This is a genomic window from Chryseobacterium sp. FR054 (genome assembly GCF_056844565.1).
On sequence record NZ_JBXDSA010000002.1, the window covers coordinates 240,586 to 351,284 of the forward strand.

A 110,699-nucleotide genomic window follows, 5' to 3' on the forward strand; every position below is an offset into this window, starting at 1 on the left:
AGCTGGTAGAGCAATACACTTTTAATGTATGGGTCCTGGGTTCGAATCCCAGCCGGGTCACAAGTTTACTGAAAAGTAAATTTTTTTCATATTAATATTTTGTGATTTGGTGTTTCAAAGGTCTCCCAGAGACCTTTGATTTTTTAAACCTCTTGCAGGTACCAAAAAAAATATATATCTTTGCACTTCTTAAAACGAAAATATTGTAAAATATAGTCGTTCAGGTGACCGACTCGGTAGCTCAGCTGGTAGAGCAATACACTTTTAATGTATGGGTCCTGGGTTCGAATCCCAGCCGGGTCACAAGTTTACTGAAAAGTAAATTTTTTTCATATTAATATTTTGTGATTTGGTGTTTCAAAGGTCTCCCTCAGGAGGCCTTTGATTTTTTCCGGATAATTCCCACCGTTTGAAAATTCTTAATGCTTTTCATAAGTAGAATGTAAACTCTGATTTTTATAGATCAAAATTCAGACGCTGGAGACTGAATATTTCAGGTTTAAAAAAATGCAGGCTATTGTTTATTCATACTCAGTTTTTATGGATTAATAAAAGCTGTTCATGAATTCTGAGCCTGATCTTTAATATTGTAAAAAACTTATAGGTTTAATAATAGGGATGTTGATAAACCTATAAGGTTTAAGCCTGGCATTTCCACTTTGGGTTATACTTTTCCTAAATATTGTAAAATCTTATAGATAATAATGCGGATGCTGGTAAACAATATGGTTTAAGCATGATCGTTTCTGCTCTGCATTATACTTTTTCAGAATAAAAAAACTCTGACCACCAAGTAATGATCAGAGCTTTTTATCTGTATTTTCTTTTTTAAATTTAAATGAAATTAATCCAGATGCATATTGTCAATAAGCCGTACACCGTCTACTATCACCACGATGAATGCTCTGAAATTTCTGTCCTTATAGAAGAAGTCGGTTTCTTTTAAAGTGTCTTCATCGGCTATCAGAAAGTATTCAAGCCTCATTCCCTGCTGGTGATCGAATATATCAATTACCCTTTCTTTGATTTCAGGAACAGTAACGGTACGGAACCAGCTGTTTACTTTTTTCAGTGTTTCATAAATGATTTTAGAGGCTTCTCTTCTGTCTTCATGAAGTCGCTGGTTTCTGGAGCTTAATGCCAGCCCGCTTTCTGCCCTGTAAATAGGAACACCTTTTATTTTAACGGGAAGCTGCTTTTTCTCAACCATTTTTTTAATGATGGCCAGCTGCTGAAAATCTTTTTCCCCAAAATAGGCATTGTCCGGTTTTACCTGTCTGAAAAGTTCTTCTACCACAGTTCCCACACCGTCAAAATGTCCCGGTCTGGATTTTCCTTCCATCTCATTTTCCAGTCCGTCGAAATCATAATGACTGCTTTCCGTTTTCTCCGGATAGATATCTGTGACTTCCGGGATGTATACAGCATCCACCAGCCCGGAATTTTTCAGAATTAAAATATCCCTGTTAATATCTCTGGGATATTTTTCAAGGTCTTCGGCATTGTTGAATTGGGTGGGATTTACAAAAATTGAAGAAACTACCAGGTCATTTTCTTTTCTGGCTTCCTCATATAAGGAAAGATGGCCTTTATGAAGTGCTCCCATAGTAGGGGCAAAGCCGATCCGCTTTCCCATTTCTTTCTGTCTTTCAATGAAATCCTGAAGGGTTTTCCTGTTTTTTATAACTTCCATAGCTTATTTTAATACTAATTCAAAAATACTAAAAATATCACAAAATAATATGTGTTTTTAATAATTTGAAAAAGGGAATTATCGTAAAAAAATGTTAATTAAAATAATGTTGGATGTTTTTTTGTAATTTTGCACATTAAAGCATTTTTACAAAAAATAGATAGAAGTTTATGCCGAATCAAAAAATACTGTACATTACTACAGAGATGTATCCATATCAGGAAGATACAAATATGGCTGCAGTGGTTAATAAAATGGCACTTAAGATGCACAATGAAGGCAATGATGTAAGAGTTTTTATGCCAAGATTTGGACAAATAAGTGAGAGGAAATTCCAGCTTCATGAAGTGATCCGTCTTTCAGGAATGAATATTATTATCAATGACCTGGATCAGCCTTTAATTATTAAAGTAGCATCACTTCCGGGTGAAAGACTTCAGGTCTACTTTATCGACAATGAAGAATACTTCAAAAGAAAACAGTATTATTTTGATGATGAAGGAAATCCTTTTGATGATAATGATGAAAGAGCTATTTTCTTTGCCAGAGGAGTAATTGAAACCATCAAGAAACTCAACTGGGTTCCGGATGTAATCCACCTGAACGGATGGATGTCTTCTTTTGTTCCTGTTTATCTTAAAACCTATTACGAATCAGATACTTACTTTAAAGACGCTAAGATCGTTCTTTCTTTATACAATGAGAAAGATGCTGCTCTGGATAAAAATATCGCTGAAAAACTGGCTTTCGACAATATTTCCGGGCTTAAGGCGTTAGATAATCCAACCATCAAAAGCTTTGTGATCGAAAGCATGAACTATGTAGATATGGTAGTGAAAGGAGATGAGTTTCTGGATGAAGACCTTGATAAAGGTTTCAACGAAACATCCACTTCAAAATCAGAATACGTAGACGTAGATTCAATAAATCAACTTTATTAAAAACACTTTTTTAATGACTCATACAGTTAAAAGGACTTTCGCCATACTTTCACTGGCGTTTTTCGGAAGCGCATTTCTTTATAATTGTGAACCGGATCCAGATTCACTTGGGGAACAACTTTTTATAAAAGATGCAGTAGACGGGAATGATAAAGTATATCCCATTGTAGCCTATAATGTAGACAATAAAGATAGTATAAGCAGTGATGCATCCAGACTCCTCAGTCAGATTGTTTCAACAGGTACATCTCCGGCTACGGCTGTTTTAGGAGCTTTTTCCGAAAAACAGTTCGGAATGCAGAAAGCTTCTTTTGTTTCCCAGCTGAGATTGTCCCAATACGATTTTGACTTTGGTACAGCCCCGAAAGTAGACTCTGTTGTCCTGGTAATTAAACCGGGTAGTGAAGCTCAGTATAAAAAAGATTCTGTGGATGCTAAAGCAGCCGCAGATATCGATTTCCCTGTTGGAAGTGAAACAGTAAAGGCCTCCATAGAAAAAAAGTTCTATCCTGTTGTAAAATACGGAAGAGGTAAAATAGGAAGCACCAATGTACTGTATCATATGAGAGTGCAGGAGGTTACTACCTTCCTGGATGCCAATAATCAGGCGCTGAGAAGATCCAATGCAAGCATCAGTACCGGAGATGTATTGGGAACAACCACATTTAACGGAAACTTAAGTGCAGTCACGGTAACCAGAAAATCTGATAACAGCAGCATTTTTACAGGAGATATCGGAATGAGAATTTCCCTGGATAAAGACTATTTCCAGAGAAAGATCCTGGACAGAAACAAAAAGCCGGAACTTCAGAATGCCGCCAATTTTATCAGACACATCAATGGTTTGCGGATCTCTGTGGATGAAACCAATGGATATCTTTTCCAGTTCTCTCCGAATAATACAGAAGTTATTATGTATTACTCCAATGAGACAACAACAAACGGAACGGTTACGAGAACCCAGCAGGCCCCTTTCAAACTTACTCTGGCAGGAGCACGTCTTGGACATTATGAATATGACAGAACAGGAAGCGACTGGGCCATAGCCAAATCATCTATCAATGAACAGGATGGTGATGCCAGACTTTTCCTTCAGGGAATGGGAGGACCTTCTATTGCTGTAAGGATTCCTGATGATAAAATTTCAGAATTAAGAACTCTTTACCAAAAAGATAAAGCAGGAATTATCAACGCAAGAATCAGAATTTATACGGATACGGAAAACTGGAGTAATAATTATCCGAAACCAACCAACCTTACAATCGTTAATGCAAGTAAAACTTTAGGGGTGCTGGTTCCTGATGGATTTACATCAGATTACGCTTCTGGGTTCGGATTATTTAAACCTTATGATCTGGATAAGAATCCTGCATATTATGAATTCGTTGTAACAAAGACTGTTAAAGAAATTGTAGAAGAAGCAAAAGAAAACAAGACATTGCTTATTAATCAGGGACTATTCATTGGAGACGGATCCGGAGCACCGGTTGGATATAAGTATACTTCCAGAGCGTTTACTATGGACAGAACTGTCTTTGTGGGATCTGCAGGAAGCAATGCGAACAGAATTCAGCTAAGAGTTACCTATGGTACTAAAAAATAACACAACAAAAACACTAGAAAAAATATGTGCGGAATAGTAGGATATACAGGATTTCAGGATGCGTATGATATTGTCATCAACGGTCTAAGAAGATTAGAATATAGAGGATATGACAGTGCGGGAATCGTTTTGGAAGATACAAACCGAAAGTTTGAAGTAGAAAAAACGAAAGGAAAAGTAGATGATTTAGTCAGTATTTCCGCACAGCTGAAAGGAAAAGCGAAAATAGGAATGGGGCATACACGATGGGCAACTCACGGAGTTCCCAGTGACAGAAACTCCCATCCGCATTTATCCAATAATGGTAAGGTGGCTATCGTTCACAACGGAATCATTGAGAACTATGATACCATCAAAACGATGCTTACCGAAAAAGGATTTACCTTTAAATCTGAAACAGATACGGAAGTATTGGTAAACCTGATCCAGTATTTTATGGATCTGAACACGGAAACAGATTTTCCTTCAGCGGTAAGATTTGCATTGAATGAAGTATACGGAGCGTATGCCATAACCGTAATGCACGAAGATTATCCGGGAGTACTTGTGGTTGGAAGACTCGGTTCTCCATTGGCTATCGGAATCGGGGAACAGGAATATTTCATTGCTTCTGATGCTTCTCCGTTTGTAGAGTTTACCAAAGAAGCTATTTACCTGGAAGAAGGTCATATGGCTACGATCTCTTTAGAAAAAGGAGTGGATATAAGAACCATTACGGAGAATTCTAAAATAGAGCCGGAAATTCAGAAACTTAAACTGAGCTTAGAGCAGATCGAAAAAGGAGGTTATGAGCATTTTATGCTTAAAGAAATTTTCGAGCAGCCTAAATCCGTACATGATACCATGAGAGGGAGACTTCTTGTAGATGAAGGAATCATTAAAATGGCCGGAATCTGGGATCATGTGGAAAAATTCAAGAATGCCAACAGGATTATCATCATCGCATGCGGAACTTCATGGCATGCCGGTCTTATCGGAGAATACCTTATCGAAGAATATGCAAGAATCCCGGTAGAAGTGGAGTACGCTTCGGAATTCAGATATAGAAATCCTATTATTACAGATAAAGACGTTGTAATTGCAATATCGCAGTCCGGAGAAACGGCGGATACTATGGCCGCATTAAAGCTGGCTAAAGAAAAAGGAGCCTTTATTTACGGGATATGTAATGTAGTGGATTCTTCCATTGCCAGAATTACAGATGCCGGTTCCTATACCCATGCCGGCCCGGAAATCGGTGTGGCTTCTACAAAAGCATTTACAGCACAGCTTACCATTCTTACCTTAATTGCATTTAAATTAGGAAAACATAACGGGAACTTGGGAAATGCCGAATTTATGAGCTTAATAGCTGAGCTGGATGCAGTGCCTAAGAGAATTGAAGAGGTTTTAAATTCTACCCACGAGCTTGTTCAGAATATCGCAAAAGACTTTGTAGAGGCTACCAACTTCCTTTATTTAGGAAGAGGATACAACTATCCGGCAGCTCTCGAAGGGGCTTTGAAGCTGAAAGAAATCTCTTACATCCATGCAGAAGGATATCCGGCAGCAGAAATGAAGCACGGGCCAATTGCCCTGATCGATGAAAATATGCCAATCGTTATTATTGCCCCTAAAAAAGGCCATTATGATAAGATTGTAAGTAATGTTCAGGAAATTAAAGCAAGAAAAGGAAAAATTATTGCGGTGGTTAATAAAGGAGACCAGCAGGTGAGCTCAATGGCAGATTATGTGATTGAAGTTCCTGAGACCTCAGAATGCTTCTCTCCAATCGTTGCATCAGTGCCTTTACAGCTGCTAGCATACTATATAGCAGTGTATAGAGGGGCTAATGTAGACCAGCCGAGAAACCTTGCAAAATCAGTAACCGTGGAATAAAAAATTGTTGTAAATAAAATAAATTTAGATTTCTTCCGTTATTTCAAAAAAAATCTTAAAAGTTTCTTAAAAAAATTATATATTTACGGCTTAATTATAAAAATTAACATGAAAAGGATATTTCTTTTATTATTGTCTGCGTCAGTAGCATCGGTATCTTGTTCAGGTGGTGGCAGCTCTTCAGTTGGGAAGCCTGGAACAAAAGGAGAATTGATACCAAGAGAAAAAACGAAATCATTTGTTGCGGAAAGACCATACGGAATGGTCGCAATTCCTGCAGGGTCATTTGTTGCTGGTTTAGCAGATCAGGATCCAACAAATACTCCTGAAAAAGCTTCATTGACTACGGTTACTGTTTCTTCTTTCTTCATGGATGAAGCAGAAACTACCAATGCAGAGTACAGAGTATTTATCAACTATGTAAGAGATTCTATCGCCAGAACACTACTTGCTGAAGCTGCCGGAGAAGGCGGAGAAGGCGGACGTAGAGGAGCAAGCATAGGAGATTATGCATATCTTGCTAAAAAAGAAGAAAATTTAACACCTTATCAAGAATATTTAGAAGGCCAGGGAGGAAGAGAAGACGGTGGCTATGATGCAAGCAAAAGATTAGACTGGAAAATTCCATTGCATTGGACTACCGGGAAGTATCCTGATGTAGAATATGCGGAAGTTTTAGAATCTATGTATCTGCCTGCTTCTTCCAGAATCGGAAACGAAAGAATCCTGGATGTAAGTAAACTTAAATATACCTACCAGTGGGGGGATATGGATGCGGCAATTGCTGATAACGAAAGAGGGGCAAACTACCTGAAAAGTTCAAGCATCGCCATTTATCCGGATACTACGGTTTGGGTAAAAGATTTCCATTTTGCTTACAACGAGCCATTGTTTGAACAGTATTTCTGGCACAAAGCCTACAAAAACTATCCGGTAGTAGGGGTTACCTGGGATCAGGCAAGAGCTTACTGTAACTTCAGATCCAAACTGAAAACGGATTATAATGAAAGTTTAAAAAGAAAAAAACAGAGACCATTGATGTTCCGTCTTCCAACTGAAATCGAATGGGAATATGCTGCAAAAGGCGGAATGCAAAATGCTACTTATCCTTGGGGAGGTCCGTATTTAATGGACGACAGAGGTTGCTACCTTGCTAACTTCAAACCTAAGAGAGGTAATTACATGGAGGACGAGAAAAAAGGTACTTATACATATACAGCTCCAGTTAAGAAATTTAAGAAAAATGGGTTTGGGTTATTTGATATGGCTGGAAACGTTTCTGAATGGACTTCGTCTGCTTATAACAACTCTTCTTATGGATTCTCTTCTACTTTAAATCCTTCTACGAAAGATAAAATAGATACAAAAAGATCTGTAAGAGGCGGCTCTTGGAAAGATGTTGGCTATGCGCTGATGACGGGGGCAAGAGATTGGGAAAGAAAAGATTCCGCAAGAAGTTATATCGGATTCAGAACTGTACAGGATATTCCTGAGGCAGCTGTTAAACCAAGAAGAGTTAACAGATAATCAATCAGACAATTATTTTTCAATACAATTTTATTTAACATTAAAAAAACTAACTTAATATGTTTAAGACTAAAGATGCTTGGATGAATTTCTTTTATTCATTCGGGGCTGCAATTGTAATTCTTGGAGCTTGGCTTAAAATTACTCACATTACCCTGGGACCTATTAACGGAAATATGGCTCTTACTGTGGGACTTATTACGGAAGCTATTATCTTTATCATTTTCGCATTCGACCCTCCGAAATCAGAAGAGTCTTATGCATGGGAAAATGTATATCCTGAATTATTAGATAAACATGCGAATCCAAACCCGCTTCACTCTAATGTGTCTACTAAAATCAATGCACAGCAGCAGTTTGCGGAGTTAGAAAATTCCCTTTCAACAAAATTAGACAAGATGCTTGAAGACGCTAAACTTGATGTTCAGTTATTCGAAAGATTAAGAACAGGAATCGATAAGTTTTCAAGCTCAGTAGATCAGATCAATCAAACCGTTGACGTATCTGCTTCTACTCATAAATATAACGATCAGCTTAATAAAGCAGCCCAGCACATGGAAAGCATGAATGCCCTGTATGCAATGCAGCTTGAAAGCGGGAAAAGACAATCTGAATTTGCCAACAAATATGTAGCAGATATGCAGAAGTCTGCGGAGCAGTCTGAGAAATTCAATCAAGAACTACAAGGTTTAACATCTAATCTGAATAACTTAAACAGAGTTTATGGCGGTATGTTAACTGCTATGAAGTCTTAATCCTGAACCATTTCTAAATTTTAACTACTTAATCAAAAAACAAAGAAAAGAGAATGGCACAAGGAAAACAGACCCCTCGTCAGAAGATGATCAACCTGATGTATCTGGTGTTCATCGCGATGATGGCCCTCAATATTGATGCAGAGATCATCAGATCATATTATGACTCAACCAGAGCATTGAATGAAACAAGAACTTTAACAGAAAAGAAGAACGAAAAGATCTTTGAAAAAACGCTTGAAGCTAAAGCTCAGCAGGTTCCGGATACTTACGCTCAGCCGTGGGAACAGTACAAAGTTCTTAAAGGTAAGATCGATGTATTGGTATCTTCTGCTCAGGGAATCAAAGACGCTCTTAAAAAACAGTCGGAGTTCCATGATAAAGATCCTAAAACCGGAAAAGATATTGATGTAAGTGAAAACTTTGCTGCATTGAACAACAATGAAGCCACTACGGAATATTTTTTCAAAGAAGGTGATGAAAACACACCTTCAAAGGGAGCAATGGACCTTAAAGCTAAAATTGATGATGTAAGAAATTATATCAACTCAACTTTTGGCAATAATGCCCAGCTAAAAGATTTAGTGGACAGAGCCAACAAGTCTCTGATTGCGGAATATCCTAAAGGGAAATCTCCGAATGATAAGACCTGGTTCCAGAATAAATTTTATCATCAGCCGCTTATCGCTGCGATCTCTAACCTGGAGATTATCCAAAATGATGCCAGAAACGTGCAGTCTGATGCATTGGCATTATTACTTCAGGAAAAAGTAGATGCGAGCATCAAGTTTACCAGCTATGAAGCTATTGTTTCAGGTCCGGTAGATCTTCAGGCAGGTAAGCAGGCAGAAGTGAAAGTAATGTTAGGTAACTATTCTAACAGCAACAAGATCAGTATTTCTGGAGTAAGCAGAGTAGAGAACGGTAAAGGAACAATTTCAATTTCAGGTTCAGGGCTTGGAGAGCATAAATTAGGAGGTGTAATTACATTAACTGATGCTTCAGGTAAATCACAGCCTTTCCCTTGGACACACACGTATAACGTAATTGCAGGACCAAGAGAAGTAAAACTTGAAAAAGGTCTATTACTTTCTGCTGATAAAATGAACGTAATGTACAGAGGACTTGAGAACCCTGTTTCAGGATCTATCTTAGGTGCCGACAATTCCAAACTTTCATTATCAGCTCCGGGAGCTGTCGTGAAGAGCACAGGCCCAGGGAAGTGGGAGGTAACTCCTACTACGGGTAATACTGTTAAACTGACATTATCAGGAATTGATCCGTATGGTAAGACCGTTTCTCAGGTATTTGAATACAGAATTAAAAATATTCCTAGACCTCAGGGACAGATCAGAGGTAAGACTGTTAACTACATGCCGGTGAATTCTATTCCGAACCAGATTGTATCAGCAGCATTACCAGACTTTGACTTCCCGGTTTCGTTTACCGTGAACAGCTTCATCATCAAAGTTCCAGGAAAAGCAGGAACATTGATTCAGGGAAGTTCACTTCAGGGAGCGGAAGGAATGCTTAGAGGTCTCAGACCAGGCGATGTTGTTCAGATCTATGATATTCAGGCAACAGCAACAGGTATTGGAAAACAGACTCTTAAAGAGATTTCACCTGTAATTATTAATGTTCAATAAGGTTAATTTGTAAAATCATATTATGAAAAAATATATTAGCAGTCTTTTGGTACTGGTTTCGGGATTTGCTTTTTCCCAGACTATTCTGAACGCTTCTTCTCCTGAGGAATTCAGACAGATGAGAGCTGAATCTATGAGAAAAGCCGGAGATACTGTTATCAGTAATAAAGTGAAGCCACTGGAATATGGATTCGTAGATGATAAGGACATCATGAAAAGTATGTACGTTTGGGAGATCATTGACATGAACGATAAGATCAACCAACCTTTCTACTATGACAACCCAGACGGTCTTCTTTCCTCTTCTACAAGATCTATATATCAGCTTTTGTTAGACGGAGCCCTTAACGGAACCATCAAGGAAGTATATGATGACGATAATTTTGTAACCAGACTTAGTCCGGAAGCTATTCAGAAAAGATTGGAAAGTGTAAGACTGGATGAAGAAGCTATCGATATCCTTAACTCCGGAAGAGCATTAACAGACGAAGAGAAGAAAAGATTAACGGATATTATCAGAACAACGACAGATAAAGTTAAAGTTCTTAAGATAATGGGTATGTGGTTCATCGATAAGAGAGACGGACAAATGAAGTACAGACCTCTGGGTCTTGCTGCTATGGGACCGGATCCGTCTTCAATAGGAAGAATTGGTCCTGACGGTCAGCCTCTTGCAGGTGCTGATGACCTGGTAGACCTGTTCTGGATCTATTATCCAAGTGCCCGTGAAATCCTGGCCAATAACTATGTTTATAACAGAAAGAACTCTTCTGCGGACCTGTCTTTCGATGATATTATCAATGCAAGAAGATTCTCTTCAGTAATTTATAAGTCATCAAGCGGTCTGGGAGACGGTAAAATCAAAGATTATATTCCTAGAGATGCTGATGATCAGCTGGAAGAAAGCGATAGAATTAAATCGCAGATCCTTGAAATGGAAAATGAAATGTGGAATTACTAAATTTCACTTGATATTTATAGAAAACCTGAGTATTTTTACTCAGGTTTTTTTATTATGAAGAATGTAGATTATATTATTGTCGGAGACGGCTATGCCGGGCTTTTCTTTGCCCATCAGCTTATAAAGAACAATAAATCCTTTATTATCTGTTCTGAAGGCCGGAAAAGTGCCTCACAGGTTTCAGCCGGAATCATCAACCCTGTCGTCCTGAAGAAATTTACGACCTTCTGGAAAGCCCAGGAACAGATCGGTTTTCTGAAAACTACCCTGGAAGAAATTAAATCATATACAGGCAGAAACTATCTCATCAGTGCACCTATTCACAGAATATTTCATGATGAAAATGAACAGAAACTCTGGCTGAAAAAATCAGAAAATGAAGATCTGTCTGATTTTCTTGACAAAAAATTCGATCGTTTAGAGGGGGTAAAAAACGAATTTAAGACAGGAAAGGTCAATCAGTCTGCCAGACTTGACGTAAGCGGTTTTTTTGAGGGTTTATTCAGTTATTTCAAAAAAAATGAATTAATTGTAGAAGAAAAGTTCGATTACAGGAAATTGGATACTCAAAATTCATCTTACAAAGAATATCAGTTTAAAAATATTGTTTTCTGTGAAGGAATGGGAGTGAAAGAAAACCCTTTCTTTTCCGGGATTGAAGTGAATCCCAATAAAGGACATCATATCAAAGTAAAACTTTCCGGTGACCTTCCGGAAAATATAACCGTTAAAAAGAAGCACTTTCTGTTTCCCACAGATAACGGACTGCATTTTTACGGCGGAACCTATGACAGGGAACAGCTTCATCACCATATAGATGATTCAGCAGTAGAGCAGCTCGTTAACGGACTGTCTGAGATTTATCCTTATGATTTCGAAGTTGAGGAAGTTCATTTTGGTTTCCGCCCTACGGTAAAAGACCGGAGACCTATCATCGGAAGACACGGCGAATTTAAAAATCTCTACGTTTTCAATGGATTGGGAGCGAGAGGGATTCTGAACGGATGCTATTTTTCCCGTGATTTGTACCGCTTCATAGAAGAAAATATACCTCTGCACGAAGAAGTCTCTCTAAGCAGATTCCATAAAAATTAAAGATTATTCAATAAACAGGTCTATGAATGAAAACCTTCTAGGAATAACCGCCGGCGTGCTTACATCCATCTCTATGATTCCTCAGCTGATCAAGGTGATCAGGGAAAAGAATGTGAAAGATATTTCTCTGGTTATGCTTTTAATCCTTATCTCAGGACTTTCATTATGGGTCTGGTACGGTATTTTGAAGAATGAATTGCCTATTATTCTGTCGAACTCATTTGCCGTGCTGGTGAATATAAGTCTTTTGATTTGTTATATGATCTATAAAAAATCTTAGTACTGCATGTTGGTAAAGCATCAGCGGCGGGCCGAATGGCCCGCCGCTGATGCTTTACAGTATATTTTTTCAGTTAATCCTGAAGCGTAAACTTGGCCAAAGGAGCCATTCTCGCCTTATTTAAAGTCAGTGTATTTCCGTTTACAGAATAATTGTCTGCGGCCAATACAGCCTTTGTAAAGCGGTTTTCAATATCCAGATCTTCACAGGCCATCATAGTAGACATTCCCTGGTTGAATTTAATTCTCATCACTTCAGGTTTAATTTCGAAAGTACCTCCGAAACCGTTACATCCTGCATGTCCTTCATACCTCATACCTTCCGTATTCAGTTTGAAATAAGGATTGTTTTTCGGGTTTTTAAGCTTAATAGGCTGTCCGTTCAGTTCAGTCAGCTTCCATGTTTTTCCTGTAATGTCGTTACTGTTGCTCTGAACCGGGGGAGTTTTGCATGAAATAACAAATGCGAACAAAAATAGAGTGGACAAGTAATAAAATAAATTTTTCATAATGGTTGGGTTTGATTAATTTTAATTGAGACCGGCTTTAGTAGGAAGCCATTTTTGCAGATCCGGAACCTTTCGTATCCCGTTTGGCGTGAAACAGCACCATATCTACATTTTTCTTTAGAAAAGTGACATTTCCTTTAATATCAGAATATTGGTATTCCTCATTAGAGGCCGTGTATTCAGGAAGAGCATCACTTTTTTTAAGATCATAGGTTTTCCCGTTCAGATGAACAGTCGCTGTGTTTTTTGTACTGTTTACAGTGACTTCTATTTTCTCACCATAGCTGTCGGTAAAAACGTTTTTAGAAATTTCATCCCTGTTTTCGGGAGCAGCGGTAATGGTTTCAGATGCTTCTTTACCCGGATGCTTACACGCTGTTGAGGAAAGGACGGCAAGTCCTATAAATACTGTGGTAAATAATTTTTTCATAGTGATAGGTGATTTTAAGGTGTTGCATGAAATTGTGATATTAATATTATATAAAATTACAAATATTTTTAGTAATTATATGTTAATTTTACATAAATTAATCATGTGTCTTTATCCGGGAAATACTAAGATTTGTTTTAAAGTACTTGCTTCAGCTTTTTGAATGGAGGGTATTTAAAAGAAACAGACCGGACGGGATTACCTGGTTCTTAGGTCTTATTTCGGGAATAAAAACATATGTTTTTCATCATTTCATTGTGTTGTTTTAATTTGCTGCAAAAATATTAAAAATTACAACACGTTGATACATAGGAATAATGATTTAAATCATGCCATGCAAACCATAGCATCGGCATAGAATTCTGTTTTTAAAATAAATCTTCAAAGTGTGAGTATAGGATAGGTTAATCATAATCTGCTGTCAGCAGGGGGGTAAAATGATCGTCATTTAATCTGCTCTGTTTTCAGGTGATTTAAAGGAGCGTTAAATTTTGTTAATCTATTATGACAATATGTATTTATGAATGTACATTTGCGACTTCAAAATGAGAAATTTTATAGTATATTTTTTGACGGGCCTTTTCCTGCTTTTTGTAATAGAGAGCCGTCTGAATGTCAAAACACTTCGGAATGACTATTCCGGACATGTTTCTCATCATATGCCCAAAAGAGCCAACCGGCTGAATCAGACTTACGAAAAGCTTACCGTTCAGCAGATGGCAGACAGTGTGGACAATTCTACCCTGGAACTTTACGAAGACGATTTTCATATGTCTGATACCTTTCAGGCTATTGTCATTCTTGCCGGGGTTTTCAGTCTGGTCTATATTTTCGGATTAAGATCCTTTAAAAGCAGAAAACCGGATATTCATGGCTTTCTCTCGCTGTTTCCCCATGTAAAAAAATTCATTCTGATCCGTTCTATCAGAATTTAAAATTTCATTTTTTCCGATCTGTTTTCTGTTCATAAAGTGATCAGAACGCTTACTGCGTTGTGTATGCCGGCAATCAGCACAACAGCCTTACCTTATTGCCATTTTCCATTCAAAACAAAACATTAACGAACTTATATAACTCTAGAATTATGATGAAAAGAGTTGCCTCAGGCATTGCGCTTTGTACCCTTTTGCTGGCTGTCAGCTGTGGTCGCAAAAAAGAAGAAAAGGAAGAAGCTGCGACTTATCCGGTTACCAGCCCTGTAAAAATGGATACGGTGATCAACAAAGAATATGTAGCACAAATCCAGTCAGTTAAAAATATTGAGGTCCGCGCACAGGAAAAAGGATTTCTCGAAAAAATTTATGTAGATGAAGGCCAGTATGTACAGGCCGGTCAGACCCTGTTCAGAATTATGCCTCAGTTGTATCAGGCAGAGCTTCTGAAAGCTAAGGCAGAAGTAGAACAGGCATCTATTGAACTTAAAAATGCAAGTACACTGGCCAGTAACAATATTGTTTCCAAAAATGAGAGAGCAATGGCCAAAGCAAAACTGGATGCAGCCAATGCAGAAATGAAACTGGCTCAGATCCACTTATCCTTCACCGATATTAAAGCACCTTTCTCCGGAGTGATCAACAGAATCCCGTTAAAATTGGGGAGCCTTGTAGATGAGGGAGATCTGCTGACCTCTTTATCAGACAATACCAGCGTTTACAGTTACTTCAATGTTTCCGAACCTGAATATCTGAGCTATCAGACCCATGCAGCAGACAGAGGAAGCAATCAGGTATCCCTGATTATGGCCAATGGGGAAATGCTGCCTCAAAAAGGAGAAATCCAGACCATAGAAGGAGAATTCGACAACGAAACCGGAAATATCGCCTTCCGGGCAAAATTCCCGAATCCTGACAAACTTCTGAGAAATGGAGAAACAGGAAAAGTACAGATGACGATGCCGGTACATAATGCACTGATCATTCCACAGAAAGCAACCTATGAAATCCAGGATCAGAAATATGTATTTGTGATCGATAAAAACGGAACCGCAAAATCCAGAAATATAAAAGTAGCTTACGAACTTCCGGATCTGTATGTCGTAGGTTCGGGGCTTTCCACAGGAGATCAGATATTATTGGAAGGCGTACAGAAAGTAAAAGACGATCAAAAGATAAAAACAAAATTCCAGGACCCTAAAAAAGTTCTTCACTCATTGAAATTAAAAGCAGAGTAGTCTACGCCTAATAAAGAAACATCATGTTTAAGAAATTCATCCGCAGACCTGTTCTGTCTATCGTAATCTCTCTGATTATCGTATTTATGGGAATTCTGTCACTGGTAAAACTTCCGGTAACCCAGTTTCCCTCTATTTCACCGCCTAAAGTAAATATTACCGCAGAATATCCCGGAGCCAACAACGAGCTGTTGATCAAATCGGTGGTAATTCCCCTTGAAAGAGGATTGAATGGAGTACCGGGCATGAAATACATGACCTCCGATGCAGGAAATGACGGGGAAGCTTCCATTCAGGTCGTATTTGACCTCGGAACAGACCCCAATGTTGCCGCAGTAAATGTTCAGAACCGCGTATCTTCAGTGGTAAATAAACTTCCGCCGCTTGTGGTACGCGAAGGAGTTAAAATTACCCGCGAAGAGCCCAATATGCTTATGTACATCAACCTGTACAGTGATGATCCCAAAGCCGACCAGAAATTCCTGTTCAATTATGCCGACATCAACGTAATGTCTGAACTGAGAAGGGTGAGCGGAGTAGGATTTGCCGATATCCTCGGAACCCGTGAATACGCCATGCGTATCTGGCTGAAACCGGACAGACTTACTGCCTATAATATTTCGGCTGACGAAGTAATGGAAGCCCTTAACCAGCAGAGTCTTGAAGCTTCTCCGGGAAAAACAGGAGAAAGCTCAGGTAAGCGCTCACAGTCGTTTGAGTATATTCTGAAATATCCGGGGCGTTTCAATAATGAAAAAGATTATGGAAACATCATCCTGAAAGCAAAATCAGCAGGAGAATTTGTAAGGCTGAAAGATGTGGCCGATATTGAATTCGGAAGCTCAATGTATGATATTTATTCCACACTGAACGGAAAACCTTCCGCAGCAATTACAGTAAAACAGTCATACGGATCCAATGCAAGTGACGTTATCAAAAATGTAAAAACCTTGATGGCAGACCTTCAGAAAACTACCTTCCCGAAAGGAATGCATTACGACATCAGTTATGACGTTTCCCGGTTCCTGGATGCTTCTATGGAAAAAGTTATCCATACCTTATTTGAAGCCTTTATCCTTGTGGCGATCGTGGTATTCCTGTTCCTGGGAGACTGGCGCTCAACACTGATTCCCGCTTTGGCGGTTCCTGTTTCACTCGTGGGAACTTTTGCCGTAATGTCTGCATTCGGGATTACCCTGAATATGATCTCACTCTTTGCTCTGGTAATGGCAATCGGTGTGGTAGTGGATGATGCCATTGTCGTGATTGAGGCAGTCCATGCCAAGATGGAAGAAAAGAATCTTTCCCCATTAAAAGCTACGGAAGAAGCGATGCATGAGATCAGCGGAGCAATTATTGCGATCACGCTGGTGATGGCATCGGTATTTATTCCGATAGCCTTTATGTCTGGTCCGGTAGGTGTATTTTACCGCCAGTTCTCTATTACCATGGCTTCGGCAATTATTCTTTCCGGAATCGTTGCATTAACGCTGACTCCAGCACTTTGTGCCTTAATCCTTAAAAATAATCACGGAAAAGCCAGGAAGAGAACTCCGGCTACGATTTTCCTTGATAAATTCAATAATCTGTTTACCAGAGGAGCAGGGAGATATGAGAAAATGCTGAACAGGACAGTAACGAAAAAAGCATTTACCCTTCCGTTATTGCTGGCATTCTGTGTCTGTACATTCTTCCTGAGCAATTCCCTTCCTTCCGGGTTTATTCCGGCAGAAGACCAGGGAATGATCTATGCTATCATCCAGACACCGCCCGGATCTACACTGGAAAGAACCAACCAGATTGCAAAAGAACTGCTCCGCGAATCTGAGGATATTGACGGGGTGCAGTCGGTTTCTTCACTGGCCGGGTATGAAATTCTGACAGAAGGAACCGGATCCAATTCAGGAACCTGTCTGATTAACCTTAAAAGCTGGGAAGACCGCAAGGAATCTGCTGCTGAAATCATTGAAAAACTGGAAGAAAAAGCCAAAAATATTCCGGGTGCCAATATTGAGTTCTTTCAGCCGCCTTCCATTCCCGGATATGGAGCCGCAGGTGGTTTCGAGCTCCGTCTGCTGGATAAGGCAGGAAGTGGAGATTACCATAAAATGGAACAGGTGAGTAATGACTTTGTAAAAGAGCTTAAAAAACGTCCCGAACTGGGGTCTGCATTTACCTTCTATTCCGCCAGTTTCCCTCAGTATATGCTCAGGGTAGATAACGATCTTGCCGAACAGAAAGGAGTAACGATCGATAATGCGATGGGCAACCTGTCTACACTGATCGGTTCAAACTACGAAACAAGTTTTATCCGTTTCGACAGGCCTTATAAAGTAATTGTACAGGCAGGACCGCAATACCGGGCTCTTCCTACCGATCTTCTGAAGCTCTATGTGAAAAATGATAAAGAGCAGATGGTTCCGTATTCCGATTTTATGAAACTGGAAAAAGTATACGGTCTTTCTGAAATTACAAGACATAATATGTACAACTCTGCGGAGGTGAGCGGTACCCCGGCACCGGGATACAGCAGCGGACAGGCCATCAAAGCGATTCAGGAAGTAGCGGATAAAACGCTTCCGAGAGGTTTCGGTATCGACTGGGCGGGGATTTCGAAAGACGAAGTAAGCCGTGGAAATGAAGCCGTATTTATTTTCCTTGTATGTCTGGGATTTGTTTACCTGATCCTTTCGGCACAGTATGAAAGCTTTATCCTTCCACTTCCGGTAATCCTGTCACTTCCGACAGGGATTTTCGGAGCATTTCTGTGCCTGAAATTATTAGGACTGGAAAATAACATTTATGCACAGGTGGCTATGGTGATGCTGATCGGTCTGTTGGGTAAAAATGCCGTACTGATCGTGGAATTTGCTGTTCAGAAAAAAGCTGAAGAAGGAATTCCGGTTGCTAAAGCTGCCATTGAAGGAGCAGCAATCCGTTTCCGTCCTATCCTGATGACTTCATTTGCTTTTATTGCCGGGCTTATTCCGCTGGTAATTGCCACAGGTCCGGGAGCAGTAGGAAACAGGACAATTGGTACTGCCGCCGCCGGAGGTATGCTGATAGGAACGGTGTTCGGACTGATGATCATTCCGGGACTGTACTATATCTTCGGAACCATTGCCGATAAATCAAGGCTGGCCAGATACGAAGAAGAAAACCCATTAACAGAACAAACTGAACCTTACGAACACGATGGAAAATTTGAAGATTAAGAAAATATCCGCCATAATAGCTTTGTCGCTTGTACTTACAGGCTGCAAAGCTCCGATGGCTACCGTTATAAAAGATGAAGTAAAAGAGAATCTTCCCCAGAATTTCAACCAGGAAGAGCAGCAGGATGCCAATAACAACAGTGGAACCACTCCGTGGAGACAGTTTTTTACAGATCCGAACCTGGTTGCTTTAATTGAAACAGCTTTAAAGAACAACCAGGAATTACTGATTACCCTTCAGGAAATTGAAATTGCCAAAAGTGGAGTTTTAGCCAAAAAAGGTAAGCTGAGCCCGACTGTTTCAGCGGGAATAGGTGCCGGACTTAAAAAAGCGGGGCGTTACACCAGCGAAGGGGCCGGAGATGCCACCACAGAAATTGAACCCGGAAAAGAAATGCCGGATCCGCTGGGTAATTTTGAAGGAGGGCTGATGGCCAACTGGGAAATAGATATCTGGAAAAAACTGAGAACCGAAAAAGAGGCCGCAGTGGCCCATTATCTTTCTACCGTTGAAGGAAAGAATTTTGTACTGTCTAACCTTATTGAAGAAGTCGCCGATAATTATTATGAATTACTGGCTCTTGATAACCAGCTCGATATTATTCAGCAGTATATCAAACTTCAGGAGAGAGCACTGGAAATTTCGAAGATTCAGAAAGAAGCTGCCGCAGCAACAGAACTGGCCGTGAAAAAATTTGAAGCTGAACTGGCGAAATCCAAAGCTTCAGAATATACCATCCGCCAGCAGATCACTGAAAAGGAAAATCAGATCAATGCGCTTTTGGGGAGATATCCGCAGCCTATTGTGAGAACAAAAGAAAGTTTTATGTCTACCATTCCGCAGACGGTGTATACCGGCATTCCGTCTCAACTGCTTTCTAACCGCCCGGATATCAAACAGGCTGAACTGGAGCTGAAAGCTGCAAAACTGGATGTGGAAGCCGCAAGAAAAGAATTTTATCCTTCACTGGAAATTTCAGCAACCTTAGGGCTTGAGGCATTCAAACCGTCATATCTGGTTAAATTGCCGGAATCCATTGCTTATAACTTAGCGGGTGAACTGGCAGGACCGCTGATTAACAAAAGTGCCATCAAAGCTAATTTTCAGACTGCGGATGCCAAACAGATACAGTCTCTTTATGAGTATGATAAAACCATTTTAAATGCTTATCTGGATGTAGCCAACCTGATGTCTAAAATTAAAAATATAGACCAGTACTATCAGTTGAAATCCCAGGAAACCAAAGCACTGGACCAGTCTATTGATATTGCCAATCAGCTGTTCAGAAATTCCAGAGCTGATTATCTGGAAGTGCTTTTAAATCAGAGGGATGCCCTGGACGCAAAAATGGAACTGATTGAAGCTAAACAGAAACAGCTCAGTACGGTTGTAGACATCTACAAAAGCCTGGGCGGAGGCTGGAAATAAAAATATCATAATTCTCAATAAAAACAGTTAATGTTTTGTGGGGCTGATCCTTTCGGGGGCGGCCCTTTTTTTATGCTTGTTTTCATTAAAAAACAGACAAAATGGGAAATTTATGCTTTATTTTTATATTTTTAGCTAAATTATTTTTTTTAATGAAAAGTTGTATCAAATATTCCTGCATCATCTTATTACTGGCCTTGCCTTGTTTTTTCAGTGCCACAACCATACCTTTCGAACTGATTGACGGAAAGATAATGATCAAAGTAAGTATTAATCGTAATCCTCATAATTTTATTTTTGATTCCGGCGCATTCACATTAATTTCATCTGAACTGAAAAGTGAGATGAATGCGAAAAAAAGCAATATTATTTTTGAAGCAGTGGATGCCAACAATGTAAAGTCGAAATCGGATGTCTTCACCCTGAACAGTCTGAAAATCTCTGATCTGAACTTTAAAAATGTGGATTTTTCCTTTATGGATATAAGTTGGATGAGTTCCCGGGCCTGTAAAAAGATCAGTGGAATATTAGGGGCGAATGTGATGAAAGATAAAATCTGGCGGATTGATTTTAACAGCAAAACAATAAGTATTTTTAATGAGACTCAGGGAAATGATCTTCCTGCTTCCATAAAGATCCCTTTTTCACAGGAAAACTTCACGGGGATTCCGAAAGTGAATACTGAAATCAGAAATCAGAATATTGAATTTGTATTCGATACCGGTTCCAATATGGGATTTTCTGTTAATCAGAAGATATATGACCTGATAAAAGATGATAGGTTTCTGGTTTTTGAAGGATTACTTTCGCAGGGGATCAACAGTATCAGTAAGGGGCAGAGACAGGTGGATCTGATGGAGGTTATTTTTAATAACAGCAGTGCGGGCAGCCAGATTGTGGATATGAATAATGAAGGTTCCAGTCTGATAGGAACAAAGTTTATGGAAAATTATGTGACAGATCTTGATTTTATTAATAAAAAGATTGTCCTCAGTCCTAACGGAAAAAAAGCCGAATACAGAAATTGGGGAATTTCTCTGGCTCCCATCGATCAGAATATAATGATCGTTAATAAATTACAGGTACCTCAGTTAGCAGACCTGAAACTGGGTGAAAAAATTATTAAAATAAACGATATAGATATTGCAAAGGTCAATGACGGAACTTTCTGTGAAATCAAAAAAATAATGGATAGTAACGAAAAGATTACTCTGGAAACGGAATCTCGTAAAAAAATTACTCTGGAAAAAAAAGACGTACTGCAGTATTTGAATTAAAAAATGACAGTCTCTATTTAAAACTGAATTTTAAGATTTTACTTCTGGAAAATAATAAAATCTTTTTCGAGCTTAATACGAAATTCTGGCTGGGGCAATAATCTGTTCATCAGCCGGGCCAATATAATTACCTGTTTTTTCAGTGGAAGAAGATTTGTTTGTTATATTTGTGATACTGCCACACCACACAAAATCTCTTCATTATGAAAAATATTCTTTTAGCCGTTTTCGGGATCCTTATTATTCTGATTGTTGTATTGCTGATTAAAACCTATACTTACCCTTTTAAAAAGATTACAGCAGATGCCTCCGAGAAATGGAAGCCTGCCAAAAACGATTCTGCGGTAATGCGATTGTCTGGCGGAATCAAAATTCCTACGGTTTCTTCAGGGAGCCTGGGTGTTTTTGATTATGCACCTTTCGACCGGTTTAAAGAATATCTGAGAAACACTTATCCTTTGGTGTATCAGAATACCGAAAACTACGAAATTAATAATTATGCATTGGTTTTCAGGCTGAAGGGAAGCGATTCCGGACTTGAGCCTGTTCTGTTTCTTTCCCATATGGATGTAGTTCCTCCGGGTGATGCAGATATAAAAAATAAAGAACAGAATGTTTTCAGACCGGATGATCAACCTCTTCCTGCTGTATCTGAAGTTGCTGAAGACTGGGATTTTGAACCGTTTTCCGGTGCTGTTGCCCACGGAAGGATCTATGGGAGAGGTGCAATAGATATGAAAGGAATGCTTTTTTCTTTAATGGAATCTATGAATAATCTCATCCGGAGCGGAGCGGTTCCCAAAAGAGATATTTACCTTGCCTTTGGTTTCGATGAAGAAGTGGGAGGGCAGAAAGGAGCCGTGCAGATTGCAGAGCATTTCAGGAAAGCAGGATTAAAGTTTGAGGCCGTTTATGACGAAGGAGGCCTGATCATGGAAAAAGGAAATATTGCCGGGATAAATTCTGATGTAGCAGCTGTTGGCTGTGCGGAAAAAGGCTTTTTATCTGCAAAAATCAAAGTAAAAGGATTGGGAGGACATTCCTCTATGCCTCCTATGGAAAGTGCCATAGGAAAAGCAGCTGTGATCATGCAACGTCTTGAGGATCATCAGATTAAACCTGTAATTACGCCCCTGATTAAAGACTTTTTTGATAATATAGGTGGAGCTATGCCATTCACCAGCAGGCTTGCTATTGCTAATCAGTGGCTTCTGAAGCCATTGCTTCTTTCACAGCTTACCAAAAATAATACAACAAATGCGCTGGTACGTACCACAACAGCTCTTACCATGATGAAAGGCAGCGACGGAGCCAATGTTCTTTCTCCGGAAGTGGAATTTGTGGTCAACTTCAGGCTCCTTCCCGGAAATTCAGTAAAAGAAGTCCGTGAACATATTGCAAAAGCAACAGAAGGTTTTGACGTTGAGGTAGAAGATATTGATAATACAAGAGAAGCTTCTGCCGTTTCACCCACAGATACAAAAGCCTATAAAATGATTGAAGCCGGAATAAAAGAGATCTGTCCCGGAGCTATTGTCACACCTTATCTCACTATGGCTGCCACAGATGCCTATAAATACCAGATCGTAAGTAAAAATATTTACCGGTTTATGCCCATTAAGATCAACCGTTCAGAGCAGCAGAGTATCCACAGTACCAATGAATACATCAGTATTGAAAACTACCTGAAGATGATCCATTATTTCGAATATATCATGAAAAATTACGATAAATAAAGAAGTGTTAAATAGATAACCACCCGATGAATATCACAGAAAGATACAAGATCTCCCCGTCTATTATCTCTCTGTCTATCATCTATTCGTCTATTATCTGTCATCCATTCATCTATCTGCAATTCCGGAATTTCCCAGTCAAAAGAAAATAAAAAAAATATATTACGTCAAGTTCTGTCGCATTAGCGCAGTAGCTTTGCTTTATCAAAATTACAGAGCTATGGAATTGCCGTTTTATTTAAGTTTTAATGAATTTGAGAGCCATTATTACGACAACCTTGAAAAATGGTTTGAACAGTATCATAATACCAGTGAAACCGATTACCTGCAGACGCTGGCAGACATGTACAGCCCTTATCTGTATTACAGTTTTGCAGATGACAGGATTATGGCAGATGCTTCTATGGAGATCAAAGACTGCTTTTTTCCCTATCATGAAAAGATAGGACTCTCTTTCTGCACCAGCTGCGAAAACGGGAAGACTCCCAAACCTGTCAAAGGAATGAACCATATTTTTGAATGGAAAACGATTACCATGATGGAGTATGCCCAGCATATCCTGGATAAAATCAACAGGCATATATCAAAAAATAAAAATGTTTCCGGGACGGGAAGTATTCATGATCATATCAATGATCGGGAAATTATAACATCAAGAGAAGGAGCAGGGTATTGTGTTAATTACAGCAGGCACCAGCAGGCAGTTCCTTTTCTGAAAGCTTATCTTCCGCACTTTGGGCAGACCGTGAATATTGCCGTTTACAGGGATTTTATCTTTTCTGTGGCTCAGATTACAGAATATATCGACCGTAAGCTCAGATCAGTACAGGCTTTTGAACATACGGTGTACGCAAAACTGAAATCTGAAGCCAAATTCAGAGTTCAGATGAGTCATCAGTTTCTGACGATCTGTAACTAATCATCCGCACCAACATTCATATCTAAATTATATTTTGCCGGAGAATCTTAAAATATTTTCCGGATTAAAATCCCGGTCATCTGATTGGGATTTTATTGCTTTTTATACGGAAGATTCCAGATAAGATCAGCTGCCAGATAGTGAACTCCGCATTTTTTTATACTCCGGCTTCCCCTGATCAGGTCGTCCATATAGCCAATATCTACTGTGAAAGGAGAGTGGGGAATATTGAACATGTAATATGCCGCAATACGCATTTCCCTATATCCGAAAGGTGTCCAGCCATGATCCGGCTCGTTGAGATAACTTACAGAAAAAAGGCCTTCCGCACTGAGTGCCAGTTTCTGGTTGTTTTTAGAAGATACATTATAGGTTAGCTGGCTTTTGACGCGGGTCCTTAACTGAAAATTTTCTTCAGCTTTATTAAAATCAGCATCAAAAAACTTTCTGAATTCCTGACGTACAGTATTCTTCAGTTTCCATCTTTTCCCGAGATTGAAAGTATAGGCATACCGTCCGTAAACCCTGAATTCCTGTTCTGTTCCTTCTTTTTCATAAGGGGAATCACTTTCATATTTGGGCTGACGGCGATAGCTTATGGCGTAACTGTATTGCTGGTGAGGAGCAAAAGAATGATAAAATTCGTGGTTCAGCACCATGATTGCCTGTTTAGAAAACGGGTTGCTGGCATCAGGACTGCTTTTTCTTCCCAGGGCGATATAGCTTAAAGACTGTTTCTTTCCCAAAGAATCCAGCTGACGTTTCACTCCGAAAGCCGACCAGAATGCTGTGTTGGCATCTCCCAGACCCGGCGGGCTGATCTGTGCTTTTACAACACTGCCTGTACAGCCCAATAAAAATAACCCTGTGAAAATTTTTTTAATGCAAAACATCATGATAACTGCTTCAATGTTAATGGATAAGATCCGTCAGGTCAAAATATAGAAAACGGAATATCCGGACCTGACGAAATTAAACAGTTAAGAGCATTCAAAGTTTATTCAAAATCTCTTAATACTGTTTAAAAACACAACAAAATAAGCATATGATTTGGGAAAAATTTAGGAATGGAAATACAGTGGGTGTATTTTACAGAATGCCTAACTTTTCACGGGCACAGTCAATGTAAATGCTGTTTTGTAAAAAGATCCTGTTGCCCAGCATTCCCGTCATGCCGGAAAATTTCATGAGCATATACTGGCTCTGAGAGAATCCCTCAACATACGTTACCGCAGTCAGAGGAATCTTCTTGTTCTTAAAACGAATGTCAGTATTGCTTTTTGCGGTATACGCCGTTAAAATAGTAGGCCTCGACCGGGCTTTTTCTACCGTGACTTCTGATTGGGATAATTTTAAACCCGTCCACTGCTCTTTATCCGTTAAAAGTTCATAAGCACTTGTTCCCGAATCATACAGAAATTTCTCTTCCCTTCCTTTTAAAATACCCTGAATAATAATTTTTCTCTTCTTAAATGTAAAATCAATAAGACTGTTTTGAAATTCTGCAGGTTCTTCAGACAGGTTAAAAACGATGAAGTTTTCCTTAAAATTGATGATGGTTTTCCTGTTTTCAAGAATATCGGCTCCAAGTGTGCCCATAATCTTACCGGATTCTTTTCCCATTGCAGAAATTTTGAATTTATCCGATGAGATTTTTGTTTTTCCAATACAGAACGTTGAAGAAGCACGGTCATCATGAACCATAACTCCTTTAATCTTTTTTATGGGCAGGCTGTAAAATTCAGTATACACCGCTCCTGTATCAAACTGAAGATAATAAGTAGCCGTATCTCCCGGAAAGTTTACAGGGACAAGTAAAGCGCTTTTGTCCTTTCCCTGCCATTTCACCGGAATCTTTCCGCTCTCGTTTTTTACCGTTAAATAATTTTTTTCAGGAGTGAATTTTTGGTTAAAATAAAAATATCCGCCCAAAAACATAAGCACACTAACTATTAAAATACCTGACAGAATCCTTCTGAATGTTTTCATATTAATCTTTTGTACAAGATTCGGAAATCAGGACCTGTTTTTAACTCAAAAGTATATGACAGTTTTACGACAATTGTATGGCTTTATTTGTAAATTCCTGTATTTCAGTATTTTATTTCAACTCTTTTTGGGTTGCTAAAGAGTTGGAATTTACAGGGATTCTTTCGGGAATTCCGTTATACCAGGCTTTCTTTTGTTACAGCTTACGAGTGAGGCAGTAAGGAGAATGTATATCCTGCTATATTTCAAGGTTATGATCTTTGAGGTATTTTTCGAAAATCTGCTGTCCGCTTCTTATCGAGTTTACCGCCCAGAGTATTTTCATTCTTAACAGCTTTTCTTCATTTAATTTATAATCAATACCGGATTTGATAAGTTTTTGTTTCAATTCATACATACAGATAGAGGCCGCCACCGAAACATTAAAACTTCTCGTAAAACCATACATCGGAATGGCCAGCGTCTCATCCGCAAATTCCAGAATTTCTTCAGAAACACCTTCCATTTCCGTTCCGAAAACCAGGGCAATAGGTTCCGTAATTTCGTATTGCGGAAGCATTTTTGCATTGTTTTCAAGTGAAACAGCTACAATTTTATATCCTCTTTCTTTAATTTTTTGAAAAGACTCCATATTCCGGGGAAGCTTTTCTACCTCCACCCAGGTATCTGCACCCTTAGTTACACGGAGATTAGGTTCAAAGCTGTATTCTTCCTGTAATGCCACTACTTTATGAAAACCACAGGCTTCCACAGAACGTACAATAGCCGCAGCATTCCGGAACTGATAAATATCTTCTACAACCGGCAGTACAAAATCTGAACTTTCCCGGGAAAAATGTTCAATTTTTGATAGTCTTTCTTCTGTTAAAAACTGTTTCAAATATTCAAAAGTCTGCGTTAAATCTTTCATCTGCATTGAGTTATTTTTTTCAATATCCAATGTAACGCCTGCCATCACAGCCTTATTCTGATAAAATTTTATCATAAGCGTTTCATTCGTTTTCAAATCTTTGCAAATTAACGTAATTTTGGGCTATGATCCTGAATGAGGCTCAAATTCTTACTAAAAAGTAATTCATGAAACGAAAAGTCCTGCTCATTTATACCGGAGGAACCATCGGTATGGAAAAAGATTACGAAACCGGAAGTCTCCGCGCCTTTGATTTTGGAAACATTTTTGAAAAAATGCCCGAAATGAAACTGATGGAATGTGAGGTTTTTGTACATCCATTCGCAAAACCACTGGATTCATCAGATATGGGACCGGAGGAATGGAAAATTATCGCTAATTATATTTACAAAAATTATGATAAGTATGACGGTTTCCTGATTCTTCACGGAACAGATACGATGTCTTATACGGCTTCTGCATTAAGTTTTATGCTGAAAGGATTGAGAAAACCTGTGATCATGACCGGCTCCCAGCTTCCGATCGGCGACCTCAGAACCGATGCGAAAGAAAATCTTCTGACCAGTCTTTATTATGCCAGTCTTTATGAAAATGATGAAGCCGTCATTCAGGAAGTCGCCATTTACTTTGAATATAAACTGCTGAGAGGAAACAGGACGCTGAAATATTCCGCTGAATATTTTGATGCCTATGCCAGTCCTAACTTCCCGATCTTAGGGCAGTCCGGAGTTCATCTGAATATCATCAAAGACAATCTTTACCGTTGTGATCCCCAGGTACAGTTTCATGTTGACGAACATATTTCCGAAGATGTTCTGTTCTGGAGAATTTTCCCGGGAATGCATCTGAGCCATTTTAAAGAAATTCCTAAAATGAAGGTTCTGATTTTACAGGTATTCGGTTCCGGGACGATCTTCAGCAGTGAAAAAACCCAGGAAACCCTTGAGTCTATCAGGAATAACGGTACAGAAATAGTGGTGGTAAGCCAGTGTATATCAGGTGGAATCTCATTTGGTAAGTATGAAAACAGCAATATCTTCTCAAAAATCGGCGCAATCAGCGGAAGGGATATGACAGCCGAAAGTGCAATCACTAAAGCCATGCACCTGATAGACAACCCGAATTATCCGGGAACTTTCGCCGATAATTTCGAAAAAAGCCTTTGTGGAGAAATATCCAATTAATTTTCAAAAATAATTTGCAGATTCAAGAAAATACTCTATTTTTGCAATCTCAATTAGAAAGGTGTCCGAGTGGTTGAAGGAGCTACCCTGGAAAGGTAGTATACGGGTAACTGTATCGAGGGTTCGAATCCCTTCCTTTCTGCAACCAAAACCTGCTGAATTTCAGCAGGTTTTTCTTTTTTCTAAACCTAACAGGTCTCAAAGACCTGTTAGGTTTTGGATTTCTGCAAAAAATAAATCATACGGTTAACTCTTTATGGATTAATAAAGATGAGACTTTAGCTATTAACAGCTTTCATATTAAAATAATTCCATGCTGCCACAAAAACACCTGCTGTTTCTGTTCTCAGCCTTTGATTTCCTAATGAAACCGCTTTGATTTTATGTTCTGCTAAAAATAAAATCTCTTTTTCAGAAAAATCGCCCTCAGGTCCGATTAAAAAAGTAAGCTGTTCCAGATGGGGAATCGCTTTAAGGTCGGTTCTTTCCAGATTTTCATGACAATGGGCCACAAAGGTATATTCCGGATCGATGTTTTTTAAGAAATCAGAAAGTTTTACAGCATCGTGGATTACAGGGAAATGAAATCTCAGGCTTTGTTTAGAGGCCGCAACAGCCTGTTTCCTGATCTTATCGATATTGATATTCTTGCGTTCCGTTTTTTCTGTAACGATAATGCTGATTTCCGAAATGCCCATTTCCACGGCTTTTTCCACAAAAAACTCAATTCTGTCAATATTCTTTGTCGGAGCAATGGCAATATGAAGTTGGGGACTAAAATCAGGAAGTCCGGTTTTAATTTCCGAAACTTCTATTCCTGCTTTTTTACCTTCTGTCAGCAGTTTTCCGGAAGCCAGGTTTCCTTTTCCGTCGGTCACGTAAATTTCTTCACCGGCTTTCATTCTCAGCACTTTTATCATATGCTGCTGTTCGTCATCATGAATGGTTACTGTACTGTTTTCTATATGTCCGTAAAATAGTTTCATAAAAAGGATATCGTTGATAAAAGAGCGTTTACAGATCGTACTTCGCAGTGGCTGTGGTTCTCAGGTCTGTAAATTCTCCTCTTTCAAATTTCAGCTGGGCTACCATAGCGATCATGGCTGCATTGTCTGTGGTATATTCGAATTTTGGAATGTAGATGTTCCATCCCAGTTTTTCTTTATTATTTTCCATAGCTTTTCTTAAGGCAGAATTGGCAGATACTCCACCCGCAATGGCTACTTCTCTTATGTTTAGATCAGCCGCAGCCTTTTCGAGCTTATTCATAAGGATTTCAATGATGGACTTTTGAACGGAGGCACAAAGATCATTAAGGTTTTCCTTAATAAAGTCCGGATTTTTTCTGACTTCTTTCTGAATGAAGTACAGGACCGAAGTTTTAATGCCGCTGAATGAATAGTCATAATTATCCATTTTAGGCTTATTAAACTTAAAGGCATCCGGGTTTCCTTCCTTAGCCAGCCTGTCGATGATAGGACCGGCAGGATAATCAAGATCAAAAATTTTTCCGATTTTATCAAATGCTTCTCCTGCTGCATCATCAATTGTTTTTCCGATAATTTCCATATCAAAATAATCTTTGACAAGTACAATCATGGTGTGTCCTCCGCTTACTGTAAGACACAGAAAAGGGAATTCAGGCGGCATAGGATTTGCATCCTCAATAAAATGGGCTAAAATGTGAGCCTGGAGATGATTTACTTCTATTAACGGTATGTTTAAGCTCATTGCCAGAGACTTGGCAAAGGAGGTTCCTACAAGAAGAGATCCTAAAAGTCCGGGCCCGCGTGTAAATCCTATAGCAGAAATAGCATTTTGTTGTATATTTGCTTTAGTAATAGATTTTTCAACAACGGGGATTATATTTTGCTGATGTGCTCGCGATGCCAGTTCGGGAACCACACCACCATATTCTTTATGGATGGCCTGATTTGCGGCAATGTTCGACAAAATGCAGTTTCCCTTGATGATAGCTGCTGAGGTGTCGTCGCAGGACGATTCAATACCTAAAATTATAGAGTCGCTCATAATAATGGCAAAGTTAGAGAATAATAACGAGAATGAGAATAAAAAATCAGTAGCTGAAAACATAAGTGATCAGGTACAGAAGACTGTTGAGAATGTAGAAGGTGCTGTGAAAGAAACAGTTAAAGGAGCGTCTGAACTGGCATCAGATGCGATCAATCATCCTATTGAAACAGCTGAGGAATTTGGGAAGCAGGCAATGAAAGATGTCACCAGCTATTCCTGGTGGGCCAGGCTTCTTCTCATCCTTTTCTGGCTGGGAATTGTTCTTGCAGGCGGTGTTCTTGTGGTCATCAATCTTCCTGCCACCAAACAGTGGGCGGCAGATCAGGCTCTTCAGATTGTAAATAAAGATTTTAAAGCCGATATGTCTACGGAAAGTGTAGACGTAAATTATTTTGGAAATGTAACGATAAAAGGACTGAAAGTTAAAGACTACAAAGGTCTGGAGTTTATTACAGCCAAAGAGTTCCGTGCCAATTCAGACTGGATGTCGCTTGCGTATAATGCCATTTCAGGAAACAGCAATTCCCTGAGTTTTAATTCTCTTACCCTTGTAAATGCAGATGTAAAAGTAATTACCTATAAAGGAGACAGTATTTCGAATTTTATCCGGTTTACGGAATTATTTGATAACGGAAAAAAAAGAGATCCTAAAAAGCCTCCTTTTCAGCTGAATTCCCGGGTACAGATCATTGATTCCAAAGTATCTATCGTTAATGAAAACTCACCCGGAGAGCCGGGAAAATGGCTTACCGCCACAAAATTCAACCTTAAAGCTCCCAATGTAAAAGTTAACGGACCCAATATATCGGCACTCATCAATAATATGTCCTTCGTTACTTCCAGATGGGGCAAGTCTCATTTTGTTGATACCTTTTCAACCGAACTTTCTTTAACGCGACAATTTCTGTCATTAAAAGATCTTACTTTAAATACAGATCACAGCCTGCTGCAGGGAAATATCAAATTCAACCTTAATGACGGTTCTTGGGCCGATTTTGCAGACCGTGTACGTTGGGATATGGAAATTAATCAGGGAAGCCAGCTCAGTGGGTATGATATCAGTTATTTTGTGACCAACTGGGATAACTTTAAACCGTTTAATCTGGCCGGAAAAATGACAGGCCCTCTCAATAAATTTCACCTTGAAAACTTCCTGATCAGAAATCCTGATGTGAATATTGCAACGAGTACTATGAAAGTAGACAGGCTGCTGAAAGGAAATTTCCTGATAGAGACCAATGATCTTTCCGCAGACTTTACCTATAAGGACCTCAAAGCAATGATGCCTTCATTCATTGCAAAGAAAATGAAGAATTTTGCCGATGACTTTGGCAAACTAAAATTCAATGGTGCGGCAAAAGTAAATCCACAACAGGTGTATGTACCTTCGGGAAACCTGATGACAGGAATCGGACAGGCCAAAATTTCAAAACTTTCACTAACCGATTACAGTACGGCAATGCCTAAATATTCCGGATATGTTGAAGTAAAAGATCTGAATACTTCGGTAATCACGAAAAATAAAACGGTAGGTCTTATTTCCGGTAAATTTGATATTAACGGGCAGAGTTTCGATGTCAACACCATGCGTATCACTACGAAATCCCAGATCTCGAGTATTGAGATCATGAATAAGGAAATCAACAACCTTTATCTGGACGGGCTTTTAGACCATAAAAAATATAACGGACTTATTACGGTAAATGATGAACAGGCTAAAGCAACGGTCAAAGGGCTTATTGATTTCAGTACATCAAGGGTAGCAATGAATGTAAATGCCGATGTGAGCTATCTGAACATGAATTACTTTACCAATAAACCCGGAAACCAGATTGTAAGCGGAAAGGTGGATGGTAAAATGGCGATGTCTTCCATTAATGATCTTACCCTGGATGTAGAAGCCAGCGATCTTCATTTTGCCACGGCTACTCAAAAATATGTGATTCCTAAAGCTAAAGCCAAAACGTTCATTGAAGGGGGAGGAAGGGTGATAGAAATAGATGCGCCGGGAGCTGCCAACGGGAAGATTTCCGGAAAATACAACCTGGCAGACCTTGCAGGAATGGTTGAGAACGGGATTGGAAAGATACTGGTAGGACCTCCGCCAAGAAAACTGTACAGAGGGCAGAGCTTTACCATGAATTTTGATGTTCAGCAGGGGGTGGTGAATTACTTTCTTCCGGATCTGAAACTGCCGCAGGGTGCCGTTGTAAATGGCGAATATGACGGAAATTCAAATAACCTGATCCTGAATCTGGATGCGGCTTCTTTAAAGTATATCATGACGAAGAAGGAGGAGGTTTCGGATGCCGATAAAGCACTGGCTGCTGCCAATCCTGAATACAAGATCAACGACCGGACCAATATTTCCAGAGACAGTGCCATGGTAGACAGTGTAATGGTAAGGATCAATACGGCTAATCTCGATGAACAGCTTTATGCGAGGATCAGCAGGCTGGAATACAATAAAAATATCATTAAGAATTTTGAACTGAAAGGTAAAAATGAAAACGGAACGGCTCTTCATCTGGCAACCACATTCAAACACGGAAGTCCGGAAGATGAAAAGGATGACAATCTTAAAGCCTATGCCATTAATGTAGATCAGTCTACCAATGCGGCGGGGGATTATGTTTTCAAATTCGAACCTACGGAAGTGAAGTTCAATGATGTAACCTGGGCAATAGATACGAGCCCGGAACTGGATCATTCGATCACTTACAGAAGGAATACGGAAGATTTTGATATCCGGAACCTGAGGATTTACTCAGATAAAAGCGCACTGTTTATCAAGGAGGCACAGTTTAAATCGATAAAGGATTTTTATGTAGATGCAGATATCAACGATTTTGCTGTTGAAAAGCTTCTTGAAATGAAGTCCGGAGGAAATCCTATGGATATTAAGGGGCTTGCCAACGGAAGTGTGAAGATCAGAATGGATAAGAATACGCTGCAGCCTTTGGTTGACCTTACCGTTGATGATATTATGATGAACGGAAATGATATGGGAGATCTTACCATTTCGGCAACAAACGGGTTTTCACTGAATGTTTATGATATTGATGTAAAGGTTGCTTCTGCCGGGGTAATCGGAAATAACAATCTGCATCTTACGGGTACCGTCAATAATAATACGGCATCACCTACTATTGATCTCACGGCAGAAATGCGTGATTTCGATCTTGCATTTACGCAACAGTTTGTACAGACTATTTTTGGAAACCTCAGAGGGAAAGCTACCGGAGATCTTAAAATCAGCGGAAAATTCAGTGATCTGGATTACAGCGGGGATATTGCACTGAAAGGTTTTGGATTGAAACTTCTGTTTACCGGGGTAGATTATTCATTTGATGATACGGTGATCGGTCTTTCGAGAGGGCTGGCCATTCTTAATAATATTGAGGTACATGACGGAAGATCCAATTCTAAGGGAACCGTTTCCGGTACGATACAGTTTGATACGCTTTCTTCAATGGGAGTCAACCTGCTGATGAGGGCAGATAACCTTCTGATGCTGAATACCACTCAGAAAGATTTTGACCTGTTCTGGGGAAGGGTATACGGACAGGGAGACCTGTATGTGGATGGTCCTGTTTCCGGATTAAGTATTACCACGCCGAATATGAAGGCGCTTAACGGAAGTACTTTTACTTTTAATTCCAGTTCGACTTCAAATGTTGAAGAATTTAAAATGCTGAGGTTCCTGAAAGAAGGAAAAGACGGACTGATCACCCTGGAAGAGAAGAAAAAAACCGGGGCCAATATGAATATTGATTTCAGCCTGGATGTAGATAAAGGAACTACCGTGAATGTACTGGTAGGAGATGATGTTGGAAATATTTCCGTAAAAGGTACGGCGGATAAGCTCAGATTCCAGATGGGAAAACAGGGAAATATAGCCATGAACGGTACTTATAAAGTAGATAACGGAACATTTGTTTCCAAAGCTATCCTGAATAAAACCTTCCAGATCGAAAAGAACAGCAGCATCAGATGGGACGGAGACGCTATGAAACCGGCGCTGGATATTACAGCCAATTATGTGAGAATGGTTTCCAATGCAGGAGAATATCTGAGCATGGGCAAATTACAGCCGATCAGTGTCCTGCTTCAGGCCAATATTACCCAAAGTCTTATCAACCCTAAAATAGACCTGAATGTAACGGCTCTGGACGTTTCCAGCCAGGTAAAGGAAACACTGGCAGCCAAGATGAGCCAGGAAGGTGAAAAAGTACTTCAGTTCGGTTCTGTACTGCTTCTGAGTACCTTTAATGTATCGAATACCGGTGGAGTAGGATTCGACGTAGCCGGTGTAGCGGAATCTTCCGGATACAATATGCTTCTGAAACAGCTGGGGTCGGTTCTTAATACGATGAGTAATGAATTTCAGATCGACCTGAACTATGTAAAAGGAGATCAGAACTCGAATACCGGCGACCGGGCCAATGCCGGAGTAAGTGTTGCGCTTTCGCCGAGAGTGAACATTAAAACCGGATTGGGAATCCCTTTAAATAAAACTGAAGGTACCCAGAATAATTACCTTTCCGGTGAAGGCTCCATTGAATACGATATTTCCAAGAAAAATGACGGAAGCCTTATTCTGAGAGGGTATTCCAAGCCTACCAACATCGGAATGGTGAGTACGAATGGTTCTGCAAATCAAGCGTATGGAGGGGGTGTTGTGTGGAGCAAAAGCTTTAATTCTTTATTTAAAAAGAAGAAAAAAGATAAAAAACTCCCGGAACCCAAAACGGAAATAAAAACAGATTCTACAAAATCGGAAGGTAAATAATCTGAATATTTTAATGATTTTTATCATCTGTGTTAATTATTGTTAATATTTGATATAATTTTTTTAGTTAAATTATTTTTTATAAATTTGCAAAAAATACATAGATTTTTTAAGAAAATTGTAATTTAACTAATATGAACTATCAACTGGACGAAATAGACAAGAAGATTCTTGATTTCTTAGTAGAGAACACAAGAATGCCTTTTACGGAAATTGCTAAGCAGATGGATGTTTCCGCTGGTACAATTCACGTAAGAGTGAAAAAAATGGAGGATGCAGGTATTATTTTGGGATCATCTCTGAACATCGATTACGGTAAGCTGGACTATCACTTTACTGCTTTTATCGGGATTCTTTTGACAAAATCAAACCGTACTCAGGAAGTACTGAAAGAATTGTCAACTATTCCTAACGTAATCGAAGCTAGTGTTATCTCCGGAAAATACAACATTTTCTGTAAGGTAAGAGCCAAAAACACCGATGACGCAAAAAGAATTATCTATCAGATAGATGACATTCAGGATGTAATGAGAACAGAAAGTATGATCTCTATGGAGGAATACTTAAGCGATAAAAACAGACTGATCAACGCTATTTCTGTTTAATTCAAATTTTAAACGAATAATATATCCAAAGAACTTATGAAATTACTCATAAGTTCTTTATTTTTGTACCTATGGAAGAATACAGCTATTTTGACGAAGATCCGAAGAAAGGATGGGGATTTATTCTGGCGTTTGCAGCCCTTATGCTGTTTACGGTAATGGGACTGGGAATTGATGTGGATGAATATCTTCAGCATGAGTATCTTCAGATTCCAAGATGGTATTTTTACGTTATCTTTTCCATAGATGCTCTGATGATGACCGGACTTGTTCTGATGCTGTTTTACCGGAAAATAGGAATTTATATGTTCCCGGCATTACTGGTACTGCATTTCTTTATGCACAATTATTACCTGTCTACATTCCTGTATACCGATGTCACCAACCTTTTCCTTTTTACAGGATTCGGGATGCTGGCGATTATTCCGAAATGGAAGTTTTTCAGATAACAGGATTTACAGTTTGTAATCACTGATCATTTTCTGTTTCAAAGGATTTTTACTCCATTCCTCCCATTGGCCGGTATATGGGTCATAACCGCATTTTAAAGGCTTTGAGATGTCTAAACCCTCACTATCGGTGTGATTTCTTTCTGTATAGGCCCGGCAGTCCGTACAGATATATCGGAATTCACAGTCTTTACAGCCTTCAATATGGTCTTTGGTAAGGTTCCAGTATTTTTTGAACCCGGGTTGACGCAATGCATCCTCAAGACCGGAATTGTGAATATTGCCATAAACTTCCGGCATTAAAGGGCAGTTTTTGATATTTCCGTCTATATCAATGCCTATTTTTTTATGAAGGCAGGAATTGTGGTTGATGGCTTCCAGTACTTTAGGCTGATTGGTGTTGAAGTATTTAAGATCTACTTTTCCGCAGGACGATATTTCGAGTTCCTCCTTAATAAAATGAACAGTAAACCGGAACCTGTTTTTTGCAAACTGAGGAGATTTTTTAGAGCCATAAAAAACAAGATTGGAAATTCTTACAGCTGTATGATGCAGCGTATTCAGAAAATTTTGGTCAACATAATAAGAAAAGGGCGAAAACACCTGAATACTGTTTAGCACAGATTCTATAAAGATCGTGTCTATTTCCTGAAATTCGCTTACAGAAAGTTCTTTTTTACAGAATATATTGAGATGTTTCACTCCCAGGTTTTCAATAGACTGTTTTATTTTATTTAATACAGACAGATCATGTATTTCTATAAAAATATCGGAGATTTCAGCAGGAGTCTGATACTGATATGAAAGTGGAATAAAGTTTTTATTAGGGTTTCCATAGCTTATAAAACCGTATTCCTGTTCAATCAGGAGATCAATATAATCATAAATAATCTGTTGGGATTCTTCATCATAATTCTCTACAATACTTTCAATGGAATTCTTTTTCAGTTCCTCAATGATTTCATAAAGTTCAATAGGGTAGAGTTCTGAATTATTCCTTTGCAGGTCAGAAACCAGGATCCTTTTAGCTCCTTTGGTAATCAGGATATTGCTGAAGAGATTGAAATATTTCATATGAATCTTACCAGTGATTTTTCTGGTTCTTCGATGAGCAGAAAATCGGTTTGGTATTTTTTTGATTTTGTGTAACGGGCGATTGAAGACGATTTCCGGAATGTCTTTTTCTGTTTGATCATTTCCAGATATTTAAAGGTGAGAGGAAGTTTATTCTTCTCGTTGATCATGTTTTTCATCAATATAAAATAAAAGATTATGACAGGTATTCGGCAATTTCTTTATCTAATAAGTAATTGCAGCAGGTGGATAAGTGCATAAACTGTCCCACAGGGTTTACCTCAAGAAAATAATACCGTGAACCGCTTTTTATAAAATCCAGAGATCCGCAGTTCAGGTCCAGGGTCTGCATTAACAAATGTATTTTTTTCTCAATATTTACCGGCAGCTGATAGGGCACATTCCTGTTGGGCTTATCGTCATTGTACTTCCGGTAATCTACTTCGGTTTGCTTATCATTTTGTGAAAATATGGCCATAGACCAGCATCTGCCGTTCAGATAGAAGGTCCGGATTTCATAGTCTTTTCTTATTTTTTCCTGAAAAAAAGAGATGAAGAAGTTGCTTTCATGCTCATTGATAATACTGGTATACATCACACCATCCGTCTCTTTTTTTAGATTTACCAGGACAGGATTTCCTGAAATGGGTTTAACGATTGTATTTCCCAGCTGTATATGGTCCGTATGATCGGAAAGAAAATAGGAAGGTACATCCAGGCCTGCTTCTTTTGCCTTCTGAAGAACAATAAGCTTATTCACCTGAGCATTTGACTGTTTGCTGATATGCTTTTTAGACTCCAGTATGGTATATACATAGTCTTCCAGCCAATGCTGGGTTTCATTCATATGCTGATCTACCGCTTCATGAATATAGCGGAACCGTTTGAATTTTAAGCCGCCTCTTCTGTACCATACACTGGTAATATCATCAGGGAAAAAACTGTTCCGGGGACTTTCCAGAAAGATTTTCTGCTGATGAACTTTGATTTCAAAAAACTCGTCTTCATGAACCCGGATAAATTTTTTATCCATTTTATACAGCCACTCAATAACACATTCGGTAGCCCCTTCTTTGTTGTTGGAGATAATGAGAATCATTTTCAGATTTTTTTGAGTTTATTATCTACTATGAGTTTTGAAAAAGTCTTTTTTTATAGCAGCTGCATGCTTTAAACTTGGAAGTCCTATGCTTTTTCTGTGGCGGTTAATCTTAGCAGAATCTGTCGATACATTAGGGTTGAATCTGTATATACCTTCTTTATCAGCCAGAAAAGCCGGATTATCAATCATTAAGGCATAATCACGGGGAAGGCAGTCTCCTGATTTTACATATTCATATAATTTAGATTTTATAAAGGGATATTCTTTAGCATCATTCATATGGGTAAGAAAGGTAGTCATGGCAAAAAAAGTATCATCATGTCCCATTGTTCCCATTTTTTGTGGTGTAGGATAGCCGTATTTAGTAAATGTCCAGATAAGGAGTTTTGCATTTTTTCGTACGTTAGCCATTGTTACAGCAGTATCAAAATTTTTCCGTCCTAATTGATCTCTTTTCATAGCTATTGTAAAGGAGTCTATGAGCTTTTGATTTAGCCCTTTCTTCCATTTTAATATCTGTTCTTTTACATACAAGCTATCAACTCCATATTTTTTGAAAAGCGGAAAATATTCCTTACAGTTACCACCTCTTTGAGCCTTTAAAAGAATCAGCTTCTTCAGGCTTTTTTTACCCCCGAAATCAATATTATAACGGTCAGCAAGTGTTATATAAGTTTCATATTCGTTAATTCTTTCCTGGTTTTTCGGTTCATATTCTCCTCTCTCGAAAAATTTTTTGTATTCTTCTGCTGCCAGTTTGGAATTATTGGCCAACCTGTAAATGCTGTCAATCTCATTAACTTTCTGATAATATAGAATATAATTGACAGATTTCTTTTGACAGTTTATGTTTATTAAAGAAATAATGCTTAATAATATAATTCGGTAAATCATAAGGTAAACGAAATTAATTTTGACGGCTTCGACTCTCATACGGCCTTTCTGTTATTTTCTATTCTCTGTAATAAGTACAGGCATGAAAGAATCCTTTACCAGCAGATTGGTATGTTTTATACTTGGCAATCCTATACTTTTTCTGTTACGGTTGGTTTGTGCAGAATCTTTTGAAACACCGGGGTTAAAAAGATATATAGGGTCTGTGTTATTCAATAAGGCCATACCATCAATCATTAGCGCATAATCACGGGGAGCACAGTCTCCTGATTTTATGTATCCGTATAATCTGGATTTTATTTCCGGGTAATATTTTTTTGTTTCACTCATATGAGTAAGGAAAGTAGTCATGGCAAAAAAAGTATCATTATGCCCCATGGTACCCATTTTTTGCGGAGTAGGATAACCGTATTTATTAAAAACCCATATCAGGAACCGTGAATTTTTTTCTACGTTTCTTCTTGTTAATGCAGTATCAATGGGTCTTCCTTCCTGATCTCTTTTCATGGCAACGGTAAACGAATCTATAAGTGTCTGATTCAAATCCTCTTTCCAGTCTGCAATCTTTTCTTTTAGGCTAAGGCTGTCTATTCCGTATTTTTTAAACAATGGGAAATATTGTTTGTAGTATTCACCATGAGGTGCTATTAAAGGGATCAGTTTTTTTAGTCCTTTTTTACCGCCAAAATCTATGTTATACTTATCTGCAAGCTGAATATAGGTCTCATATTCCCGGATACGTTCCAGGTTTCTGGGCTCATATTCATCGAATAGTCTTTTATATTCTTCTGCTGCCAGTCTGGGATTTCCTGCTATTCTGTATATACTGTCAATCTCATTAACTTTCTGATAATATAGAATATAATTGACATCTTTCTTTTGACAGCCGATTAAATAAAACATACACAGAAGTAACAAAAAGCTAAAGCTTAATAAAAACTTATAATTCATAATGTAAAACAGTTTTAATCTTAAAAAACGATTAAGGAGAACCGTAATTCTCCTTAATTATTTATTAATACGGATCTGCTGGTGCAATTTCTCCAATAATTAATCTGCCCTTATATTTCCAGTTTCCCGGTGTGTCATCAGTATAATAATCCGTATCTTCCACTCTTCCCTGAGGAGTGTTATATGCCGATGATGCGTTTCTACTACTTGCCGTTCCACCGGAAATTGCTTTTAAATTCTTAAGTTTCTTGTTTTCTAATGAAGAGAAGTCAGTCTTCATTCCTTGTAATTTTTTCATAATGATAATTTTTGATTAAAATTTGTGTTGCCATATGATCCCTGGCATGGGGTGGATATCCTTCTATTTTATCCGGCACTGTACACATGCAGGCAAAATAAACCGGACGATTACTCAACGTTGATGTTTTCAAAACTAAAAATAAGTATCTCACTATTTTGTGATTATTAATGTTTTGTAATTGCAATTTTTTGTTTGTACAAATCAATAATGATGGTTCATGAGGTATTTAACCGGATTTAAAAATCCGGAAACAGGTATGGAGTAAGTGAAAATATTTTGAAGTAAAAAATTAAGAAAATTGCACAATGTGCATAATGTGTTTTTTATTGTACAATAACTGTGACAACATATGCAAAATAGAAACGGGTATAAAATATGTACACATGTCAGATCAATCGTGTATTGTTTTGGGGAAACACTCCCTGGAAGAAAGAATCCAGTGCTGTATTTTCGTCCAGTCCGAATTTCTTTTTAAGCCGGTATTTGGTCATTCTTACACTTTTGGGTTCTACGTTCAGCAGGTTGGCGATCTGTTTGGTTTCCATGCCCAGATAGATGTAGGCGCAGTATTTCAGATCTAGCGGAGTAAGCTTTTGCAGGGCTTTTTCATTGATGTTTTTAAAAAAATCCGGATGCAGTTCCTGAATTCTGAAGGTGATTTTTTCAAAATCACTGTCTACGCGGTTTTGTTCTTTTACCATCTGATGGATATTGATATCAGTCTCAGACAATTGGGTATGCAGCTGCTGAAGAACTTCATTTTTATGCTGAATATGCAGCTGGCTGGCCAGTACTTCGCTTTGAAGTTTCTGCTGCTGAAGGGTAAGCAGCTCCTGTTCAGCTTTCAGTCTCGCCTGTTCTTCCTGCTGAAATTTCACCTGCATTTCGGCCTCGTGCTTATCGGTATTGAGCTTTTTCTCCCTTTCTATGGAGTATCTCAGTTTATAATGGTAGGAACGGAACATGAAAAAAGCGCCGGTCAATCCTATGATTCCTAATCCTATATATAAAAGCTTTTCTTTTTTCAGGCTGTCGGCTTTTTCATTCAGAGCCTTTAGTTCAGATTCTTTTTTCCGGGACTGGTATTGCGCTTCCAGTCTTTTAGCGGTTTCCACCTGGTTCTGGTCAAAGAGTAAGCTGTTGTATTCCGTTAGTTTAGACTGATATTCGTAGGCTTTCTGATAGTTCTGCTGTTTGGCATACAATTTGGCCAGATCGGAGACTACATTGATCATCACGTGGTAATATACCGGTTTCTGGGTCAGCAACAGCTGTTCGGCCTGGAGAAGATACTGTTCAGCCAGCCTGTCGTTCTGATCCTTCATGGCAAGGGCACTTAAGATCCCGAAAGCACCTGCCCGGATATTCTGATTATAGGTAGTATGCAGGGTAAGATCAAAAATTTCCTGTGTATTCTTCTGAATTTCGGTACGGATTTCAGGCGTAATAACCGGGTAACTTAAATAATAGTTGGTGATATTCAGTAAAGCCAGCGAGTGGGTATAGTCTGATACATGGCCGGGAAACTCATGATAAAGGGAAACGGCTTTCTTACACATTTCGATAACCGATTTTAAATCTTTTAGATCACCGGTCTTTTCATACAGGAAAGAGTAGCAGACAGCCATAGCAGAATACGCAGAACTGAGCATATTTTTATTTCCTGACTGCTGTGCAAGATCTATCGATTTCCGGGCGTATCGGGTTGCACTTTCAGCATCATTCCATTCTGCATAAATTCCATAAAGAAGGTAATTCAGTTTGGCATTCAGAAGAATTTCAGAAGGGCGTTTTTCTACTTCAGGAAGTACTTTCTGAATAAGCTTAATAGTGTTTTCAGGATCCCCCAGTGTATTGTGATAATAAATATTAAGATAGGCAGCATACAGGGAGGCTGTTTTATCTTTACTTTTCTGTGCAATGGTATTGGCTGCATCAATAATCTTCGGCACCTTGTTATATTCTGACTGGTTAAGCCGGATAATCCCGTTTTGAACCAGAGCTTTTACCTCTTCCGTGCTATTATGTTCGCTTTGGGCCAGTTTCAGCTGCTGCTGTACATATTTTTCAGCTTCGGAGTACTGATCGCTGATCCTGTAATATTCAGTAAGCTCATTATAGATCCTGAATTTCTCAGAAACCGAAACACTGTTTTGATTCAGTTGGTTTTTCAATCCGTCCATAAATGTATTCTGGGCAGTACAGATCACGCCGGAGAATAAAAACAGGAAGTATAAAAAAGAGTATTTCAGTTTCATCAGGTGAAAGTACGAAAATTGTAGATATAGATCAATTGGTGAACAGGCTTTTAAAATATAATTGATTTTTTAAATAATTGATAATTAGTGTTATATAAAAGTATGTAGTCGTTTTGTAGTCATTGTTGATTCGGATTGAAGGTGTTTTGTAGGAACAGAAAAAAGTGTTTTTATGTTTTTCTGCTACATTTTTGACAGAACAAATTTTACATCACATTTTATTAATTTTAAAAATCTTTTTATCATGGACAACAAAACATTATCTATTGTATCATACATTACCCTGTTCGGCTGGCTGATTGCCTTCATTATTGGAAAAGACAAAGCGGACGGAGCTTTGAAGTATCACCTTAAACAGGGATTGGGACTGGCAGTCTTTTCATTGATATTGGGAATTATTCTTAGAATATTAATGACGGTTACCCACATCGGTCTTTTGGGAATACTGGGAATTATTCCATTTATATTAATTGTTATCGGAATAATTAATGCGGCCAATGATGCGCAGAAACCTCTGCCTTTCATCGGAAAAATGTTTGAAGATAAATTTTCATTTATCGGATAAGCCGGTATGGAAACGTTTAAACACCTGAAGAAAGAAGGTACGGGATATGCAGTGAGACAGTACCTGTCGCTGCAGCATATTATAGCACCGGCGTGGGGTATTATTTCCATTCTGGTGATGGTATACAGCAGTTATCTGAAAACAGGAATTGTACTGCTGTTGTTTTCTTTGCTGCTGACGGTCATTTCTTTCATTCCGCCTATAATTCATTTTGATCCTGTTTCAAAGCTGCTTACAGTGGTAAATGCAGGATTGAAGCGAAGGAAATTTACTTATAATCTGGATGAATTTGAAGGATTTGAACTGCAGACCATCCGCATGGGATTTATTCCTTTAGGATGTTTTCTGTACGCGAACTTTAAAAATGTCTCAGGTTTCAAACGTCCGGTGATCTCACAGTCTTTCAGTAAAAGAACCATGCAGGAAGTTGTGAATGAACTGGAAGATCTTAATAAAAACACAAGATAAAAACATCTTATTACCGTTAAATTATGAAAAAAGCAGCAATCATCACAGGAGTGTCTATACTGAGTCTTTTCACTGTATCCTGTGATAAATTGGATAAAATAAAAGATAAACTTTCGCAGGACAATACAAGACAGGTCAATCCTTTCAGCGTAAATTCCGGGGACGAGAACAGGGATATTATCACTTTTAATAATAAAATAGTGAAGATGGACGACGTTCATGCCGAATTTATCAAAAATTTTCAGGATGCCCTTAGCCAGATGGACGGCTATGTGAAAAATGCGCTTGCGAAACCGCAGTATTCGGGGATGTCTCCTATGTTTACTCCTACCATTATGATGGGTGCTGAAAAAGAGATGAAGGTTCCTGATGTTTTGGGAAAAGATTATCAGACTCTGGTGGATAAAATGATCAGCACATTCTCAGAACTGAAGCTTAAAGAGAAAGAACTGAAATCCTATAAAGATGCGGAAGACTGGAAAGATGACAAAGGAAAGAAAATTTCCGAGCTTCGTGAAAAAGCAGATCAGCTGATCAAAGAAAACCGTAGTGCCGCGAATGAACTGTTCGTCAAACTCGCTCCGAGAGCAGATAAAGCCGAAGTAGAAGTTCTTAAGGATCATCCGCTGAAAGATCAGATCCTTCAGTCTAAAGAAATAATGGAACTGAGCCAGAAGATCGTTGATGATTCTTATCAGTTTACAGATGTTAATGCTTATAAAAAACTGTTTGCTCAACAGTATCAGCAAATGGAAAAATTATATGCACGGAATATGGAAGAAAAGATTCCTTATTCTGAAAAACAGAAAGAGAGCAGTTATCTTGCCTTTAATAATGCTGTGAATGATTTTCTTGGTAAAATGCGTATCGCACAGCGCAGCCTGAATGAAAACAGTGAAAGTGTCAATAGTGATCTTGATGAGCTGGAAAGAGAAGCCGGATATATTCTTGACCGCTATAATACTTTTGTAGACTGATCCATCAAACATTAAAAATATGATATTATGAAAAAAGCATTAGGTATTATCCTGATTATTATAGGTTTCTGCCTGACCGTAATCGTAAAAATAGGCCCGTCTAAGGAAACTTCCTGGTTATTTGGATATGGAGATCTGCCGCTATTACTTTTGGCGGCGGCCATTATCATCCCGGGCTGGATTATATATCACAAAAACCGGTAGTTCAGATAAAATAAGTAGCCATAATCATGAAACCGGCTGGAGTTTTACAGAATTGGGTAAGCTCATTGGGCGGGATAAAAGTATTTTTGTCTGCCACTAAAAAAAAAGAAATATGAATTTTGAAGACCTGAAACAGCAGATAGAAGGTGCTGCGAGGAAAGCATTCCTGGAAGTGTATGAAAAACACGGTGCAGAAAAGATATACAGTTTTGCTTTATACAGCGATGAAGGAGCAATGACAGTCTGCCCGGCAGCCAATACCCTGGAAAATCTGAAAGAAGCAGATGAAGATGATTTTCTTTATTATAAATATGAACCCGCTGAATGGGCCTATGAAATGGATGGAGCTGAGGATGAGTTCGATGAAATTTGCACCCGCCTCCGTAATGTATTGGATCAGAATGAAGAGGAAAAATGGTTTGCAGAATTTCAGGGTAAACTTTATAAAACCTGCATTGAAGTGCTGGAAAAGCTTAAAAATGAAGACTTCTTCAGAAAGATTACAGGCAGGGATATTTTCCTGATTTTTGCCGTTTCGGATTATGAATTTGAAAAAGAAGAACAGAAAAAAATGATCGCCAGGCTCAATGATAACGTTTACAAAGATGAATATCTGGGCTGGATGGATACCTGGGGAACTTATTAAAAGATTCTCAGCCGGATATCAGAGCTGAGACGGGGCTGAAGCTGGAATAGAGAAGTTATGAAAGTCATTAATAATAAATTTTACATAGATCTTTAATTCTTTAACCAAGAGTAACCTCCAGGCTCCTTCTTCCGCCCATTCGTAAAATAAAAACTGAGAAACATGAAAACATTAAAAAAAACAGACTTATGAAACTGAATAAAATAATTGTATCTGAAACCTCTTTTAACAGCCCTGAACTTTACGATATTATTTCTTCCAATATATCCGTCGTAAACCTGCTGGAGGAAGAAGGTTTTGAAATAGAAAACATTCATGAAGACTCTGTGACAAGCTATTATGTAGATTACTACCTTTCACAGTACAGAAACGGGAACTTTTCACAGTTTGTCTGGAACACCGGATGGTCTCCGGAACTGAATGAGATTATTAAAAACGGACTGGAAAAAATGGGTGCAGGGAAACACCTGGAACTGTTTAACGAACAATCATCAAAAGTGGAAGATCTGGAGGAAGGCGAACTTCAGAAGTTTCTGGAAAGTGAGTATTTCGGACCTAATAAGACCCGTGATAAACTGAAAAACAGTTCATTTTACAGCCTTGAGGAAGACCTTATAGAATTAAATTCCCGGTGGCTGAAAAATCATCCGGATCTGCAGGTACTCCCGATTGAAGAAATGTTTCTGGAGCTTGAAAAATATATCGGAAGAAACATAGCCCGGGAACATTAAAAAACAATAAAAAACAACCATAAAAACACATCATCATATAATCTCAGCCAGACACAAAATATTATTTATGAATACATACACTTATTATAAGCAGGACGGAAACCTTTATGTCTTCAGAAACCAACCTGTATTTATCACTATACTGACAGTTCTGATGTTTGCTGCCGCGGTAATGGTGTACCGGCTGGAAATGCCGCTTTTTGCATTATTTCTGGCAGCAGCGGGAATATTGATCATCATTAATTTCTTCACCAAAAAATTGATTATAGACCCGGACAGGCAGACCATTACGGGAAGGCATACCATCTTTGTTCCGGCAAAAACCTATTCCTTTAAAGATTTTACCAATTTTGAAGTATTTACTACCCGGTATATGGGTTTTATTACAACCAATGTAATACTGTCTATTCATTTTGAAGTGGAAGGACAAAACAAAAAGCTGACGATCGGGCAATCCGTTACCCAGAAAGGGATCCAGAAAATGGTGAATGAAACGGAAGATCTTATGGGAATTAATGAAAACAGAAGATGAATGCAATAGACCGTTATAAATTCAGGGAATTCGGGAATGAAATAAGCTTTATGCCCAATTATAATTTACTGAGAACGCTGGTCTGGTGGCTGGGACTGGGAATAATTGCCCTGCCGGTAATCATCCGATTTATGAATAAAATGTCTGCATACCAATTCAGAACAGCTCTGATTATATGGAGTATTTATATGATCTTTTTACTGTTTGAGCTGTTTTTCCGGGTTCCCGTAAAGTATATTTTTGATAAATCCGAAAAGTGTATTTACAGAAAATGGATATTCTCCAGAAAGCTGATGAATTTTGATGAGATGACTTATTTCATCAATGAAGATAATGGGGGATATTTTTATGCGATCGGAAAAAAAAGGAACCAGTTTGTGAAAAGTTACAGGATCAGCAGCTATTTTTCAAATTCCAAAGCTTCGGAAAGGAGGGAAGAAGAATACATCAGGGATATACTCGGCCCTGTACTTGAGGCGGCAGGCAGTTCTTTCAGCCGGAGAACCGGCCATTAATAACGTACACCTTAGAAAAACAATACGATGAAAACAGAGCCCGGGCTGTTCCGAAGGAACAGCCCGGGTCGTTTATTTATAATGCTTTGAAATCTTAGTTCGCTAAAATTCTTTTTACCGCTTCTTTTACGGCAGCAGCATCAATCTTATATTTCTTCATCAGCTCGGCAGGCGTGGCAGATTCTCCGAAAGTATCGTTTACCGCTACAAATTCCTGTCTTGTAGGTCTTCTTCTGGCAAGCATTCCTGCAACAGATTCACCTAAACCACCAAGATAATTGTGCTCCTCGGCTGTTACGATTTTTCCTGTTTTTTCAACAGATTTTAAGATGATTTCTTCATCCAGAGGTTTGATCGTGTGGATATTGATCACCTCACATGAAATACCTTCTTTTTCAAGCTCGTCAGCCGCTACAAGAGATTCCCATACCAGGTGCCCTGTTGCAACAATCGTTACATCTGTTCCTTCCTGAAGCAAAATTCCTTTTCCGATTTCGAAAGGCATATCTTCCGGAATAAATACAGGAACTGTCGGTCTTCCGAATCTTAAATATACAGGACCTTCGTGTTCAGCAATAGCAATCGTAGCCGCTTTGGTCTGGTTATAGTCACATGGGTTGATGACGGTCATACCGGGAAGCATTTTCATCATCCCGATATCTTCCAGAACCTGGTGGGTAGCCCCGTCTTCCCCCAGAGTAAGACCGGCGTGAGATGCACAGATCTTTACATTTTTCCCTGAATAGGCAATAGACTGACGGATCTGGTCATACACCCTTGAAGTAGAGAAGTTGGCAAAAGTTCCTGTGAAAGGAATCTTTCCTGTAATGCTGAGACCTGCGGCAAGACCCATCATGTTTGCTTCAGCAATACCTACCTGGAAGAATCTCTCAGGAGCTTTTTCAATGAATTTCTCCATTTTCAAAGAACCGATAAGGTCTGCACAAAGGGCTACTACATTAGGATTTTTATCTGCAAGCTCAGCCAATCCGGCTCCGAATCCTGAACGTGTATCTTTTTTTTCTGTATATGTAAATTTCATTTTTATTTTTTTAATCGGGATTTAAGAATTAGTAATCTGCAGGAGCTTCTAAATACAGTTGTTTGAATGCTGTTTCCAATTGCTCATCATTAGGCGCTTTTCCGTGCCATGCATGAGTTCCCATCATGTAATCTACCCCGTAACCCATTTCTGTGTGAAGGATAATTGCCACAGGTTTTCCTTTTCCTGTTTCAGTTTTTGCTTTTTCAAGAATTGCGATAACGGCCTCAAGGTCGTTTCCGTTTTTCTCTTCAAGAACAATCCATCCGAAAGCTTCAAGCTTGGCGTGAAGGTTTCCGAGACTCAATACATCATCCGTATCCCCATCAATCTGACGTCCGTTGTAATCGATCGTAGAAATGATGTTATCTACTTTTTTAGCAGCAGCATACATCAGAGCTTCCCAGATCTGGCCCTCCTGAAGTTCACCGTCTCCGTGAAGAGAGTAAACAAAAGACTGATCTCCGTCTAATTTTTTCCCTTCAGCTACACCAAGAGCAACAGAAAGTCCCTGCCCAAGAGAACCGGAAGCGATTCTGATACCAGGAAGCCCTTCATGAGTAGTAGGGTGCCCCTGTAATCTTGAATCCAGCTTTCTGAATGTTCTCAGTTCATCAACCGGGAAGAAACCGAATCTTGCTAAAGTAGAATAGAAAACCGGAGAAATATGCCCGTTTGACAAATAAAAATGATCTTCATTTTTACCTTCCATCGTGAAAGGAAGCTTATAGTTCATTACCTTCCCGTAAAGTGCTGTGAAAAATTCCGTACAGCCTAAACTTCCGCCCGGGTGCCCTGAATTTACAGCATGAACCATTCTTAAAATGTCTCTTCTGATCTGCGTAGTAAGAGATTTTAGCTCTTCAATACTTTTACTCATTATATCTGATTTATTTGCACGCGAATTTACAATTTTTTAATGGCTTATGGAAATGTAAAAATCCGGACCTAAGATCCGGATTTTGAATTATTTGATTATTTCCCTGTTTTTAACAGCCTTCATTCACATAAACGGTGATTTCCGTAACAATGTTATTCATAAATTTAAATGTTAGCTGTGTTCCGGCATCATAATCTTCAATATTAAAGTATCCCGCATCTTTAATACGTTTGCCATTATCGTCCACTTCCGGACGGATACTAAAGGTGGGATAATTTCTGTATGTATTGATCAGCTCGTCTCTGGTACTTCCCACTCCCATTCCGCTTTTGGTTTTAAACTTTTTACTGGTGGTGGAAAGTCCCGTAATGGTAACGGCATTAGGTCTGGCTTCTCCGCCATAACCTTGAAAAACGTCAATATTAATTGATTCACCATTGTATTTAATAGTGTTTTTTACATCTCCTGTTGAAAGTTTTATGGAGGTGCCGGCTATCTTTTCTGCTTCACTTTTTTCCATAAAGATCTTGTACGGCCCGATTCTTAAAGTAGACACTTCAAAATTTTCCTGAGCATTCACAAAACCAAAAGTGATGATCAGTACAAGAAATGAGATCATTTTTTTCATAAGTTATAATTCCTGTTTTGATGTTTAATAATTCGCCTCCAAAGATACTCAAAATGGGCAAATTTACAGAACCACTTAATAATTTATTCTGATGGAGAAGGCGGTAAAATATAATTAAGAACAATTGTAGAATTGCTGAAACAAAACTTAAATTGAATTTTTCTTGTGTATATTTTGCGTGATAATTTGTTATTGGTGTGATTTTATTTGAAATTAATTGAAAATATGTTATTTTTGTTAATTAGTGTTAATTTTTATTTTTTTTTAAAGTTAAAATTATATAGATTTGATCAATTTAATAATTTTTGAGAATTAAAATTGTTAACTTTTAGTTGGGAATTTATTTTCCGTCTTCTTTATCCTTAACTTAAATGCCATCAATATGAAACTTAAACAACTACTTTACTTAGGGATATTCATTATATCCATTTCCCTGGGAAAAGCGCAGGATTATTTCACATCCATCAGTGAAAGATCCATTAAGGCAGACCCCAAAAGCAGGACGATACAACCCGAAAAGTTTCTTACATACAGACTGGATGTAGCCGGTATGAGAAATTACTTTAATTCTGTTCCTGAACTGGGTGATAATGATCTTAAAAATAAAGCCCCGGTTATTGTCTTACCTATGCCTGACGGTACCAAAGCAAAATTCAGAATCTGGAAGTCTTCAGTAATGGCTCCCGAATTGGCTCGGAAATTTCCACAGCTGATTACTTTAACAGGACAGGGAATCGATGATCAGTATGCAACCATAAAACTGGATATTACCGAGCTTGGTTTTCATGCCCAGATCAAATCGATAGCTACCGGCGATACTTATATCGACCCGTATGCAAAAAATGATGTTAATAACTATATCGTTTACAGAAAAGGCGATCTCATAGATAAAAATCCCAGAGTATGTGAAACCAGGGATGAAGATTTTCAGCCGGAAAAAAAAAGCGAACAAAAAACCGTAGCACCAAGCGTAGGAACTCAAATTAGAATTTTCCGTTTTGCCGTAGCATGTACAGGAGAATACGCTCAGGCTGCCACAGGATCAAGTTCTCCTACTCTTGCACAGACCCTTTCGGCTATTGTAACAACGGTAAACAGAGTAAATGGAGTATACGAACAGGAAGTGGCTGTAAGGCTGATACTGATTGCCAATGAAACCGACATTATCTTTACAGATCCAACCTTAGATCCTTTTGACGGAAACGATAATGCCAATACATTAATTTCGGAAAGCCAGGCTCAGATCAATAGCCTGATAGGAGCCGCCAATTATGATATTGGGCATACGTTCAGTACAGGCGGCGGCGGATTAGCCGGACTAGGGGTAATCTGTAATAATTCTTCCAAAGCAAGAGGGATCACAGGTTCACCAAGCCCTGTCGGAGATCCTTATGATATAGATTATGTAGCTCACGAAGTAGGACATCAGTTCGGAGGACCACATACTTTCAATGCAACAACATTAAACTGTGGCGGCGGAAACAGGAGTGCCGCGAATGCCGTGGAGCCGGGAAGCGGAATTACCATTATGGCATATGCCGGGATTTGCGGAACTACAAATAACCTGGCCAACAATAGTATCCCTGTTTTCCATACCCGTTCATTTGAATCGATCACCGCAAGAGTACAGGCAACATCTTGTCAGGTGACAACACCCGTTTCCAATACGGCACCTGTGGTCAATGCTGGGAATAACTACACCATTCCTAAAAGCACACCGTTTAAGCTGACAGGATCTGCAACAGATGCAGAAAATAATGCACTTACTTACTGCTGGGAGCAAAATGATGTAGGGCCGGCAGGAAACTGGAATGTTCCAACAGGAAATGCTCCTTTATTCAGATCATTTATGCCGGTGACAGTTCCTTACAGATATTTCCCGAAAATTACAGATGTTATCAATAATACAACAACCAAAGGAGAGGTTTTACCTTCTTATGGAAGAACAATGGAGTTCAGACTTACGGTGAGAGATAACAATGCAGGATGTGCAGGGGTGGCCAATGATGATGCATCCATCACCGTTGATGCCAATTCAGGGCCATTCACGGTTACAGCGCCTACAACAGCCGTAAGCTGGAACGGAAACTCTTCACAGACTATCACATGGAATGTAGCCAATACAACTGCTGCTCCTGTAAGCTGTGCCAATGTAAGTATTCTGCTTTCAACAGACGGAGGGCTTACCTATCCAACCACCATTGTAGCCTCTACCCCGAACGACGGTTCAGAAGTAATTACCATTCCTAATGTAAATACAACGCAGGCCAGAATTATGGTAGCCGGAGTAAATAATGTTTTCTTTAATATCAACCCTGTTAATTTTACAATCAGCCGTGTTCTGGCAGTTGATGAAGCAACAGATGACAAAGACGTATTCGTCGTATATCCTAACCCAAGTAAAGGACTGTTGAACATTAAGTTTACCCGTCAGAATGAAAAATATGATCTGATGGTATATGATGTAAGCGGAAGACTGGTATTCAGCCAGATGAACAATAAATTAAATGCTGATAAGGTGGGAACTTTCAACTTATCTCAGTTGGTAAAAGGAGATTATCTCATCAAAATCAAAACAAAAGATATGGATAAAACCGTAAAATGGATCAAAGAATAATCCGTTTCTAAAAAATTAACCTTATAAAAAGCTGTTTTCCAATCCGTGAAAACAGCTTTTTTATTTGTAATCAGAGGAACTAAAAATCCGGTCTTCAGTTTGATTATATCAGACTATGCAAAGTATTTCTGACCCTTCTGTTAGTTTGATAAGAAAAATATATCATAGCAGGAAAATAAAAGTAAAGGCATAAAAAAAGAGCAATACTGGTATTACTCTTTTTTTAGATTTTCATTTTCAGATTAAACAACCTTTAAATACTGTTTGTTTTTCACCAGCCATAGTCCGATGAAGGTCAGAAGCCCGTTAAGCACAATCAGTTCCACCCCTATGCGGTAATCCGTATAAGTGGTAACCGCTAAGTTGATCAGATAAGTGAGAATGGGAGCCAGAATCGTTACCGTCAGAATTGAATATTTTCTCGAAATCTGGAATTTGGTGAAAATACCGAAGGCAAAAAGTCCCAACAGCGGTCCGTAAGTGTAACCCGCGACTTCCATGATCAGATAAACAATAGATTTGTCATTTAAAGCTTTGAACACCATGATCAGCATGAAGAATACCACGGTAAATGTAAGGTGTACCTTCATACGGAGACGTTTTTTCTCTTTTTCAGTTTTGGTTTTATCCTCATTGAGGTTAAGAAGGTCAACACAATATGAACTTGTTACCGCCGTTAATGCTCCATCTGCTGAAGGAAATAAAGCAGAAATAAGCCCGATAATAAATATAATGGAAATGGCCATCGGGAAATATCCCTGAAGTGATAAAGCCGGGAAAAGATCATCTCCCATCATATTTTTGATATTGCCCGCAGAATCTTTAAATCCGAAAATATGGGTAATGGTTTCACCGTTGATCTGTCCGTATTCCGCACCGTTCTGTAAAGCAAAAAGATAAAGCAGCCCTCCCAGGAACAGAAAGGCGAGATTTACAAAAAGAAGCGTTCCTGCAAACGTCAGCATGTTCTTTTTGGAATTCTTAAGATTGTCTACCGAAATATTCTTCTGCATCATTTCCTGATCCAGTCCGGTCATGGCAATGGTAATAAAAATACCGCCCAGAATGGTTTTTAGGAAAAACGTTTTGGAGTTGGGATCAGAATTTACGAAATGCGTATAATTCTTCTGTTCCAGAATCGTATAGGCCTCACCAAAAGATAAATTCAGATTGGATAAGATATAAACGATACAGCCTATTAAGCTGATGATCATAAACGATGTCTGTAACGTATCCGTAATCACAATGGTTTTTACACCTCCCTCAAAAGTATATAAAAGCACCATCAGAAGAAGGACCAGAGCCGTTGCCCAGAAAGGAACTCCCAGACCTTCAAGCAGGAATATCTGTAAAACATTCACCACCAGGTATAATCGTGCAGTGGCTCCGATAGCCCTGGAAATAATAAAAAATATCGAACCGATTTTATGCGCTTCCACATTGAATCTTTTTCCCAGATAAGTATAAATGGAGGTCAGATTCATCTTGTAGTAGAGGGGAAGCAAGATGGCTGCAACAATAAAATACCCGATGAAAAACCCAATCACCATCATATAATATTCAAAACCGCCGTAAATATATTCCGAACCTGTCATCTTGCCCACGGTTCCCGGAACCGAAATAAAGGTCACCCCGCTTAAACTGGTTCCAATCATCCCGAATGCCACAAGCCACCATTTACTCTTTTTATTTCCGATAAAAAATGACTGGTTATCAGAGTTCCGGCTGGTAAAATAAGAAATCACCAGAAGACCGATGAAATAAATAAAAACAAATAGCAAAAGGATCGTTCCTGAATTCATGCTTTAATTAAATTTTAGCAAATATAGTTTTTTTCTGTTCTGCTGAAACTTTCATGATTCAAAAATCATCCGATCGTATAAAAATAAAAACCTTCCGGAACAACATCCGGAAGGTAGTATGATAAAATCGGAAATCTCAATTAATTCACTAAAACATCCTGAAGTTCTTCACTCTTCTGAAAACTTGCTTTTGCAAAAGGGCAGAGCGGAATAATCTTTTTCCCGTTCTTCCTGGCAAAATCTACCGCGGCCAGAAGCATTTCTTTACCTACTCCTTTCCCGTTGTAGGCTTCCTCCACTTCAGTGTGGTCTATAATAAATCTTTCTTCTCCTGCCCAGGTATACGTCATCATTCCTGCGCGTCTTCCATCTATGAAAGCTTCAAAACTTCCGTGTTTGTCGTCGTTGTTTTGTTTTACTTCGGTCATACTATGAGAATTTAGTTAATATTTCTATATCATTGTTTAATATTTTATGAACAGGGCAGGCATCCGCGATGGTATGAAGCCTTTTTATCTGCTCATCATCCAGATTTCCCTCAAAGCTGATGTCTCTTTTGAAAACAGCCCTTTTGGTGAGCGGAAAATTCTCAAGTTCTACCTCTACATGGATGTTCTCAACTTCCCATTCCTTTCTGTCAATATACATTTTTAAAGTGGCGGCCGTACAGCTTGCCAGTGAAGTAGCGAGGATTTCAAAAGGATTGAAGCCTTTGTTCTGTCCGCCTTTATCGATGGGTTCATCAGTAATGATCCGGTTTTCACCGGCTGTTACTTCAGTATAATATTTGGTTTTTCCTAAACTTGCTTTTACAGTTACCGCCATTATTCTTTTGTATTGAATTTATAACTTAATGCTCCCGAAGGGCACAGGTCAATCTGATTTTTAAGTTCTTCCGGAGTCGCGTTTTCCGCTTTTATCCAGGGTCTGTCCTTTGGATTATAGACTTTTGGAAGTGTTTTTACACAGACAGCCGAGTGGATGCATTTCTGAGGCTGCCAGATGACAGTAATACTGCCGTTGGGATATTCGTGTGTTTCCATATCAGTTTTCTTTTAATGATTTTTCGATTCTTCGGTCCGGAATCAGCCATATAAGAGCCACGATATAATAAAAACCTATGGCAATATAAGGATAAAAAAATGAAACTGCGATTCCCAGTACATAAAATACGATGGATATATATTCTTTCATTTTAGAATGAATCGCCGCTTTCAGCTGGGAATTTTCACCTTCACACCGGATGATCACATGTTCCAGAATCGTGTAGGCAATGGCACTCATAATAAGCCCTATACCGTACGTGGCGACGGGGTTTTTGGCAAAATGAGTGGTTCCTATCCATTCCGTGGCAATAGGCATCAGGGAAAGCCAGAACAATAAATGTAAATTGGCCCAGAGAATACTGCCGTCTACCTTTTTTACTGCCTGAAACAGGTGATGATGATTATTCCAGTAGATTCCTACATAGATGAAACTGAAGATGTAAGCCAGAAACCTGGGCATGATCGGCTTAAGACTGGCCCAGCTGCTTCCTTCCGGTACTTTCAGTTCAAGCACCATTATGGTAATAATGATGGCTAAAACACCATCGCTGAATGCCTCTAGTCTCCCTTTAGTCATCGGACTTTACCTGATTTTTAAAATTTTCTGTTTTCATTTTCAGGTCAGCAAGCATATCGGGATTGATCACTCCGCTTTCCAGATCAAAATTTTCATAAAATTTAGGAAGCGAGAAAGTATCCTTGATATCTGCTCCGAACTGGGGGAAGAAAGTCCTGGCTGTATTCATTACGTTTCCCCCGCCGTAACCTCCGGGAGAAGTGCTCATCAGAAGCATCGGTTTGTTCTGAAATACCTTTACATTGATCCTTGAAGCCCAGTCGAAAACATTTTTAAAAGCGGCACTGTACGATCTGTTGTGTTCAGCAAGTGAACAGATGATCACATCGCAGTCTTCGATTACCTTTAGAAACCGGTGTGCTTCATCGGGGAATCCTTTCTTTTCAAGATCCACGGAAAAAACCGGCATGCTGAAATCGTTGAGGTCAATTAAATTGATCTCTTCACCCTGAAAGTCTTTCAGAACAAATTTTACCAGTTCTCTGTTGATGGAAGTGGAAGATGTACTTCCTGCAAATGCTAATATTTTCATGGTTTTTATAATCAGTTCCGGACTGAATTTATTTTCTGTTTAAAATAGCTTTGGGAAGCGGGACATATTCTTCTTCATCTCCAGGAACCAGCGGAAAGGCATCGTGATTCTGATCGTTCCAGTTCACTTTCGCCTGATCAATCATTTCCTTGTCAGAGTTCACAAAATTCCAGAAGATAAAACGTTCCTCATCAAAAGGCTCTCCTCCGAAAAGATAGACTGTTCCGTTTTCGCTCATATCAAATTCACAAAGCTTTGTGTCTTTGGCGATCATCAGCTGTTTGGAGCCGTAAGAATTTCCGTCAGTGGTGACCGTTCCGTCCAGAACATACATGGCTGCTTCACCGTAAAGATCTTTACCGATGCTTATTTTCTTCGGTTCTTTGGTTTTGATCTCAATGAAAAATAATTTGCTGTGAACGGGAACAGAGGATTTTCTTCCAAAAGCTTCACCCGCAATCAGTTTGTACTGGATTCCGTCTTCTTCCCATACAGGAATTTCATCCGCTTCAATATGATGGAAAGTAGGCTCAGTCTGCTCAAGGTGTTTAGGAAGACCTACCCAGATCTGGAAACCGTGGAGTCTTTTGTCGCTGTGTCTTAAATATTCAGGCGTTCTTTCGGAATGTACAACACCTTTTCCGGCAGTCATCCAGTTAACGGCACCCGGTTTTATTTCAACAGCGCTGCCGATGCTGTCGCGGTGGAAAATGGATCCCTCCAGCAGATAGGTAAGAGTAGATAAGCCGATATGAGGATGAGGCGGAACATCCAGATTCTGGTAATCCTTCAGTTCGGAAGGTCCCATATGATCAATAAAAACGAAAGGGCCTACCGCTCTTTTTTCACGGAAGGGAAGCAGTCTTCCCACCAGGAAATTTCCTATATCTGCAGCTTTTTCTTCTATGATAAGTCCGATATTTGACATGATAAAGTTAAATGTTTTAGTTGTTGGTGAATACTTTGTTTAAATCTGACTAAAGCTTGTCGTATCCGTGAAATTTTTCATCCACAATACGTTTCCATTCAGGATGTTTCTGAATATAGGCAAAAACGTAGGGACAATACGGAAGAAGCTTTTTTTCATGTTCTTCAATATAGTTCAGGGTTTTCTCCACAACCGCTGCTGCGGCTCCGGTTCCGGCAAGTTCAGGCTCTGCTTCCGTATGCACCAATGCGATCTGGTGGCCCATTTCACGGTAATCGATAAATGCAAAATGTCCGTTCACTTCTATTTCAAATCTTTTGTCAGTTTTTACAAGCGGTATATTTTCAAATTCTGGTTTCATAATTTTTACAGTAAATAGAGTTATATAAAATTTGTATCTGAAGACTAAACCTAACAGGTTTCTGAAACCTGTTAGGTTTACAATTGATATGTTTACCCAAACATTAAATCTGGTTAAGTTTAAACAAGTTTATTATATAAAGTTAATAAAAAAGGAATAATCAAAGATTAAGATAAATTTAAATCTGTTAATCTTCCAGATAACCGAATTTTCCGGTATTGAAATCTTCAAAAGCCTGCATGATCTCTTCTCTGGAATTCATCACAAAAGGTCCGTGGGGATAGATCGGTTCATTGATCGGTTCACCGCTGATAATTAAAATAACGGAGTCTTCATTTGCTTCAATGGTGAAGATTTCTCCTTCATTTTTAAATAAAGCAAAGTGATCGGCAGCAACTTTTTCCTCACCGTTTATGATAATGCTTCCTTCAATAACCAGTGCGGCTGTATTAAAATGAGCCGGAAAACTGAATTCCGCTTTTCCGCCTGCGTTTAATTTGGCATTCATCATATTCACCGGGGTGAAAGTTTCAGCAGGACCGGTATGCCCGTTATAGTTTCCCGCAATAATTTCTACCAGTCCGTTACCGCCCAGATCTACACGTTCCATTGCTGAATTTTCTATGGCCTGGTATTTTGGATTACTCATTTTATCTTTGGCAGGAAGGTTTACCCAAAGCTGTACCATCTGAAAGATACCGCCTTTTTTAGACCATTCCGTTTCATGATATTCCTTATGCAGAACCCCTTTCGCAGCGGTCATCCACTGCACGTCACCTTCTCCGATAATTCCGCCGCCGCCGGCACTGTCATGATGTTCTACCTTTCCCTGATACGCTATGGTTACCGTTTCAAAGCCTCTGTGCGGATGAACACCCACTCCTCTTGGTCTTTCAGAACCGTTAAAATGAAACTTTGAATTGTAATCCAGCATAATGAAAGGGTCCATTCTTTTCATATCCAGTCTGCCTGCACCCGGAATAAAATTATGAACTCTAAAACCGTCGCCTACAAAATGCGCAGGTCTTGGAGATACTACGATTTCTACCTGTTTAGTTGTCATAATATTGTTGATTTATATAACAAAAATACGACAGACAAAATCCTGGCGCATTGATCTGTGATAAGTTCCGAAGCAAACAGATCAACATAAAAGAAATGTGTGGCTGCCGGATTTCATAAAAATAAAGTGCTGTCCGTAAACGGTAAGGTTTATTTTGGATCAACGCAAGGTTTAAATCATCATGCTGCTTTCATAACTTATCTCTTTCTGCTCTATATCAATAAAGAAACTCTTATTCCGGAAATAACTATATGTTTATTACTCTTCTTTCGATTTCATATTTTTTCCATCCGAAATATGCAGTCTCCTGAAAACGAATCCCGATAGGATAGTCAATATGCCTACGGTAAGAAAAGTATACCGGAAAGCATTGTGTGTTTCGCCTTTAATTAAATCTGAATTTTCAAAAAGTTTTAAAACAATCAGTCCGAATGCGATTCCGAAGCCGATAGCCAGCTGCTGATTGACGGAAATGAGTGAATTCCCGCTGCTGGTCTGAAAATTCCTGAGATCTGCAATAGAAATGGTATTCATGGAAGTAAACTGGATAGAGTTGAAGAATCCCAATACCGCAATAATCGGAACAAACCAATATAACGAAGTATGAATATCCGGAATGGCAAGAAGGCAGATCAGGGTTCCGATGATAAAGGTATTTACCATTAAAGTCTGGCGGTAGCCGTAGCGGTCCAGGATTTTAATAACGGAAGATTTACCGAATATTGCCGTTAAAGCCATAGGAGCAATAATCCATCCGGAAGTGACTGCCGACTGTTTGTAGGCGATCTGAATCATAAGCGGCAGCAGCAGTGGAACAGAGCTGATCCCCAAACGGGTGGCCAGGTTTCCTACAATACCTACCCTGAAAGTTCTTACCTGAAATAAATTTAAAGGGAAAATAGGATTTCCTTCTCTTTTAGCATGTTTATAATAATAGTAGAGAAATAAAAATCCGAGAATAAAAACTAAAAGTACCGGGCTGATGTTCTGCATATCCCCGAAAAGTTCTAAAGAAATGGAGAGCAGGAGAGAGGCAGCTGCAAAAATTAAAAAGCCCTTAAGATCAAAATCCACATCATCGGATTTATAGTCAGGCATAAATTTTAAACCTAAAATAATTCCTAAAACTCCGATCGGAATATTGATCAGAAAGATCCAGTGCCACGAAAGGTAATCTACCATATAACCTCCTACCAACGGCCCGAGTACAGGCCCGATCAGTGCAGGAATAATAGCGAAGTTCATCGCTTTAAGCAGTTCATTTTTATCAAATGTTTTGATTAGTGCCAGTTTACCCACCGGGGTCATCAGACTTCCGCCAACTCCCTGAATAACTCTGGAAATAACCAGATGGGTGAGGTTTTGGGAAAGTGAACAGAATAAAGATCCGAGACTGAACAGGACCAGTGAAAAAATAAATATCTTTTTGGTTCCGAACCGGTCTGCCAGAAATCCGCTGGCCGGCATAAAGACCGCTAATGTCAGAACGTAGCTGATGATAGCGTTCTGCATATTCAGCGGAGATTCGTTGAGGTCTTTGGCGATGGAAGGTAAGGAGGTATTCAGGATGGTGGAATCCAGCATCTGCATGAAGATGGCAGTGGCCAGGATCAGTGGAAGGATTTTCTTTATAGCTGTTTGTTGCGGGCTTGATTCTGTCATGGTGTACAGGTCGGAACGCTCAAAAACGTCCGGACTTATTTATTTTGTATATAGGTGATCTGATCTTTAGATAAAGAATTCCCTATAAAATTAAAAAAGTCCCGTGAATTTTCACAGGACTTTTTCATTTATTTTCTTGGCTTTTCTACTCCTTTCCATTCATCACCGGCTTTTCTGTACTGGCTTAAGATGTAAGTTTTGAAATCTTTGGTTTTGTACTCAATATTATCGGTGTTCTGTTCAAAAGGCATGATGTAATAATAATCAACATCCGTTTTGTCGGATTTGTTTCCTTTTTTTACCGTAGGAACATATTTAGAGAACTTATAGCTTGGAAGGTACTGTCTCAATCTGGTGTAGAACGCTTTATCTTCCTTTTCATCCGGAATAATGTCTACGATATTGAAATCATCTTTCTTCTTATCGATCCAGAGATAATAGGTTTTTTCTTCACCTAAATTTCTGTTCAGGGAGTTGAAGGCAAAAAGTTCTTTAGGAACCAGTTCCTTGATCTTTTCAGGATCTACTTTAGTGTAATACTGTCCTTTAGACGGATCTACATACGTTTCAAGGTTGTACATCAGTACGGAATTGTTGGTGAAGTTCTTGTTTTTGAAGTATTGGTTCAAAGACAGTTCAGCGGTGGCTCTGAGCTCTTTTGCTCTGTCATCCAGTTTTTTGGTAGGATTCTGAGGATTTACTTTTTTCACAAACTCGTATAAAACAGCAGGCTTTACGTCTTTCAGGTGAGGATACGTTTTGAGCTGCTCTGCTTTTACCAGCCAGTAAAATTGCTGATAATAATCGTCTTTATCAGAATCTTTTACGCTTTTATAAGCCAAAGCAAGCTTTTTTGAGTTCAGGTATTTGCCGTATTTTCCCTGTCCAAAAGCAAAACTGATGGATAATAAGGCAAATAAAACAGTAAGATTTCTTCTCATTTTTTTATAATTGATATTTTCGTTTTCCAAATATAATTATTTATTAGATATTATTTTTGATTGTCAGTTAAATTCTGTCGATATTGTTATTGTTAATTCAAAAGAAAATCCTGTATTGCTACAGGATTGATAATTATTGCTTTGAAGATTAGGCCGGTACAAGTAAGAAATGTGTTGTACGGTGAATGTCAATAATGAATTTTTCGTTTTGCAAAGTCAATAGTGAATAATAATACTCATCAATTCATGAACGCAGCGGATTGACTATTCATCATTCACTTATTCATAAGACGTTTCATGCACCTTAACCGCCCTTCCGCTCGGATCATTCATTTTTTTGAAAGCTTCATCCCATTCCAGAGCGACAGGAGTGGAGCAGGCTACCGAAGGAACGGACGGAACTGTGGCTGCAGCCGTTTCACTTGGAAAATGTTCTTCAAAAATAGTTCTGTAACGGTATTCTTCCTTATTCTGAGGAGTGTTGAGCGGAAATCTGAATCTGGCATTGGCCATCATTTCATCAGTAACTTCTTTTTCAGCAACTTCTTTCAGGGTATCGATCCAGGAATAACCAACCCCGTCTGAGAACTGTTCCTTCTGTCTCCATACAATAGAATCCGGGAGAAGATCTTCAAAAGCTTTTCTCAATACCCATTTCTCAATTTTTCCTTCGGAAACACTGATCATCTTATCCTGTGGATTAACGGTCATCGCAATATCCATAAATTCTTTGTCAAGGAAAGGTACTCTTCCTTCAATTCCCCAGCTCATCAGGGCTTTATTGGCTCTTAAACAGTCATAAAGATGAAGCTTGCCCAGTTTTCTTACGGTTTCATCATGGAATTCCTTCGCGTTCGGGGCCTTGTGGAAATACAGATATCCTCCGAACAGTTCATCGGAGCCTTCACCGGAAAGAACCATTTTGATTCCCATAGATTTAATCACTCTTGCCAGAAGGTACATCGGGGTAGAGGCTCTGATGGTTGTTACATCGTAGGTTTCCAGATGATAGATGACATCGCGTATGGCATCCAGCCCTTCCTGAACAGTAAAGTTCACTTCATGGTGTACGGAGCCGATATGTTCCGCTGCCTTTTTTGCAGCGGCCAGGTCGGGAGAGCCTACCAGTCCCACGGCAAAACTGTGAAGTCTTGGGTACCATGCTTCCTGGGTATCTCCGCTTTCAATTCTCTGTCTCGCAAACTTGGCCGTCACCGCTGAAATAACAGACGAATCCAGTCCTCCGGAAAGAAGCACTCCATAAGGAACGTCGCTCATCAGCTGTCTGTGTACCGCATCTTCCAGGCCTTTTCTGAGTACATCAATATCTGTTTTGTTATCTTTTACATGATCAAAACTTTCCCAGTCTCTTGTGTACCACTTTTGAAGTTCAGAACCGTCCGGGCTGTAAACCAGATGTCCGGGAAGAAAAGTTTCAATGGTTTTACAGATGCCTTCAAGGGCTTTTAATTCGGAAGCTACGTAATAGTTTCCGTTTTTATCCCATCCCTGGTAGAGAGGGCAGATTCCCATATGGTCGCGGGCAATGAGGTATATTCCGTTTTCCATATCATAAAGAGAGAAGGCAAAGATTCCATTCAGTTTTTCAAGGAAGTCTTTTCCGTCTTTTCTGTATAAGGCAAGGATTACTTCACAGTCAGACTGGGTCTGGAATTCAAAATCAGGAAACTCTTCCTTTAATTCCCTGTGGTTGTAGATCTCTCCGTTTACCGCTAAAACTACTTTTCCGTCTTTACTGAATAAAGGCTGTTTTCCGGAAGCCGGATCTACAATGGCAAGTCTCTCATGAGAAAAGATCACATGGTCATCCTGAAACACGCCGCTCCAGTCCGGACCTCTGTGACGGATTTTTTTTGACATTTCCAGTACCTGAGGTCTTAATATTCCTGTTTTTTGTTTGGCATCAAACAAACATACAATTCCGCACATTTTTTATCATTTTTATTTGAAACAAAAGTAAAGGTGATGTTTAAAAATAACAATAAAAAATAAATAAAAGTTAATATTTTTAATCAATTAATTTATTTTAACGAAAAATATTAACTATAAAGATTGATTATGGTGTATCTGATTAATATTTTTCGTTTCTGTGAACTTTGCTGTATACTCTATACAAAATAAAAATGAAATAATTATTAATATATGGTAATTTATTATATGAATTTTAGCCCTTACTTTGTGGCTCGAAATAATTTTTTTTCATCATTTGTGTTTTTACCTTCTTGCAATTCTCTTTGCAAGAAGGTTTTGTTTTATTGGGACCCCAGTAAAACCCCTGAAACATTCCAGGAACTGAAGCTTGTTCCTTCCGCAGGACCTTGCGGAATTTTTACCTGTAACGTGTGTTTACCGGCTTTCAGATCACCGAGAGGAATAAAATTGGGATTGGTAACCGTTCCCGGGCACCAGTTGGATCTGCTGAGGTCTGATGAAGACAGACCATCCGGAAAATTACCGGAAGCAGGATTATAAAGGCGGTAAGATCCGCAGTCTGTTCTCCACGGTATAAAAGAAAAGGTCATTTTTCCGTCCAGCCAGATAGCATTGGGTTTGGGAACAAATTCATCGCCGTTTTCCCAGCCTCCGTGCCCGGTTGTTGTAAAGCGGAGCTGGGCATTTTTCAGGTCCTTCTTTAAAGTGAACTCCACAAAAAGACCCTTGTCCTTATCAAACATTGTGGAATAATCCTGTCCGGCCATTTCCATAATGTTCAGTGTGTTGAAAAGCGGAATGACCGTATTATTTTTATGAACAGTCTGATCGCTTTTATGAATCGTAATTTCAAGGCTTACCTTGTGGCCGCCTTTATCGTAATTGCCTATAAAAGCACCTATCCACAGTTCTTTTTCGGAAAGAGAGGGTTTCAGTTCTGTAATATCCTGCCGGAAAGGGCTGACGGTCTGCCAGTCTTTTCCTTTAAGCTGGATATGATTGAATTTATGGATGCCGAAAGCGGTAAAGAAACGCATCATTTCTACGGCAGGAGTATAGTTTTCGTCAGCTGTCACTCCATAATACTGTTTTCCGTTTCCATTCTCATAAACAGGAAGTGTTTTGGCTCCTTTTTCCAGTCCGTCAAAAAAAGAAACGGCTTTATCCTGCGGAATAAAGAATACGGTTCCGGTTCTGTCATAGGCATCACCGTTAGATTGCTGCTTCAGTTCTACAAAGATATTTTCCCCTTCTCTGATGACAGGAAACTTTACTTTTTTAAGAATAATTGTTCCGTTTGCAAATTTTTTTACATCTTCATTTGATCTGGATTCATCTGAAAAATTGATCGTTTCGTTTTCGAAAACTTTCAGTGTGGTGAAACGGCTTTTCCATAGAAGATCTTTATAGCCTGAAAGGTCGGTAGTCTGTACAGACCCTTTGATAATTTGGTCAATATCCGTTTTCCTGATTTTTTTAATGGAAGTAGCAGTGATCAGTGAATTTTTGTTTCTTTCCACTTCCAGTACCAATCCTAAATTCTGCCCGAGAACAGACGGCCCGCCATTGATCTTTAAATCGTTGGTGTACCAGACCTCGATGGTATTGGAATTGATCTTGGTAACCGCTTTTTTACAGGTGTAACCTAATATTTTTTTAGTTTCTGTCGTCATTTCAAAAGTCTGCTTTTTTACAGATTCCGCATCTGAGGAAGAAATGGTTTCCCCCGGTTTCAGAAATGCATAAGAGACAACGGTATTGGAAGGCTTTTCCACTTTGGTGATCTCAAAAGGGTAGCTGCTCTTTTGCTCCCGGATGGCCTGGTTCAGGATGAAATTTTCTTTTTCATTGGTCCATACAAGGGTAAGGGGTTGGTCAGACACTACTTTGCCGTTATAGGAGCTGGTGTACTGAATTTCATAGGTCTGCGCGGAGATCAGGCAGAACAGGAATACCATAAAAAAGCTTAATGCAGTCTTTTTAAACATAATTTTAGAGATAGGTTTTTCTCAAAGATAAGGTTAATATCTATAAGAGGTTTCAAAAGAATGAGTAGGTAATAAATGTATAAATGTTACGTTCAGGATAAAACGAATCCCATGAAATACATCTTTTAATTTGTATTGCTGCTGCTTGTGAATTTTTGTCTGGTTCATATACCGAAGGTGAAAGTGAAGAAGTTTGGCAATGTAAAAACCTATTATTCGTCATACTTTAATTTTGGCCGGCCAATAAGCAGTGAAGAGTTGAAAATTCAGATTTTAGGACAGCTTTCTCAGGATTTAGCAGAAAAATTAAATTACAGAGATACCATTATGGTTGAATATCACGTTCGCTTACCGGAGGAAAGAAAATTGTTTATTCTGGAAAATGAAAGCTGGTAAGGTTATTGTGTCTAATGACAGAATAAGTTTTTATGTCTGCAATATATACAAAAAAACTACCCTGAAAATAGAGTAGTTGATATATTGTATTGATAAATCCGGTTTAGGAAATCCTTTCAATGAGTGCCATATAGAATCCGTCGTATCCTGTGCTCGGCATCACCTTTTCATCTTTGATCATCCTGAATCCAGGGTTGTTTTTAAGGAATTCCTCTACCTGAAGATTGTTCTCTGAAGGTAAAATAGAACAGGTTGCATACACCATTTTTCCACCTTTTTTCAGCATTTTGGAATAATCCTGAAGGATCTGCTGCTGTTCTTTTTTAATTCTGTCGATGAAATCCTGGTCGATTTTCCATTTGCTGTCCGGGTTTCTTTTTAAAACTCCCAGTCCTGAACATGGAGCATCAATCAGAAGGCGGTCTGCTTTTTCATGAAGACGTTTGATCACTTTATTGTCAGAAATCATACGGGTTTCGATATTGTGTGCACCGGCTCTTTTGGCACGGCGTTTCAATTCGGCAAGCTTCCATTCAAAGATATCCAGAGCGATGATCTGTCCTTTATTTCCCATCAATGCAGCCAGGTGAAGGGTTTTTCCGCCGGCTCCTGCACATGCGTCTACCACCCTCTGTCCTTCTTTTACATCAAGGAAGTACCCTATTTTCTGAGAAGAAGCATCCTGAACTTCAAACAATCCTTCTTTGAAAGCCGTGGTAAGAAATACATTTTTCTTTTCTTCCAGCTGTACGGCATCCGGATAGTTTTTGATAGGGTAGGAAACTACGTTCTCATCGGCAAGATCAGAAATAAGTTCTTTGGTAGATGTTTTTAAGGTATTGGTTCTTAAAACAGTCGGAGCCTGCTCGTTCAGGGCGTGCATTTCTTTTTCCCATCCGGAACCCAGTTCTTTTTCCAGGGTTTCGGCCAGCCATTCAGGGATAGAATGTTCAATAGCTTTGGTAGGAACCGTGTTCTTTTTAAGCTTGGTAAGGATATCTGCGATTTTTATTCCGTCAAACTCTTCAAATTTCTTATAATTGGTTTTGCTCCAAAGCAGATAAGCAAGGATAAGTTTATAGATGTTGCCGGGTTTTACCCCTTCTCCCATATAATATTCAAGACGTCTTTTCCAACGGATGATATTATAGAAGATTTCAGAAACAACGGCTCTGTCCTGGCTTCCCCATTTTTTATTAGCTTTTAAAAGTCTTTCGATTACTTTATCGGCATATTTATTTTTCTCGAAAAATGTTTCCTGTAAAGCATCGTGAATTCCGATCGCCAGGTTTCTGTGAATAAGTTCCATAATTGGGTCTGCTGTTTTGAATCTGCAAAAGTACGAATTATAGTTGAGAGTTGGAAAGTTTGGATGCCGGAGAGGGATAAGGGGTGAATAGTGAATCGTCAATTCGCTTCGCCTGTCAGCTTTTGAAATCAACAGCTTTTCCTCATGCCCCTGTGAAACAAACTCCCTTTTTATTTTTCCAACCTCCATGTCTCTCATCTATCCGTCTATTATCTCTCTGTCTATTATCTCTCTGTCTATGTCTCTTCTCCCTCTTGACTTTAACCCCCAAAAAGCTCTACCTTTGCAAAAAATTAAAAATATGAGTGATACTGTACTTTGTCCGAAATGCAGCTCTGAATTTACCTATCCGAGCGATAATATGATGGTATGTTCCCAGTGTTTCTACGAATGGAATCCTGAAGAAACTGCCGTGGAGACTGCCAGTGAAGGTAAAATCCTGGATTCAAACGGAAATGAGCTGATGGATGGTGATTCTGTGGTGGTGATCAAAGATCTTCCGGTAAAAGGAGCTCCAAAACCGGTAAAAGCGGGAACAAAAGTTAAAAATATACGTCTCCGCCCGGGAAGCGATCATAATATTGACTGTAAAATTGATGGTTTTGGTGCAATGGCTCTGAAATCGGAATTTGTGAAGAAGGCGTAATGCAGCTGGCTTTTAACGACAGGTAATTGAATTTCAATAAAAAATAAAAGAAATTATCAAAATATTTTCTGCCACTGATGCACTAATCATTATGATTAGTGCATCAGTGGCAGAAAAATTTAATCACAAAGCCAAAACAAAGAATAAATAATAATTGAGTGTTATTTTAAGATAAACAAAGGCGTAAACTTAGCAAGGCAATACTAAGCTTAATTAAGGGAAAGGTTTTTGTTTATCTTAATTTTTTTAGTCTCGCGGATCATGCAGATTGAGCAGATTTTGTTGCAGAAAATAAGCATCCTTGTTTAAGAGTTCAGGTATGAATAAAACGAATGTGTGTAACGTCCGCTTCATCGAATCAACGGAGTTGATTCTTATCTTTGCTTTCTGAAATCGGCAGTACCCCTCATCAGCTTTGCGTTAATTTTTTTTTCATACTTTACAGATGCCATAAATTAATTTATATATCAGTGGCAGAAAAATTTAATCACAAAGCCAAAACAAAGAATAAATAATAATTGAGTGTTATTTTAAGATAAACAAAGGCGTAAACTTAGCAAGGCAATACTAAGCTTAATTAAGGGAAGGTTTTTGTTTATCTTAATTTTTTAGTCTCGCGGATCATGCAGATTGAGCAGATTTTGTTGCAGAAAATAAGTATCCTTGTTTAAGAGTTCAGGTATGAATAAAACGCATGTGTATAACGTCCGCTTCATCGAATCAACGGAGTTGATTCTTATCTTTGCTTTCTGAAATCAGCAGTACCCCCTCATCAGCTTTGCGTTAATTTTTTTCCATACTTTACAGATGCCATAAATTAATTTGTGTATTAATGGCAGAAGGATTTACTCACAAAGGCAAGACAAAGAATAAATAATAATTGAGTGTTATTTTAAGATAAACAAAGGCGTAAACTTAGCAAGGCAATACAAAGTTTAAGAAGGGAAAGGCTTTTGTTTATCTTAATTTTTTTAGTCTCGCGGATCATGCAGATTGAGCAGATTTTGTTGCAGAAAATAAGCATCCTTGTTTAAGAGTTCAGGTATGAATAAAACGCATGTGTGTAACGTCCGCTTCATCGAATCAACGGAGTTGATTCTTATCTTTGCTTTCTGAAATCAGCAGTACCCCTCATCAGCTTTGCGTTAATTTTTTTCCATACTTTACAGATGCCATAAATTAATTTGTGTATTAATGGCAGAAGGATTTACTCACAAAGGCAAGACAAAGAAAAAATAATAATTGAGTGTTATTTTAAGATAAACAAAGGCGTAAACTTAGCAAGGCAATACAAAGTTTAAGAAGGGAAAAGCTTTTACTTATCTTAATTTTTTAGTTATCAGGCAAAAACCATTTGTGGAAAGGCCACAAAAAAAGGAAAGAATTGGACAGTGTAATCTTTCAAAGACTTAATTGCAAAGAACTGCTAATGTCCGTCTCAAGGCAGAAAGAGAATTAACCAAAAATTTCCTTATGCTGTGTAGATACAAATGTAAGAAAAAGTTTAATAACGATGTGCTGTATTTGTGTTTTTTTTATCCACAAACTAACAATAAGTATAAGATAATCTTTACGTTATGAAGAATGCCGGAAATCGGAAGCCTGTTCAGGAAGCGGTTTATTACACTAATGAGATACGGATCATTCCGTGTATCTTTTCATCAGTATACATCACAAGTTCCTTGTCTTTTACCCTGATTTTATTCCAGTAGTGGGTTCCTGCGAATCTGCTCTCAAGAACTTCAGCTTCCAGCCCGTTTTCGGTGAGTTTTATTTCTTTCGGGTAATAAAAAGATCTGGAAATCCGGAAATCGGCAGCCTCGGTTTCATTAAAAATATTCACTTCTCCGAAAAGTTTGGCAACATAAGAATTGTAAGGATTTCTGTAGGTCTGTTCCGGTCCGTCATTCTGAATTAATCTTCCGTCCTGAAGAATCACGATCTGATCCAGCCACGGCATGACATCCTGAAGCTCGTGAGTGGAAATGATCAGGGAGATCCGGTGCTGCTTCACATACCTGAACAGCCTTTCACGGAGTTCTATCTTTCTCGGAAAATCCAGATTACTGAAAGGTTCGTCCAGAATAAGCATTTTAGGCAGTACAGACAATGCCCTTGCAATGGCCACTCTCTGCTGTTGTCCGCCGCTTAAATATTTAGGAAGGACATGGGCAAATTCCTGAAGTCCTACCACTTCCAGAAGTTCTGTAACGGTTTCTCTTTTTTGATTTAAATTGATATTGGAAATAAACTTTCCTACATTTTCCGCAACAGTAGCATAGGGCATAAGGTCGAAATTCTGGGCTACGAATTTCATTTCCGCTTCACCGGGAACAAGGTTGCCTTTCGGGCCCAGAAGAGGAATTCCATTAAAAATAATTTCACCGCTTTCCCAATCCAGCAGTCCGTAAATAAGGCTGAGAAGGGTAGATTTTCCGCAACCGCTTTCTCCTGCCAGAGCAATGATTTTTCCTTCCTCAAATCGCAGATTGAGGTTCTGAAACAGCGGTTTTTCCTGGGTATGAGAGAAGTATAAATTGTTTATTTCTAATAGCATCATACAAATGTAAGGTTTTTATGAAAACATAATTTTTTTTATTATATTAGCAGAAGTAATAAAAATATATCAAAAAATGAGAAAAAGACTGTTTTCATTAGCTATTCCCGCTTTATTTATAGCCGCTGTGATGGTTTCCTGTAAAAAAGACAAACCTCTTACCAGTGAAAGCAATGAAGTGACGACTACTAAAGAAGGAAGCCAGTATACACTGGATACGCTGAACAGTAAAGTGGAGTGGAAAGGATATAAAGTATTCAAATCTGAAAATACCAGCCATTTCGGAACCATTAAGTTTGAAAGTGGTGATGTGACGGTAAAGGACGGAAAGCTTGAAAGCGGAAAGTTTGTTGCCGATATGAACTCTTTAACGTCAGTAGACCTTAAAGACGACGCAGAAAGTTTAGGTAAACTGAACGGGCATCTTAAGAGCGGCGATTTCTTTGAAGTGGAAAAATTCCCAACTGCTTCTTTTGAAATTACTAAAGTGACTCCGGCTACCGAAGGAGATTACAATACCATGCTGGATGGAAATTTAACCATCAAAGGCATTACAAAACCGGTTCAGTTTAAAGCCAATGTCTCTGTAAAAGACGGAGAAGTAAGTGTAGCTACTGAGCCTAAAGATATTAAAAGAGAAGAGTTTGGCGTGAAATTCCAGGCTCCTGCTGAAAACGGAGTGATCAAAGATGAGGTAACCCTTCAGATCAACGTTAAAGCCTTAGAAAAGAAATAATTTTTTTATTTAAGTGAAATAAGTGATTGAAGTCTGCCTCCGAAAAAGGGGCAGATTTTTTTATGACAGATTCATTATTAAACTTAAAAACCGTATTTTTGCAAAACATTTTGAAAGGGTAAAACAATGATAGAAAAGATAGAAGAACTACTTACCGAGGTAAACGGCTTCAATGCTACATCAAAGGAGGAAATAGAAAACTTCCGAATCAAGTACAATGGTAAAAAGGGTGTTCTGAATGATTTTTACGAAACATTAAAAACAATTCCTAACGACCAGAAGAAAGAGTTCGGACAGAGAATCAATTCTTTGAAACTGGCGGTGAACGGAAAGCTGGAAGATCTTAAAGAAGCTTCCCAGTCTTCGGTTGTTGTTGAAAAAGAAGATCTTACAAGACCTGCCTTTCCTTTGGAACTGGGATCAAGACATCCCATCAACCTGGTAAAAAACAGAATTATCGAAATTTTCAAGTCGATAGGTTTTGCTGTGGCCGACGGTCCTGAAATTGAAGACGACTGGCACAACTTTACAGCCCTGAATCTTCCTGAATACCATCCGGCAAGAGATATGCAGGATACTTTCTTCATTGAGCAGAATCCTGATATTCTTTTAAGAACGCATACATCTTCCGTACAGATCCGTTATATGGAAGAAAATCAGCCGCCTATCAGAATTTTATCTCCGGGAAGAGTATTCAGAAATGAAGCGGTTTCTTCACGCTCACACTGTATTTTCCATCAGATCGAGGGATTGTATATTGATGAGAACGTAAGCTTTGCAGATCTTAAACAGACCATCCAGTTCTTCACTACGGAACTTTTCGGAAAATCAAAGATCAGAATGAGACCTTCGTATTTCCCGTTCACCGAGCCGAGTGCCGAAATTGATGTATACTGGGGATTAAACTCTGAAACAGATTACAGAATCACCAAAGGTACAGGATGGCTGGAAATCATGGGATGCGGAATGGTAGACCCTGCCGTTCTTAAAAACGTGAATATTGATGCCGAGAAATACTCAGGTTATGCTTTCGGAATGGGAATTGAAAGAATCGTCATGCTTCTTTACCAGATGAGCGATATCCGTATGTTCTTTGAAAATGACATCAGAACTTTAGAACAGTTCAAAACATTATAAAAAATCAACCCTCCGGAATTTCCGGAGGGTTTTGTTTTTAATTACTGACCTAAGAAACAAAACGTAATTAAAAACGATCTTATTGAAAAATTACAACGTGTTTTTTTAAGGATGCCGGGAGAGATTGCGGTAAATTATGCTGTCTTTTCCCTGCTGTTATTATTAAGACAGCCGACTGCCGGAAAATATTACATCCGGAATAAAAAATGCCTGTAAAATTTTACAGACATCTTATTTTATAGAAACAGGTAGCTCTTACTTGGTAAACTTTAAAGGATACTTTACATTTTTGTAATCGTCAATACTGGCCTTTAAAGAGCCTACGGCAAGTTCAGCTTTCAACAGCATAGGAACATGGTTGGCATCATTGGAAACCCACATGGTAACCCCTTCTTTTTCCTTGAAAACCCTTCCGCTTTTCACAGACGGGATAATTTTCAGACAGTTGATCTTTCCGAACTTTGTTTTCAGATCCTCGGTTCCGGTTACTTTCAGCTGGAACGGAAACATTTCGTCATCAATCCATACATTCATATTGATCACAGTACCTACTTTCAGTTCATTGGGACTTTTGCTTCTCAGATAATAGAAGCAGGAAAGCATATCCTGAACTCCTTTTACCGATTTAATCACTTTTGAGCCGTTAGCAGGAGTTTTCCTGTCTGTTAAGATCAGTGTATTGTCATTATGGTTGAAAACGGTCTCAAAGTGCTGGCGGTAGCTGCCTTCACGTACATTTCGTACATAAAAACTCGGGAGGCCCGTCTGTATATTGATAAAACTTTCATAGAGGTCTTCTACCTTAAAGAATGCTTTTACAGCCCCGGTGGTTTGTCCTGTCCCTTTCACATACAGATGGGGTACTCCCATATAGTTTGTGGTTTTGGTGGTGAGATTGGCGGTTCCTGCATTCAGGATGCCATAATGTATTCTGAGGGTAATAGATTCACCGTCAGCGATATTATCAACCTGGGCGTTACCCAGAAAGAACAGGAATACTGCTAAAAGGTTTAAAATTTTCTTCATGGTATGACTTTTACAAAAACACTGCCAAATTCAAAAACACCGGATATTTGAAGGTATTTGATAAATCTCAGGTTTTTATTTAGAATCAATTAAATATGCTTCGCATTAAAATTAGTAAATTTGCACTTATATGTATAATTAAATTATCTTTTTATTATGATAACTACCGATATATTGATCATAGGTGCCGGGCCTACCGGGCTTTTTGCTGTATTTGAAGCAGGATTATTGAAAATGAAGTGCCATATTATTGATGCGCTTCCACAGCCGGGAGGACAGTTAGCCGAGCTTTATCCTAAAAAGCCTATTTTCGATATTCCGGGGTATCCTTCGGTAAATGCCGGAGAACTGATCGATAATTTAATGGAGCAGATCAAGCAGTTCCAGCCTGGATTCACTTTGGGAGAAACTGCAGTTTCTTACACTAAAGTTGATGATGAGTGGTTTGAAGTGATCACCAACAAAGGAACAGTTCACAGAGCGAAAGCAATTGCCATTGCAGGAGGATTGGGAACATTTGAACCTAGAAAGCCTACGATTGACAATATCGCTGATTATGAAGAAAAAGGTCTTGAATATTTCGTGAAAGAACCTGAACACTTCAGAAATAAAAAAGTGGTGATTGCAGGAGGTGGAGATTCCGCCCTTGACTGGAGTATCTTCCTTTCCAATGTAGCAAGTGAAGTAACCTTGATCCACAGAAGAAATGAGTTCAGAGGAGCTCTTGATTCCGTAGAAAAAGTTCAGGATCTTAAAAACCAGGGAAAAATCAAGCTGATTACCCCTGCTGAAGTTACAGCCATCAAAGGAGAAGGCAAAGTAGAAGCCATTACCGTAGAAGTAGAAGGCCAGGAGGCTTATGATATCGAAACAGACTATTTCATTCCTTTATTCGGTCTGACTCCGAAACTGGGAGAAATAGGAAACTGGGGATTAAATATCGAAAAAAATGCGATCGTAGTCAACAATGCACTGGATTATCAGACCAATATCGATGGGATCTATGCGATTGGTGATATCAATACCTATCCGGGGAAACTAAAGCTGATCCTTTGCGGATTCCACGAAGCTACCTTAATGTGTCAGAGTGTATACAACAGACTGAACCCAGGTAAGAAATTCGTTCTGAAATATACAACCGTAAGTGGAGTAGACGGATTTGACGGAAGCCGTAAAGAAGCTGAGAAGGCAGTTGTTAAAAAAATTGACTAAATTTGCTGCGGGAAAATGACAGTATCTGAAACGAAAAATCTGTCTGTCATTAACTATTAACCAGCAATTATCAGTAAATGAACGATATCAATATTAAAATCACCGATAGAGAAGGAGTAACCCACGATGTAGTAGCCCCTACGGATATGTCTATGAACCTCATGGAAATCATCCGTTCCTACGAACTGGCCGAAGAAGGAACCATTGGTGTATGCGGAGGAATGGCCATGTGTGCTTCATGCCAGGTGTATGTAATCAACGATCCGGGGCTTGAGCCGATGGGTGCCGAAGAAGATGCCATGCTTGCAGAAGCTTTCCATGTAAAAGACAACAGCAGACTGGGATGCCAGCTGCATATTGTGAATGAAATGGAAGGACTGGAAGTGGAAATTGCTCCTTATCCTTAAGAATATTTTAAATTTAATTAATATAAAAACCTCCTGAAGATTTTCTTCGGGAGGTTTTGTTTATGCTAAAAAAGCTATTATCTGTAATCTGAAAAATAAATTGTTCCAAAATCTTTAACCGTTTGAACTTTTGTTTTACTTTCAACTTCCCCATTTTTATAGGATTCAGATATTCTAACTTCTTTGTGAAGAATGAAATTATTTGAAAGTTTATCATACTTAAAAGTAATTATTTGTTTCATTTTTGTCCCTTCTGGAACAAATTGGTAGGCTAGAATAATAGAAAAACTATTCTTTCTAATTTTTAAATCCTTGAAAGGATCTGTGAGATCTTCATTACAGTCTGAACAAGGCACAATATTATTGTTTGATGTAGAAAATGAGGATGTTCCATCTTTTTGTAACAAGTCTATTCTTACAATTCTACATTTCATATCATCATCTCCAATATAATTATTTTTACATTTGACGCTTTCAATTTCTATATTGTCAGGAATTTTATCATTATTCAGATCATTTGTATATTCTTTGAAGATGTATCTTGATTTTTGCGCCTTACAAAAATTATTTAAAAGGAATGAAGAGAATAATATCAATATAAATTTAATCATCATTTATCAACATTATTTTAAACTTTATCCTTCGAAATCCACTTACCAACTGTAGGTGCCTGATAATTTCTCATCTTATCCAACAGCTCGTCAATCGTATTGCTGATCAGCAGCATATCGCTGTTCACCTGCTTTAAAAAGCCTTTATCTACCATATTCTGAACCAATCTGATGAGATCATCATAAAAGCCATCAATATTGAGAATTCCAATGGGTTTTTTATGAAGACCAAGCTGTGCCCAGGTGATCATTTCGAAGAACTCCTCCAATGTTCCATAACCACCCGGAAGGACGATAACACCATCACAAAGTTCATTCATTTTAGTCTTTCTCTCGTGCATGGTTTCCACAAGAATAAGTTCCGTTAAATTTTTATGGGCGATTTCTCTGGATTTTAAAAACTGGGGAAGAATGCCGGTTACTTTTCCGCTTTCACTTAAGGCTCCGTTGGCAATTGTTCCCATTAAGCCGGTTTCCGAGCCTCCGTATACAAGCTGTATACCTTGCTTGGCCAATGTTTTGCCCAGTAAAAAGGCCTGTTCTTCATAGATTTTATCCGAGCCGAAGCTTGAGCCGCAAAATACGGTGATACTTTTCATCGTTAAATAAGTTTAAAATTAAAAATATCCAAAATCATAAGACTTTGGATATTCAATATAGCAATATTATTCATTTATTTCAAAGGGATATTCGCTAAAATATCTTTTGTAAAGCTCCAGAACTTCTGTGCTGAAGGGATATTCGCTTTTTCATCAGGAGAATGTGCTCCGCGGATCGTAGGCCCGAAGCTTACCATTTCCATTTCCGGATAATTGGCCCCGATAATTCCGCATTCCAGCCCTGCATGGCAGGCTACCACATGAGGCTTTTCCCCGAATTTTTCCGTGTATAGCTTTTCCATCAGCTGAACGATCTCAGATCCCGGTTTGGGTTTCCATCCGGGATAAGAGCCGCTGAATTCTACATTCATTCCGGCTAATTCCGCTACGGATTTTAGTTGTTCTGCCACAGAATATTTTGAAGATTCTACGGATGATCTGGTAAGGTTGAGTATTTTAAGCTCTCCGCCTTTTAATTCCACTCTGGCTACGTTATTAGACGCTTCTACAAGATCTTTCACGTCCGGACTCATTCTGTAAACCCCATTGTGAAGGGATTTTAAGGCAAGAATGATCTTTCTGGAATCGTTTTCAGAAATCGCTTTATCTGCTGAGGTAGAGTTTTCAATATTGATCTGGATTCCCGGCTCAACAGAAGTAAATTCTTCTAAAATCTCTTTTTTAAGAACCGTTACCTCTTCAATGAATTCCTGTGCATTTCTTACAGAAACCACAGCAACTCCCTCTCTTGGAATTGCATTTCTAAGACCTCCGCTGTCAATAGAGATCAGCTGGATGTTTTCTTTTGCCAAGCCGTTATAAAGAAGTCTTCCCAGGATAATATTGGCATTTCCGAAACCTTTATGGATATCCATTCCGGAATGTCCTCCCTGAAGTCCTTTCACTTCAATTCTTACAATCTGTCCTTTCGGAGCTTCTGTTTCATATTGCTGGGTAATGGTTACATCAACCCCTCCTGCACAGCCTATATCGATTTCGTCATCTTCTTCCGTATCAAGATTCAGCAGAATATCTCCGGTAAGCTGGCCCGGTTTTAATCCTAAGGCTCCTGTCATTCCGGTTTCCTCATCAATGGTGAAAAGGGCTTCCAGCGCAGGGTGAGGAATGTCTGAACTTTCAAGGATCGACATGATTGTCGCTACTCCCAAACCGTTGTCAGCTCCCAGGGTCGTTCCTTTTGCCTTCACCCAGTCTCCGTCAACTTCCATTCTGATGCCTTCCGTTTCAAAATCAAAATTAATGTCATTATTTTTCTGGCATACCATATCCAGGTGCGACTGAAGCACAACGGATTTGCGGTTTTCCATTCCTGCAGTAGCCGGTTTTTTAATAATTACATTTCCTACTTCATCTACCGTAGTTTCAAGTCCGAGGTTTTCACCAAATTCTTTAATGAAAGCAATTACTTTTTCTTCTTTCTTTGATGGTCTTGGAACCGCATTCAGCCTGGAGAAATTTTTCCAGATAATCTGCGGTTCTATATTAGATAATTCCATGAAATTTATTTTTCTCAAAATTACGAAATAAAAAATGCTTCCGTGAATCTGGAAGCATTTTTGTAAGTCGTTTTTTAGGATTATTGTGGCCATTAGGCTATCTTTATCCTTTTAACAGCCGCATTCTCCGTAAATTGGCATTGTTTCTGCCGTTCCGTCCGGTTTTTCAATCGTCAGGGTGCCTTCGAATAATAAAGCTTCTTCGCCTTTTATTTTCTTACCCTTTACAGAGATTTTGTAATTGTCGTTTTCTATTTCTTTGGTAAGCTCTTCATCAGCTTCCATATCACTTGAAGAGATCAGGTTCATGGCCAGTCTCTGCCCGTCCAGTTTCATATAAGCTGTTTTTCCGGCATCATCTGCATAAATGTATTTTTCTGCTTCAAAATCGGCTTTATTTTTGGCAAAATAACATGAACATTCTTTGATCTCTTTCGGAAAAGGGAAAATATCCACCAGGATTTTGTCTGATGAAGCCTGAACTTTTGCAGAATCTTTTGTCATATTCAGAGAATCTGATGCGGATGTACCGCCAGTAACAGAATCTTTGTCCTTTTTACAGGCTGTTAAAAGTAATGCTGAAAAGAAAATAATCAGATATTTCATTGTCTGTTGCTTTTATGGTTTAGCCTCTTGCTCTTTCCAGAAGAACCATCATCAGTAAGGATAAGATCACAAGACTTTCGTCTTCATCATCAATATCGATCATTCTGTCCAGCTGGAATCTTCTTCCGAAGAAAGAAGGCATCTTTTTCATTTTAAAATAAGCTTTCCCGTCAATCCCGGTTACCGTGTAAGACGGATTAAGGAAATAGCCGGTAAACATTCCGATAATGGGGATTTCACCCACGAAGCCATCCCAGAATCTTACCCATGCACTGTCTTCCTGTACTTTGAATTTAGGCTGATCATGAGCATCCAGAATGTCATAGCTTGCTTTCCAGATAGAACGCATCCCTTTTCTGGCCAGTCTTCCGTAATTTTTGTTTTCAGTAACGTCATTCAGAGAGTAGGATGCATTGAAATCAATCCACTGGTTGGCTCTGATTCTGAACAGTTCTTTAGATTTGCTTTCATCATTGAAAACAATAACATCTTCTTTTAGTTTGAACATTTTCTGACGGACATAGGCTACATAGTTCCCGTTTCTGTCTGTAATGTTAAAGTCGCTGGCCAGTGTGGTGATTTTAAATTTGAAGTCCAGCGGATAATTAAGATTTTTTAGTACCATTGAGTTTATTTTTCTTCAATTAATATTTGAGAAGCCAAAGATAAAGGTTTTTTAGAGATTGAGAAAAAAAGAGGGGAGGGAGGATGAAAGATGAAGGTGGATAGATGATAGACGGATAGATGATAGACATAAGACTGCAGTCATTTAAATATCAAACATCAAACATCAAATCTCCAACTTAAAAACCCTTCCCCAACCACTGGCACTCCTCAACTATATTCCTTATTTTTGCGCTATGGATTATCCTAGTAAAGTTTTGGCAAAGGCAGTGGATGAAATTTCGGGACTGCCCGGAATAGGGCGGAAAACGGCTTTGCGGCTGGCTCTTCATTTATTGAAACAGCCCAGTTCCAGGGCGGTAGGTCTCGGAAATTCCCTGATCAATCTTGTCAGTGAAATAAAATACTGCAGAGAATGTCATAATTTCTCTGATTTTGATGTATGCGAAATTTGTGATAATGAAAAAAGAAATGGTGAGCTGATCTGTATCGTAGAAGATGTAAGAGACGTTATTGCTATTGAAAATACAGGGAAATATACGGGGAAATACCTTATTTTGGGAGGGAAAATCTCGCCAATGGAAGGGGTAGGACCTTCTCAGCTGAATATTCCGAGTATTGAGAGAAAACTGAATGAAGGAAAGGTCAGAGAGTTTATTTTTGCATTGAGTGCTACGATGGAAGGAGATACAACGGCTTATTATATTTATAAAAAGTTTAAAAACTTTGATGTAAGCTTTTCAAGCATTGCCAGGGGAATTTCAGTAGGGGATGAGCTGGAGTATGCCGATGAGGTTTCTTTGGGAAGATCGATCATCAACAGGCTTCCGTATAACGAAAAAGACTAATATGAAGCTGTCAGTAATTATCGTTAACTATAATGTTACCCGGCTGCTCAGAAGCTGTCTTTTATCTGTTCGGAAATACACGGATGAGAATACCTGTGAGATCATCGTTATCGACAATGCTTCCACAGACCGCTCGTGGAAAGATCTGATCGCTGAATTTCCCAATGTCCGTTTCATTGCTTCCGAATCTAATGACGGTTTCGCTAAAGCCAATAATAGAGCTATTAAAACGGCATCCGGAGAATATCTTCTGATCCTGAATCCCGATACGGAATTTGAGGATTTTTACATCAGTGAACTTTTGGATTTTGCAGATTCCAAGCCGGATTTTGGCGGACTTGGGGTAAGGATGCACGATGCAGCAGGTGTTTTCCTGCCTGAAAGCAAACGTTCTGTTCCTGATATGTTCAATTCTTTTGAAAAGCTGTTTACGAACTTTAAAAAGAATAGTTCAAAGTCTTATTACAGAAATGATATTGATGAATATGCCATTGCGGAAGTAGATGTCGTTACCGGAGCATTTCTGCTGGTGAAAAAAGACGTATATGAAAAAATAGGAGGGCTGGATGAAGCCTATTTCATGTACGGCGAAGATATTGATCTTTGTTATACGCTATTAAAAAACGGCTATAAGAATTATTATTACGGAAAAGCTTCCATTCTTCATCACAAAGGAGAGAGCACGGTAAAAGATGAAGTCTATCTCGCAAGATTTTACGGAGCCATGCAGATCTTTATTGATAAGTATTATAAAAACTCCAAACCGCTTCAGTATTCATTTTTAAAGGCTGGTTTAAAACTCAGACATCAGATTGAAAAGATCAGGCTCAAATAAAAAAGCAGTTCAAATTATTGAACTGCTTTTGTTTTATGTAAAGTATTGACTTTCTTATTTTGCCGGAGCTGCCGGAGCTTGCACCGGAGTTGTAGTAGAAGCCGGAGCAGACTGCTGTTTTGCCGGAGCTTCTTTTTTCACAGGTTGTTGCTGTGCCGGAGCTGCTGTTGAAGGTTTCCCGGTAACCACAACACTGATAAGGATAAGAACGATAATAACCCCGCCTAACGTCCATGTTGCTTTTTCCATGAAATCATTGGTTCTCTGTACCCCAAACTGTGCAGAAGATGCACCTCCGAAAGTACTGGAAAGGCCTCCTCCTTTTGGATTTTGAGCCATAACAACGATTACCAATAAAATGCTGGCAATCATAACAAGAACCATCAATAGTGTAAATATAGTATCCATTAATTCTGATATCTTTTTGAATGGGCAAATTTAATCTTTTTTTACTGAATGACAAAAAAAGATGCCTGCAAATATTATTTAAAATAAAAACGGCAGCAAAAGCTGCCGTTTTTTATATGAAAACAGGCTTGTTTTATTTAAAATCAGAATCTTTAGCCTGATTCAGCTGATAAGACTGTACGGTAAGATCTACATCCATACCCCCCATATTCTGAATGATGGTAAAAGGAAGTTTAACCCCTGAAACCTCTTTGTAATTGTTGAAGCTGGTAGGAATAGATCCGCCTTCGGATACTTTCACCTCTCCGGTTTTAAGACCTGTTTTTACACTGTAATAATAAGTGCCTTTAGGACCTTTTAATACATATGAATCTTCATTGTTGTACTTTTCGATTCCTGCTACCTTAATATCCGCAGATTTAGCGAAAGTAAGTTCAGGGAAAAGTTCAGGTTCTATCATTTCAGCTTTTTCTTTATCTGTTAAAGGAAGCTTTTGTCCCTGCATCTGCTGGTAACCTTCTTTACCGTCAAAAACAATTTTCTGAAGCGTATTTCCTGCCATCTTCAGTTCCATAAGCATTTTTCCGCCTTTTGCCTGGATCAGTTTCATGCTCATATCCATTCCCTGGATTTTTGTGGTAGCATCAGAAGAAATAGACGTTACTTTCTGTACAGCTGCCATACCTCCGATTGCATTGATGTATTTATCAGCAACAGATGCAGTGGTTACATTGGCGTCAACCTTCTGTGCAGCAGGTTTTGCGATAGGATTGGCTTCCCTGTCAAAATATTTTACAGGATACCCCAGTTTTTCCAGTCCTTCAGAAATATCAGAACCTTTTCCTGCGATGAAAATTCTGCTCTGGTTGGGAAGAATAGTAGCTTTGGCAGCCGCAGAAACATCAGCAACCGTTACTTTGTCAATAGACTTCAGGTAATTTGCGTAGAAATCTGCCGGAAGATCCTGAACTTTCTGGTTTAAAGCGAATCTTGCAATAGTCTCAGGTTTTTCAAGAGACATGATGAAAGATCCTTTCAGTTTTGCTTTTGCATTTTCTAATTCCTCAGGTTTTATCGTGGTAATTCCGCTAAGTTCATTCATGAATTCCTTAACAGCTTTGTCAGTCACCTCATTTCTTACGCTGGCTTCAGCAGAAAATACCGGAGTATATTTGCTGGCACTCAGACTGGAGTAAGCCCCGTAAGTGAATCCGTTCTTCTCACGGAGATTCATGAAAAGTCTGGCTTCAGCACCGCCTCCCAGAATATAATTGGCAATAGTCGCTGCAAAATAGTTAGGGTCCTTCATTTTTAAGGTAGTCAGATTTCCCACAGATACTACTGACTGTACTGCTGAAGGAACATCCACTACATTGATTTCTGTTTTTGCCAGGTTGGAAGCCGGCTCTAACGCTGCGAACTTGGTACCTGCTTTTTTCCATCCTCCGAAAGATTTTTCAACCAGAGATTTTATCTGGTCAAACTTCACATCCCCTACAATCACAAGATAAGCGTTGTCCGGAGTATAGTATTTGTTATAAATGTTCTGTACATCTGAAAGCTGAATTTTACTGATTGTTTCAACCGTTTCAAATTCACCTCTTGAAGTATTTTTCCCATACATCAGCGCATTGGATACTCTTGATGCAATGGAAGGAGCATTTTTTTCGTCTGCCTTTAAACCTTCAATCGTTCTGTCTTTGGAATTTTTGATTTCCTCGGCAGAAAAATTAGGGTTTACGATAGCATCTGCCATCAGCGCTAAAACTTCAGGGAAATATTTGGATAAAGATCCTGCGGCAGCCCCGGCAGAGCTGAAATTGATTCTGGCTCCTAAGAAGTCTATCTTTTTATTGAATTCGTCTTTGCTTAAATTTTTAGTTCCGTTTTCAAGCTGTTCTGCCATGATCTCGCTTACACCGGTTACATTACCTTCATAATAAGGAGGTCTGTCCATAGAAAGGCTGGCGCTTACTCTTGGCAGTTTATGGTTTTCTACCACCATTACCGTAAGTCCGTTGCTCATCTGGAAAGTTTTTGGCTTGGCAATGTTGATGGCAGGTGTTGGTCCCGGCTTTGGCATTGCGTTAAGGTCTATTTTTTGTGCAGAAAGCATTCCTGCGAATAAAAATGCTGCCGCTATATATGTTAATTGCTTTTTCATTTGTAAAAATTATTATGGTAATCAATTTTTCCTGGTACTCCGTAGATTACTTTTTCTCAGGAAGGTAATTAATGATCACTCTTTGGTTAGGATTCAGATACTTTTTGGCAGCATTTTGCAGATCTTGTCTGGTGATCGATCTGTAAATGTCGATTTCCTTGTTGATAAGGTTGGTATCTCCCATCAGTACATGGTTGGTTGCCAGTGAAGCAGCAATTCCCTGAATACTTGAGTTGGCATTTACAAACTGATTTTCAAACTGGTTCTGAAGTTTCTGATAATCTTCCTCAGAAATTAATGAGGTCTGAACTTTTTTGATCTCTTCATCAATTACTTTTCTCAGATCTGCTTCAGGAGTTGGCCCCATCGGGATGGCAAAAAATGCAAAAACCCCGTCTTTTTCAAAAGCAATAGGGTTGGCAGAAACCTGTAAAGCTTTTTTATCCTGATCTACCAGTTTTTTGTATAAAACCGAAGATTTTCCACCGCTCAGGTAGGCAGAAAGCATTTCCAGTACTTTAGAATCTCTTTCCGTGTTGGAAAGGGTTCTGTATCCGTAGATATAAGCAGGAAGCTGGATGTTGGCATCTGTATAGGTTACTACTTTTTCCTGGGTAATAGTAGCGTCCTTTGTATAGGTTCTGGTAACAGGAGTTCCTTTCGGGATTCCTCCGTAGTATTCCTGGATCCATTTCTTGGTCTGTTCAGGCTTGATATCTCCGGCAACTACCAGTGTAGCGTTATTCGGGATATAGTATTTTTTATAGAAATTCTGGAATTCTTCCAGCTTGGCAGCATTCAGATCTTCCATGGAACCAATCGTAGACCAGTGATACTGGCTGTTGGTAAACATATTGTTAAGAATGGCCGTGAAAAGGTTTCCGTACGGTCTGTTATCCATACTCAGTCTCTTTTCTTCTTTTACAACTTCTCTCTGCGTGTCCACCCCGATCTGGTTGATTACGGCATGACGCATTCTTTCAGCTTCCATCCAGAGACCCAGCTGCTCGTTGTTGGAAGGGAAAGTTTCATAATAATAAGTTCTGTCGTTGGTCGTGTTGGCATTGTTCTGTCCTCCGTTGGAAGAAACAATTTTCATCCATTCGCCTCTTTTGATGTTAGGAGTGCCTTCAAACAGAAGGTGTTCAAAAAAGTGAGCGAAACCTGTTCTTTTGGCAGCCTCATCTTTGGCTCCTACATGGTACATCACTCCTGTGGTAACTACCGGTGCAGAATTGTCCTGGTGAAGGATTACGTGAAGGCCGTTTGGCAGATCATACTCTTCGAATTTAATTTGCTGTGCATTCAGCATCAATCCGAAAAAAGATGCAGCTGCAACAGAAAGAAGTCGTTTTTTCATAAAGCAGAAATTGTTTTGCATAAATTAGTAGAGAAAACAGAGTATTTGTTACACTTCCTCATGCTTTTTTTTCATTTTTGTGTAAACTGACAAATTATTTTAAAACCGGAATGAAAATTTACTGCATTGTATTATTTGTTTTGTTTAATGTATGGGTAAAAGCACAGGGTATTAAAGGTAAAGAAGCCTTCAATAAGTGCCGTAAGGAATTTACCAGGAAAACCTGTCTTTCTGATGAAGATAAGGACGGAATTCTTTTTTATCTGGATCTGTGTCCCAAAGAATCGGGACCTGTTGAAAATAATGGCTGCCCGTGGCCTGACAGTGATGATGACGGTGTTGTTGATAAAGATGATGAGTGCCCTTATCATATCGGTTTACCTGAATATAAGGGCTGCCCCGAACCTTACAGATTTGATTGTGAAAAGAAGAGAAAAGAAGACAGCCTGGAAATGGCAAAACTGAGGAGGGATTACCAAGATATAGATAAAGCTTATAATCAGCTTAGCCGTACTCTGCCGGACCAGATCAAAAAATATAATTTTAAAAACATACAGTTTCATATTACATTAATCGACTGGGGACCAGGCTGTCATTACGGAGATGGCTGCAGCCGGAGTTGGGAGTATGATCGGGCCAATTATCTAAGAAGCAAAATTCTGGAATAAAACAGCTCTTGAGAACCTGTACAGCCGGAAAGACATAGCTGAAATTTATTTTGGTAATAAACTCTGGCCGGAGGAGCTGTTACCTGAATTAAAGGAGTTTCTGGATCCCTCCCTATACAGTTATCTGATGAAATACAGAATAGAAGGGCAAGGAAGAATCGTAATGACGAAAAAAAGAAAAGAACCGGGAAATTATATTAAAGTAGAAATACATTTTAAAAATCCTTACCATGTTGAAATTATGCTGACCGGCAATTCTTTTATGACGGATACCGAATATAAGTTTGATGGAGAACAATGGACCGTGCTTAAAAAAGCAAATTAAAAGAAGAAATACAAGAACAGGGTTAAAATCCTCTGAGAATACCCAACCGGAAGTTAAATGAGTTTCATAATTTGAATTCTCCTCTGAATGCACTAATTTTGTGTTCCAAAAATTTTTGCAGCATGGATTATCTGAAAGGACTCAATGAATCACAATATGAAGCCGTTACCACGTTACAGGGACCTCTTATGGTACTTGCAGGAGCGGGTTCCGGAAAAACACGGGTACTTACGATGCGTATTGCCCACCTGATCAATAACGGAGTAGACCCTTTCAATATCCTGGCGCTTACCTTTACCAACAAAGCAGCCCGCGAAATGAAAGACCGTATTGCTAAGGTTGTAGGAACCAGCAATGCAAGAAGCCTCTGGATGGGAACCTTTCACTCTGTTTTTGCCAGAATCCTCAGAATTGAGGCTCATTATCTGGGATACCCTTCCAATTTTACGATCTATGACCAGCAGGATGCCCTGAATGTGATCAAGAAAGTGCTGAAAGATATGAATATCGATGCCGATCTTTATAAACCTAAAAAAGTTCAGGCCAGAATTTCTACCTATAAGAACAACCTGATCACAGTAAAAGCGTATTTCAACAATCCTGAACTGATGGAAGCAGATGAAAAGGCCAATATGAAATTCATCGGACAGATCTATCAGAAATATGTGGAAGCATGTTTCAGAAACGGATCCATGGATTTTGACGACCTGCTGCTGAAAACCAATGAACTTTTAACCCGTTTTCCGGAAGTGCTGGCGAAATACCAGGACCGGTTCAGGTATATCATGGTGGATGAGTACCAGGATACCAACCATTCACAGTATCTTATTGTAAAAGCGCTGGCTTCAAAATTTGAAAATATATGTGTGGTGGGGGATGATGCCCAGTCGATCTACTCTTTCCGTGGAGCGAACATTTATAATATCCTCAACTTTAAAAAAGATTATCCGGACGCTATGACCGTTTCGCTGGAGCAGAATTACCGTTCAACCCAGACGATTGTAAATGCTGCGAATGTAGTGATTGCCAAAAACCTTCAGCAGTTCAAAAAGAATGTGTTCAGTGATAACGAAGAAGGAGATAAGATTAAAGTATACCGTTCCCTCTCCGATGCGGATGAAGCCAATTTCGTAGCCGGAAATATCTGGGAACTGCGCAACCGTGACCAGAGAAAATACAGTGATTTTGCAATCCTGTACAGAACCAACTCTCAGACCAGAGCGTTTGAAGATGCACTAAGACGTAAAAATATTCCATACAAAGTATATGGCGGACTTTCTTTCTACCAAAGAAAAGAGGTAAAGGACCTGATCGCCTATCTCCGACTTCTGATCAATGAAAACGATTCTGAAGCACTCACCAGAATCATCAATTATCCGGCAAGAGGAATCGGGGAAACCACTCAGAACAAACTGATTGTTTTTGCAGATGCCCAGAATGTTTCCGTTTCAAAAGTACTGGATAACCTTCCGATGTATGCTCCGCAATTAGGCTTAAATAACGGAGTTTTAAATAAACTGAACGATTTCTGGTCGATGATCAAAGCATTCCAGGTACTGCTGAAAACCGAAACCGCATACAGTGTGGCTATGGAAGTGGCAAAACGGAGCGGGCTGATCAAGTTTTTAAAAGACGACCAGACTCCGGAAGGAATTTCCAGGGTAGAAAACGTACAGGAATTAATGAACTCCATGCAGGGGTTTATTGAAGAACAGATGCAGCTGGAAGACGGGGATCCAAGCCTTTCCAACTTCCTTGAAAATATTGCCCTGTCTGCGGATACCCAGGATAAAGATCTTGAAGATGATATGGTTTCCCTGATGACGATTCACCTTTCAAAAGGTCTGGAGTTCCCCGTGGTTCATCTGGTTGGTCTTGAAGAAAACCTTTTCCCGAGCTTTATGAGCTCTGCGACCAGGGAAGATCTGGAAGAAGAAAGACGTCTGTTTTATGTAGCACTCACCAGAGCAGAGAAGCAGGTTTTCTTTTCCTATGCCGTTTCCCGTTTCCAGTGGGGGAAAATTACAGATGCCGAACCTTCAAGATTCTTAAGCGAGGTAGATGAGGAATATATTGAGTTCATCAATCCGGCCATGGAAAAAAGATTCATCAATAACGCCGGACTGAAATCCAATATTTTTGATGAACACCCTTCCGAACAGCGCTCTTTCAGAAAAGTAGAGAAGAAAACCATCGACAGGGGAGAAACTTCACAGCCTGCTCCCGAAGTAAGAAAACTGAAACCTGTAAGTACCGCTAAAATCATCAATCCAAGCGGAGCTTCTTCCCAGGATATTGAAGTAGGCGATAAAGTAAGACACGACCGTTTCGGAATAGGGGAAGTGACTTTCCTGGACGGAACAGATCCTCAGAATATCAAAGCCAAAGTTGTTTTCATGCATGAAGGTGAGAAAAACCTGATTCTGAAATACGCAAAACTTACGAAAATATAAATTCTTCAGAAGATAGCTGAAATTCAACATAAAACGGATCCGGAACAGGGTTCGTTTTTTTGTTGTTGAGAGTGAGAGTTGGGATAATAGACAGATAGATAATAGACAGATAGATAATAGATGGATAGATGAGAGACATTGAGGTTAAAAAAAGGGTTTTCCTGATGTGAGATACAAAATGTAACCTTCAGCCTGCTATCTGCCACCTAAAATCCGGAATTTACCTGTGAAAACCTTACTCCAAATATAAAAATTCACAAACTTCCATCCGCATAGAAAAAAACTATCACTCTTTTTCAGAAAACAAAAGTCTATTAATTTTGTAGACTAATAAAATTGCTTTACATTTGCCACTCAAAAAACATAAACTATTAATTGATGTAAAGGATATGAAAAATAGAAATACCATCTTATCAGCTTCTGTCTTATTTTTTCTGGGAAGTTTTGCTTTCGGGCAGGAAAAAGAAAAAGACAGCCTGAAAACCAATAAAGTAGAGGAAGTTGTAATTCTCGGTTCAAGAGGAGGGGCAAGGTCAAAAACAGACAGCCCGGTTCCGGTGGATGTATTCAATATCAAAGAGTCTTCCGTGGTTCTTCCGCAATCAAGTATAGGGCAGATCCTGAACTCACTGGCTCCGTCTTTCACGTCTACCATTCAGACAAACTCAGACGGAACGGATCACCTGGATCCTGCACAGCTGAGAGGATTGGGACCTGATCAGGCTTTGGTCCTGGTAAACGGAAAAAGAAGACACACTTCAGCACTGGTAAATGTAAACGGAACACCGGGCAGAGGAACCGTAGGAACGGATCTTAATGCCATCCCTTCATTTGCCCTGAACAGGATAGAAGTGCTTAGAGACGGAGCTTCCGCCCAGTACGGCTCAGATGCCATTGCCGGGGTCATCAACCTGGAACTGAAAAAAGATACCGGAAAACTGACCGGACAGGTAAGCTATGGCGGAAATTTAACGCCAACAGCCAATGACCATACCGGGAATTTTGACGGCCAGAATATTCAGCTTGATCTTAACTACGGAAATAAGATCGGAAGTAAAGGCGGCTTTTATAATATCACATGGTCTTCACAGTTCAGAGACCCTACATCCAGAGCGGGGGCAGAAAGCGGTACCATCTACAATGCCTATAATGCCATTGAAAAACGCGCACTGAATGACGGAGTGAATCTTTCCTCTTTATTCAGTAATATCAGCAATACCCCGAATTCACAGCAGCTTGTTGATTATATTCACCAGTATGCGCAGGGCATTGGATACTTCAGTGCAGCCCAGCAGAGTGCCATTCAGAATACATCGATTATTCAGGATATAAAGGATGCCCAGGGAAATGTAATCCAGAAAGGGCTTCAGTCTCTGCTGAATTTTGATGTTACCGATCAGGAACTGGCTTACAGGGGGCTGACAAGAAAAGATTTCAATATGCAGGTAGGGCAGTCTAAACTGAACAATCACCAGCTTTTTGCCAATATAGAAGTTCCGGTGAGTGATAACTGGAAGGTATATTCATTCGGCGGATACAGCATCAGACATGGGGTTTCCGGAGGATTTTACAGAAAGCCCAACCAGAGCAGAACGTTTACTGGGCTGTATGCAGACGGTTATCTGCCGCAGATCGGAACGGATATTCAGGATCTTTCACTTGCGGCCGGAATCAAAGGGACATGGAACGGATGGCATATTGATCTGAGCAATACCTTCGGGCAGAATTCATTTACCTATAACATCAGGAATACGGGAAACACCTCGTTAAGATTCAGTTCCCCAGGAGATTTTGATGCCGGAGGATTAAGATTTTCCCAGAATACGGTCAATCTGGATTTTTCTAAAAAATATGATGTCTGGAACGGAATTAATGTCGCTTTCGGAGGAGAACACCGCTATGAAAATTTTAAAATGACAGCAGGAGAGGAGGCTTCCTATGCAACCTATGATGTTTCCGGAAATATATGGAACAACAACAGTCCGAGACCTACGGATTTCTTTGGAAATGCACTTCCGGGAGGGTCCCAGGTATTCGGAGGATTCAAGCCTGCTAACGCGGTGGATAAAAACAGACAGTCGGTAGCAGCTTATGCCGATGTGGAATTCAATTTTACCAACTGGCTTTTGGTGGATGCTGCGGCGAGATATGAGAATTATTCGGATTTCGGATCTACCTTTAATTATAAACTGGCTTCAAGAATAAAAGTAGCTCCCAATTTCAATGTAAGACTGGCCGGATCTACGGGATTCAGGGCACCTTCCATTCATCAGATTTATTATAATGTTACTTCTACTCTGTTTACGAACGGCCAGCTTCTGGAAGTGGGAACATTCAGCAACGATTCCAGAATTGCCGAACTGCTGGGCATTCCAAAATTAAAGCAGGAAACATCCAGATCGGCAAGTGTAGGATTTACTTACAGAATTCCGGCGGTCAATTTATCTTTTACAGCCGACGGTTATTTTACGAAGATCAATAACAGAGTGATCCTTACCGATCAGTTTTTAAGAGCTGACGTACCGGCAGCGGCAAAAGATGCTTTTGATGCAGAGAATATCAACGGAGCGCAGTTTTTTACCAATGCCATAGATACGGAAACAAAAGGAGTGGATGTGGTGATTGCCCATAATATGAGAGTTTCAGGACTGAAGCTGGATAACAGTTTCGCCGTAAATCTCAGCCAGACAAGGAGAGTGGGAGATATTCATTCTTCAGGATTACTGCAGTCTGCCAATCTTGAAAAGGTTTATTTTTCTGAAAAATCCAGAGTATATCTGGAAGAAGCAGTTCCAAGAGTGAAAGCCGGTTTATCACATACCCTTTCATGGAAAAATGCAAGCTTCTATCTTAGAAATACCTACTTCGGAAAGGTAACCGGAGCTGATATTATTGATGCCAATGGCGATGGAATGGTGGATCCGAACGAACACCAGCAGATTACGGCAAAGATTATTACGGATCTTTCACTGGCATATCAGTTTACCAAAAATATAGGATTGACGGTAGGCGTGAATAATCTGTTTGATATTTACCCAACCAGAAATCTTCCGGCTTCTACCAACAATGATCAGTTTGTGTATTCACGTTCCACATCACAGTTCGGACAGAACGGCAGGTATGTGTTTTCAAGACTTAATTTCAACTTTTAATATTTTTTTTTCACTTTCTATTATTATCAGAACAGGTCCTCAGAAAAAGGACCTGTTTGCTTTGTAATCAGGAATAAGCTCTGATTTATTTCCACATTTTTAATTCATAGGCGGCTTCCCAGAAATGAAACTCCATCCTTGAAGACATCACAAATGCTTCCGTCATTTTTTTCCGGATTTCTTCGGTGCTGTTTTCAGCGGCTCTGTCACAAATGGCAATGGCATGATCCACAGCTGCGGAAAATTCATCACCGCCATAAGTATCAATCCATTTCTGATAAGGGTTGTGATCTGTCTTTGGCCGGCTTAAAATATAATTTCCGACTTCCCTGTAAATCCAGAAGCACGGCAATACAGCTGCAACCGCAACTTCCACAGCTTCCAGGGCGGCAGTGCTTCTCAGAAAATGGATGTAATGATGGCAGGCAGGTTGTAAAGTACCCTTATCCGTAACACCAAAGTCCACGAAATACGATTCATGCAGTGCATTTTCCACCACAACAGCATTCTCAGCGAATCTCATAAAAGCCAGCACATCCTGGATATCCTGGATTTTTGCTGCAATTAACGATAGGGTCCGCCCGAAGTGTTCAAGATATAAGGAATCCTGAGCCATATAAAAACGGAATTTTTCCTGAGGAAGGCTTCCGTCTGATAATTCTTTAATAAAAGGCATGTCCAGAATAGACTGATAACGTTCTTCTATGGTTTGCCAGGTTTGTTCAGACCATTTCATTTTTGATAAGTTTTTGAGGATTAAAAAAGTGATTCAGCGGACCGTTTCCAAAGCCGGTTTGTACGTCTTTTCCGTTTTCTATTGCCTGGTAAACATATTGCTGTCCCAGAGAAACAGCTTCATGCAATGTTTTACCCTGAGCAAGATAAGCTGCTATGGCAGAAGACAGGGTACAGCCTGAACCGTGGGTATTATTGGTGTTGAACTTTAAAGTTTCAAAAGAGTGATACTGTTCATTTTCATCGTAATACAATGAGGTGATCGTTGAGGTTTCCTGATGTCCGCCTTTGAGAAGAATGCTTTTACAACCCAGTTTTTTGATCTTTTCTCCTGCTGCATATAGATCTTCAACGGTATGGACAGGCATATCAGCCAGAATTGCGGCTTCATCCATATTCGGAGTGATAACATCTGCCATAGGGAAAAGCTTTTCGGTGATGGCGGTAATGGTTTCTTCTTCAATTAAACGGTGTCCGCTTGTCGCTACCATAACCGGATCAAATACAAGGGGTATTTTTTTATATTTAGCCAAAGTCGAGACAATGGTTTCTACCAGCTGCGGAGTATGAACCATTCCTATTTTAATGGCATCGGGGAAAATATCATCAAGGATCGCTCCGATCTGGTCTGCCACCGCTTCCACGGGAACCGGGTATATTTTTCTTACTCCCTGCGTATTCTGTACCGGTAATGCCGTGAGTACCGATGTGGAAAAGCAGCCCAGAGCAGAAGCGGTTTTTATATCAGCCTGAATTCCGGCACCGCCGCTTCCGTCAAATCCGGCGATCGTCAGTACGGATGGGTATTTATATTTTTTCATTTTAAAATTTCATTTTTTAATTCATAAGCGGCTTTTTGAGGATAGTGAGCACTGCAAATCGCAGAAACAACGGCAATGCAGTCGGCTCCTGCTCTTATAACTTCTCCTGCATTTTCCAGATGAATACTGCCGATGGCAACCAATGGTTTGTCAGTAAGACTTCTGATCTGTGATATTCCTTCCAGGCCCCATTCCGTTATGGTATCGGTTTTGGTTGAGGTTTTAAAAACAGGGCTTATGCCTAAATAATCGGAGACTGAAGTCTCTTCATTGTCAAGCTGCGAAAGATATTCAATAGAATAGCCGATCATTTTATCCTTTATAAGAGGCTGCTGTCTCAGATAAACAGGTGAGGCATCACTGTTGCCGACATGAATTCCGGCAGCATTCACCTTTTCGGCTACTTCAATATTGTCATTGATGATGAGCGGAATATTATATTTATCAGTGATTTCTTTAAGTTTCTGTGCTTTCTGAAAAAATGAAACAGTACTGCTGTTTTTCTCTCTCAGCTGAATGATGTCCACACCTCCGAGGATAGCCTGTTCAGCCACTTCAATGAAATTTTTTCCGGCACAGTCTGCTTCGGAAATAACCAGATAAAGCTGATAAGGAAAAGAAATAAAACTCATTCCTGCTCAATTTTTATATGACTGAAAAACTCCTCTTCTGTAATGTTGTATAGCTTGTCAAGCAGATGAACCTGAAGACTTCCGGGACCTTTACTTTCCCGGACAGCCAGTTCCCCTGATATCCCGAGCAATGCCATTGCCGCTGCTGTGGCAATAATCCGGTCTTCCTGAATTCCTGTAAATGCTCCCGTTAATGCAGTGGCGGAACATCCCAGCCCCGTTACTTTAGTCATCATCGGATGCCCGTTACTGATAAGGACTTTTTGCTTCCCGTTTAGAATAATATCCGTTTTTCCGGAAATACAGACTGTTGTATCATATTGTTCTGAGAGAATTTTTGCTGAATTAACAGCTTCATTGCTTTGTGCTGTGCTGTCTACTCCCTTTGTAGCCGAAATATTGGCTTTTGAAAGAGCAATGATTTCAGACGCATTTCCTCGGATGACGGAAGGCTGATATTGTAAAAGCTGCTGTAAAACCTGATCCCTGTAAGATGTTGCTCCGGCTCCCACAGGATCCAGAATCCACGGTTTGTTCATGGAATGGGCTGTTTCAGCAGCGGTAAGCATAGACTCTGTCCAGTATTCATCAAGAGTTCCGATATTAATGACTACGGAATGGGCGATGTTAACCATTTCGCGGATTTCAGATTTGGCGTGCGCCATAATAGGGGAAGCACCGGCAGCCAAAAGGGCATTGGCTGTATTGTTCATCACTACATAATTGGTAATGTTGTGAACCAGAGGAGATTTTTGTCTGACAAGCTGTACCTGTTCCCAAAGGATTCTTTCCATTGTTATCATTTAGATTAAAATAAAAAACAGCTTCAGGATGAATCCAGACAAAAGATACACTGCGGAAAATGTATTTTTGCTTTTCCCTACGTCGGTGTAAGCCGTATCAGGTTCAAAGGGACTCTCTCAATTCTTCTCAGAATACCCCTAAAGCAGGACAAATGTATAAAAATTATCAGAGCAGGCAAAAAACCGGCAATGTATTTTCCTTTCTTTCAGGAATATCCGGTCCTTTTCAATAAAAATTGATGCCAGTTAAAAAAAATAGAACATGAAAACTTTAGTCTTCAACAAATCCTGTTAATTCAACAGAACAAAAAATCTGCTTGATCTGCATGATCAGCGAGAAAAATAAAAATAGATGGGTTGAAATTTTTCTTTAACGCAAAGTCCTATTTATAGGCAATACTGATTTTAAGGAAGCAAAGAGTCGAATCAACTGCGTTGATTCGACGAAGCGTGGGTTTTAACCATTAGCTTCATCAGTTACGAAGTCACATAGCTTTGTTCACTCAAAATCAGCATTCTCAAAAATAATCTTTGCATTAATTTTTTTTCAAAATAAATCCTGTTAATTCAACAGAGCAAAAAATCTGCTTTATCTGCATGATCAGCGAGAAAAATAAGAATAGATGGGTAAGGTTTTTTCCAACGCAAGGTGCCAATTTATAGGCAATACTGATTTTAAGGGAGCAAAGAGTAGAATCAACTGCGTTGATTCGCTGAAGCGTGGTTTTTAACCATGAGCGTCATCAGTTACGAAGTCACATAGCTTTGTTCACTCAAAATCAGCATTCTCAAAAATAATCTTTGCATTAATTTTTTTTCAAAACAAAATCCAGCAGAGCAAAAAATCTGCTTTATCTGCATGATCAGCGAGAAAAATAAGAATAGATGGGTAAGTTTTTTTCCAACGCAAAGTGTCAACTTATAGGCAATACTGATTTTAAGGGAGCAAAGAGTAGAATCAACTGCGTTGATTCGACGAAGCGTGGGTTTTAACCATTAGCTTCATCAGTTACGAAGTCACATAGCTTTGTTCACTCAAAATCAGCATTCTCAAAAATAATCTTTGCATTAATTTTTTTTCAAAACAAAATCCAACAGAGCAAAAAATCTGCTTGATCTGCATGATCAGGGAGAAAAATAAGAATAGATGGGTAAGTTTTTTTCCAACGCAAGGTGTCAATTTATAGGCAATAGTGATTTTAAGGGAGCAAAGAGTAGAATCAACTGCGTTGATTTGCTGAAGCTGTGGATTAGCCTTCGGCTGTTTTCATTTATAAATAATTGATTACAGCTGAAAAAGATAGCTGAAAATCTTTGATTTTCTTGCGCCCTAAAAGTATCATCGTTAAATCTTGCGCCATCGCGTTAAGTCAACAAAAATGTAGGTCTTATTTCTTCTGTGAAACAATAAAATCTACCATCTGATCCACCATTTGGTCCAGATAGGCTTTATCAGTTGTAGAAAAACTATGTACGCCTTTATCAATAACAATTAATGATGTCTGAACTTTTGCTCTTTTCAGTTTCCTGTGCAGCTTTTTAGATTGGTTTAAAGGAACGACCTTATCTTTATTTCCCTGTACAATTAAAGTGGGAACCCCGCCGGAAACAAAATTAACAGGTGATATGGTTTTAAGATATCCGATTGCCTTCTGCTGATCTTTATTGATGTCGTATCCTGATAATCCTTTTACCAGATTCTGCTGCAGGCTGATAATCTTTTTTGAGATCATTCCGATCATAGCAACCGGGATAGTACCTGCGCTGGTATGAAAAAGCTTGTTAAGATCCGCAGGACCGTAATGATCAATTACATAATTCACTTTTGCAGAATAGGATGAAAGTTCCGGACTGCCGGTATAAGTGGTATCAGGAGTATAAGCGGCAAGCAGAGAAAGGTGCGCTCCTGCTGAAGCTCCGAAAAGTCCGATATTATTGACATCAAAATTATATTTTTCCGCATTTTTCCGTACCCATCTTACCGCATCTTTAGTATCTTCCAATGGCAGGGGGAAATGGGTATTGTCATTCAGAAGAGTGTAATTAATACTGATAACAGCATATTGCCTGGCCATCAGTTTCTGAATGGTATTTTCAACATAGTTATCAGCATGGATCGTTTTATCACCTTCTATCCATCCGCCTCCGTGAACGTAGATTAAGACTGGAAGCCGGTCCGCAGAAGTATTTTTAGGAATATAAAGATCTAATGCAACGGGACTTCCTTTTCTATTGATTTTGTAAACAATATCTTCGGAAACCGCTGCTACTTCCGCAAGTAAAGAACTCTTTACACGGGGAGCCTGAGTTGGGGACTGTGAAAAACTCTGTGAAAAAAAAGAATTGGAAAAACTTAAAAATAAAATAAAAAACAGGTTTGTAAAAAACCTGTAAACTGATATGTTGTTAATTGTTGAATACATAATAAACTTTTTTTAAGGAATGTGTTATTTTACTAACTCCTCAAAAAGCTTACCAAAAGTAATCTCCAGATCCTTTGATTTTCCGGGATGGGGTCTGGAAGTCTGTACCACGGAACTCCTCACAGCTGTCAGCCAGCGGAAACGTTCAGGAATGTCCAGAAGAGCAATTGGTCCGCCATCTTTGTCGCCTTCAGCAATTTTTTTAAAGCTTTCAAGATTCTGGATAATATCGTCATAATCGAGTTTGCTGTGCATCAGTCTGAATTTATCAGGACACAGATAGAATTCCACGCGGATGAATTTCTCTTTTTTGGAAAACATGACAAGCCCGATATTAAAAAATTCCTCTCTTTCAACCTTAGGCACCAGGCGTATTACAGCGTATTCGTATATTTTATCCTCTTGCATTTTTGGCTTCGTTTAGAAAGATTTGGGAATTTTCCAGTCTTGTCTTCATAAACCGGAAGTAGATTTCACGGATCTGGTCAGGAGTTTCCTCTGCATCATTCCAGTGCAGCCAGTCTTCCGGGATCAGATTAACGATGTCTCTGAAAAGTCTGTCATTCAGTACGGTATGGGCAAATGCATCTGCTTCGTCAAGCATTTTGGCCTTTGGAAGCAGCACATGGTCTTTTACATATTTAAAAGGTGTTTTGGCCGCCGCATCAAAATTCTGCCAAGAGTGATGGAAGTAAAAAGAAGCTCCATTGTCAATTACCCAAAGTTCTTTGTGCCACATCAGGAGATTGGTATTCCTGAATGTTCTGTCGATATTCGTAATAAACGCGTCCAGCCATACAATTTTGGAGGCCAGAAGCGGATCGATCTTCACGCCGGGATCATAAGCAATAGAGCCGGAAAGATAATGAAGACCCAGATTCAGACCTTCTGAAAATTTCAAAAGATCCTGGATTTCCTCATCGGCCTCTGTTCTTCCGAAATCTACGTCAAGGTTTACCAGTACCAGTTCGGGGATCTTCAGTCCCAGAGCTTCGGTAATCTTTCCGCCTAAAAGTTCAGAGATCAGCATCTTTACTCCGTGGCCTGCACCACGGAATTTCAGTACATATTTAAAATCATCGTCAGCTTCTGCCAAAGCAGGAAGAGAGCCGCCTTCCCTCAGAGGAAGGATGTAACGCATCACGGTTACCGTTCTTAAATCCAGCATACCGCAAAAATAAGCTTATTTTTTTAGAATCTTTTTAGTGAATTCTGTTTCTCCCGCTTTATATTTTAACAGGTAAACTCCGGAAGAAAGATGATTCAGCGGAATGGTATATCCGGAACCCGTTTTTTCGAGTCTGTACCGGAGCTTCCGTCCGGCAGCATCTGTGAATGAGATCACTGTAATTTTTCTATCGGTAACAATGCTGATGAAATCCTGTGCCGGATTCGGGTAAATATCAATGGGAGTTACTTTCTGCTCCTGTGTTCCGAGCGTCTGAACGTTTACAGATTTTATTTTAGTTGAATTTTTACTGCATGCGTTGGTAGTGAGGCTTACCTGGTAATTTCCTGTTGAATTATAAGTGTGCTGGGGATTTTCCAGTGTTGAGGTGGTTCCGTCTCCGAAATTCCAGAGAAAAGAAGTCGCACTTTGCGTTTGGTTGGTGAACTGTACTGAACTTCCGGATATCTCATAGACAAACCGTGTAGGGAGATCATTGGTATTGATAAACCATGTTTCCAATCCGTTGAAAACTATATTTTTTGTAATGCTTTTTATAGCCTGCGATTCGGCGGGGGTAAGATTGCCATTATAAGACACCAGTTCCGGATCCTTCTTGAATATCAGGGTGTAGAAAGTATAAGCTGCGGCCATTGAGCCTAAATAGCTTGGGTGTGATCCGTCTGAAGAGTAGAGTTCCATTTGGGGATGCAGCTGCCGGATTGCTCTCCATACTTTACCGACGGGAGAAACAAGGCTCTCGTTATGTCCGGCCATTTCTGTATACCGGGCAGAGATCAGGTCATCCATTCCCTCATAGGCACATACGGCTGTATTGCCGTTGGCACAGTTGGTTGCATCTCCGTTTTTGTAGCCCCACGTCATGAAAAATATGGGATTTCCGCAGGGGTTGGTATTTTTGGTCAGGTCTGCAAGCTGTTTTGCATAAGGAAACATTTCATTTTGTATGAATGAATCCGGGAAAGAGGGAATCTGGCTCTGTTCCTGTAAGACCACATAATCCCAGTTTCCCTGGCTGATTACTGAGGTGACGGCTGGGTTTTCTGCATGCTGCTTCAGCCTGGATCCACCTGGGGTATAGCTTTCATAAGCTAATTGATCTCCGGCAGATGCTGCAATAAGTTTTACCAGTTCCGGCATATTATTGGTGTAAGTGTAACTGTTTCCCACAAAGAAAACTCTTTTTACATTTTGGCTGAAGATGAAAGAAAATGAAATCAAAAATAAAAGAAGTAGTGATTTTTTCATATATTTAGATTAGAGTGAATATTGCAAATATAACTGTTATTCAAAATACAGTAAACAAAATGTTTTATTTTTATGAAATTGACAAAAGATCTTAATGTGAAGCTGGAAAATCCTGAGACCAAAACATTTCTGGCCGATGCTTTTTATCCTGAAACTGATGAAAAGTTACCGCTGGTCATTTTTGTTCACGGCTATAAAGGTTATAAAGACTGGGGAGCCTGGAATCTGATGGCTGAGAAGTTTGCAGAAGCCGGTTTTTTCTTTGTGAAATTTAATTTTTCACATAACGGTACAACGGTTGATGATCCCCGTCATTTTGCCGACCTGGTAGCCTTTGGAAATAATAATTATTCTAAGGAACTTTCTGATCTGGGTGTTGTCATCGATTATTTTAGTCATCATCCTAAAGTGGATGACCAGAAGATCATTCTGATGGGACACAGCAGGGGAGGGGGAATTTCCATTGTGAAAACGTATGAAGACGAAAGGATCAATGCGCTGATTACTCTTGCCAGTGTAGATACACTCGAACGTTTCCCGACAGATGAAGCTCTTGAAAGCTGGAAGAAAAACGGAGTATATTATGTCCTGAACGGACGTACCAGACAGGAAATGCCCCATTATTACCAGTTTTACGAAGATTTCGAGAAGAATATCCACCGTTTCGATGTGGAAATGGCAACTGAAATGGCCAAAGCCTACATGCTTATCATTCACGGCACAGATGATGAAAGTGTCGGAGTGAAGGATGCTGAACATCTTCATATTCTTAATCCTAATTCCGAACTCTTTCTGGTAGATCATGCAGATCATACTTTCGGATCAAAAGAACCCTGGACTGAAAATATCCTCCCGGAAAACCTGAATACCGTTACAGAAAAATGTATTGATTTTATTAAGAAAACCATAAAATAACACTCGTCTGGAACAGAGTTTGAAGCTATACACAAAAAAATATTAATCACCCTATTGAACGTAATTATGAATAAACTAACGGTAGTTGCAGCAGCGTTTTCATTGCTGGCGGCTGTTTCATGTAAAAAAGAAATCCCTGAGGCTGCCCCGGTTGAAACCGTTAAAGAAGTTGTGCCGGCACAAAATATCCTGACCAGAAATGTTGGGAAATATCCCACTGATATCAAGCTGTTTGAGGATAAAGACTTAACCGACAGGCTTAAAAAGCTAATGGGAGCCGATTATGATGAGATGGTTAAAAATTTTAACGTGGTAAGTCCTGTCAAGGCCGAAAATGAAGTATACAGAGCCAACGGATGCATGCAGCACAATTGCCCGGGATATTATGCATTCATTTATTTTGATGCTAAAAATGATAATCTGAATGTTCTTATAGACAGAGATGGAAAAGTAAAGGAATATGCAGAAAAAGGAAAAATAGAAATCAGTGAGGAACTGAAAACAAGATAAACAGCTTATTCATTTAGCCGAAAGGAATATTCTATAAAAAAGGAGTGAAAATGAACTTTTCACTCCTTTTTGTATTTAAAATCAACCTGATTATTTGGTTAAGATTTTCCAGGCTTCTTCAATTTTACTTTCCAGAAGTAATTTCTGAGCATCGGCATGAATATTTTCATCGGCATGGAAATCCCCGGAAGGAAGTACTTCCGTATTGGCGAGCATTCCCAGGTCGTTTCCTGTAAATACTTTACTGTACTTGATGGTGTCAGGCAGAAGATCAAATCCTATTCCTTTGGTCACCAGTGGTTTCGGGACTTCGAAAAGACTGTTTTCATTGCTTCTGGAATACCAGTTGCTTCCTAATCTTGCCACCATATCCAGTTTTGCCTGATCCAGGTTTCCGGCTTCATTCAGGTATTCTTCCCTGATATGGATTTTCTGAACTTCGCAGATCACCAGATTTCCGGCACCGCCCTGATCTCCCAGAGACTTTACTTCTAAAACTTTACATTCAAAATTAACAGGGCATTCTTCAATCAGTTTGGGTTTCACCAGATCTGCGTCTTTCATCGTAAGACCGGATTTCACAAACTCATTTACTCCTGTCTCATATTCCGTAGAAGCTAATGAAATTTGCTGTACAATGGGAAAGTTAACGGTCCCAATAACGACTTCCTGAACTTCCAGAACATTTTCCAGCGTATGTTTCGTGGTATTATCGCGCACTCTTCTTGAAGGCGAAAAGATCAGTACCGGAGGAACCGTACTGAACATATTAAAGAAACTGAATGGAGATAAATTGATATTTCCGTCCTTATCTACCGTAGAGGCCAGTGCAATAGGACGAGGCGATACGGCAGTCTGCATAATGGTCTGCAGCTGAACGGGGGTTATTTCGGAGGGGATTACTGTTTTCATTTTTTATTTTTAACCACTTAAGCTTAACCACAAAAGGCACAAAAGATTTTAAAGTGAAATTATTTTTTTCAATAATAAAAATGCATTTCACTAAACCTTATAGGTTTTTAAAACCTATAAGGTTTCATTTTAAGTGTTTATTTTAAGATTATACCGTTGGAATAATTTTTCCGCTTACTTCACCAAATCCCACTCTCACACCATCTTTTTCAGCCCATGCTTTCATAGTAACGGTATCGTTGTCTTCTATGAATTTTCTTTCTTCACCGTTGCTTAATGATAAAGGGTTCTGACCTCTCCATGTCAGTTCCATCATAGAACCGAAAGATTTAGGATCACTTCCTGAAATGGTACCGCTGGCATACATATCACCGACTTCCACGTTACATCCGTTTACGGTATGGTGAGCCAGCTGTTGGGTCATACTCCAGTACATGTGTTTGTAGTTGCTTTCGCAGATCAGGTTTTCTTCGCCGTTTTCAGGCTGAAGGTATACTTCAAGGTTGATGTCGTAATTTTTATCCCCATCAATTTTCAGATAATCCAATACTTCAGGATCCTGTACCGGAGAAGCGGTTCTGAACGGTTCCAGTGCTTCAAGGGTAACTACCCACGGAGAAATGGATGAGCCGAAGTTTTTAGCAAGGAAAGGCCCAAGCGGAACATATTCCCAGGCCTGAATATCTCTTGCAGACCAGTCGTTGAAAACCACCATTCCGAAAATGGCATCTTCAGCATCTTTTGTGGAAATACTTTCTCCCATCTCTGTATTTTTGCTGACGATAAATGCCATTTCCAGTTCAAAATCAAGCTGTTTGCACGGTCCGAAAACGGGCTTATCGGCATCTGCGGGCTTCATCTGACCTTTCGGACGGTTGATTTCTGTTCCTGAAACTACGATAGAGGAAGCTCTTCCGTGATAGCCTACCGGAAGGTGTTTCCAGTTGGGAAGAAGAGCATTGGCAGGATCGCGGAACATTTTACCTACATTGGTAGCATGTTCGATGCTGCTGTAAAAATCCGTGTAATTCGGGATGTGCACGGGCATCATCATTTTTACTTTATCAAGATCGTAGAATGCATCTTCAATAGTTTTTTCATCTTTAGATAAAGTGGAGCCTTCGAGAAGAAGTTCCTGGATTCTGGTACGTACCGCATTGGTAACCGGTTTTCCCAGTTCAATAAATTCGTTCAGGGTATAGGCTTCAAAAACATTGTCGTCTAAACCTTCAATGTCTTCAAAATAGCCCAGATCATACAGGGTTGCGAGATCAATGACCTGATCTCCGATTCTGGTGCAGCAACCGATATATTCTTTATTAAAAACAGTTACTCCGAAAGGAATATTATGGATGGAAAAGTCCGAACTCGGGGAATATTCTACAAATGATTTCATATGTTTGGATTTAAATTAAGGGATAAGAAAATAAGCGTAATGTTTTATTTTCTGCCGTGAGGGAAGTTACTTCTTCTTTTTTGAATAGGATTCTTCGTCTATCCAGCGGTCTTTGGTATTGATGTCAATAAGATACAGAATGTCTTTCTGTTTGGTCAGCAGCAGGGTTTTGGTTACCGGAATAGGAACTTTTGTATTTTCAAGCATATCTGCCCGCAGGGAAACAATATTCTTTTTTCTGACGATATCCCCGGTAAAAACATTGGAACTGCTTTCTCCGGTAGCTTTATCATCAAAAACCTCTACATATGTAGCCTGATTTCCTTTAATAATAATGAAATCTCTTTCCGTATGGTCTGCCGCATCCTTAATGAAAACAAACTTCTTATTATCAATGTTTACATTTTCAAGGTGCTGGTTGATGCCTTTTCTTTCTTCTAGTCTGTTGAGAATCTCATTGATGGTTCCATATTGAGCTTTAAGGCCTAATGTACCCAGTAACAAAACTCCGATTAAAAATTTCTTCATGTAGTGTGTTTTATAAAAAAGTTTTGCCAGAACTCTGCATCCTGACAAAACTTTATATGTTATATTGTTAAATTAAAGATTACCTCTTCTTTCCTGTTCTCTTTCCAGAGCTTCGAATAATGCTTTGAAGTTTCCGGCACCAAAACTCTGTGCGCCGTGTCTTTCAATGATCTCGAAGAACAGGGTAGGGCGGTCTTCCACAGGCTTTGTAAAGATCTGAAGAAGGTAGCCTTCCTCATCATGGTCAATAAGGATGCCAAGTTCCTGTAATTTTTTAAGATCTTCATCAATATGGCCTACTCTTTCAGGAACCATATCGTAATACGCTTCCGGCGGAGCGGAAAGGAATTCTACACCCCGTTTTTTCAGCTCGCTTACCGTGTGAATAATGTCTTTTGTAGCTACTGCGATGTGCTGTACCCCTTCACCTTCATAGAAATCAAGATATTCTTCTACCTGCGATTTCTTTTTACCTTCTGCAGGTTCGTTGATCGGGAATTTGGCATACCCGTTTCCATTGGACATTACTTTAGACATCAGCGCAGAATATTCTGTGTTGATCTGTTTATCGTCAAAAGAAAGGATATTTACAAACCCCATTACTTTTTCGTACCATTCTACGGTAGGAATCATTCTGTCCCAGTCTACATTTCCTACACAGTGGTCTACATACAGTAATCCTGCTTCTTCAGGCTTGTAGTCGCTTTCCCATTTTTCATATCCGGGCATGAAAGCACCGTTATAATTTTTTCTTTCCACAAACATGTGAACCGTTTCTCCGTAGGTATAAATTCCGGACATTCTTACCTCACCATGTTCGTCAGTTAAAGTTACAGGCTCTAAATAAGGTTTTCCGCCTCTTTTGGTTGTTTCTTCGAAAGCTGCATAAGCATCGTCTACCCAAAGTGCCAAAATCTTTACTCCGTCACCATGTTTTTTTACATGTTCATTGATTGGGGAATCAGATTTAAGACCGGTAGTCAGTACCAATCTTATTTTTCCCTGTTGAAGAACATAAGAAGCACGGTCTCTTACTCCTGTTTCAGGACCCGCATATGCAACAGACTGAAAACCGAAAGCGGTTTTGTAATAGTGGGCAGCCTGTTTTGCATTTCCTACATAAAACTCAATGTAATCCGTACCGTTGATCGGCAGAAAATTCTCAGCTTGAGCAATTTTTTCGGCAAATGTAAGTGTTGACATATTTTCTTTTTACTTTTATTTTTAATGGTATGCAAATTACAAAATTCTTAGTAATAGCGAAAATATTAATAAGTAATCCTTGTATTTACTTAACATAAAGTTAAAGAAAAGTTCATTTAAGTATATTTAAGTTTCTTGTTATGAAGTTGGGATATGTACATTTGTATTCACAAAAAACAAGTGGAAAAAAAATGTTTCGAAACACAAAAGCCGTAGAAATTCTACGGCTTTCGTCATTTATAGTTTTCTGTTGAGCCTTCCTGCATCGGGGTTGTAATTATCCCAGATCTTCCAGACATTGTCTATCTTACGGATAAAATAGATCTGTGTATTCAGCTGATTCACGAAATGTTCTTCACCGGTTCCGCCTACCTTAAACAGGAGATTCCAGAATTCCTGGGATTCCAGAATCTTTTTGTCCGGTTCATCAGTTACCATATGTATATCAAACACTTCATAGTTGGAGCGGTTGTTTTTGGTAACCAGCTGAAAATCTCTGTCGCAGAGTTCTTTGCTGAACTGGGAAGTTCTTTCTAAAAACGGAGACCCGTCAAAGACAAGATCTTTGAAAATCTCAGGCTTATGGGCCGGAAAGTGTTTGTAAAATTCAAAAGTAGTGGCGCAGTAATCATACACCAGCTGTGTAAGAAACTCCTGACTGTCTGTTTCTTTCGTTTCCTGATTTCGTTTTTTTACCGATAAAATATAGTCATTGAGATCTCTGTATCCCAGGAAAATGCATATTTTATCAAGGGTTTTCAGAAACCTCAGATCATTGTGGGTTTTGTCCTGATAATCGTTTTCAAAAAAACGCTGCAGCGTAACGTGCGAAATCGTGTTTCCTATTTCAAATTTTTTTCCTCCTTTTAATTCCTCAGCTTCAGATAATTCATCTTTGATGATTTCGGAAAGAATGATATAATGGCTTCTTTTCCATTCACTCACATTCCCCAAAACAGAATCCCTGACTTTTGAATGTTTTACAACTTCTTCTCTTATCGAATTATATATCGTTTTCAATTTCCCTGGTTTTTTTGAAAGGACTTAATCAAAAATACTGCCAAATGTTAAAGTTTTTTGATGGGTGTTTAATTCTTATCCGAAAAATTTCTCTGCTTTTGGAAGAAAAAATATCATAACAGAGAAAATTTTCACATCTTTTCTGGTTATTTAAATCTCTCAAAAGCAGCTCTTTCCAGCATTTCCCTGTCGTCCGGATGAGCGATGCTGATGAGCTCCTGGGCTCTCTGGCGAAGGTTTTTACCGTACAGGTAAGCGGTACCGTATTCGGTCACTACGTAGTGAATGTGCCCTCTGGTAGTCACTACTCCCGCACCCTGTTTAAGGAAAGGAACAATTCTTGAAATTCCTTTTTTAGTTCTTGAGGTAATGGCAATAATGGGTTTTCCATCTTCACTCAAAGCGGCTCCTCTCATAAAATCCATTTGTCCTCCGATTCCGCTGTACTGCATGGTTCCGATGGAATCTGCACATACCTGCCCTGTAAGATCGATCTCAATGGCAGAGTTGATGGCTACCATTTTTTTATTTCTCATGATATTGATGGGGAAGTTCACATCGCTTACATCTCTGAATGCAAAAACGGTATTATCATCCACATAATCATAGAGTTTTCTGGTTCCGAAGCAGAAGCTGGTAATGGTTTTATTATCGTTGTAACCTTTATATTTATTGTTAATCACATCGTTCTGAATCAGGTCAATAACACCATCGCTCAGCATTTCTGTGTGAACTCCCAGGTCTTTATGGTTAGTCAGACATTTAAGAACAGCATCCGGGATGGTTCCTATACCCATCTGCAGAGTAGATCTGTCTTCAATAAGTTCTGCCACGTTTTTTCCTACCAGCATTTCCTCCGGGCCAACTTTGGATCCGTAATCTACCGTAGGAAGCTCTTCTTCATGCCATACCAGTTTGTGTATTCTGCTGATGTGGATCATTCCGTCACCGTGGGTTCTCGGCATCAGAGGGTTAACTATTGCAACGATGATCTTTGCAGTATCTACGGCAGCTCTTGCCACATCTACTGATGTTCCCAATGTGCAGAATCCATGTTTATCCGGAGGTGAAACGGTTACCAGAGCCACATCCAGGGGTAATATGTTTTTCCTGAAGAGAATAGGAATTTCACTTAAAAAGACAGGAACGAAGTCTCCTCTGTCCGAATTTACCGCATCACGTACCGGTGTGGAGACAAATAATGAATTGATGAAAAACTTGTCTTTGTACTGCGGTTTTGCAATTTCTACATTTCCCTGCTGGGTAATGGAAACCATTTCTACATTTTCCAGACGGTGTGCCTGTCTTGCCAGTTCGTCAATAAGATAGTTCGGAGTACATGCACTTCCGTGAAAAAATACGCGGTTTCCGCTTTTGATGGTATATATAGCTTCTTCTGCACTGATATAATTGTACATAGTGAAATTTTTTTATGAATGATTTTTTTACTCCTGAGAACGGTCTTCCATAGTTTTATCGGTTTCTTCCAGCCAGGAAGTTTTATAGGAAGGATCTTCTACTTTTAAGGCTTCTTCCGTAATCTTTAACGGGCGGAAAGGATCTACCATTACTGCATATTCTTCAGTAAATTTTTTACCGATACTTCTTTCCATTGCACCTGGGTGAGGTCCGTGAACAATTCCTCCCGGATGCAGAGTGAAGTCCATCAGATCAATATGGTTACGGCTCATGAAATCGCCTTCCGTATAGAAAAGAACCTCATCAGAATCGATATTGGAGTGGTTGTAAGGAGCGGGGATAGCCATCGGATGATAATCATACATTCTTGCACAGAATGAGCATACCACGAAATTATGACCTTCAAAGTTCTGGTGTACCGGTGGTGGCTGGTGAATTCTTCCGGTAATCGGTTCAAAATTTTTGATATTGAATTTGTAAGGATAAAAATAACCGTCCCATCCCACAACGTCAAAAGGGTGGGTTGCATAGATGAAGTCCGTGATCTGATTTTCCTTTTTTACTTTAATTAAAAATTCTCCCTTTTCATCTTTAGGCTCTTTAAAAACCGGCGCAATAATATCTCTTTCGCAGAAAGGAGAGTGTTCCAGAAGCTGTCCGAATTCATTTCTGTATCTCTTCGGAGTATAAATAGGAGAGTGGCTTTCCAGCACAAAAAATACCGTATCATCAGACTGTAATTCTACCTGATAAATAGTCCCTCTCGGAATAATGAGATAATCACCGGTTACAAATTCAAGATCTCCTACAAAAGTTTTCAGGATACCGGTTCCCTGGTGTACATACAGCAGTTCATCACATTCTGCATTCTTGTAGAAATAATCCATGGATTTTCTCGGTTTGGCAAGCCCCATCTTCAGATCGTTATTCATCAGAAGGATTTTCCGGCTGTCCATAAAATCGTCTTCCGGAGTTACATTCATTCCTTTGAACATTCTTGGAGCCACGTTTTTCTCCACAGCAATCTTTGGGGTAACATCTTTCGGTGCTCCTATGGATTTGATCTGTGTAGGGCGGTGGATATGATAAAGCAGAGAGGAAATTCCATGAAAGCCTTCCGTTCCGAAAAGCTGTTCGTAATAGAATTTATCTTCCGGCGATTTGAATATGGTATGCCTTTTTTGTGGGATACTTCCCGATTGATGATATCTCATTTTACTTTTATATGTCGTTTCTCAAATTTACTAATTTTTCGTGAATTGATTTCAACAACATTTGTCATGGTGTTTTGTGTTTCAAAAATAATTGTTAGATTTGTCTAACAATTTTAATTTCATGAAGCGAATATTATTTTCTATTACTTTTTTATCCTCCTACTGTTTTGCCCAGGAAACAGACAGTTTGTCTATTTCTCAACACATGAAGACGGATTCAGTAAGAGTTTCCCAGGAGAAAACAAAAACCGGTACTATTGAAGATGTGGTTATCACCGGAACCATAAAGCCGGTAAGCAGATCAAAAAGCCCGGTAGCAGTAGAAATATACAGTCAGAAATTTTTTCAGAAAAACCCTACGCCAAGCATTTTTGAATCGATTGCAATGGTAAACGGGGTAAAACCTCAGCTGAACTGTTCCGTATGCAATACCGGAGATATTCATATCAACGGTCTGGAAGGACCTTACACCATGATCCTGATTGATGGAATACCGATTGTAAGCTCACTTTCCACGGTATACGGATTGAGCGGTATTCCCAATAGCCTTGTTGACCGGATTGAAGTGGTAAAAGGTCCTGCTTCTTCTATTTACGGTTCGGAAGCAATGGGCGGGGTCATCAATATCATTACAAAGAATGCCCTTACTGCCCCGAAATTAAGTGCAGACCTGATGACCACGACCTGGAATGAAAATAATCTTGATCTGGCTGCCAAATTCAATGCCGGAAAGAATGCTTCGGCACTTTTGAGTTTAAACTACTTCAGCTTTAAAGAAAAAATAGATCAGAATAAGGATAATTTTACCGATACGGCATTACAGAGCCGGATTTCAGTTTTTAACAAATGGAATTTCAAGAGGAAAGACAACCGCCAGGCGAGTTTTGCCATGAGGTATCTGTATGAGGACCGTTTCGGGGGAGAAATGCAGTGGAACAGGCATTATCGCGGCAGTGATGAAGTATACGGGGAAAGTATTTATACCAACCGGGCAGAAGTTTTCGGGCTGTACCAATGGCCGTTGAAAGAATATGTGGTTACCCAGTTTTCGTATAACTATCATAACCAGAACTCTTTTTACGGGGCGAATCCGTTTGATGCGCTTCAGAAAGTGGCCTTTGCGCAGACGTATTGGAGTAAGAAGCTTAAAAGCCATGACCTGACTGCCGGATTTACTTTCAAAAGAACATTTTATGATGACAATACACCGGGAACCCTGTCGGCGGACGGAATCACGAATGATCCGATGAAATCTCCGATCTGGGGGGGCTTTGTCCAGGACCAGTGGGAAATAAATGATAAACATACGCTGCTTGTGGGATACAGATTTGATTATGATAAAATTCATCATGCTGTTCATTCCCCGAGATTCGCCTGGAAATTTTCCCCGAATCCCTATCATACCTTACGTTTCAATTTCGGAACAGGTTTCAGGGTCGTAAATCTGTTTACGGAAGATCATGCAGCTCTTACAGGATCGAGGGAAGTAGTGATTCAGTCTGACCTTAAGCCGGAAAGATCTGTGAACGGAAATCTGAACTATATCTGGAAGATTCCTGTCGGAAACCGTCTTATTCAGCTGGATGCTTCTGCCTTTTATACGTATTTCAGCAATAAGATCGTAGGGGATTTTGATACGGATCCCGATAAAATTATTTACGATAATCTTCATGGATACGGAATTTCAAGGGGAGCCTCGATGAATGTGGATTTCAGCTTCAGCTTTCCGCTGAGTGTAAATCTTGGAGTAACGTACCTGGATGTTTACCAGAAGTTTGATTCCGGACAGAAATCACAGCAGCTGCACGCTCCGAAATGGAGTGGAACTTATAATCTGAGCTATAAGTTCAGGAATGATCTGACGGTAGATTTTACAGGACAGTTCTACGGACCGATGAGGTTACCTGTGCTTCCTGATGATTACCGCCCGGAATATTCTCCGTTTTATTCCCTGGCCAATATCCAGGTTTCCAAAAGCTTTAAATCAGGATTTGAGGTCTACTGCGGGGTTAAAAACCTGTTCAACTTTACGCCGAAAGATCCTTTGATGCGCCCGTTTGATCCTTTTGACAAATATGCAGATGACCCGGTGAACAACCCCAACCATTATACGTTTGACACGGCATATGGTTATGCTCCGATGCAGAAAATCAGGGGTTTCCTCGGAATAAAATATAATCTGAAATGAACAACTTATTTTTATTTTTAATGTTGGTGCCGTGTTTTTATCTGTCTCAGATGAAGACAGGCACTTTTTCCGGTCTGGAAACTGAAATGCTCAGATCCCCCAAACCTGTAATCATTCATTTGTATACGGACTGGTGCACTGTCTGTAAGATTGAAAAATACAGTTTGAGCAAAGATCAGGAAACGGTAAAGCTGATTAATGACCACTTTTATCTTATTAATTTTGAAACTGAAAAAATGAAAGAAAAGATAAGATTTCAGGGACAGGAATTCAGCTATCTCTCCAATGGAAGTTCCGGAATTCATGAGCTGGCTCTGGCTTTATCGAAAAATAAGCAGCAGCCGGTGTATCCGTTGTGGATCTTTCTGGATAAGAACCAGAAGCTGGTATACTATCATGAGGGAGCAATGAGTCCTGAGATCATGAGGCAGAAACTGTTAGAAATTTCAGTGTTGTAAGTTTGTTGAAAACGTGAAAATCATTTGCTGAAAATCTCTGATTTTCTTGCGTCTTAAAAGTCGCGTAATAATTTAAAATCTTAGTGCCTTTTGCGTTTTCCAACAAAAAAAATGATTTAATATTCTCTCGCGGATTTTGCAGATTGAGCAGATTTTTTTGCATTATATGTTTTGTTGGAATTTGCGCAAGGACGCTTTTTTTATCTGCATCATGCCTTATAAGGC

The 110,699-nt window shown here is 39.3% G+C and carries 101 protein-coding genes, 2 tRNA genes, 1 pseudogene and 1 riboswitch; of the genes and pseudogenes, 46 read left to right on the forward strand and 58 right to left on the reverse strand.

Annotated elements, in window-relative coordinates; all coding sequences use genetic code 11:
* Positions 1-230 precede the first annotated feature (230 nt).
* Positions 231-303: transfer RNA gene (locus AC106S_RS08445), tRNA-Lys, on the forward strand.
* A 541-nt stretch (positions 304-844) separates the two neighbouring features.
* Here the strand turns inward: AC106S_RS08445 and panC are convergent.
* The gene (gene panC / locus AC106S_RS08450) at positions 845-1,693 is read right to left on the reverse strand and encodes a pantoate--beta-alanine ligase (RefSeq protein WP_482438637.1); all 849 of its coding nucleotides are present in this window, start codon (positions 1,691-1,693) and stop codon (positions 845-847) included.
* Positions 1,694-1,863: 170 nt separating this feature from the next.
* Here panC and AC106S_RS08455 point away from each other — a divergent pair, with 170 nt between their 5' ends.
* From AC106S_RS08455 to AC106S_RS08495, 9 genes are all read left to right on the forward strand, one after another.
* On the forward strand, positions 1,864-2,634 hold the full coding sequence (locus tag AC106S_RS08455) for a glycogen/starch synthase (RefSeq protein ID WP_482438638.1): 771 nt from the start codon (positions 1,864-1,866) through the stop codon (positions 2,632-2,634).
* A 13-nt stretch (positions 2,635-2,647) separates the two neighbouring features.
* Positions 2,648-4,237: a DUF4270 family protein gene (locus AC106S_RS08460; RefSeq protein ID WP_482438639.1), complete on the forward strand. Its 1,590-nt coding sequence runs from the start codon at positions 2,648-2,650 to the stop codon at positions 4,235-4,237.
* Between the two features lie 24 nt (positions 4,238-4,261).
* Entirely contained in the window at positions 4,262-6,115 is a 1,854-nt protein-coding gene (gene glmS / locus AC106S_RS08465; protein ID WP_482438640.1) for a glutamine--fructose-6-phosphate transaminase (isomerizing), read from the forward strand.
* A 108-nt stretch (positions 6,116-6,223) separates the two neighbouring features.
* Positions 6,224-7,642: a T9SS ring complex lipoprotein PorK/GldK gene (gene porK, locus AC106S_RS08470; RefSeq protein ID WP_482438641.1), complete on the forward strand. Its 1,419-nt coding sequence runs from the start codon at positions 6,224-6,226 to the stop codon at positions 7,640-7,642.
* Between the two features lie 59 nt (positions 7,643-7,701).
* Positions 7,702-8,397, forward strand: a complete 696-nt coding sequence (gene porL, locus AC106S_RS08475; protein WP_482438642.1) for a type IX secretion system motor protein PorL/GldL — start codon at positions 7,702-7,704, stop codon at positions 8,395-8,397.
* Positions 8,398-8,450: 53 nt separating this feature from the next.
* On the forward strand, positions 8,451-10,043 hold the full coding sequence (porM, locus tag AC106S_RS08480; protein ID WP_482438643.1) for a type IX secretion system motor protein PorM/GldM: 1,593 nt from the start codon (positions 8,451-8,453) through the stop codon (positions 10,041-10,043).
* A 22-nt stretch (positions 10,044-10,065) separates the two neighbouring features.
* Positions 10,066-11,004, forward strand: coding sequence for a type IX secretion system ring subunit PorN/GldN (porN, locus tag AC106S_RS08485; RefSeq protein WP_482438644.1), 939 nt, complete (start codon positions 10,066-10,068; stop codon positions 11,002-11,004).
* Between the two features lie 54 nt (positions 11,005-11,058).
* Positions 11,059-12,099 (forward strand): NAD(P)/FAD-dependent oxidoreductase, encoded by a 1,041-nt coding sequence (locus tag AC106S_RS08490; RefSeq protein ID WP_482438645.1) that lies wholly within the window; start codon positions 11,059-11,061, stop codon positions 12,097-12,099.
* A 22-nt stretch (positions 12,100-12,121) separates the two neighbouring features.
* Positions 12,122-12,379 carry a SemiSWEET transporter gene (locus AC106S_RS08495; protein WP_482438646.1) on the forward strand — a complete coding sequence of 86 codons (258 nt, stop codon included), beginning with the start codon at positions 12,122-12,124 and terminating at the stop codon, positions 12,377-12,379.
* A 73-nt stretch (positions 12,380-12,452) separates the two neighbouring features.
* Here AC106S_RS08495 and AC106S_RS08500 read toward each other — a convergent pair whose 3' ends face one another.
* Complete coding sequence (locus AC106S_RS08500) at positions 12,453-12,887, reverse strand: META domain-containing protein (protein ID WP_482438647.1); 435 nt, start codon at positions 12,885-12,887, stop codon at positions 12,453-12,455.
* 37 nt (positions 12,888-12,924) lie between these two features.
* Positions 12,925-13,317 carry a hypothetical protein gene (locus tag AC106S_RS08505; RefSeq protein WP_482438648.1) on the reverse strand — a complete coding sequence of 131 codons (393 nt, stop codon included), beginning with the start codon at positions 13,315-13,317 and terminating at the stop codon, positions 12,925-12,927.
* 545 nt (positions 13,318-13,862) lie between these two features.
* On the opposite strand from AC106S_RS08505, the gene AC106S_RS08510 reads away from it, so the two are divergent.
* The 7 genes from AC106S_RS08510 to AC106S_RS08540 all read left to right on the forward strand — a co-directional run bounded on the left by AC106S_RS08510 (position 13,863) and on the right by AC106S_RS08540 (position 24,063).
* Positions 13,863-14,252: a hypothetical protein gene (locus tag AC106S_RS08510; protein ID WP_482438649.1), complete on the forward strand. Its 390-nt coding sequence runs from the start codon at positions 13,863-13,865 to the stop codon at positions 14,250-14,252.
* 152 nt (positions 14,253-14,404) lie between these two features.
* Positions 14,405-15,487, forward strand: a complete 1,083-nt coding sequence (locus tag AC106S_RS08515; protein ID WP_482439565.1) for an efflux RND transporter periplasmic adaptor subunit — start codon at positions 14,405-14,407, stop codon at positions 15,485-15,487.
* A 23-nt stretch (positions 15,488-15,510) separates the two neighbouring features.
* Positions 15,511-18,702: an efflux RND transporter permease subunit gene (locus tag AC106S_RS08520; protein ID WP_482438650.1), complete on the forward strand. Its 3,192-nt coding sequence runs from the start codon at positions 15,511-15,513 to the stop codon at positions 18,700-18,702.
* Positions 18,683-20,131: a TolC family protein gene (locus AC106S_RS08525; protein WP_482438651.1), complete on the forward strand. Its 1,449-nt coding sequence runs from the start codon at positions 18,683-18,685 to the stop codon at positions 20,129-20,131. Before AC106S_RS08520 ends, AC106S_RS08525 begins: the two co-directional genes overlap by 20 nt.
* A gap of 152 nt (positions 20,132-20,283) precedes the next feature.
* Positions 20,284-21,408 (forward strand): aspartyl protease family protein, encoded by a 1,125-nt coding sequence (locus AC106S_RS08530; protein WP_482438652.1) that lies wholly within the window; start codon positions 20,284-20,286, stop codon positions 21,406-21,408.
* Between the two features lie 203 nt (positions 21,409-21,611).
* Entirely contained in the window at positions 21,612-23,144 is a 1,533-nt protein-coding gene (locus AC106S_RS08535) for a M20/M25/M40 family metallo-hydrolase (RefSeq protein ID WP_482438653.1), read from the forward strand.
* A gap of 220 nt (positions 23,145-23,364) precedes the next feature.
* Positions 23,365-24,063 carry a hypothetical protein gene (locus AC106S_RS08540; RefSeq protein ID WP_482438654.1) on the forward strand — a complete coding sequence of 233 codons (699 nt, stop codon included), beginning with the start codon at positions 23,365-23,367 and terminating at the stop codon, positions 24,061-24,063.
* Positions 24,064-24,155: 92 nt separating this feature from the next.
* On the opposite strand, the gene AC106S_RS08545 is transcribed toward AC106S_RS08540, so the two are convergent.
* The 3 genes from AC106S_RS08545 to AC106S_RS08555 all read right to left on the reverse strand — a co-directional run bounded on the left by AC106S_RS08545 (position 24,156) and on the right by AC106S_RS08555 (position 26,968).
* Positions 24,156-24,959: a hypothetical protein gene (locus AC106S_RS08545; RefSeq protein ID WP_482438655.1), complete on the reverse strand. Its 804-nt coding sequence runs from the start codon at positions 24,957-24,959 to the stop codon at positions 24,156-24,158.
* A 193-nt stretch (positions 24,960-25,152) separates the two neighbouring features.
* Positions 25,153-26,052 (reverse strand): hypothetical protein, encoded by a 900-nt coding sequence (locus AC106S_RS08550; RefSeq protein WP_482438656.1) that lies wholly within the window; start codon positions 26,050-26,052, stop codon positions 25,153-25,155.
* A 238-nt stretch (positions 26,053-26,290) separates the two neighbouring features.
* Entirely contained in the window at positions 26,291-26,968 is a 678-nt protein-coding gene (locus tag AC106S_RS08555) for a TrmH family RNA methyltransferase (protein ID WP_482439566.1), read from the reverse strand.
* Positions 26,969-27,129: 161 nt separating this feature from the next.
* Between AC106S_RS08555 and AC106S_RS08560 the strand changes: the two genes are divergently transcribed.
* Entirely contained in the window at positions 27,130-28,146 is a 1,017-nt protein-coding gene (locus tag AC106S_RS08560; RefSeq protein WP_482438657.1) for an asparaginase, read from the forward strand.
* 55 nt (positions 28,147-28,201) lie between these two features.
* A tRNA-Ser gene (locus tag AC106S_RS08565) sits at positions 28,202-28,288 on the forward strand.
* Positions 28,289-28,424: 136 nt separating this feature from the next.
* On the opposite strand, the gene AC106S_RS08570 is transcribed toward AC106S_RS08565, so the two are convergent.
* Together AC106S_RS08570 and tsaD are read right to left on the reverse strand one after the other, a co-directional pair.
* Entirely contained in the window at positions 28,425-29,132 is a 708-nt protein-coding gene (locus tag AC106S_RS08570; protein WP_482438658.1) for an RsmE family RNA methyltransferase, read from the reverse strand.
* 28 nt (positions 29,133-29,160) lie between these two features.
* Complete coding sequence (gene tsaD, locus AC106S_RS08575; RefSeq protein ID WP_482438659.1) at positions 29,161-30,177, reverse strand: tRNA (adenosine(37)-N6)-threonylcarbamoyltransferase complex transferase subunit TsaD; 1,017 nt, start codon at positions 30,175-30,177, stop codon at positions 29,161-29,163.
* Between the two features lie 4 nt (positions 30,178-30,181).
* On the opposite strand from tsaD, the gene AC106S_RS08580 reads away from it, so the two are divergent.
* The 3 genes from AC106S_RS08580 (at position 30,182) to AC106S_RS08590 (ending at position 36,026) form a co-directional block, all read left to right on the forward strand.
* Complete coding sequence (locus AC106S_RS08580) at positions 30,182-34,972, forward strand: translocation/assembly module TamB (RefSeq protein ID WP_482438660.1); 4,791 nt, start codon at positions 30,182-30,184, stop codon at positions 34,970-34,972.
* Positions 34,973-35,106: 134 nt separating this feature from the next.
* Positions 35,107-35,577, forward strand: coding sequence for an Lrp/AsnC family transcriptional regulator (locus AC106S_RS08585; RefSeq protein WP_029298841.1), 471 nt, complete (start codon positions 35,107-35,109; stop codon positions 35,575-35,577).
* Positions 35,578-35,648: 71 nt separating this feature from the next.
* A complete protein-coding gene (locus tag AC106S_RS08590) occupies positions 35,649-36,026 on the forward strand; it encodes a hypothetical protein (protein ID WP_482438661.1) in 378 nt (125 codons plus the stop codon).
* A gap of 6 nt (positions 36,027-36,032) precedes the next feature.
* Here the strand turns inward: AC106S_RS08590 and gwsS are convergent, their stop codons facing one another.
* From gwsS to AC106S_RS08625, 7 genes are all read right to left on the reverse strand, one after another.
* Positions 36,033-37,100, reverse strand: coding sequence for a grasp-with-spasm system SPASM domain peptide maturase (gene gwsS / locus AC106S_RS08595; RefSeq protein ID WP_482438662.1), 1,068 nt, complete (start codon positions 37,098-37,100; stop codon positions 36,033-36,035).
* A complete protein-coding gene (locus AC106S_RS08600; protein WP_482438663.1) occupies positions 37,097-37,279 on the reverse strand; it encodes a hypothetical protein in 183 nt (60 codons plus the stop codon). Before AC106S_RS08600 ends, gwsS begins: the two co-directional genes overlap by 4 nt.
* Positions 37,280-37,296: 17 nt before the next feature.
* On the reverse strand, positions 37,297-38,199 hold the full coding sequence (gene gwsG, locus AC106S_RS08605; protein WP_482438664.1) for a grasp-with-spasm system ATP-grasp peptide maturase: 903 nt from the start codon (positions 38,197-38,199) through the stop codon (positions 37,297-37,299).
* Positions 38,200-38,220: 21 nt separating this feature from the next.
* Entirely contained in the window at positions 38,221-39,096 is an 876-nt protein-coding gene (locus tag AC106S_RS08610; RefSeq protein ID WP_482438665.1) for a hypothetical protein, read from the reverse strand.
* Positions 39,097-39,147: 51 nt separating this feature from the next.
* Positions 39,148-39,999 (reverse strand): hypothetical protein, encoded by an 852-nt coding sequence (locus AC106S_RS08615; RefSeq protein WP_482438667.1) that lies wholly within the window; start codon positions 39,997-39,999, stop codon positions 39,148-39,150.
* Between the two features lie 112 nt (positions 40,000-40,111).
* Entirely contained in the window at positions 40,112-40,345 is a 234-nt protein-coding gene (locus AC106S_RS08620; protein ID WP_482438668.1) for a grasp-with-spasm system A modified peptide, read from the reverse strand.
* A gap of 389 nt (positions 40,346-40,734) precedes the next feature.
* Complete coding sequence (locus AC106S_RS08625; RefSeq protein ID WP_482438669.1) at positions 40,735-42,606, reverse strand: helix-turn-helix transcriptional regulator; 1,872 nt, start codon at positions 42,604-42,606, stop codon at positions 40,735-40,737.
* Between the two features lie 244 nt (positions 42,607-42,850).
* Here AC106S_RS08625 and AC106S_RS08630 point away from each other — a divergent pair, with 244 nt between their 5' ends.
* The 8 genes from AC106S_RS08630 to AC106S_RS08665 all read left to right on the forward strand — a co-directional run bounded on the left by AC106S_RS08630 (position 42,851) and on the right by AC106S_RS08665 (position 47,244).
* Positions 42,851-43,171 carry a magnetosome magnetite crystal formation protein family gene (locus AC106S_RS08630; RefSeq protein WP_482438670.1) on the forward strand — a complete coding sequence of 107 codons (321 nt, stop codon included), beginning with the start codon at positions 42,851-42,853 and terminating at the stop codon, positions 43,169-43,171.
* A 6-nt stretch (positions 43,172-43,177) separates the two neighbouring features.
* Complete coding sequence (locus AC106S_RS08635) at positions 43,178-43,639, forward strand: hypothetical protein (protein WP_482438671.1); 462 nt, start codon at positions 43,178-43,180, stop codon at positions 43,637-43,639.
* Between the two features lie 23 nt (positions 43,640-43,662).
* Positions 43,663-44,616 (forward strand): YiiG family protein, encoded by a 954-nt coding sequence (locus AC106S_RS08640; RefSeq protein ID WP_482438672.1) that lies wholly within the window; start codon positions 43,663-43,665, stop codon positions 44,614-44,616.
* 27 nt (positions 44,617-44,643) lie between these two features.
* Positions 44,644-44,820: a hypothetical protein gene (locus AC106S_RS08645; protein WP_482438673.1), complete on the forward strand. Its 177-nt coding sequence runs from the start codon at positions 44,644-44,646 to the stop codon at positions 44,818-44,820.
* A 112-nt stretch (positions 44,821-44,932) separates the two neighbouring features.
* The gene (locus tag AC106S_RS08650) at positions 44,933-45,466 is read left to right on the forward strand and encodes a DUF4303 domain-containing protein (protein ID WP_482438674.1); all 534 of its coding nucleotides are present in this window, start codon (positions 44,933-44,935) and stop codon (positions 45,464-45,466) included.
* Between the two features lie 188 nt (positions 45,467-45,654).
* Positions 45,655-46,197 (forward strand): DMP19 family protein, encoded by a 543-nt coding sequence (locus tag AC106S_RS08655; RefSeq protein ID WP_482438675.1) that lies wholly within the window; start codon positions 45,655-45,657, stop codon positions 46,195-46,197.
* 67 nt (positions 46,198-46,264) lie between these two features.
* The gene (locus AC106S_RS08660; protein ID WP_482438676.1) at positions 46,265-46,729 is read left to right on the forward strand and encodes a hypothetical protein; all 465 of its coding nucleotides are present in this window, start codon (positions 46,265-46,267) and stop codon (positions 46,727-46,729) included.
* Positions 46,726-47,244, forward strand: coding sequence for a hypothetical protein (locus AC106S_RS08665; protein WP_482438677.1), 519 nt, complete (start codon positions 46,726-46,728; stop codon positions 47,242-47,244). The genes AC106S_RS08660 and AC106S_RS08665 overlap by 4 nt, the downstream gene beginning before the upstream one ends.
* Positions 47,245-47,338: 94 nt before the next feature.
* Here AC106S_RS08665 and AC106S_RS08670 read toward each other — a convergent pair whose 3' ends face one another.
* The 3 genes from AC106S_RS08670 to AC106S_RS08680 form a co-directional block, all read right to left on the reverse strand.
* Entirely contained in the window at positions 47,339-48,286 is a 948-nt protein-coding gene (locus AC106S_RS08670) for a transketolase family protein (protein WP_482438678.1), read from the reverse strand.
* A 28-nt stretch (positions 48,287-48,314) separates the two neighbouring features.
* Entirely contained in the window at positions 48,315-49,169 is an 855-nt protein-coding gene (locus AC106S_RS08675; RefSeq protein WP_482439567.1) for a transketolase, read from the reverse strand.
* Between the two features lie 106 nt (positions 49,170-49,275).
* Positions 49,276-49,794, reverse strand: coding sequence for a hypothetical protein (locus AC106S_RS08680; protein WP_482438679.1), 519 nt, complete (start codon positions 49,792-49,794; stop codon positions 49,276-49,278).
* Between the two features lie 382 nt (positions 49,795-50,176).
* On the opposite strand from AC106S_RS08680, the gene AC106S_RS08685 reads away from it, so the two are divergent.
* Positions 50,177-52,411 carry a reprolysin-like metallopeptidase gene (locus AC106S_RS08685; RefSeq protein WP_482438680.1) on the forward strand — a complete coding sequence of 745 codons (2,235 nt, stop codon included), beginning with the start codon at positions 50,177-50,179 and terminating at the stop codon, positions 52,409-52,411.
* A gap of 242 nt (positions 52,412-52,653) precedes the next feature.
* Here AC106S_RS08685 and AC106S_RS08690 read toward each other — a convergent pair whose 3' ends face one another.
* The 14 genes from AC106S_RS08690 to AC106S_RS08755 form a co-directional block, all read right to left on the reverse strand.
* Positions 52,654-54,213: a sodium:solute symporter gene (locus AC106S_RS08690; RefSeq protein ID WP_482438681.1), complete on the reverse strand. Its 1,560-nt coding sequence runs from the start codon at positions 54,211-54,213 to the stop codon at positions 52,654-52,656.
* Between the two features lie 140 nt (positions 54,214-54,353).
* Entirely contained in the window at positions 54,354-54,641 is a 288-nt protein-coding gene (locus AC106S_RS08695; protein WP_482438682.1) for a GNAT family N-acetyltransferase, read from the reverse strand.
* A gap of 1 nt (position 54,642) precedes the next feature.
* The gene (locus tag AC106S_RS08700; protein ID WP_482438683.1) at positions 54,643-55,038 is read right to left on the reverse strand and encodes an OsmC family protein; all 396 of its coding nucleotides are present in this window, start codon (positions 55,036-55,038) and stop codon (positions 54,643-54,645) included.
* On the reverse strand, positions 55,038-55,256 hold the full coding sequence (locus tag AC106S_RS08705; RefSeq protein ID WP_482438684.1) for a (4Fe-4S)-binding protein: 219 nt from the start codon (positions 55,254-55,256) through the stop codon (positions 55,038-55,040). The genes AC106S_RS08700 and AC106S_RS08705 overlap by 1 nt, the downstream gene beginning before the upstream one ends.
* Position 55,257: 1 nt before the next feature.
* Positions 55,258-55,836 carry a TMEM175 family protein gene (locus AC106S_RS08710; RefSeq protein ID WP_482438685.1) on the reverse strand — a complete coding sequence of 193 codons (579 nt, stop codon included), beginning with the start codon at positions 55,834-55,836 and terminating at the stop codon, positions 55,258-55,260.
* The gene (locus AC106S_RS08715) at positions 55,829-56,368 is read right to left on the reverse strand and encodes an NADPH-dependent FMN reductase (RefSeq protein WP_482438686.1); all 540 of its coding nucleotides are present in this window, start codon (positions 56,366-56,368) and stop codon (positions 55,829-55,831) included. Before AC106S_RS08715 ends, AC106S_RS08710 begins: the two co-directional genes overlap by 8 nt.
* 28 nt (positions 56,369-56,396) lie before the next feature.
* On the reverse strand, positions 56,397-57,296 hold the full coding sequence (locus AC106S_RS08720) for a pirin family protein (RefSeq protein WP_482438687.1): 900 nt from the start codon (positions 57,294-57,296) through the stop codon (positions 56,397-56,399).
* A gap of 49 nt (positions 57,297-57,345) precedes the next feature.
* A complete protein-coding gene (locus tag AC106S_RS08725) occupies positions 57,346-57,657 on the reverse strand; it encodes a GNAT family N-acetyltransferase (protein WP_482438688.1) in 312 nt (103 codons plus the stop codon).
* A 187-nt stretch (positions 57,658-57,844) separates the two neighbouring features.
* Positions 57,845-58,720: a pirin family protein gene (locus AC106S_RS08730; protein ID WP_482438689.1), complete on the reverse strand. Its 876-nt coding sequence runs from the start codon at positions 58,718-58,720 to the stop codon at positions 57,845-57,847.
* Positions 58,721-58,978: 258 nt separating this feature from the next.
* Positions 58,979-60,382 (reverse strand): MFS transporter, encoded by a 1,404-nt coding sequence (locus tag AC106S_RS08735; RefSeq protein ID WP_482438690.1) that lies wholly within the window; start codon positions 60,380-60,382, stop codon positions 58,979-58,981.
* A gap of 128 nt (positions 60,383-60,510) precedes the next feature.
* On the reverse strand, positions 60,511-61,323 hold the full coding sequence (locus AC106S_RS08740; protein ID WP_482438691.1) for a hypothetical protein: 813 nt from the start codon (positions 61,321-61,323) through the stop codon (positions 60,511-60,513).
* 279 nt (positions 61,324-61,602) lie between these two features.
* Positions 61,603-63,273 carry an asparagine synthase B gene (gene asnB / locus AC106S_RS08745; protein ID WP_482438692.1) on the reverse strand — a complete coding sequence of 557 codons (1,671 nt, stop codon included), beginning with the start codon at positions 63,271-63,273 and terminating at the stop codon, positions 61,603-61,605.
* A 323-nt stretch (positions 63,274-63,596) separates the two neighbouring features.
* The gene (locus tag AC106S_RS08750; protein ID WP_482438693.1) at positions 63,597-65,264 is read right to left on the reverse strand and encodes a GLPGLI family protein; all 1,668 of its coding nucleotides are present in this window, start codon (positions 65,262-65,264) and stop codon (positions 63,597-63,599) included.
* A 499-nt stretch (positions 65,265-65,763) separates the two neighbouring features.
* The gene (locus tag AC106S_RS08755; RefSeq protein ID WP_482439569.1) at positions 65,764-66,969 is read right to left on the reverse strand and encodes an RsmB/NOP family class I SAM-dependent RNA methyltransferase; all 1,206 of its coding nucleotides are present in this window, start codon (positions 66,967-66,969) and stop codon (positions 65,764-65,766) included.
* Positions 66,970-67,270: 301 nt separating this feature from the next.
* Between AC106S_RS08755 and AC106S_RS08760 the strand changes: the two genes are divergently transcribed.
* Positions 67,271-67,615, forward strand: coding sequence for a zinc ribbon domain-containing protein YjdM (locus AC106S_RS08760; protein ID WP_482438694.1), 345 nt, complete (start codon positions 67,271-67,273; stop codon positions 67,613-67,615).
* A 1,621-nt stretch (positions 67,616-69,236) separates the two neighbouring features.
* On the opposite strand, the gene AC106S_RS08765 is transcribed toward AC106S_RS08760, so the two are convergent.
* On the reverse strand, positions 69,237-70,172 hold the full coding sequence (locus AC106S_RS08765; RefSeq protein WP_482439570.1) for a sulfate/molybdate ABC transporter ATP-binding protein: 936 nt from the start codon (positions 70,170-70,172) through the stop codon (positions 69,237-69,239).
* Positions 70,173-70,248: 76 nt separating this feature from the next.
* On the opposite strand from AC106S_RS08765, the gene AC106S_RS08770 reads away from it, so the two are divergent.
* Together AC106S_RS08770 and pheS are read left to right on the forward strand one after the other, a co-directional pair.
* Positions 70,249-70,908: a YceI family protein gene (locus AC106S_RS08770; protein ID WP_482438695.1), complete on the forward strand. Its 660-nt coding sequence runs from the start codon at positions 70,249-70,251 to the stop codon at positions 70,906-70,908.
* Positions 70,909-71,034: 126 nt separating this feature from the next.
* Positions 71,035-72,045, forward strand: a complete 1,011-nt coding sequence (gene pheS / locus AC106S_RS08775; protein WP_482438696.1) for a phenylalanine--tRNA ligase subunit alpha — start codon at positions 71,035-71,037, stop codon at positions 72,043-72,045.
* A gap of 255 nt (positions 72,046-72,300) precedes the next feature.
* Here the strand turns inward: pheS and AC106S_RS08780 are convergent, their stop codons facing one another.
* Positions 72,301-73,071: a DUF3108 domain-containing protein gene (locus AC106S_RS08780; RefSeq protein WP_482438697.1), complete on the reverse strand. Its 771-nt coding sequence runs from the start codon at positions 73,069-73,071 to the stop codon at positions 72,301-72,303.
* Positions 73,072-73,227: 156 nt separating this feature from the next.
* Here AC106S_RS08780 and AC106S_RS08785 point away from each other — a divergent pair, with 156 nt between their 5' ends.
* Together AC106S_RS08785 and AC106S_RS08790 are read left to right on the forward strand one after the other, a co-directional pair.
* On the forward strand, positions 73,228-74,283 hold the full coding sequence (locus AC106S_RS08785) for an NAD(P)/FAD-dependent oxidoreductase (protein WP_482438698.1): 1,056 nt from the start codon (positions 73,228-73,230) through the stop codon (positions 74,281-74,283).
* 77 nt (positions 74,284-74,360) lie between these two features.
* A complete protein-coding gene (locus AC106S_RS08790) occupies positions 74,361-74,690 on the forward strand; it encodes a 2Fe-2S iron-sulfur cluster-binding family protein (protein WP_062701105.1) in 330 nt (109 codons plus the stop codon).
* A gap of 77 nt (positions 74,691-74,767) precedes the next feature.
* Here AC106S_RS08790 and AC106S_RS08795 read toward each other — a convergent pair whose 3' ends face one another.
* The 5 genes from AC106S_RS08795 to AC106S_RS08815 form a co-directional block, all read right to left on the reverse strand.
* Positions 74,768-75,304: a hypothetical protein gene (locus AC106S_RS08795; RefSeq protein WP_482438699.1), complete on the reverse strand. Its 537-nt coding sequence runs from the start codon at positions 75,302-75,304 to the stop codon at positions 74,768-74,770.
* 14 nt (positions 75,305-75,318) lie between these two features.
* A complete protein-coding gene (locus AC106S_RS08800; RefSeq protein ID WP_482438700.1) occupies positions 75,319-75,900 on the reverse strand; it encodes an LOG family protein in 582 nt (193 codons plus the stop codon).
* A 74-nt stretch (positions 75,901-75,974) separates the two neighbouring features.
* Entirely contained in the window at positions 75,975-77,417 is a 1,443-nt protein-coding gene (locus AC106S_RS08805) for an aminoacyl-histidine dipeptidase (RefSeq protein WP_482438701.1), read from the reverse strand.
* Positions 77,418-77,528: 111 nt separating this feature from the next.
* Positions 77,529-78,023, reverse strand: a complete 495-nt coding sequence (locus AC106S_RS08810) for a hypothetical protein (protein ID WP_482438702.1) — start codon at positions 78,021-78,023, stop codon at positions 77,529-77,531.
* A 19-nt stretch (positions 78,024-78,042) separates the two neighbouring features.
* Positions 78,043-78,648: an LURP-one-related family protein gene (locus AC106S_RS08815; RefSeq protein WP_482438703.1), complete on the reverse strand. Its 606-nt coding sequence runs from the start codon at positions 78,646-78,648 to the stop codon at positions 78,043-78,045.
* Between the two features lie 235 nt (positions 78,649-78,883).
* Between AC106S_RS08815 and recR the strand changes: the two genes are divergently transcribed.
* Together recR and AC106S_RS08825 are read left to right on the forward strand one after the other, a co-directional pair.
* Positions 78,884-79,495 (forward strand): recombination mediator RecR, encoded by a 612-nt coding sequence (gene recR / locus AC106S_RS08820; protein WP_482438704.1) that lies wholly within the window; start codon positions 78,884-78,886, stop codon positions 79,493-79,495.
* 1 nt (position 79,496) lies between these two features.
* Positions 79,497-80,330: a glycosyltransferase family 2 protein gene (locus AC106S_RS08825; protein ID WP_482438705.1), complete on the forward strand. Its 834-nt coding sequence runs from the start codon at positions 79,497-79,499 to the stop codon at positions 80,328-80,330.
* A 54-nt stretch (positions 80,331-80,384) separates the two neighbouring features.
* Here the strand turns inward: AC106S_RS08825 and secG are convergent, their stop codons facing one another.
* The 3 genes from secG to AC106S_RS08840 form a co-directional block, all read right to left on the reverse strand.
* Positions 80,385-80,738 carry a preprotein translocase subunit SecG gene (secG, locus tag AC106S_RS08830; RefSeq protein ID WP_482438706.1) on the reverse strand — a complete coding sequence of 118 codons (354 nt, stop codon included), beginning with the start codon at positions 80,736-80,738 and terminating at the stop codon, positions 80,385-80,387.
* Between the two features lie 133 nt (positions 80,739-80,871).
* Complete coding sequence (locus AC106S_RS08835) at positions 80,872-82,902, reverse strand: M16 family metallopeptidase (protein ID WP_482438707.1); 2,031 nt, start codon at positions 82,900-82,902, stop codon at positions 80,872-80,874.
* Between the two features lie 46 nt (positions 82,903-82,948).
* A complete protein-coding gene (locus AC106S_RS08840) occupies positions 82,949-84,262 on the reverse strand; it encodes a M16 family metallopeptidase (RefSeq protein ID WP_482438708.1) in 1,314 nt (437 codons plus the stop codon).
* Positions 84,263-84,495: 233 nt separating this feature from the next.
* Between AC106S_RS08840 and AC106S_RS08845 the strand changes: the two are divergent.
* The 4 genes and pseudogenes from AC106S_RS08845 to AC106S_RS08860 all read left to right on the forward strand — a co-directional run.
* Positions 84,496-84,669: pseudogene (locus AC106S_RS08845) on the forward strand (OmpA family protein); the annotation flags it as partial.
* A 388-nt stretch (positions 84,670-85,057) separates the two neighbouring features.
* Positions 85,058-85,255 (forward strand): hypothetical protein, encoded by a 198-nt coding sequence (locus AC106S_RS08850; protein WP_482438709.1) that lies wholly within the window; start codon positions 85,058-85,060, stop codon positions 85,253-85,255.
* 122 nt (positions 85,256-85,377) lie between these two features.
* Positions 85,378-87,708: an ATP-dependent helicase gene (locus tag AC106S_RS08855; protein ID WP_482438710.1), complete on the forward strand. Its 2,331-nt coding sequence runs from the start codon at positions 85,378-85,380 to the stop codon at positions 87,706-87,708.
* Positions 87,709-88,097: 389 nt separating this feature from the next.
* Complete coding sequence (locus AC106S_RS08860; protein ID WP_482438711.1) at positions 88,098-90,860, forward strand: TonB-dependent receptor plug domain-containing protein; 2,763 nt, start codon at positions 88,098-88,100, stop codon at positions 90,858-90,860.
* Positions 90,861-90,945: 85 nt separating this feature from the next.
* On the opposite strand, the gene tenA is transcribed toward AC106S_RS08860, so the two are convergent.
* The 8 genes from tenA to AC106S_RS08900 all read right to left on the reverse strand — a co-directional run bounded on the left by tenA (position 90,946) and on the right by AC106S_RS08900 (position 98,711).
* The gene (gene tenA, locus AC106S_RS08865) at positions 90,946-91,596 is read right to left on the reverse strand and encodes a thiaminase II (RefSeq protein WP_482438712.1); all 651 of its coding nucleotides are present in this window, start codon (positions 91,594-91,596) and stop codon (positions 90,946-90,948) included.
* The gene (gene thiD / locus AC106S_RS08870; protein WP_482438713.1) at positions 91,583-92,416 is read right to left on the reverse strand and encodes a bifunctional hydroxymethylpyrimidine kinase/phosphomethylpyrimidine kinase; all 834 of its coding nucleotides are present in this window, start codon (positions 92,414-92,416) and stop codon (positions 91,583-91,585) included. The genes tenA and thiD overlap by 14 nt, the downstream gene beginning before the upstream one ends.
* A complete protein-coding gene (thiE, locus tag AC106S_RS08875; RefSeq protein WP_482438714.1) occupies positions 92,413-93,048 on the reverse strand; it encodes a thiamine phosphate synthase in 636 nt (211 codons plus the stop codon). Before thiE ends, thiD begins: the two co-directional genes overlap by 4 nt.
* A complete protein-coding gene (gene thiM, locus AC106S_RS08880; RefSeq protein WP_482438715.1) occupies positions 93,045-93,842 on the reverse strand; it encodes a hydroxyethylthiazole kinase in 798 nt (265 codons plus the stop codon). Before thiM ends, thiE begins: the two co-directional genes overlap by 4 nt.
* A gap of 66 nt (positions 93,843-93,908) precedes the next feature.
* Positions 93,909-94,001: riboswitch (TPP riboswitch) on the reverse strand.
* A 1,238-nt stretch (positions 94,002-95,239) separates the two neighbouring features.
* Positions 95,240-96,274 carry an alpha/beta hydrolase fold domain-containing protein gene (locus AC106S_RS08885; protein ID WP_482438716.1) on the reverse strand — a complete coding sequence of 345 codons (1,035 nt, stop codon included), beginning with the start codon at positions 96,272-96,274 and terminating at the stop codon, positions 95,240-95,242.
* Between the two features lie 24 nt (positions 96,275-96,298).
* The gene (locus tag AC106S_RS08890; protein ID WP_482438717.1) at positions 96,299-96,682 is read right to left on the reverse strand and encodes a DUF3037 domain-containing protein; all 384 of its coding nucleotides are present in this window, start codon (positions 96,680-96,682) and stop codon (positions 96,299-96,301) included.
* Positions 96,669-97,442 carry a HipA family kinase gene (locus AC106S_RS08895; protein WP_482438718.1) on the reverse strand — a complete coding sequence of 258 codons (774 nt, stop codon included), beginning with the start codon at positions 97,440-97,442 and terminating at the stop codon, positions 96,669-96,671. The genes AC106S_RS08890 and AC106S_RS08895 overlap by 14 nt, the downstream gene beginning before the upstream one ends.
* 15 nt (positions 97,443-97,457) lie before the next feature.
* Entirely contained in the window at positions 97,458-98,711 is a 1,254-nt protein-coding gene (locus AC106S_RS08900) for a PKD domain-containing protein (protein ID WP_482438719.1), read from the reverse strand.
* A 72-nt stretch (positions 98,712-98,783) separates the two neighbouring features.
* On the opposite strand from AC106S_RS08900, the gene AC106S_RS08905 reads away from it, so the two are divergent.
* Both AC106S_RS08905 and AC106S_RS08910 read left to right on the forward strand, forming a co-directional pair.
* Entirely contained in the window at positions 98,784-99,626 is an 843-nt protein-coding gene (locus AC106S_RS08905; protein ID WP_482438720.1) for an alpha/beta hydrolase family protein, read from the forward strand.
* A gap of 66 nt (positions 99,627-99,692) precedes the next feature.
* On the forward strand, positions 99,693-100,136 hold the full coding sequence (locus AC106S_RS08910; protein ID WP_482438721.1) for a hypothetical protein: 444 nt from the start codon (positions 99,693-99,695) through the stop codon (positions 100,134-100,136).
* Positions 100,137-100,226: 90 nt separating this feature from the next.
* Here the strand turns inward: AC106S_RS08910 and AC106S_RS08915 are convergent, their stop codons facing one another.
* The 7 genes from AC106S_RS08915 to AC106S_RS08945 form a co-directional block, all read right to left on the reverse strand.
* Positions 100,227-101,048: a flavin reductase family protein gene (locus AC106S_RS08915; RefSeq protein ID WP_482438722.1), complete on the reverse strand. Its 822-nt coding sequence runs from the start codon at positions 101,046-101,048 to the stop codon at positions 100,227-100,229.
* A gap of 148 nt (positions 101,049-101,196) precedes the next feature.
* Complete coding sequence (gene fahA / locus AC106S_RS08920) at positions 101,197-102,444, reverse strand: fumarylacetoacetase (RefSeq protein ID WP_482438723.1); 1,248 nt, start codon at positions 102,442-102,444, stop codon at positions 101,197-101,199.
* A 66-nt stretch (positions 102,445-102,510) separates the two neighbouring features.
* Positions 102,511-102,972: a hypothetical protein gene (locus AC106S_RS08925; RefSeq protein WP_482438724.1), complete on the reverse strand. Its 462-nt coding sequence runs from the start codon at positions 102,970-102,972 to the stop codon at positions 102,511-102,513.
* A gap of 72 nt (positions 102,973-103,044) precedes the next feature.
* Entirely contained in the window at positions 103,045-104,175 is a 1,131-nt protein-coding gene (hppD, locus tag AC106S_RS08930) for a 4-hydroxyphenylpyruvate dioxygenase (RefSeq protein WP_482438725.1), read from the reverse strand.
* A 237-nt stretch (positions 104,176-104,412) separates the two neighbouring features.
* On the reverse strand, positions 104,413-105,195 hold the full coding sequence (locus AC106S_RS08935; RefSeq protein WP_482438726.1) for a hypothetical protein: 783 nt from the start codon (positions 105,193-105,195) through the stop codon (positions 104,413-104,415).
* A gap of 146 nt (positions 105,196-105,341) precedes the next feature.
* Positions 105,342-106,613, reverse strand: coding sequence for an acetyl-CoA hydrolase/transferase family protein (locus tag AC106S_RS08940; protein ID WP_482438727.1), 1,272 nt, complete (start codon positions 106,611-106,613; stop codon positions 105,342-105,344).
* A 27-nt stretch (positions 106,614-106,640) separates the two neighbouring features.
* Complete coding sequence (locus tag AC106S_RS08945) at positions 106,641-107,828, reverse strand: homogentisate 1,2-dioxygenase (protein ID WP_482438728.1); 1,188 nt, start codon at positions 107,826-107,828, stop codon at positions 106,641-106,643.
* A 121-nt stretch (positions 107,829-107,949) separates the two neighbouring features.
* On the opposite strand from AC106S_RS08945, the gene AC106S_RS08950 reads away from it, so the two are divergent.
* Both AC106S_RS08950 and AC106S_RS08955 read left to right on the forward strand, forming a co-directional pair.
* Positions 107,950-110,016, forward strand: coding sequence for a TonB-dependent receptor plug domain-containing protein (locus AC106S_RS08950; RefSeq protein ID WP_482438729.1), 2,067 nt, complete (start codon positions 107,950-107,952; stop codon positions 110,014-110,016).
* Between the two features lie 50 nt (positions 110,017-110,066).
* On the forward strand, positions 110,067-110,474 hold the full coding sequence (locus tag AC106S_RS08955; RefSeq protein ID WP_482438730.1) for a thioredoxin fold domain-containing protein: 408 nt from the start codon (positions 110,067-110,069) through the stop codon (positions 110,472-110,474).
* Here the strand turns inward: AC106S_RS08955 and AC106S_RS08960 are convergent.
* Positions 110,437-110,699, reverse strand: a 263-nt coding sequence (locus AC106S_RS08960) for a hypothetical protein (RefSeq protein ID WP_482438731.1), incomplete at its 5' end; no start/stop codon positions are given. The genes AC106S_RS08955 and AC106S_RS08960 overlap by 38 nt on opposite strands.

Excerpts from the sequence above, each read along its gene's own strand:
- AC106S_RS08885 (WP_482438716.1), bottom strand. The coding sequence starts at position 96,274 with ATGTATTCAACAATTAACAACATATCAGTTTACAGGTTTTTTACAAAC.
- AC106S_RS08665 (WP_482438677.1), top strand. The coding sequence starts at position 46,726 with ATGAATGCAATAGACCGTTATAAATTCAGGGAATTCGGGAATGAAATA.
- AC106S_RS08685 (WP_482438680.1), top strand. The coding sequence starts at position 50,177 with ATGAAACTTAAACAACTACTTTACTTAGGGATATTCATTATATCCATT.
- AC106S_RS08900 (WP_482438719.1), bottom strand. The coding sequence starts at position 98,711 with ATGAAAAAATCACTACTTCTTTTATTTTTGATTTCATTTTCTTTCATC.
- AC106S_RS08910 (WP_482438721.1), top strand. The coding sequence starts at position 99,693 with ATGAATAAACTAACGGTAGTTGCAGCAGCGTTTTCATTGCTGGCGGCT.
- AC106S_RS08625 (WP_482438669.1), bottom strand. The coding sequence starts at position 42,606 with ATGAAACTGAAATACTCTTTTTTATACTTCCTGTTTTTATTCTCCGGC.
- AC106S_RS08800 (WP_482438700.1), bottom strand. The coding sequence starts at position 75,900 with ATGAAAAGTATCACCGTATTTTGCGGCTCAAGCTTCGGCTCGGATAAA.
- AC106S_RS08705 (WP_482438684.1), bottom strand. The coding sequence starts at position 55,256 with ATGGAAACACACGAATATCCCAACGGCAGTATTACTGTCATCTGGCAG.
- AC106S_RS08550 (WP_482438656.1), bottom strand. The coding sequence starts at position 26,052 with ATGAAAACATTCAGAAGGATTCTGTCAGGTATTTTAATAGTTAGTGTG.
- AC106S_RS08660 (WP_482438676.1), top strand. The coding sequence starts at position 46,265 with ATGAATACATACACTTATTATAAGCAGGACGGAAACCTTTATGTCTTC.
- porL (WP_482438642.1), top strand. The coding sequence starts at position 7,702 with ATGTTTAAGACTAAAGATGCTTGGATGAATTTCTTTTATTCATTCGGG.
- AC106S_RS08580 (WP_482438660.1), top strand. The coding sequence starts at position 30,182 with ATGGCAAAGTTAGAGAATAATAACGAGAATGAGAATAAAAAATCAGTA.
- AC106S_RS08815 (WP_482438703.1), bottom strand. The coding sequence starts at position 78,648 with ATGGTACTAAAAAATCTTAATTATCCGCTGGACTTCAAATTTAAAATC.
- AC106S_RS08895 (WP_482438718.1), bottom strand. The coding sequence starts at position 97,442 with ATGCTGGATTTAAGAACGGTAACCGTGATGCGTTACATCCTTCCTCTG.
- AC106S_RS08570 (WP_482438658.1), bottom strand. The coding sequence starts at position 29,132 with ATGAAACTATTTTACGGACATATAGAAAACAGTACAGTAACCATTCAT.
- AC106S_RS08795 (WP_482438699.1), bottom strand. The coding sequence starts at position 75,304 with ATGATGATTAAATTTATATTGATATTATTCTCTTCATTCCTTTTAAAT.
- AC106S_RS08640 (WP_482438672.1), top strand. The coding sequence starts at position 43,663 with ATGAAAAAAGCAGCAATCATCACAGGAGTGTCTATACTGAGTCTTTTC.
- AC106S_RS08615 (WP_482438667.1), bottom strand. The coding sequence starts at position 39,999 with ATGTTTTATTTAATCGGCTGTCAAAAGAAAGATGTCAATTATATTCTA.
- AC106S_RS08490 (WP_482438645.1), top strand. The coding sequence starts at position 11,059 with ATGAAGAATGTAGATTATATTATTGTCGGAGACGGCTATGCCGGGCTT.
- AC106S_RS08915 (WP_482438722.1), bottom strand. The coding sequence starts at position 101,048 with ATGAAAACAGTAATCCCCTCCGAAATAACCCCCGTTCAGCTGCAGACC.
- AC106S_RS08835 (WP_482438707.1), bottom strand. The coding sequence starts at position 82,902 with ATGAAAAAGCAATTAACATATATAGCGGCAGCATTTTTATTCGCAGGA.
- AC106S_RS08725 (WP_482438688.1), bottom strand. The coding sequence starts at position 57,657 with ATGAAACCAGAATTTGAAAATATACCGCTTGTAAAAACTGACAAAAGA.
- panC (WP_482438637.1), bottom strand. The coding sequence starts at position 1,693 with ATGGAAGTTATAAAAAACAGGAAAACCCTTCAGGATTTCATTGAAAGA.
- AC106S_RS08780 (WP_482438697.1), bottom strand. The coding sequence starts at position 73,071 with ATGAAGAAAATTTTAAACCTTTTAGCAGTATTCCTGTTCTTTCTGGGT.
- AC106S_RS08515 (WP_482439565.1), top strand. The coding sequence starts at position 14,405 with ATGAAAAGAGTTGCCTCAGGCATTGCGCTTTGTACCCTTTTGCTGGCT.
- AC106S_RS08750 (WP_482438693.1), bottom strand. The coding sequence starts at position 65,264 with ATGTTTAAAAAGACTGCATTAAGCTTTTTTATGGTATTCCTGTTCTGC.
- AC106S_RS08540 (WP_482438654.1), top strand. The coding sequence starts at position 23,365 with ATGGAATTGCCGTTTTATTTAAGTTTTAATGAATTTGAGAGCCATTAT.
- AC106S_RS08455 (WP_482438638.1), top strand. The coding sequence starts at position 1,864 with ATGCCGAATCAAAAAATACTGTACATTACTACAGAGATGTATCCATAT.
- AC106S_RS08630 (WP_482438670.1), top strand. The coding sequence starts at position 42,851 with ATGGACAACAAAACATTATCTATTGTATCATACATTACCCTGTTCGGC.
- recR (WP_482438704.1), top strand. The coding sequence starts at position 78,884 with ATGGATTATCCTAGTAAAGTTTTGGCAAAGGCAGTGGATGAAATTTCG.
- AC106S_RS08940 (WP_482438727.1), bottom strand. The coding sequence starts at position 106,613 with ATGTACAATTATATCAGTGCAGAAGAAGCTATATATACCATCAAAAGC.
- AC106S_RS08765 (WP_482439570.1), bottom strand. The coding sequence starts at position 70,172 with ATGCTATTAGAAATAAACAATTTATACTTCTCTCATACCCAGGAAAAA.
- thiM (WP_482438715.1), bottom strand. The coding sequence starts at position 93,842 with ATGGAAAGAATCCTTTGGGAACAGGTACAGCTTGTCAGACAAAAATCT.
- AC106S_RS08740 (WP_482438691.1), bottom strand. The coding sequence starts at position 61,323 with ATGAGAAGAAATCTTACTGTTTTATTTGCCTTATTATCCATCAGTTTT.
- AC106S_RS08770 (WP_482438695.1), top strand. The coding sequence starts at position 70,249 with ATGAGAAAAAGACTGTTTTCATTAGCTATTCCCGCTTTATTTATAGCC.
- glmS (WP_482438640.1), top strand. The coding sequence starts at position 4,262 with ATGTGCGGAATAGTAGGATATACAGGATTTCAGGATGCGTATGATATT.
- tenA (WP_482438712.1), bottom strand. The coding sequence starts at position 91,596 with ATGAAATGGTCTGAACAAACCTGGCAAACCATAGAAGAACGTTATCAG.
- thiD (WP_482438713.1), bottom strand. The coding sequence starts at position 92,416 with ATGAAAAAATATAAATACCCATCCGTACTGACGATCGCCGGATTTGAC.
- porM (WP_482438643.1), top strand. The coding sequence starts at position 8,451 with ATGGCACAAGGAAAACAGACCCCTCGTCAGAAGATGATCAACCTGATG.
- AC106S_RS08585 (WP_029298841.1), top strand. The coding sequence starts at position 35,107 with ATGAACTATCAACTGGACGAAATAGACAAGAAGATTCTTGATTTCTTA.
- AC106S_RS08610 (WP_482438665.1), bottom strand. The coding sequence starts at position 39,096 with ATGATTTACCGAATTATATTATTAAGCATTATTTCTTTAATAAACATA.
- AC106S_RS08790 (WP_062701105.1), top strand. The coding sequence starts at position 74,361 with ATGAACGATATCAATATTAAAATCACCGATAGAGAAGGAGTAACCCAC.
- AC106S_RS08555 (WP_482439566.1), bottom strand. The coding sequence starts at position 26,968 with ATGCAGATGAAAGATTTAACGCAGACTTTTGAATATTTGAAACAGTTT.
- AC106S_RS08860 (WP_482438711.1), top strand. The coding sequence starts at position 88,098 with ATGAAAAATAGAAATACCATCTTATCAGCTTCTGTCTTATTTTTTCTG.
- AC106S_RS08680 (WP_482438679.1), bottom strand. The coding sequence starts at position 49,794 with ATGAAAAAAATGATCTCATTTCTTGTACTGATCATCACTTTTGGTTTT.
- AC106S_RS08695 (WP_482438682.1), bottom strand. The coding sequence starts at position 54,641 with ATGACCGAAGTAAAACAAAACAACGACGACAAACACGGAAGTTTTGAA.
- AC106S_RS08460 (WP_482438639.1), top strand. The coding sequence starts at position 2,648 with ATGACTCATACAGTTAAAAGGACTTTCGCCATACTTTCACTGGCGTTT.
- AC106S_RS08805 (WP_482438701.1), bottom strand. The coding sequence starts at position 77,417 with ATGGAATTATCTAATATAGAACCGCAGATTATCTGGAAAAATTTCTCC.
- fahA (WP_482438723.1), bottom strand. The coding sequence starts at position 102,444 with ATGAAATCATTTGTAGAATATTCCCCGAGTTCGGACTTTTCCATCCAT.
- AC106S_RS08925 (WP_482438724.1), bottom strand. The coding sequence starts at position 102,972 with ATGAAGAAATTTTTAATCGGAGTTTTGTTACTGGGTACATTAGGCCTT.
- AC106S_RS08620 (WP_482438668.1), bottom strand. The coding sequence starts at position 40,345 with ATGAAAAAATTACAAGGAATGAAGACTGACTTCTCTTCATTAGAAAAC.
- AC106S_RS08520 (WP_482438650.1), top strand. The coding sequence starts at position 15,511 with ATGTTTAAGAAATTCATCCGCAGACCTGTTCTGTCTATCGTAATCTCT.
- asnB (WP_482438692.1), bottom strand. The coding sequence starts at position 63,273 with ATGTGCGGAATTGTATGTTTGTTTGATGCCAAACAAAAAACAGGAATA.
- AC106S_RS08690 (WP_482438681.1), bottom strand. The coding sequence starts at position 54,213 with ATGAATTCAGGAACGATCCTTTTGCTATTTGTTTTTATTTATTTCATC.
- AC106S_RS08655 (WP_482438675.1), top strand. The coding sequence starts at position 45,655 with ATGAAACTGAATAAAATAATTGTATCTGAAACCTCTTTTAACAGCCCT.
- AC106S_RS08560 (WP_482438657.1), top strand. The coding sequence starts at position 27,130 with ATGAAACGAAAAGTCCTGCTCATTTATACCGGAGGAACCATCGGTATG.
- AC106S_RS08700 (WP_482438683.1), bottom strand. The coding sequence starts at position 55,038 with ATGGCGGTAACTGTAAAAGCAAGTTTAGGAAAAACCAAATATTATACT.
- pheS (WP_482438696.1), top strand. The coding sequence starts at position 71,035 with ATGATAGAAAAGATAGAAGAACTACTTACCGAGGTAAACGGCTTCAAT.
- AC106S_RS08500 (WP_482438647.1), bottom strand. The coding sequence starts at position 12,887 with ATGAAAAATTTATTTTATTACTTGTCCACTCTATTTTTGTTCGCATTT.
- AC106S_RS08950 (WP_482438729.1), top strand. The coding sequence starts at position 107,950 with ATGAAGCGAATATTATTTTCTATTACTTTTTTATCCTCCTACTGTTTT.
- AC106S_RS08715 (WP_482438686.1), bottom strand. The coding sequence starts at position 56,368 with ATGAAAATATTAGCATTTGCAGGAAGTACATCTTCCACTTCCATCAAC.
- AC106S_RS08590 (WP_482438661.1), top strand. The coding sequence starts at position 35,649 with ATGGAAGAATACAGCTATTTTGACGAAGATCCGAAGAAAGGATGGGGA.
- tsaD (WP_482438659.1), bottom strand. The coding sequence starts at position 30,177 with ATGAGCGACTCTATAATTTTAGGTATTGAATCGTCCTGCGACGACACC.
- gwsG (WP_482438664.1), bottom strand. The coding sequence starts at position 38,199 with ATGATTCTCATTATCTCCAACAACAAAGAAGGGGCTACCGAATGTGTT.
- AC106S_RS08525 (WP_482438651.1), top strand. The coding sequence starts at position 18,683 with ATGGAAAATTTGAAGATTAAGAAAATATCCGCCATAATAGCTTTGTCG.
- AC106S_RS08650 (WP_482438674.1), top strand. The coding sequence starts at position 44,933 with ATGAATTTTGAAGACCTGAAACAGCAGATAGAAGGTGCTGCGAGGAAA.
- AC106S_RS08810 (WP_482438702.1), bottom strand. The coding sequence starts at position 78,023 with ATGAAATATCTGATTATTTTCTTTTCAGCATTACTTTTAACAGCCTGT.
- hppD (WP_482438725.1), bottom strand. The coding sequence starts at position 104,175 with ATGTCAACACTTACATTTGCCGAAAAAATTGCTCAAGCTGAGAATTTT.
- AC106S_RS08760 (WP_482438694.1), top strand. The coding sequence starts at position 67,271 with ATGAGTGATACTGTACTTTGTCCGAAATGCAGCTCTGAATTTACCTAT.
- AC106S_RS08855 (WP_482438710.1), top strand. The coding sequence starts at position 85,378 with ATGGATTATCTGAAAGGACTCAATGAATCACAATATGAAGCCGTTACC.
- AC106S_RS08905 (WP_482438720.1), top strand. The coding sequence starts at position 98,784 with ATGAAATTGACAAAAGATCTTAATGTGAAGCTGGAAAATCCTGAGACC.
- AC106S_RS08530 (WP_482438652.1), top strand. The coding sequence starts at position 20,284 with ATGAAAAGTTGTATCAAATATTCCTGCATCATCTTATTACTGGCCTTG.
- AC106S_RS08945 (WP_482438728.1), bottom strand. The coding sequence starts at position 107,828 with ATGAGATATCATCAATCGGGAAGTATCCCACAAAAAAGGCATACCATA.
- porN (WP_482438644.1), top strand. The coding sequence starts at position 10,066 with ATGAAAAAATATATTAGCAGTCTTTTGGTACTGGTTTCGGGATTTGCT.
- AC106S_RS08720 (WP_482438687.1), bottom strand. The coding sequence starts at position 57,296 with ATGTCAAATATCGGACTTATCATAGAAGAAAAAGCTGCAGATATAGGA.
- porK (WP_482438641.1), top strand. The coding sequence starts at position 6,224 with ATGAAAAGGATATTTCTTTTATTATTGTCTGCGTCAGTAGCATCGGTA.
- AC106S_RS08635 (WP_482438671.1), top strand. The coding sequence starts at position 43,178 with ATGGAAACGTTTAAACACCTGAAGAAAGAAGGTACGGGATATGCAGTG.
- AC106S_RS08535 (WP_482438653.1), top strand. The coding sequence starts at position 21,612 with ATGAAAAATATTCTTTTAGCCGTTTTCGGGATCCTTATTATTCTGATT.
- AC106S_RS08955 (WP_482438730.1), top strand. The coding sequence starts at position 110,067 with ATGAAGACAGGCACTTTTTCCGGTCTGGAAACTGAAATGCTCAGATCC.
- thiE (WP_482438714.1), bottom strand. The coding sequence starts at position 93,048 with ATGAGTTTTATTTCTTTTCCTTATCAGCTTTATCTGGTTATTTCCGAA.
- secG (WP_482438706.1), bottom strand. The coding sequence starts at position 80,738 with ATGGATACTATATTTACACTATTGATGGTTCTTGTTATGATTGCCAGC.
- AC106S_RS08670 (WP_482438678.1), bottom strand. The coding sequence starts at position 48,286 with ATGAAATTTACATATACAGAAAAAAAAGATACACGTTCAGGATTCGGA.
- gwsS (WP_482438662.1), bottom strand. The coding sequence starts at position 37,100 with ATGAAATATTTCAATCTCTTCAGCAATATCCTGATTACCAAAGGAGCT.
- AC106S_RS08600 (WP_482438663.1), bottom strand. The coding sequence starts at position 37,279 with ATGAAAAACATGATCAACGAGAAGAATAAACTTCCTCTCACCTTTAAA.
- AC106S_RS08850 (WP_482438709.1), top strand. The coding sequence starts at position 85,058 with ATGAAATACAGAATAGAAGGGCAAGGAAGAATCGTAATGACGAAAAAA.
- AC106S_RS08495 (WP_482438646.1), top strand. The coding sequence starts at position 12,122 with ATGAATGAAAACCTTCTAGGAATAACCGCCGGCGTGCTTACATCCATC.
- AC106S_RS08890 (WP_482438717.1), bottom strand. The coding sequence starts at position 96,682 with ATGCAAGAGGATAAAATATACGAATACGCTGTAATACGCCTGGTGCCT.
- AC106S_RS08510 (WP_482438649.1), top strand. The coding sequence starts at position 13,863 with ATGAGAAATTTTATAGTATATTTTTTGACGGGCCTTTTCCTGCTTTTT.
- AC106S_RS08730 (WP_482438689.1), bottom strand. The coding sequence starts at position 58,720 with ATGACAACTAAACAGGTAGAAATCGTAGTATCTCCAAGACCTGCGCAT.
- AC106S_RS08505 (WP_482438648.1), bottom strand. The coding sequence starts at position 13,317 with ATGAAAAAATTATTTACCACAGTATTTATAGGACTTGCCGTCCTTTCC.
- AC106S_RS08710 (WP_482438685.1), bottom strand. The coding sequence starts at position 55,836 with ATGACTAAAGGGAGACTAGAGGCATTCAGCGATGGTGTTTTAGCCATC.
- AC106S_RS08545 (WP_482438655.1), bottom strand. The coding sequence starts at position 24,959 with ATGATGTTTTGCATTAAAAAAATTTTCACAGGGTTATTTTTATTGGGC.
- AC106S_RS08755 (WP_482439569.1), bottom strand. The coding sequence starts at position 66,969 with ATGGAACTTATTCACAGAAACCTGGCGATCGGAATTCACGATGCTTTA.
- AC106S_RS08645 (WP_482438673.1), top strand. The coding sequence starts at position 44,644 with ATGAAAAAAGCATTAGGTATTATCCTGATTATTATAGGTTTCTGCCTG.
- AC106S_RS08785 (WP_482438698.1), top strand. The coding sequence starts at position 73,228 with ATGATAACTACCGATATATTGATCATAGGTGCCGGGCCTACCGGGCTT.
- AC106S_RS08825 (WP_482438705.1), top strand. The coding sequence starts at position 79,497 with ATGAAGCTGTCAGTAATTATCGTTAACTATAATGTTACCCGGCTGCTC.
- AC106S_RS08735 (WP_482438690.1), bottom strand. The coding sequence starts at position 60,382 with ATGACAGAATCAAGCCCGCAACAAACAGCTATAAAGAAAATCCTTCCA.
- AC106S_RS08840 (WP_482438708.1), bottom strand. The coding sequence starts at position 84,262 with ATGAAAAAACGACTTCTTTCTGTTGCAGCTGCATCTTTTTTCGGATTG.